This window comes from Acinetobacter brisouii CIP 110357, from assembly GCF_000488275.1.
Lineage (GTDB): Bacteria > Pseudomonadota > Gammaproteobacteria > Pseudomonadales > Moraxellaceae > Acinetobacter > Acinetobacter brisouii.
Genome location: NZ_KI530764.1, coordinates 20220 through 103989 on the forward strand (window position 1 = coordinate 20220; position 83770 = coordinate 103989).

The following is an 83770-nucleotide window of genomic DNA, read 5'->3' on the forward strand; positions in this document are numbered from 1 at the left end:
AAGTTATGAAGTTATGAAGTTATGAAGTTATGAAGTTATGAAGTTATGAAGTTATGATATTTAACCCTACATAAGTTTGTAAATAATTTTATCTTATTATTTATTATAAATTAAAGTATTAGCAGTGACCGCTTAGGGCATACAAAATTAGATGATAAAGTCGTTTATTGCTAAAGTCATATTTTAGAGCTTCACCAATTAGCTCAGAATCCCCTTTTTGCTTTTTGATCTTCGAGTATAAGTCTGTCTAAATCTTGATCAGATAAGGGATGAAAGGCGTTATGAGCTTGTAATCGAATTATACAAAAGCATTCACAATTATTCACATTGAGGCCTAAACAATGGCTATGTGAAGCAGGAGTATTAGCTCTCCAGATTGCAAAACTACAATCGCTTATATCTTTCTGCCTATCAAGGTTAGTGCCTAGAATACAACTTTGCTGTCATCGGGTATTGTGACTGGCTGGAACCATGATGTGATCTATATCGAAATTGAGACGTTATTGAGATTATCTTTTATTTTGAGTTCTTAACTCAGCCTGCTGCCAAGGCTTATTCTTTTATTATTACATTGCCTGATTCTGTTACTCAGGTGATAAATAACAAATTCAGGCAATGACACAAAAATTACTGGCTCTTTTTATGAATTAATGCCTGAAACTCTTCAGGAGTCTGCTCAGCCAATGATTCTAAAGCCATTCTGACAATACTCGATCTATTGACACGGGCATTGTTGCTTTTAACAATTAAATCATCAATGAGTTGGTTCAATTCCTCATTTAATGAGAAGGTACAACGAACAAATTTTTTCTGAGAAACTTCCAGATTTTTAACTCTTTTTTCTGCGCCAGAGATAAAACTATCAACAAGCTGATCTTGTTCTAAAAGCTCTTCCGTTTTCTTCTTCAAACCGCTCAAACCTGCCATAAATTACACTCCTAAAAATTCTTGTGCGATGCCTTCAATTTCAGCTTTTGCTTTAAGGTCGCTGGTTACTTCAAATACAGAAAGACCATTTTCATCAGCATCGTCGTAAACATTTCGATTCGTTGTAATTTGATTCAATGCTTTAATACCAAAAGATAAACATGCATCTTTAGCATCTAAAATACGTTGAACTTGTGATGGTAATGTTGGGCATTGGGTAATAATTGCACGAGCATTTAAATCAGGATTGACTGCTTTTGCTAACTTTAACACTTGCTCCATATGATCCAGTGTCTTTAGATCTCTACGTTTTGGTCTAAAAGGCAATAACATATGTGTTGCTATTGTCATTGCAGAACGTAATGCTTCAGAATCTTGACCACCCGCATCAATTACAATGTCTTGATATCTTTTTGCCAAATCTTTTAAAACAAGGCGAATGTTGCCTGATGCTTGAACAGAAGGAATATTTTTTAACTGTTCATTATCATCGCGTTCTTTAATCCAATCTGTCGTTGTACCTTGTGGATCTGCATCGAGTAAAAGTACATCTCTATTTTTGGTTTGCAAATAAACACTTAAATTTTGAGCAAGGCAGCTTTTACCTGCACCGCCTTTTTCACCACCGACTAAAATAATCATAAGTTATGCAAGTTACGTAATTTTGTTAAAAGTAATGTATAGTGTTTTATTATTTGAATCAACTATTAAGAAATACAAATTTAAAAAAGTTATCCACAAGTAATTATATATTTTTAAATTTATATATATTTTTAAATTTATATTTATAAATGGCCTGCAAGCTTTATTCTATATGGTATCTGGAGGATATATATGGACGTTTTCCTGTCAATATATGGACGTTTTCCTTGATTCATATGGACGTTTTCCTGTCAATATATGGACGTTTTCCTGTCATTCATGGACATTTTCCTGTCATCAAAAAATCTTCCATTTATGGACAGTAAGTGGTAATGTCCATAAATGGTTTTATTATCATTAAACACAATATGGCAAATGTAATTTATAAAGATAACAACCTTATTGAAGCATCGTACGCTTTAAGCTTGTCTGAGCAACGCTTAATTTTAATTGCAATTATTGCAGCTCGAGACATTGAACAAGATCTTACAGCTGATACGATGCTCACGATTCATGCATCTGAATATATGAAGCACTTCAATCTAGAGCGCCAATCTGCTTATGAAGCACTCCAGGCTGCATGTGACAATCTTTTTGAACGTAAACTGACTTATAAAGCAATTGATCCTCAGACAGGCAAATTAGCGGTTTACAAGAGCCGCTGGGTATCTAAAGTCGGTTACGTTAAAGAAGCAGCGTGCGCGCAATTGGTTTTTGCTCCCGATATTTTACAGTTGTTTGTCAAACTCGAAGAAAAATTTACTCGTTATGAATTGAAACAGATTTCTCAATTATCGAGTGTCTATGCCATACGTTTGTATGAACTTCTGATTCGATGGCGAGGTAAAGGTAAATTATATATTAGTGTTTCTCAACTCCGTGAAAAACTTGGTTTACTTGAAAATGAATATCAAGTCATGGGCGATTTCAAAAAGCGTGTACTGACGGTTGCAATCGACCAGATCAATAAGTTTACCGATATTGATGTGAGCTATACACAAAAAAAAGAAGGAAGAACAATTACACATATAGAGTTCTCTTTCGATCTTAAAACAACACTCATCAAAAATGAGATTTTATTAGAACCAACATATTCACTGACAGCAAAACAATGTGCTTTTTTTGCTCAGAAATTGTGTGATCTTACGCTATATCCAAAATTCGGAGCTAAATATGCCAATATCGGTGAATCAATTGAAGAATTCCGCGAGAGAATCTCTCTTGAGCTTTTAGAGCAAGAAAATGTGAAGAAGTACTATCCGTATTTATTAGAAGTTGGGTTTAAGGAAAAATTTAAATAATTCAAATACCATCCAAGCCAAAACTGATAAGTACTCTGTTTAGTTTTATAAAAAGTTTTTATAAAAAGTTTGATAAGTATTGCATAAGCGTTCTCTCCAAGATTTTTTTAGATATTTCGCATTTTTAGATCATCATTACATCTGGATATAAATTTCATCCATTTCTTTTGAGCAAGGTATGCTGATAAAGCAAATTTTGGCATTGATGCTGCAAAATAGCCGTAAAGCCAGTTACGAGTATATCTAAGCATGATTACCAGCTTTTGAGCTTTGGTGAGCTCATATGCTTGAGAGTGAAGGCCTTTCAATGGGTAGCTGGAAACCCTGTAAATTCGTGCTATGTAGAGTCTTCTAGTATACAGACATGCTTATGATAAAAGTAGAATAGCTCATAACTTTCATAAGTTATTTAACTTTACAACTTATGAGGTAATTTATCTGTGATACAGATCAGGGTGAAATCGATATGCTGTTGCTGATGATCAATAGCCAGTCATTATCTACATATATGGACAGATTCCTGACAAAACTTAAGATTCATAACTTGTGTAACTTTCATAAGTTAAATAACTTATATAACTTATAAAATGATGGTCGAGTTACCAGTCACGCTAATCAGAATAAAATCAATAATTTTTTGCTGATGATCAATCTTCAGCCACTATATGCATATATGGACAGATTCCTGACAAAACTTAAGACTCATAACTTTTGTAACTTACATAAGTTAAGTAACTTTATAACTTGTGAATCAATCATTGATTTATCTGTGATGCAGATCGTATTGAAATCAATAAGTTTTTGCTGATCATCAATCTTCAGCCACTATGTACATATATGGACAGATTCCTGACAAAATCTAAGATTTATAACTTTTGTAACTTGCATAAGTTAAATAACTTTATAATTTGTAAAATGATTTTCGAGTTACCAGTCATTCTGATCATAATAAAATCAATATGTTCTTGTTGATGATCAATGTTCAGTCATTACATGCATATATGGACAGATTCCTGACAAAACTTAGGATTTATAACTTATGTAACTCTCATAAGTTAAATAACTTTATAACTTATGAATCGATGATTAATTTATCTGTGCTACAGATCATGATGAAATCAATATGTTCTTCCTGATCACCAATCTTCAGTCACTATGTGCATATATGGACAGATTCCTGACAAAACTTAAGACTCGTAACTTATGTAACTTACATAAGTTAAATAACTTTGTAATACAGAAAATTCAGAATTTAACCCTATGTACCGCTTGATCCAGATTCAGCAAATAGGGGATTACGAAAATCTATATGGAAAGAGAGAAATAGAAACAGGGCTTTATCTGGTTTAAAAACTCAACTGAAGCAAATTCAGATTAGTTCATCTCAGGCATGAATACACACTAGAAGTACAGCATATTTTAAACATACAAATTGCGCATGCAGCATCACAGCTTTCATATACGTTGCTATGAATATATGGATAAAGCAGTCTAAACGTAGAATTAAATACTCAGCTTTCAAAGCATCTGTTCTTGAATTGCATGAAAATATTCAATTTTGGTACTGTTTTTTGATTTAAGAATAGATTTTATAAAGTAGAAAATTGATCTTGTTTATATTTCAAATGTTTCGATTGTAATGTTTCACTGTATCTACTGAAACAATTTTGCAATATTTATTTTTCATAAATTTATATCTGTTATTCATTAGTTATTGATATTTATATAAATAAAATTTATTTCTGATTTGGCATCAAATTTGCGTTAACGCTAAAGCAGCGTTTGCTTCTGTCAGAAAATTTTGATGTCAATTTTAGATTTTGCTGTGCAATTTTCTGACCTAAGCCAACTGTATGTTTAAGACGATGAACATTTATTTTGAACAAAACTTTTAAATTGTATGAAGAAGGTGAATAAATGACGATGTCTGGCTGGCTGGTGATGCAAGAGTTCGTTCACCAAAAAGAGGTCAAGCAATGAGCCTCGGATTAACAGCGTTGGAACTGGCGCGTATTCAGTTTGCGTTTACAGTCTCTTTCCATATTATTTTTCCTGCCACTTCGATTGGATTAGCCTGTTTTCTAGCTGTACTGGAATGGCGTTGGTTAAAAACGCGTGATCCTGTGTATCGGGATTTATTTAAATACTGGATCAAAATTTTTGCTGTGGCTTTTGGCATGGGTGTAGTGTCGGGTGTGGTCATGAGTTATCAGTTCGGCACGAACTGGGCTGAATTCTCACGTATTGCTGGTGGTATCACGGGACCTTTACTCAGTTATGAAGTGCTTTCTGCATTTTTCCTTGAAGCAGGCTTCCTCGGTATCATGATGTTTGGCTGGGGGCGAGTTGGCGAACGCGCTCATTTTTTTGCTACGTTGATGGTTGCCATCGGTACATGTATTTCCATGTTCTGGATTTTGTCTTCCAATAGCTGGATGCAAACGCCGCAAGGATTTGCGATTGAAAATGGGGTGATTGTACCCAAAGATTGGCTTGCAATCGTTTTCAACCCATCTTTCCCGTACCGCTTTGCACATATGGCCGTGGCTGCATTTTTAGTATCAGCACTGGTTGTTGCAGGAACCTCGGCATGGCATTTGCTCAGAGGGCGTCGGGACGTTTTGGTTAAACGCTCATTTTCCATGGCGTTATGGATGATTTTATTTGCTGCACCAGCTCAGGTTTTGGTTGGTGATCAACATGGTTTAAACACATTGCATCATCAACCCGCCAAACTGGCAGCGATCGAAGGGCACTGGGAAACCAATCATCATGAATCCATGCCACTGTATCTGTTTGGTATTCCGAACATGCAAACTGAACATACAGATTATGCGGTCGGTATTCCATATTTAGGTAGTCTGATTCTGACTCATGAACTCAATGGTGAAGTCAAAGGCCTTAAAGATTTCACTCCTGAGGACCGCCCAAATTCAACGGTATTGTTCTGGAGTTTCCGTTTAATGGTGAGTCTGGGCATGTTAATGCTACTGCTTGCACTGTCTGGCTTATTGCTGCGTAAAGGCAATAAGTTGTACGAAACATCGTGGTTGCATAAATTCGCCATCATTATGGGGCCGACGGGATATATCGCGCTGCTTGCTGGGTGGTTTACCACTGAAATGGGGCGTCAGCCATGGGTCGTTTATGGTGTTTTACGTACCAAAGATGCGTTATCAGGTGTGCCTGCGACTCAGGTCGGTTTTACTTTAATTTTGTTTGTGGTGGTCTATACCGTGGTGTTCGGTACAAGTGTGTACTACATCTTCAAACTCATGCACAAAGGCCCTCAGTTTATCTATGCCCAACCTGAAGAAATGGCAGGTGTTGGGCATTTTAAAACCCCAATGCGTCCACTAAGTGCAGTTGATGAAAGCATTGATCAACCAACTCAGGAGCAGAAGCATGATTGATTTATCTATCATTTGGGCAGTCATTATTGCACTCGGTGTGTTGATTTATGTGGTACTCGATGGCTTTGATTTAGGGATTGGCATTTTATTTCCTTTTATCAAGGATCCGCACAAACGTGATGTGATGATGAACACGGTTGCTCCTGTTTGGGATGGTAATGAAACATGGATGGTTCTGGGCGGGGCAGGGCTGTTTGCAGCCTTTCCTATGGTATATGCCACCGTGCTTTCAGCGCTGTATTTACCGATTGTCATGATGTTGATTGCCCTGATTTTTCGGGGTGTAGCATTCGAATTCCGTTTTAAAGCACAGCGTTCGAAACACCTTTGGGATGCGGCATTTATCTGGGGTTCAACCCTTGCCAGCTTTTTTCAGGGGATTTTGCTCGGGGCTTATATTCAGGGCATTCATACGCAGCACGGTATTTTTTCTGGTGGAAGCTGGGACTGGTTAACGCCTTTTTCCGTTTTCACAGGCATCGGCGTGGTGGTGATGTATGCGGCATTGGGCTGTGCATGGCTGATCCTGAAAACTGAGCATGATTTACAGCACAGTATGTATCGTTTAATGCCCAAGTTTGTGCTGGCACTGCTGGTGATTTTTGCAGGGGTGAGTTTGTATACGCCATATTCGCAACCTGCGATTGCCGCACGCTGGTTAAATCCGGCGCAACTGATCTATTTCAGCCCCGTACCAGTTTTGGTGCTGTTGTTTAGCTTTTTAATTTGGAAAGCCTGTCGCCAAAAACATGAATTTCGGCCTTTTATTTATACCCTTGTGCTGATGTTTCTTGCTTATACGGGCTTCCTGATTAGCTTGTGGCCAAACATTATTCCACCATCGGTCACAATCTGGCAAGCCGCAGCGCCAGCCAATAGTCAGTTGTTTGCGCTGATCGGGGCATTGTTACTCATTCCGATCATTCTAATTTATACCATCATGGCGTACTGGGTATTTCGTGACAAAGTCCGTGTGGGTGATGAAGGTTATCATTAGGATGCATGTGATATGAAAAAATCTGAAATGCAATGGTTTATAGGACTGTGGTTATTGGGTTTTTTAGGGTTAGGTATAATTGCTGCTATTTTTAGAGGGTTATTATTTCTGGCTTATTAATAAGATTTATTTCAGAAACCCATTTTATTTACCTCGCTAGGAAAAATAAAATGGGTATAAATATTTAGGAAAGAGACCTAAGCGAAATAAATGAATTTTAAAATGTGCTGAATATAAGTAAATCCGTTTGCTTATATTCAAGATTTTTGATTTTAATATAGATAAATAAAATAGATTAATTGTGGGGTGGTATGATATTAATCGCACAGCAACATCGATTTAATTATTCAAATCTTTCAGATATTCAGCCGAAAGATATTGTTTTTGCACGCAAGCGCTCAAAAATATCCCAAAATGAATTGGCCAGTATTTTAGGTATATCGGTTAGAACACTAGAAAGTTGGGAAAGAGGGCATCGAAAACCCTCACGTGCAGCACAATCTTTACTCAGGTTGTTTATTCGAGCACCTAATTTATTGGTCACTTATTTAACCTGAAAACAAAAAAACAAATCACCTAAAAAAGGTGATTTGTTTTATTTTAAATTATTGATTTTGATTAAATTCTTCAAAAGCCTCAATCGCATTTGCCGCATACATCAGAGAAGGACCTCCTCCCATATAAACTGCCACAGACAGGACTTCATTTAGCTCTTCTAAGGTCATGCCCATTTTCACAAGGCTGCGAGTATGAAAGCCAATGCATCCATCACAGCGATTGGCAACTCCAATTGCAAGCGCAATTAATTCTTTGGTTTTGGCATCGATGACGCCTTCTTTCATGCTGCTTTGTGCTAAAGCATTAAAATTCTTCATTGTTTCAGGAGAATTTTGGCGAATGGTTTTAATGTTGTTGGAAATGTTGTGCGTAAGTTCAGTAAATTTCATAATGATTTCCGTTTGATTATTGAACGATTGGGAAATTGGCGTCTTGCCATGCTTGCATGCCGCCTGCGATAGAGAAAACGTGTGGAAAACCCATATTTTGCAGAGAAAGTGCAGCAAGTGCCGAGCGGCCACCTGAGCGACAAATCAAGTAAATTTCATGTTGAGATAACGCTTCTAGAGCGACCAAGGTGTCACAGTGCTGTAAAACAGAAGGGTGCTGGTGAATACGCATTTCTAAAACACCACGAGGCATATTTACCGCATGTTCAATATAACCTGCTTGATATTCATCAGGTTCACGGATATCAATTAAGATAATATGAGGGTTACTGGATTTTGATTTTAAATCTTGGATGGAGATTTCCTTGATTTTAGATTTAGCCTCATCAACCAACTGGTTTGAAGTTTTCATTTCCACTCCGCATTTAAATATCATTGTTGATTATTTAAACTAAATTATAGAGATAAATATAGCAGGATGAAAGATTATTTTTGATTTAAATTTTATTTAAATTGTTTCATGATTTTATTTTATCGATCTTGCAATTTATGGCTATATGTCTCAAATTTACTCAGGAAGAAAATAAACTGGATGTGAAAATGTGAAACAAGTTTAGTGTGCGAAGTTTTTTGATTATGGAGATGGGCTGTTTTGCGAATAAATGTGTTGGTTATGGCTCAGTCTATTATTGGAAATGGTGTTTGCCCATGACTGGAGACAAGGTGAGGATACTGGGAGCAGCCCAGTTCAAATCATAAAAAAGCCGACATTCTGTCGGGGGGTGTTGTATTGGTTTACTCTGTAGAACGCCTGTCGTACTGTAGTGTCTTGGTGCGTATCTATATTTTTATTTGAAGTAACCGAGACCGAGCCTTTCTAAATTAAAAAATTCACCATAGTAATAGACTTCTTTCATCACTTTTCCCCCGCTTTGTTTTTCCTCATAGGGAGAAATAAAAGGGGGTTATGAAAGAAGCCTAATAAGTAGATCAAGCAGACATGCTCAGATCACTTTGTTTTGAATACAAGATTAAGAAAAGTCCAATTCTTTTTCAAACGCTTTGAGTTCAAAGCGCGCCATCGCCAAATTTGATTTTGGACGATCTAAAACAAGATACAGAAATAAATTCTCATTGCTTTCAAGAGGACGAATCAAATGATATTGCTTACCTAAGGTAATTAAAATATCTTCAATATTATCATTCAATTGAAGTGCTTTCGCGACTTTACGTTTTGAGCGTATGACTTCGGTATTGCCTGCCGCAGCAAGTTCTAAATCTATGCTTGTTCCTTGCGTGGCTAAAGCTAAACCACTCTCACTATCTACCAACGCTGCTGCAATAAAACCATCTATACCAGTTAGACTATCTAAAACAATACGACTCATTTTACTTCCTACCTTAAGTTAAGGGTTTCCCCGTCAGAACATTGATTTAAAGACCCAGTTTTTTACGCAGTTTTGTGAAAAAACTGCGAACTTTAACCAACTGTTTTTGATCAGTTGATTCACTATTTCTCATGAATTTAGCTTCATCAGAAACAACATACGAACCCATTTTGAGCATATAGCTAGTCGCAACAAACCTTATGATTTGTTGTTCGGGAATATTTAACCGATTGATGACCATTTGAATCTGAGCACCTTGGGCGAAACATGCCGCAATCTTTAATAAATTTCGACGTTTATCGCCCTGTTCGAATTTTGGCCAAATCTCTAATTTAAAATACTGATTGGTCTGAATCTCGGGAAGTTGTATATCCGTAGAACGATATGCCACTTCCCAAAGCCAGCTACGTAAATCTTGTGCGGGTTGATTTTTAATGGTTTCTTGCACAAAGTGATTTGTGGCATAGGTCTGATTTAAGCTGTTATCAAAAACAATGATGGGATGAGATGGATTGACCCAGACGCGCTCTGTCATGGTGTCGACTAAAGCTAAAAATCCCCGATAGTCGAGTAACTGGATAAAGCCATTTCGAGGCAATAAGCATTGATTAAATATAGTCGTGAGAGCAGCAGATTTTTCTACAGTTGCAGAGGGGAAATTAAGGGCATAACCCGATGCATAATCAAAGAATTTCTCTTGTATCCATGCACGTAAATCTTCTAGCTGCGTTACAGGATAAGCTAAAGTGTCATCAACAATCTTTCCCTGCTGTTCTGGAACTTTAACCAGACGTAGGTACTGTATATGAATCTGCGAAAGAATTTTTTGAATGATCGATGAAGCAAAAAAAGCATCGTTAACCATCAACAGGTCGATGTTTTTTTCAGAGATATTGACCCAGCGTACTTCGACCCCATGGGGAATAGATAACAATATTTGGGTTTTAAACTGCTCAAGCACATGTGGACTAACACCAAACACAGCAATATGTAAAAACTTTTTCATTTTCTAACCGTATTAAGCTATGTATCATTGCGATAGATCATTAAATTCATTTAAATACAGTGAATTAAATGAAAATTAACAGTCACGTGTTTTTCATGTATGCAATCATCTATATCTGGATTTGAGCTAAAGATGCGGAAGTTTTTTTGATTGCATAGAGCATTTGCCCCATGAGAATATCAGGTGAGCCTACCGCGATAATCAGCATCGGATAGTGCGCATGTTCTACACCCGTTAAAACCACATGCCCATTTTCCGCATTCAGTGAAATAGTCTTACAGCCGACTAAGTTGATTTCTGAAATGAAAGCGGACACCATAGCCAGAATGGAGCTAGAGACGGCCGCAATTTTTCCACTATTTTCCAACTTTTTCTTACTTGCCAAAGCCAATTCAAAACCATCCGAAGAACACAGCATGACAAACTCAAGACCGCTTACATTATTTAAGAATTCTTGAATTTGCATACGGCCAGTTTCAATCAATGCTTGTGGAATCTGGCGTGAAAGGGTATTGGTATTCACTTGTTGACTCGTCCTTTAAACCATTGCAATTGCGTGAGTTTCAATCGAAGCAATGAGTACTTCAACCATGAGTAGAACATCATCTTTTTGTCGGGCATCTATCGCAAAAATTGGATAACTGTAGTGGTGTAGACTCATCCAGTCCCGATAAATCTTGAGGATTTGTTCATCGTGTTGATCGACATGGGTAATCCCGATCACAATATTTTGACTATGGCTTTCAAAAGCGCTGATATAGCTTTGTAAATCTTGCAAACGATTTGCACATGAATGATCGATTAAAATACTGACGCCAATTGCGCCTTTGCAGACGATAGACCACATAAAATCAAAACGATCTTGGCCGGGGGTGCCATACAGTCCGATTTTAGTGTCATCCTCAAGCACGATTTCACCATAGTCGATTCCGACTGTCGTGGAATATTTGCTATGTCTATTGATATCTGTATTGATTGCTTCAGTTTCTACGACAGGAATGTCGGAGAGCGCCTTAATTGCTGCTGATTTTCCAGCACCCATACTGCCGCCAAAAACAATTTTATATTGATGTAAAATCATATAGATACTCTCTTTCTATCAAGATTTAATAAGATATAAAATCTATTTGGTCGTTTCCGAATTAAAGCAGACACGATGTCACCCTAGATTGAACCAGCTGCTGACGAGTAGGTGGAACAAGCGAAGGATGAATTCAACATCGGGATATCTTGCAAACGGAGCTTATGGCTGGCAACGTGAATAAACTGTGAATTTATTTGATATTTTAAGAATGAATGTGATTTTTATTGCCAGATGCAGCAAGAGATTGCTTAAAGCTATTTGGGTTTTTCTTGGCTCGTGTCAAAGCTGCATCATATCCAGCAAAAATAATTTATAGGCTTAAGGGCTAAAGCTATGATGTTTTCAAGACGTTGTCTAGCAGATGAAATCTCGTAGAAAATTGTTAATATCGATTTAATTTTGCACAAATTTCATCTGCCAAGTGCCTGTTTTTATATAAATATCAGTCCATATGTGTATTTTTAGGTTGAGCATAGTTTTTCTTGGCAGTGTTTGCTCTTGTCCCTGTTACTTTGAACTGATGAAAGTCTTGGATCGCGAAAAACTGCTGATTATGCTGCAAATGTGAAACTGATACATTTCCATGCCCTTAACCAACAGCCAGATAACGAATCAACAGGCTGATGCCTGAACAAAGAACCAAAATATAAATGAATTGATTAAAGCGGCTTAAACTCATTTTTGCCATGATTTTTTTGCCAATATAAACGCCACAGAGCATACTGGGAATCAGCAGTATGACCAAGCCCAACAATGGTAAAGAATACAGTCCCATCAATAGACACAAAATTAGCCGTAGGCTGGTGCTGAGTGAAATGAGGACACTTTGTGTGGATTGAATCTGTAGTTTGTTCGGGAGTTTTTGTTGTAAATATAGTGCATATAAAAACCCACCACTGCCAAATAATGCACCAAACAAGCCACCAAATAGCCCTACTGGAATATGTAAATAGGCTCGGGAAGATGGATGAGAGATAGGCTTCTTGAACAATTGGTACAGGCTATAACCGATACAAAAAATGGCCATAAATAAGAGCAATAACATGGGTGGACGCGTGGCCAGCAGATAAATACCCAAACCTGCGCCGAGGCTCATAAATGGGAAAAGTTGCCGCACTTGATGGTATTCAACGCTTGACTGTAATTGATACCAGTTTTTGATAGAAGCAATTGCATCAAGAATCACGATCATGGGAATGATTTGATTCAGCGGCATATATAGACTTAACCACGGAGCAGCAATCAGTGTTGTTCCAAACCCAGAAAAACCAAAAACGATATAGGAGAGGAAAATAATAGGGAGATAAACCCAATTCCACTGCATAAATAACCAATCCAACATATAAATTCCTCTTTTCTTTTTTATGAGCATAAGGCACTCTTTTGATCTAATCTAATTCAAAATTTTGAATAAACGATCTAAAAAAGAGATCAATATGCCAAGCATGAAGCAATTGCAGTACTTAAAGAAAATTGTGGAGACAGGGAGTTATCATCAGGCTGCCGAGCAATTATTTATTGCACAGTCGGCATTGAGCCGCCAGATTTTGCTGCTTGAAGATGAACTGGGATTTCAAATTTTTAATCGAGAACTGCGACAAATTCGGTTAACGCCCGCAGGTGCCTATTTTTATAAAAAAACCAGTCAACTGTTACAGGCATTGCAGCAATCAACACTACAGGCACAAGAACTGAGTCAGGGAAAACAAGCCTATTTCACCTTGGCTCATTCTAGTAGTATTGGTTTATCTGAAAATTTTTTACAGAAAACTCAGCAGTTTGCCTTGATGCAACAGGTGAGTATGGAGATCGGTCAATATTCTTCAGAACAGCAGATTGAACTGTTAACCAATCGTCAGTTGGATATAGGCATATTACGTTTGCCGGTGCTGACGCATGATTATGCTGAACTGGAACTGGTCGAATATCAAAAAGAACGCCTTTATGCTGTGTTGCCATCACAACATGCGTTAGCAAACTGTACGGTTTTACAGGTATCTGATTTAAAAAACGAGAAGTTTGTTTCTGTGCCGCATCCTGAACGTGGCGGTATGAGTTATGTATTACGCAGTTTATGTGTTGCTTCAGGATTTAACCCGCAACCTGCGGCTGTACGTTCGCGTAAACGTATGCAATTGATTTTGGTACAGCAAGGTTTTGGTGTAAGCATTATTGCTGAGTCTATGATTGACCGCACTCTTATGGCCGTAAATTATGTTCCACTTTCGGATCAGGCTGCTTATGCTCAAGTAGTTATTGCATATCATCGACAGGCCAGTCCACTGTTAAAAAATTATGTTCAGGACTTATGCGATGTTTCCAGCTCATAAGTTCTTGGATTTGTATTCTTGAATATCAATCAGCTAATTTAATCTAAATACAATATCCGCAAAAAATTGCAGCGATGCGGTTTCATCAACAAATAGCAATCACCCAATATACATCGAGGTCAAGGCAGTTAAGACGTAATTTAGCTGAGGACTTCGTGAAAAATGCCTGTGGTAGAAGGCAGACTTGCATCTGTTTGCACCCGACAGAGGTGAAATGATCTGACCATCATCTGATGATTTGCATCGAAAATTGCCTTTCATCGGGATAAATGCCCAAAATCTACAGATGATGGCGAGAAAGCCTTGTTTAAAATCAAAAAAATGTGAATACTCATGCCCGCAAAAATACAAGCTTGCAAATTTTCTTTTTGGGTTAGGCAAACACCGTGAACACGTATCCATTTTCATTTTCTCGTTTACAACAGGCATTACTGGCTGTTAGCTCATTGTCATATTTGGGACTGAGTCCAGTATTGGCACATGCTGAAGATGATCTTCAGCAACTGGCAACTATTACCGTGTCGGCGAAAAAGTCACAGTCAGCGTATTATCAGCCCAAAGTCAATTTGTCAGGCTTTGTCCAGCAAAATATTCTGAATATTCCTGCATCTATCAGTACGGTGACCGCAGAACGTATCGCCGATCAGCATGCCAAAACGCTCACCGATGTGGTGAAAAATGATGCTGCGGTTGGTGATGGTTATGCCGCGATTGGGTATTATCCAAACTTTATGATGCGCGGTTTTGCCTTAAATCTTGGGTCGAGTTACTTGCTCAATGGCAATCTGCTACGCGGTGAGCAAAATGTTGCACTGGAAAATAAAGAACAAGTCGAAATTCTAAAAGGCATTAGTGCCATGCAAAGTGGCATGTCAACGCCAGGTGGAGTGGTCAACTATGTCACCAAACGCCCGAAAGACATTCATTCTGTGACGGTTGAAACGGACAGTCATGCTGGTAACCGTGTTGCAACGGATTTTGGTGGTTTTCTCGGTGAAGATCAGCAGTTTGGCTATCGTCTCAATCTCGCCAAAGAAGAAATGCATCCTTATGTGGAACATGCCAATGGACAGCGTGCGTTTGGCTCTCTGGCTTTGGACTGGAAAATTTCAGATCGTTCAAAACTCGAATTTGATATCGAATCGCAGCGCCAACGCCAACGCTCTGTCCCAGGTTATCAGTTACTTGGTGGCACGACTGTACCAAGTGGCATCAGTTGGGATCGCCTGTTAGGCTATCAAAGCTGGGGTAAACCAGTGACCGATGAAAGTCTCAATACTAGTCTCAAATATATTTATCAAGTCAATGATAACTGGACAGCTCATCTTACGGCTTCACAAAGCCGAGCAGTGATTGATGATTATTCTTCATTCCCATATGGATGTTCAACGATTGGTGTTTGTCAAGTAACAGGCTTAGGCAATACCTTTGACCCAAATGGGAATTATGACATTTATGATTACCGCAGCCCCAATGACACTTATGTGACCAATCAGTTTAAAGCGAGCTTAAACGGAAAATTTGATACAGGTACATGGTTGCATACGGTGAGTCTTGAATTGTCTCAGACTTATAAACGCCATGCCCAGTATGAATCTACCAATAGTATGGTCTGGGTTGGTACAGGTAATATTTACAGCAATAGTGCGACCTATAGCCCTACGACTGCAACTCTGGGTAAGCACTACAAATCTTTAGAAAGTCAGCAAACAGCATTAAACTTGCTTGATCAGATCGATTTTAATTCACAGTGGTCAGTCTTGCTGGGTGGGAAGTTACTACATTTAAATGAAAATGCTTATGCTGCTGACGGCAACAATATCCGCGATACCAATTTTAATCGCTTCCTTCCGCAACTTGCGCTGATGTATCAACCTTGGGAGCGTACTCATGTGTATGCTTCTTATGCCAAAGGTTTAAGTGATGGTGGGCAAGCGCCTTGGTATGCCAATAATGCCGATACGACTTTGGCACCTGTGCATTCAACGCAGTATGAGTTGGGAATTAAACAGCAGTGGAAAGCATTACTCTTTACCGCAGCAGTGTTTGATTTAAAACAGGACAATCAATATACCAATACTGCGGGTGATTATGTCACCGATGGTCAACAGCACAATGTCGGTTTGGAACTGGGTCTGCAAGGTCGTTTAAACCAAAACCTAGACATCACCTCTACTTTAGCTCTGACTCGTTCACGCCTTGCGGGCATACAAACGGCTGAATATCAGAGTCATCAAACCCAGAACGTTCCAACCTTGCGCTTTGCCAGCCACTTGTCCTACCAAGTACCACAGATTGATGGGCTGAGACTGTTGGCGGGCATGCAGTACAGCAGCAGTAAATATGCCAACAAATCGGGTACAGTCAAAGTGCCTGGCTATAGCATATTTGATGCGGGTACAGCCTATAATTTCCGTGCCTACGGGTATGACAACACGCTTCGACTCAATATTGACAACTTGTTCAATAAAAAATACTGGCGTGATGCAGGCAGCTTTTTGGGAGATGACTATCTGTTCCTTGGTGCGCCACGTACAGCACAATTGTCATGGACTGTGAATTTCTAAAATAAATAGATTTCTTTCATCATTGTTTACACCCTCTTTAATTTTCTCCCGTAGGGAGAAAGAAAAGGGATTGATGAAAGAAATCTAATATTCGGTTATTTAATTCAAACTGCCTGAGAGGATACCTTAAGCAGTTTTTTTATTTTGGGTTATTTAATCCAATGCTGGGACTAAAAATTGCACTTAAAATCCTGTTACACTCAAATATGCCAGATTTGCAGAAAATTACAGGATAGTGATGTCATACCAGCAGTTATATATTAATGGTCAGTGGCTTAGCCCGAAAAATGGGCAAACGTTTAGCAGTATTGACCCGAGCAATGAACAGGAAATTGCCCAAGTTGCGGCGGCATCGGTTGAAGATGCTGAACTTGCTGTCCAAGCTGCTCGACAGGCATTTGATCAAACTGACTGGGCAAATCAGCCTAAGCAACGTGCAGCCTATTTGCGTGCGATAGCCCAAGAAATCCGTAACCAGTTAGATGCACTCGCTGAATTAGAAGTCCGTGATAATGGCAAGCCTTTGCCTGAAGCGGTTTGGGATATTCAAGATGCTGCAGGCTGCTTTGACTTTTATGCCGACTTGGCGGAACAACTTGATCCCAACCATGAAGAAAATATCCCTCTTGCTGATGAACGCTTTAACAGTGTCGTGCGTAAAGAAGCCGTGGGCGTAGCATGTGCGATTATTCCTTGGAACTATCCACTCCTGATGGCAGCATGGAAGGTTGCACCCGCACTTGCCGCAGGTTGTACCCTGATTTTAAAACCTGCCGAGGCGACGTCATTAACTGCGATTGAACTGGGTCGGATTGCTGAAAAAGTCGGTTTGCCAGCAGGAGTGTTGAATATTGTCACAGGCATTGGTGGTGAAATCGGGCCATATTTAACTGCGCACCCTGAAATTGACAAGGTTGCTTTTACGGGGAGTGTGCCTGTGGGCAAGCAGATCATGCAATCTGCAGCACATAACGTCAAAAACTTAAGTCTGGAACTGGGCGGAAAATCAGCCTTTATTATTTTCTCTGATAGTGATCTTGACGCGGCCGTGGAATGGATCATGTTTGGCATTTTCTGGAATCAGGGACAGGTATGTTCGGCAACTTCACGAGTGCTAGTCCAACAGGAAATTTACCCTGAATTATTGCAACGTCTAAGTGCTGCTGCACAAAAAATCAAAATTGGCAATGGTTTGGATGCCGATGTCAAACTTGGTCCACTGGTCAATGCCAAACAATATCAACAAGTGATGCAGGCGATTCGACAAGGGCAAGCGGATGGCGTGCAATTGCTCAGTGGTGGACAGCGTCCTGCGCATTTGCCACAAGGTTATTATGTAGAACCGACGATTTTTGTGGATGTGCCATTAGAACATCCGCTATGGACAGATGAAATTTTTGGCCCTGTAGTCGCTATTCGTGCTTTTCAACATGAGCAAGAAGCGATTCAACTTGCCAATAATTCCATTTTTGGTTTAGCAGGTGCGGTAATGTCGAAAGACTTGGCTCGTTGCCAACGGGTTGCACGTAAACTACGCGCAGGGATTATCTGGATTAATTGCTCACAACCGACCTTTACCGAAGCGCCATGGGGTGGTTATAAGCAAAGCGGTATTGGGCGTGAGCTGGGAGTTTGGGGATTAGAGAATTATTTGGAAATCAAGCAGATAACCAGCTATAGTAGTGACCAGCCTTGGGGATGGTACACTTCCTGATATTAAGTTTTTTTACTCTAAAAAATTTCAGGAAACATAAGGCAAGGCTAGACATATATTTTCACGCAATAGGCTTTTTCATCAGCCCTTTTTTTCTCTTGCATTTTATTGAAAAATATTTCAATTTTGCTTAGGAAGAAAAATAAAGAAGGTGTGAGCAATGATGAAACAAGCCTAATGTGGTGAGTGCTTTCACGGCAGCGCATTAAATTTTAAATGCCTAAATGGTATTTCGTTATTGTTTAAAATTGCTAAATAATTTTCTGTTTTTCAAGGCTAATCATACCTTCTAAAATAGTTATTAAAAATAGACTTAGATAATGAATATATATTTTACTTGTTAAGTTTTAAGTTATACTATTTTAAAATAGAAAAAAATGATGAATTCATGACTGATACAAAATGACCTTTAAAAAATTCATTTATTCACTAGATTTGAACTTACGGAAGTTGATTTTGTATCTTTCGATTTTTAGTGTCGTGAGTTTATTTATTGTATCTTTAGTCATGAGTTATTATATAGAAAAGCATGAGCTTTTACATAATGCTTTATCGGTTAATGCAGAGTATGCTGCTAAAATTGCCAATAGCTCAGGCAGTCATTTTAAAATGATGCAAAAGGAGTTGGCATATAGTGCGGAAATTTTAGGAAAAAACTTTAATAATCAAAAATATATGCAAAATGAGGTCGATCGTTTAAAGTATCAGTCCAATTATTTCAATAGCGTAACTATTTCCGATAAAAATGGTAAGTTTTTAAGTTTTGCACCATTAAAACTAAATTTTCAAAAAAATAAAGTGATTAGAAGTTTAGGATTTAAACTCTCTTTAGAGAAACAAGCTCCGGTTATTTCTCCACCCTATTATGGTACAAGTAAAAATTTATTAATTTTTATCTCACACCCCATTTTTGATGAGAAACATCATTATTTAGGATTTATTGGTGCAACTATTTATTTAAAACATGACAATATTTTAAATAAAATGCTTTCTAGCCATTATGGTTACAGGCATAACTATATGTATGTGGTTGACCAGAATAAATATATTTTATTTCACCCTGACATGAATAAAATTGGTCAATTATCCAATATTAATATTCAAAGCCTTGTAGGTAAAAACCGTGGCGAAATTCGTTTGAACGATGAGAATGGAAATGAATGGTTAGCGGGTTTTGCACGCATTCCAACTACAGGCTGGATGGTGATTTCTCAACAACCTGCGAGTGAGTTACTTAAAGAAACCAGCGAAACAGTTTATGAAATGCTGGTGGGAATGTTGCTATTTTATATCCTGATTTTCTTTGTTATCTGGAAAATTTCCTATTTAATTTCAAGTCCTTTGTCTCTATTGGCAAACATGGCAAGTCATCTGCATAAGCCTGACATTGAGGCAAGCATTGAACGTGTTAATCCTTGGTTTGTTGAGGTACGTCAGTTCAAAAGCGCATTGTTAATCAGTTCACAACATTTTAAGGACACGATTTCAAAACTTAAATTCTATATGCACACCGATCCACTCACTCATTTATATAATCGGCGTGGTATGGGATTGTCTGTGGCTCATTTTATTGAAACAAACATTCCGTTTGCAATCATCTCGATTGATATCGATTATTTTAAGAAAATTAATGATACGTTTGGGCATGACCAAGGTGACGTAATTTTAAAAGAAATTGCCAACCATATTCGTTCTAATTTCCGTGATGAAGATATTTGTTGTCGTAGTGGTGGTGAAGAATTTGTGGTTTTGGCTGCTAGGCTAAAATTGGAAAATGCTGTAAATCTAGCAGAGCGCTTACGTCAAAAAATTGAAAGTACATCAATGCCTTTAGTGGGTGAAGTCACAATTTCTATTGGTATTTCACACTGGCCAACCACTTCACAAAATATAAAAACTGTATTTAAACGTGCGGATGAGTGTTTGTATAATGCCAAGGCTGATGGAAGAAATTGCACCCGTTTTTAAGGTTTAAAAACACCTAAACCCTATTTATATATTATATATTATTCACCGAATTATTTTTCTTTCTGAGCAGAAATATAACTAAGTTTTAATTTATTAAATATTTTTATCAGTATATTTTAGACTGCTTTCATAATGGCTTACATCCTCTTTCTTTTTTTTCATGATTTTATTAAAAAAAATAACAAAAACTATGATGAAAAAAGCCTAGCATAAACATTATAAAAAATCATAGTCATTTTTTATTTATAAATTAAATATTTAAATATCAAAGATATATAACTGAGATATAAAAATAAAATACAGAATGAGTGATAAAGATACACTTACATTAGATTTGTGATGTGATGCCAAATGATCAGCTAAATTTCATATGTATATAAAAATAATAAAATGTGATTTTGTTCTCATTTTATTGATTTTTTTTTAAACTAGACTCATTTTATAAGGTGGTTTTTATCATAAATTACGTTGAAATACATTTCAATCTTACTCAGTAAGAAAAATAAAAAGGATGAAAACTTATGATTTATAATAAATAAGCATATTTCTTTTGATTATTATTTACGTTTAATCGTATAATTTTTTGAATCAAATTTGAAGTAATCAATGTTAATGTGGCTAAGAAAAATCATTTACTCACTTAATTTAGACCTGAGAAAACTTATTCTGTGTCTCGCTGCATTTAGCGTTTTTAGTTTATTTATTGCTTCATTACTTGTCAGCTATTATGTCCAGAAAAAAGAGCTGATACAAAATGCATTATCAGTCAACCTAGAATATGCTCAAAAAATCGCCAATGGAACGGATAGCCACTTTTCCATTATGCAGCATGAACTCGCTTATAGTGCTGCCTTGCTAGGACAGAATTTTAATAATGCTCAGCTACGTCAAACTGAAGTTGAACGCCTGAAGTATCAATCGAATTATTTTAATAGTGTGCTGATCTCCGATAGCACTGGGCGTTTTCTGAGCTATGCACCAGCTCAGTTAAAACTCAATACAAATGTGGTGAATCATACTATAGGCGTAAAATCCTCACTGCAAAAGAAAGCAGCATTTATTAGTTCGCCTTATTATTCGATTAAAAATAATCTCATCATTTTTATTTCACAGCCGATTTTTGACCAGCAGCATCGTTATTTGGGATTTATAGCGGCTTCAATTTATTTAAAGCAAGACAATATTTTAAATCAGATGCTTGCCAGCAAATATGGCTATAAGAAAAATTATATGTATGTCATGGATAGTTCCAGAAGAATTATTTTTCATCCCAATGGAAAACGTATAGGTGAGACTGTAAAGAATAATACAGGTCTGGATGCGATGACCCACAATAAACAAGGCTCCATTCGTTTGATCAATAGTCTAGGAATTGATAACTTGGCAGGCTTTGCTCGTGTTCCCTCAACCAATTGGATTGTGGTATCACAACAGCCAACACATGAACTTTTGGATCAGGCCAATAAAATAATTTATAAAATTTTATTTGGTATGTCATTATTTTATATTTTGATTTTTCTAATTATCTGGCGAGTTGCTTACCTGATTTCTAACCCACTCTCTGATCTGGCAAAAATGGCAAGCGATCTTAGCCATCCTGAAATAGATGAAAAAATTAAACAGGTTGAGCCGTGGTTTGTCGAGGTATTGAAGTTTAAAATTTCCTTATTGCTCAGTTCACAATATTTTAAACAAACGATTAACGAGCTAAATTATCATGTGAATACTGACCCGCTCACAGGTTTATATAATCGTCGTGGTATGGATCTGTTTATCGATGATCTGGTAAAAACCAATACTGAGTTTGCGGTTATTTTTATTGATATTGATCATTTTAAAAAGATTAATGACACCTTTGGACATGATAAAGGTGATCTCGTACTCAAAGAGCTGGCTGCTTATATTAAATCGAATTTCCGTAGTGATGATGTGTGCTGTCGAATTGGGGGGGAAGAATTTGTGGTACTTGCTCCAATTTTTGACTTGGATTTTAGTTATTCTTTAGCAGAAAATTTGAGAAAAAGTTTAGAAAATCATCAAATTGATCTTGTTGGTACAATTACTGTATCGATCGGGATAGCATATTGGCCATTAAGTTCAAAAAATGTAGAAACGGTATTTAAAATTGCCGATCAGAATTTGTATCGTGCTAAAAATGAAGGGCGTAACTGTATTCGAATGTAGTTGGAATCAATAAACTTCTTTCATCCGCCATTCTATTTTCCTTATGCTATTGTGAAAATAGATTTAAAGTTCGCTCAGAAACAATAATCCGAGACAATGAGGAAAGGGCAAAACGAATAGATATCGTATATTTCTATCAGATTCAGGATGTGCTTTCTTGCCTTTATACTTCCTGTTGTTACTGAAAGCTAAATACTCGTTCAAACGGCTATATTAAAAAAATTATATTCAAATACTGATACCGTTGTTTAAATATTTTGAACTATGGCTGTTGCTGTGCCGCTTCCCATGCAATGATGGCCGCTTTACGGGTGATACCCCAACGATAACCACCCAATACGCCAGATGCCTGAATCACTCGATGGCAGGGAATTAAGAATGCCACAGGGTTGCGTCCAATCGCGGTGCCAACAGCACGCGAGGCTTTGGGTTGACCAATTTGTTGGGCAATACTGGCATAACTACATAGTGCACCTTGCGGAATTTTTAATAAACTTTCCCAAACCTTGAGTTGAAATTCACTGGCTTTTAAATGCAGTTTTAACTGTGGAAGATTGGCTTCATTCTGCATAAAAATTGCCAATGCCTGTTGCTGTTTGATCTCCAGCATCTGCTGGAAATCTGCATTTGGAAACTGTGTTTGTAACTGCTGTAGCGCAAGCATGGGGTTGTCGAAACTTAAAGCACAAATACCTTTTGAAGTTGATGCAATAAACGCTGCGCCAAAGGGAGTATCATGTACCCAGTGTTTAATAGTGAGCTGCTTGCCGCCTTGTTGGTATTCGGCAGGGCTCATTCCTTCAATTTGAACAAACAAATCATGTAAGCGGCTGCTGCTCGACAATCCAGTCGCATAAGTTGCTTCTAAAATGGCATTTTGGCTGCTATGTTGCAGCACCTGTTTCGCATATGCCAAGCTGGTATATTGTAAAAACTTTTTTGGACTGGTGCCTGCCCATTGACTAAATAAACGCTGAAAGTGTGCAGGACTTAAATGTACTTGTGCTGCAATTTCAGCAAGACTTGGTTGCTGCATAAAGTTTTTATGAATATATTCAATTGCTTGAGCAATGCGTTGATAATCGCGTTCGGTAGACATAAGCAAACTCAAGTTAAACAAAATCTACCTTAACAAGTTGTGAATAAAAAATAAATCCAGATCATGCGCAACTTTAAGAACATCACTGGCACAGTGATATATTACTTTTAGTGGATTGAAATGATTAGAAATACTTATCAATCTGGTCTAATTTATTCATTGAAAAAAGTTTGATCAAATCATTAAATTTGTCCAATCAAACGCTGAATAATAATTTGAATGTATTTGTTTAGATCATCTTTAAAAATCATATATTGCAGAGCTAAACCGTAACTTAATGAAATAATTTCCAAGATTTTTGCTTCAAGCTGTTCTGCGTCAACTTGCTTGTAGTGTGAGAAAAGTTGAATCAAGATTTTAGAAATTTGTTCGTGATGAGTTTGCCAAACTTGTTTATATTCAGTAGCGAAACTTTCTTCACGTGCTGCATACAGTTGTAGTTCGATTGAAATCTTTAACCACTCATCATTTTGAAAAAAGTCAGTCAGCCAAAGTTCAAGTTTTTCTAGCAATGAAGAAAAATCCGAATCGATTTGAGTCATGATTTTTTGTAATTGGGCATTTTCCTGCTCAAACTGACTCTTCATAAGCGTGAGTAAGAACTCTTCTTTATGACTAAAATTCGAGTAAAAAGCACCTTGAGTATATCCTGCATATTTTGAGATATTTCTGATAGATACAGCGCTATATCCTTGCTCAGAAATCAAATGAAATCCTGCATTGATTAAGTGTAATCGAGTCTGTATCTGTTTCTCATCACGAGATATTTTAGCGTGTTCCATAACTGTGTTTAGATTTTAAATATCACTTGCTATCTTAAATTTTATGCGATAAGTTTGCCATCTATATTTCAAATATCACTTGATATCTGAAATTATAATTTTAAAAATTTAGAGAAAATTATGAATGCTTCAACTTCAATAAGAAAAATCGTCGTGATCAATGGTCATCCTTCAGTAAGCAGTTTTAATCATGCATTGGTACAGGCTTATGCTGATTCGGCTGCTGAACAAGGTGTATGGGTTGATGTAATTGAAATAGGTCAATTGAATTTTGACCCAAATTTAAAATATGGCTATGAAAAAAGAATGAATTTAGAGCCTGATTTGGTTGAGGCTTGGAGAAAAATCATGGAGGCTGATCATCTTGTCTGGATTTTTCCTGTTTGGTGGGGAGGGCTTCCTGCGATTACAAAAGGTTTTATTGACCGTGTTTTTCTGCCTTCTATGGCATTTAGTTATTACGATAAAAGCAATTGGATTCGCGGGCATCTACAAAATAAAACAGCTCGAATTGTGACGACCTTAGACCAATCAGGTTGGACTTATAAATGGTATTTTGGAGAGCCAAGCACTCGGCAGCTTAAACAAGCAACCTTACAATTTTGTGGCGTTAAAAAAGTCAAAACTCATTATATGGGTTCGATTCGTGGTTCAAGCGCTACTCAACGGGAAAAATGGTTACAGTCTATTGTAAAAATGGCACAGCAGGATGGTCATTATTTGTTGGCTAAAGTGTTGGCCGTTCATTGATACAAAATTTAAAATAGTGTCTCGCAATCGTTTTCAATGAAAACAAATTTGATTTCGACCATTATTTTTTGCAATGTAAAGTCGCTTATCTGCGAGTTCCAATGTCTGCAGAAGTTGTGTATGGCTTTCTATTTCAGCAATTCCAAAGCTAACGGTCACGTCAATATAATGCTCAGTAAATGACTGTTTTTCTATTCTATCGCGTATACGATCTGCGAGTTTTATGGTTGACGCATAGTTTGAACATTTAATCATGATGACAAATTCTTCGCCGCCAAATCTAGCAATTAAATCGTCTTCGCGAACGCTGTCTTTTAATATATGCGCGATATCACATAGGATTTTATCGCCGATCGCATGACCCCAAGTATCATTAATTTTCTTAAAATGATCGATATCACACATAATAATATATAAATTGGCTGCCTGATATTTTTTAATCAGCATGTCAGTTTTTTCAAAAAATCCTCTTCGATTATAGAGTTTAGTGAGAGGGTCCTGATAGCGTTCATGATTGAGTAAGGTGAATTGCTCTTTGATGGTTGTGGCTACAATAATGATTGCAAACCAGATACTTAAGATAATATTAATCGCCAGCATCAACATCCACCAATTTGAGAACGATAAATTGATGGCATCTATATCTTGAAGATAGAAGAGAATGACTAAAAATCTTATGGCATTGTAAATTGTTAAGAAAAAGTAGCTAAAACAGAAAATTTTACCTAATAAAGACACCTGTTTGAAATAAGAATAAACACCCGGCACAACCATCGCCAGCAGGCAGGTGATGACAAAGTTGATGGTCAGCATTCTCAACCAGAATTTCTGATCAATATATGACAGATAGCCCAGTAAACAGATACCACATAAAACTAAAAGCAATGAGGCTAAAAAATAGGATTTCGCTTTTACTTTTAGTCTTATGCCATGGGTTAAAGCCCAAGTCCCACAAAGATATAAAATTCCGATCCATGGGGCGGTCAGAGTCATTTGCTCATTTGTCATAAGACTCTGAATGCCTAATGCACTAGATGGTAAAATATATCCGATCCCGCACCAAAATAAATATTTTGGAGCATGAAACATCAGATACCCGACAATAAAAGTACAGCCTATTAAAATTAAGCAAGTAGGAACAATAAGTAGAAAATACTGAAAACTGGGTAAATACACGAATTTAATAAAAATTTAGATGTGTTGGTTAATTTTAAATCGTTTTATGAAAGGCGATCAATCTATATCTTTCTATTTTCAAATCATGATTGAATGCTAATCCATAAACTTCAGAACGCTTACATCTTTTGTAAAAGCAATCAATAAATTGCTTTATGTAAAAAAAGAAACTAATATATTGCTTAATGAATTAAAAATCAATCAAAGTATCTACCATGAATGAGCCTTTACTTCGGCAAATTAAACGAAGACGCCTCCAACTTGGCTTTAAGCAAGCGGAGATGCAATCTCGTACAGGCATATCGCGGCAGCAGTATCAAAAACTGGAAAGTCAGGGCAATCCACGCTTGGATACGCTGGAAATTGTTGCCGCAGGGCTCAATGCACAGTTGATGCTGATTCCTGACGATAAAGCATATCTGGTCAGGCAGTTGTTAAATGATGAAATTAAAATCAGCATTGAAGATCAGGATGATTTAATGACTAACCCGTGGAAAGGTCTACTGGGAGATGCTGAATCATGAATAGCGTCAGTGTTCTGAAATTAATATTACACCATGTCGTAATCGGATACTTGGCAGGGTTTCAGAACGGAAAGAATATTCTGGTTTTTACTGATGCCTTTCGGCTTGATTCACAACGCCCAACACTGAGTGTATTAACTTCGCCTGTATATCCACAATCTGAAAAAATCTTGGAAAAGACCTTCGTAACACATCAGCGCTTACATCCATTGCTATCGAACTTATTGCCTGAAGGGGCCTTGCGAGAGCTGATTGCCAGCAGCTTGAAACTCCATATTGACAATGAATTCCAGTTGCTGGCTGCTTTGGGGCATGACCTGCCAGGTGCATTGCTTGCAACACAGGCAAATCTTGATGAAATTCCAGATGTTATAAAATACAAGCTTCAAATCTCAGATACTGACCAAGTTATACCGCAAGAACTACAGACAGATAATAAGTTTTCGCTTGCTGGCGTGCAGATGAAGTTTTCCATGAAAGCTCAAGATGGGCGTTTTACTTTGGCACATGGTGCAGAGTCGGCTTTACTGGGAGACTGGATCATTAAAACGCCTTCCTCACGGCATGCTTTTGTACCGCTGAATGAATATTCGATCATGATGCTTGCTCAAATGGCAGGAATCGAAATTCCAGAGATTCAACTGGTAGATGTGGCATGTCTACAGGATTTACCTGTGCTGAATTTGCCTCAAGAACAATATGCGTTTGCAATCAAAAGATTTGACCGGCACAGCACTGATCAGACCACAGAACGAATTCATATTGAAGATTTTGCTCAGATTTTTGGGGCGTATCCACACCAAAAATACAGTACCACCAATTATGAGCAGATCGGTCAAATTATTTATCAGTATTCTGGAAATAAAATTTTGGATATTCAACAATTTGCCAGTCGTATTCTGATCAATATTTTACTGGCAAATGGCGATGCTCATTTAAAAAACTGGAGCATGATCTACCCCGATACGCGCATACCCAGATTTTCACCTGCCTATGATATTTTAATGACCAGTGTCTATATTGAAAATGAGCGACATTTTGCCTTAAATCTGGCCAAAAACAAGGACTGGTATTTAGCTGAAATGAAGCACTTTCAACAATGGGCAGAGAAAGTGGGGGTTCCTTGGCGAGTCATTGAAAAGCAGTTGCATGATGTTATGGCTAAGGCGCGGACACTGTGGCCAAAAGCATTAGCCGATCTGCCTATGGCGACAGTTCATAAAGAAAAATTAAAAATGCACTGGCAGCAATTGCATCCCGATTTTCGGATTCTGACAAGTTAACAGCTCCACCCTTTGACGATACGTTCGATAGGGAATTAGAGCCCGCACGAGTTGTTGATGAAGTTCTCTTTGTTTTGTTCTGATGAGAGTGAGAACAAAACACAACGACTCTACCTAAAATCTGGTCTAGGGTTAGGCTGAAGATCTTTGAAAGAAAATGGGCAAGAAAAGTTTGTTCACCACGATGCCTTGCATGGATCCGTTTTCCTGTGTCGAAAAGACAAAGATTAGATAAATCATCATGAAAGCAATCTATTCAAACAGCAGTTCAAGATTGAAATAAAAGTTTTAAATTCTCTTTAAATAATTGATCTAATTGTAAGACTTCATTTGAATTAAGGATGTGATTATGAATCATACCCATCCACATTGGACTGACAATCAGTAATGCAAAGGATTTCGGATTAATGTGAGCAGGGAGTTCTTGACGTTGTATCGCCAGTTCAACAAGTTGCTGTAGTTCATGTTGGATTGGTAAAAAAATCTTGTTGCAATAGGTTTGTAAAATGCTGGGGAAGTTTTTCCCTTCACGTAAAATGAGCAGTGCCATATCGGCACGCCCTGTGGATTCCAGGGTTAAAACGCTCGGCACAATCTTTTTGCAAATGAAGTCATATACTGACTCATCATCTTGAATTTCATGCGCTTTAATCGGGCGAAAAGATTCATTCATGAACGCATCAATGACACCTTCAAACAATTGTTCCTTGGTTTCAAAATAAGAATAAATTGTTCCTTTGCCTAACTCTGCGTGTTTTGCAATATCAGAAATTTTACTTCGGGCAAATCCTTCCTGAATAAAGTGTTGCAGTGCAGCATCGAGAATTTTATGTCGTGTTTCTTGTGTTTTTTCAAGACTTGGGCCGCGGGTTCTTGGTTTATCCATAGCACATTCAATAATTGTCTATATCAACTTAATGTAACATAAATTGACCTGTAGGTCACTTTTGATTAAAATCGACTTAAAAGTCATTTTTGGTTAAACTGATGCAAACGCCAAGTTCTAGTCTGCAATACATGATTATTAGTTTTGCGCTATGTCTTGCTGCTGTGAGTACGGCATTAGCAAGTCCTCTTTACGCAATTTATGAGCAGGTTTGGGGAATTACGACTTCACAAGTGGGGTACATCTTTATTGCTTATATGCTTGGTGTGGTATTTTCACTGCTATTTTTAAGTAAATTGAATGCGATTTATAACTATAAGCAGGTTATTGTTGTCAGTCTTAGCCTAAGCATTATGGGTATGATTTTGTCAGCCTGTGCTTTATCGATTTGGTTGTTGAGTTTCTCTCGGTTTTTAATAGGAATTGCTTCTGGTCTTATTACGACAGCAGCAATGGTGGGTCTTAAAGATCAGTATCCTTTTAGGAACAAAATGCTTTCAGAAAAATTAACCTCCATGATTACCATATTGGGTTTTGCTTTAGGCCCTTTACTGGGAGGTATCTTGGCAGATCACACTCATCATCCATTGGCAGACCCTTATTGGATTATGGCAATATTTTCTGGAGTCGTTTTATTCAGTGTGTTTTTGGTTCAGCCCAAGAATCAGCCAGAAAAAAAATATAAATGGAGTGAACTCCTTAAAGTTGAAGGGTTAATTTTACCTCAAGCCGCATCCCGTAAAATTTTCTGGATATGCAGTATTTCAGCACTGTGTAGTTTCGGTGCATTTAGCTTGTATGCGGCTTTGGCTGGAACGTTTATACGAAACTTGGCGATTCACTCCTCAGCTACATTTACAGGCTTTTCTATTTCGATCATTTTGTTTGTTTCAGTGCTGAGTCAATTGTTCTGCAAATCTTTGAAAGAGATGAATGTATTGTCCTATGGTTTGGTAGCATTGTTGCTTGGAACAATCAGTCTTGTGGTCGCAGAAATCGAACATGGCATGACCTTTTTATTCCTGAGTATTTTACTCACAGGGATAGGACATGGATTCTCGCTAAGTGCTGCATATTATTTTATTGGGAAAATTATAGAGCTTGAAAAAAATCCGTTGATCTTTTCAAGCTATTTATTTATCGCATATCAGGGAACGATTTGGCCTGTCATCTTTTCGAGTTATTTGATTGAGTATATGGGACTCATCGTTACTTTATGGCTAATTTCGATTCTGCTTATGGCAACGATTATCTGGCTCATCTATCAAATTAAATTCAAAGTTAAGCCTTTGTTGGTTTGCCACAAATAAACTTATAAAAACAGGAGCTTGAGATGCAAAGGATAAGCAAATTGTTATACATCGAACATTTACGGATTGCCTTCTCCGATGAGGCAAAGACAATCCGTATGGATGAAATTAAATATGGATCAAGTCAATAATGGAAGAAATTTTATCGGCAGTTGCTATCAGAGCGGGCGCGAGTTCCTCGATACGTTTTTGATTGAGGCGGACAGATGGACCAGCAATACTGACCGTTCCAAAAGGTTTGCCTGTATGGGGATTGATAATAATTCGTGCCATCGCAGACATACCCAGTTCATACGTATCGCTGATGATGCCATAACCTCGTTGTTTGGATGCTTGAACGATTTTTTCGAGTTCAGTGAGTGTTTTAGGTGTATTGGGTCCAAAGTTTTTGGCTTTGTCAAAACCTTCACGTTCCACAAGACGGGAAAAATCATCTTGGTTTAGCGCAGAGAGGTAGGCAAGACCGCATGCAGATGCGGGCAAGTAGGCGACATTTCCTGAGTCTGGGTCATATTTTAGACCAGATTTAGCGCCTTGTGCCTTACCAATCCAAATGATTTTCTCATCTTCAATCAGGCCTAAACGAACCAGTTCGGCTGAGGTTTCAGCAAGTTCTGTCAGATACGGCTGAAAGGTTTCAGTAATAGAACGAGAGGATAAGTAACTCAAACCCATTGAGGCAATTTTAAGGGTAAGTTTGTAGTGCTGTGAGGATTCATCCTGATAGATATAACCCATCTCTTTCATCGCTGTCAGAATGCGGTGCATGGCGGATTTAGGAATATCCAGATCAACCGCAAGTTGGCTAAGTGCGCATCCATTCACTTCTTTTAATAGTGCCTCAAGGATGAGTAAAGAACGATCATTATTGCTGAGCATAAAAATCCTGATATTATTTTTTGGAACAGTGTTCCAAAAATTTAAAAAACCGATTATAGTACGATTAGATTCTATCTTAAATACAGATGAGATAAATCGCTTAACTCAGAAAAGGTCATTTCTGAGTTCTTTAAAAGTTCAGAATCTGAATGGATAACAACAACCAGTCATGCGATGGAAAACGCATATTTTACTGGCGAACACTGAGGGAAAAGTGCATGACTCAACAAGTCAATTTACGGGAGTTTATCGATGAAAATCGGATTTCTCCTATGCAAAAAATGATTATTTTCTTATGTTTAATGATCGTCGTTGTCGATGGTATTGATATCTCGGTAATGGGATTTGTTGCTCCTGTGATCAAACAGGCATGGGGCATCAGCACCACTGATCTCGCGCCAGTCATGAGTGCGGCTTTAATCGGTTTGGCAGTCGGTGCGGTCATTTCAGGGCCTTTGGCAGACAAATTCGGGCGTAAAAAACTCTTGATCACAAACCTGTTTGGTTTTGGTGTATTTACCTTACTGGCCGCACTATCTACAAACGTGACAGAGCTGATGATGTTTCGTTTTATTGCGGGTCTGTTTATGGGCGGTGTTATGCCTCAAGCCGTCACCTTGGTCACAGATTATTCTTCGATGAAAGTGAATGGTCGTTTAGTAACGATTATTTTGAGTGGCTTCACTATTGGTGCCGCGATTGGTGGTTTTCTTGCAGCTTGGGTGATTCCGCATTTTAGCTGGCATGCCATGATGATTATTGGAGGCATCTTACCAATTTTGCTTGCGACTATTGCAATCTTTAAATTACCTGAATCTATTGGTTATAAGGTACTTAAGCAACATCCTAAAGAAGAAATTGATGCCATTATTCATAAAATGGCCCCGAGCTTTGATACTCGTAACACCGTATTTGTATTACCTCAGCCAAAGACAAATACCGTAGATAACCCTGTTAAAACTGTCTTGAGCCCATTTTATTTCATAGGAAGCTTTTTGCTGTGGTGGAGTTACGCATCGGGGTTGTTTGTGGTTTATCTGTTGGGTAGCTGGTTACCGATGATGACGCATGAATTTGGTTTTAGCATTAGTGAAGCTTCTCTGATTACAGCCATTTATCAGCTTGGTGGACCGATTGGATGTATTGCATGCGGCTATCTTATGGATAAAGTCAATCCGCATCTTGGTTTGGTATTTGCCTATGCACTTGCGGTTGTCTTCATGGTTTTTGTTGGGGATGCAGGGCATAACTTCATGCTGTATAGCACCATGTGTTTCTTCATCGGGATGTGGATGAATGGTGCTAATGCGGGTATGAATAGTATTTCAAGTTCATTTTATCCAGTTTTTGCTCGGGCAACAGGCAATAGCTGGATGCACGGAATCGGGCGTTTAGGTGCAGTCGCAAGTGCTTTTGCAGGCGCATATTTCTTAAGCCTAGGCTGGGCTGCCAGTAAAATCTTCCTGATTTTATGTTTGCCAACGATCGGCATCATTATTGCCCTGATGTTAATGAAACTTATTTATTCCCCTAAACGTATACAGCAACGTGAGCTAGATAACGCTCAAATCTAAGGCACACTCTTAAAAGTAAATTTTAACCTAACCTGCTTATTTTAAAAGGATATTGAATTATGGATATTCAATTGAATGGATCTACTCGTCTTTATTTTGTGGTTGGGCATCCAATTAAACAAGTGAAATCACCTGAAGGCGTGACTCATGAGCTAATCAATAAAGGTTTAAATGCAATTGTTTCCCCTGCAGATGTGCATCCAGATCATTTTCCTGCCTTTGTTGAAAGCACTAAAAATATGCTCAATACCGATGGTTTGATTGTGACTGTGCCGCACAAAATCACTGCGTTGCAATGTTGTGATCAAGTGACTGACCGCGCCAAGTTTATTGGAGCTGTCAATACCATGCGCCGCACTGCGGCGGGTTGGGAAGGTGACATGCTGGATGGTACAGGCATGATTCAGGCCATTAAAGCTAAACATATTCAGCTTAAAGATAAACGTGCCATTTTGGCAGGTGCAGGCGGTGCTGGCAAAGCGATTGCGTATGAACTATTGATGGCTGGTGTGACTGAACTGGCTATTTTTGATGTAGACACAACTCGCCAGCAACAACTGGTTGAACGTTTAAATGCTTTAGGTCAAGGCAAAGTGATTGCTCATGATAATGATCCTTCAGGTTTCGATATTGTTGTCAATGCAACCCCAATGGGAATGAACGGTGATCAATCTGCAGCGTACCTACTCGACCAATTAACCGCTGAAATGTCGGTTGCCGATGTTGTGACCAGTCCTGAAAAAACCCCGTTTATTTCTAAAGCTTTGGAGTTGGGTTGTACAGTGGTGATGGGTACAGAAATGTTTGTTCAAGTGCGTGATTTGATGGTGAATTATTTGCTTGAAAATGGCTCTGGTCATGGAGACATGAAACATGATGCCGCTTGATCTACAAAAAAATCCACCTAAGCGTCAGTATTCACTTTCATTTTTGACTGTTGCTGATGTTGCTCCAGTGGAAGCAGTCAAGATTGCAGCAGAGTGTGGGTATGCAAAAGTCGGATTACGCCTTTTGCCTGCTGCACCCAAGGAAGCTGACTATCCGATTTTAACCGATGCAAATGTTGTGTCTGAAACCGTGACAGCACTTAAAGATACTGGTGTGCAGGTTGCGGATGTAGAAATCATACGTCTGACACCTGACTTTAATGGGCAAAACTATTTGAAGTTTTTAGAAGTCGCACAACGACTTGATGCAAAACATATTTTAGTTGCAGGGAACGACCCCGAACAGAACCGTCTAATTGAGAACTTTGCACAATTTTGTGAGCTTTCAAAGCAATACGGTTTGAGCTGTGATCTGGAATTTATGCCGTGGACTGAAGTTAAAAATCTAGAGCAAGCGAATTTCATCGTTGAACAATCTGCTCAAAGTAACGCTGCAGTTTTAATTGATTCTCTGCATTTTGATCGTTCTGACTCAACAATTGAACAAGTCAAGGCATTGCCTAAATCACGCATAAACTACGTCCAGCTTTGTGATGGTTTAGCTGATTATGATCCAAGTGATGAAGGTTTAATTACAGTTGCGCGTTCAAACCGCTTGGTTCCAGGACAAGGTGAGATTGATTTGGTGGCTTTAATTGCGGCATTACCCAACGATTTAACCTTGGCAGCAGAAGTTCCAAATTTAGAACTTGCCAAGTTACCTGCACTTGAACGTGCCCGAATAAATTTAGAGGCAATAAAAAAACTTGTTGCACTCGCGCAAATGGACACAGCAGCGGGGTAGTTTATGAATGCGTCAACTCAACACGACTTTACTGCTTTGACGGCAAAGTTCCGCCATCAATATGAATGTGATGTCTTGGTCATCGGTTCTGGAGCAGGTGGACTTTCGACTGCTGTGACCGCGGCAACTCAGGGTTTAAATGTTATCGTTGCTGAAAAAGCAACCGTATTTGGTGGAACGACTGCGGTTTCAGGTGGCTGGCTTTGGATTCCCAATACACCACATGCAAAACATGCTGGGCAAGCTGAGCCGATTGAAACACCGAAACAATATCTTAAAAATGTGCTTGGTGAAAAATACGATGAATCACGTATTCATACTTATTTGACTAAAGCACCTGAAATGGTTGATTTTTTTGAAAAATCAAGCAGTGTAAAATTTAATGTTGGTGCTGCTGTACCTGATTTTTTTAATCTGGAAGGTTCGCGTGTCGGTTGGCGTTCTATCGTTGCTGCACCATTTGACGGGCGTGAATTAGGTTCAAACTTACATTTATTAAAACCTGCTATTCCAGAAACCACTGTTTGGGGAATGGGGATTGCTTCAGGTGTAGATATGAAGCATTTTATTAATACATTTAATGCTGTGCCTTCATTTCTTTATGCGACTAAACGGGTGCTACGGCATGTTTTCGATTTGTTATTCAGGCATCGTTCCACACAAATTGTAAATGGTAACGCCTTAGTTGCACGATTATTAAAATCTGCTTTAGATCAAAATGTTCAGTTATTGGCCAATCACTCAGCAACGCAATTAATCGATGAAAATGGAAAAATTTCAGGGGCTATTTTTAAAACACCTGAAGGTTTAGTCCAGATCAAGGCGAAACATGGTGTGGTTTTAGCAACAGGCGGTTTCCCGCATGATGATGAACGTAAACTTAAATTATTTCAGCATGTTGCTGATGGTACGCCACATTTTTCGGCTGCGCCTGAAACCAATACAGGTGATGGTTTAAAACTTGCTGAAAGTGTCGGTGCGGAAGTGGATACCAACCTCTCATGCAATGCTGCATGGGCACCTGTATCACTTATACCTCGTCTGGATGGAACATTAGGCCGTTTCCCACATTTGGTTGAACGTGGTAAACCAGGGTTAATTGCAGTACTTCCAAATGGCAAACGCTTTACCAATGAAGGCGATTCTTACCCTGCATTTATCAAAGACTTATTTAAAAATACACAAAAAGGCGATTTGGCACGTTGCTGGCTAATTTGTGACCATAAGTTTATTCGGCGATATGGCTTGGGTGCAGTCAAGCCATTTCCCATATCCATGCAACCTTGGATTGATAATGGTTACTTGAAACAAGCGAATAGCATCGAAAGTTTGGCAAAAATTTGCCAAATAGAGATGACGACATTCAAAAATACCATCATGAATTATAACGCTGATGCGCATAAAGGCGTAGATCATGAATTTGGTCGTGGCACAACGCCATATCAAAAAGCACAAGGCGATCATGAGCAAAAACCTAACCCATGTATTGCCCCGATTGAAAAAGGACCTTTTTATGCGGTTGAAATTGTTCCTGGCAGTTTGGGTACTTTTGCAGGGTTAATCACTGACAATGATGCTTGCGTTCTCGATAAAAACACGCGCTTACCGATTCAAGGCTTATATGCCGTGGGTAATGACATGAATTCTATCATGGGAGGGCAATATCCAAGTGGTGGAATTACCTTGGGGCCTGCAATGACATTTGGTTATATCGCGGCAAATCATTTGGTTAAACAAGCTCATACGACAAAAGCATAAACAGGCAAGCAAAAGGAAAATGACATGGAACAGGTTGTTGATTTATTGGTCATTGGTGCTGGTGCTGCGGGAATGTCTGCTGCATTATTTGCAAAATTAAACGGATTAGATGTCTTGCTGTGCGAAAAAGCCAGTCAAGTCGGAGGAACATCTGCAACTTCAGGAGGTACGATTTGGGCACCAGGAACAGTACAAAGCCAGAAAGCCGGTGTACCTGATCATATTGAAGATGTACGAGCCTTTTTAAAATCAGTGGTTGCGGATCGTGGCGGGGAAAAAATCCGCGAAGCATTTTTAGCTTCTAGCCCCAAAATGATTCAAGAATTAGAAGATAAAACATCTGTAAAACTGAATGTTTGCCTTGCTCATCCTGATTATGTCAAAAATCAACCTGGTGAAGCTTTGGGCGGACGCGCCTTCGCACCTGCTGAATTTGATGCAAGTGTATTGGGTTCAGACTTTAAATATGTACGTCCACCACGCCTCGAGTTTATGGGCTTGGGAGGGATGATGGTGAATCGTAATGAATTGAATGCCTTGCTCAATCCATTTTCATCAGGCATAAATTTTATGACTACGATGAAAGTCGTTTTGCCTTACTTCCTGTCACGTTTACGTTATCCACGGGGCACCCGTTTGGTGATGGGAAATGCTTTGGTCGGCAGCCTTTTTTATAACCTTAAACAAAGAAATGTGCCTGTCTGGCTAGATTCTCCATTGCAAGAATTGATTGTTGAAAATGGCAAAATTACAGGTGCAAAAATTACTCAAAATGGAAAAACTGTTACTGTAAAAACTCGTCAAGGTGTTGTTTTAGCAACAGGTGGCATTGGTTGGAATCAAAAGTTACGTCAAAAATTATTCCCTAAAGGGTTAATCGAAGAGTCACTTTCGCCAATGTCGAATACAGGTGATGGTCTCATAACAGCAATGCAAATTGGTGCAAAGCTTGATCCATCTGTAGAGAGTAGCGTTCTGTATTTTCCATGTTCCATTCATACCCATAAAAATGGTTATAAAGCCATTTGGCCGCATATTATTTTAGATCGCGCAAAACCAGGTGTGATTGCAGTAAATACAGATGGTAAGCGCTTCGTGAATGAAGCAGATTCTTATCATGATTTCTGTATGGCTCAAATTGCGTCAAATCAAGGTAAAGATAAAATTAAGTCTTATCTGATTTGTGATCATACGGCTATTCAAAAATATGGCTTAGGTTTTGTGCTTCCTGGTGCAAAAAAGCTCGATTATTTTTTACGTGAAAAATATTTATATTCAGCAGATACACTTCAAGAACTTGCACAAAAAGTGGGGATCAACCCGAAAAGTTTAGAGCAAACCGTTAAGCGTTATAACCATTTCGTTGAACAAGGTGTCGATGCGGATTTTGCCAAAGGCACAGGGGTAATGAACCGCTTTAACGGTGATTCTGAAGTTCAACCAAACCCATGTTTAGGCAAACTGGAAACAGGGCCTTACTACGTACTTGAAGTGATTCCGATGGACTGCGCCAGTAGTGGTGGTTTGGCAGGTGATGAATTTGGTCGTGTTCTCGATCAAAACAATCAAGTGATTCAGGGCTTGTTTGCCTGTGGTAATGACTTGTCTTCAATATTCAAAGGAACTTATCCAGGGCCTGGCACAACCCTCGGTCCAGCAATGGTTTTTGCGTGGCGAATTGCTCAATTTGCAGCAGGAAAACTACGTGAAAATACAAATGAAAACTCAATTTTAACTCAGCCACAAAATTTACAGCAGGAGCGTCAATCCGCATGAAACTTTATGAATTAATCAATATCACCATCAAAATGGGTACAGCAGGCACAGTGGCTCAGGGTATTCAGGAATATTATGCTGCAAGTGAAGCAAAAGGAACATTATTTGGTGTATGGTTTTCGGATATCGGTCAGTTAAACCAAGTTGTTGTTTTACGTGGTTTTGATACGAAAGAAGATCAAGATGCTGAAGATGCTCGTTTGGCAGCTCAAGAAAACTTATTTAACTCAAGTGAAAATATCATTGATTATTCAGTTGAGCATTTTGCAGGATTTGATTTTTTGCCAGAAATTGAGCGTGGAAAATTTGGCCCTGTATATGAAATTCGCACCTATGAACTCAAACATGGTGGCGTACCTCACGTACTTGAAGCGTGGAAAAATGCGGTACCGACCCGTACTGAATATTCCAAATTGACCGTTGCAATGTATGCACTGGGTGGCACACCACGAATTGTGAGTATTTGGCCATACGCATCGCTAAATGAACGTTCAGAAGTTCGCGCGAAATCTGTGGCTGATGGTATTTGGCCACCTAAAGGTGGGCCTCAATGGTTGACACATCAAATGAATTCGATGATTGCATTACCAACCGCTGTTTCGCCATTGCAATAATTGCACTGAAAGTATTGATTTACAAAAAGCTCGCTCTATGTAGGTGAGCTTTTTGTAAATTTAGTCATTCGGTTTTTTAAAAATATACTGACCGAAGATCTTTAGCAAAAACAACGCAATCTAAGAAAAAGACATTGGTTACTGCATCAATCAGGCTATAACTCACATCAATTGCATCTATATAAGTTGTAATACGTCATCAGAATATTTCTTTCATCTCCCCTTTTATTGATTGCTATGGGAGAAAGGTAGAGAGCGTATAAGTTGTTATGAAAGAAGTTTAGAGAATATACCGCCTGTGACTACACAATCAATTAATGCAAGTCCAAGGAGGTTAAACGGTCAGGAATCATTAATGCCTGATCAATATACAGTTTGACCAAACGCTCACGGGAGCCGATGGATTTTTGATAATAAGTTGAATTTAATAATAATGATGCGCCATAAGTGACTGTCCAGATATAAGACAGATAATCACGAATTGACATATTGCTATTCAAAAGATGCAGATAGTCTTTGGTAATATCCTTGATTTCGATAATTCTTTCTTCGCGTATTTTGTATAATTCTTCAAACAGAGGTTTCAGATTGCGCTCATTATTGGTCAGGCGTTCTTCAATGTTATGCAATAAAATTGTTCGACTAGAATTTAACATATTGTATAACATGTACTTAAACACATAGACTTTAATGTCATGATTATATTTTTTGGAGATTTCCAATAATCTTTTTTCGTTTAAGATAATCAGTTCAAGGTATAACTGATTTTTACTTTTAAAATGTTTGTAGATTGTACCTTTGGCAATATCCAGTTCTAGCGCGATATCGTTTAAGCTAATTTCCTGATTATTTTCTAATAATAAAGTTTCAGCCATCATTAAAATATTATTTTTACGCTCTAAAAACTTTTGCTGGCGCGTCGGACTCACTTTTCTTTCTTTCTGCAGATCTTGAAGAACTGTATCTAGCTTATTGAAAGATTGAGTCATTTTAGAGTCCATTGACTGATCCATAGGTTTTTAAATTGTATAATAAATTTGCTAAAAAAACTAAAATTTTGAAAAAAGTGAACGCTAGAGATCAATATTTTGGATTTAAATAAAAACTCATCTAACATCCTAATGGTTTGGATTTTTGAGTGTGGATTTAGACCATTTTAAAAGCGTATTGAGTACATTAAAGTGTTCAATCATATTTTTTAAAACTCAAATAAATTCAAACACTTTAAATATATTAATTGATAATGATACTCATCAGAATGGAATTGATTTTTTTAATCAAAAGATCGCTGATGTCATCAAGACTGCTTGGGTAACACTGCTTGAGCCTAAAAAAGTGATTCAGGAAGGAAAAATGCCAATTTATAACGCGCCTCTCAAAGATATGGACTTTATTTTAAACGATGTATTTAACGCAGAAGCATTCTGGCAAGCAAATGAAAAAATTGCACATTTGGATATGCAAACAGCAAATGCAATCTTAGAAGAAATGGCAAAGTTTTCTAAAGGTACACTTCTGGATTTGAATCGTTCCGCAGATGAAGAAGGCGGTGCACAGTTTCATCAAGGTGAAGTCAAAACACCGCAAGGTTTTAAAGCGGCATTTCAACAGTATGCTGAAGGCGGCTGGATTGGTTTGGGTGCAGAAGAAGAATGGGGTGGTCAGAACATTCCAAAAATGTTGACTGTTCTGGTGGATGAAATGATTTTTGCCACCAACCCATCGTTTATGTTGTATCCGTTACTGACTGTCGGTGCGGGAATGGCACTGAATAACTGCGCTTCGCAGCAGCAAAAAGAAACCTATTTACCCAAAATGTATACAGGAGAATGGTCAGGAACCATGTGCCTGACTGAACCGCATGCGGGTACCGATCTTGGGATCATTAAAACTAAGGCTGAGCCAAATGCTGATGGTTCATACCAAATCACAGGTACTAAAATTTTTATTACCAGTGGTGAGCATGACCTTTGTGAAAACATTATTCATTTAGTTTTGGCTAAAACACCAAATGCGCCTGCAGGTTCACGTGGTATTTCCATGTTTATTGTGCCTAAGTTTTTGGTCAATGAAGATGGTAGTTTAGGTGAGCGCAACAGTGTTGCTGCAGGCTCTATTGAGCACAAAATGGGAATTAAAGGTTCATCTACTTGTGTTATGAACTTCGATGCTGCAAAAGGATTCCTCGTTGGTCAGGAAAATGAAGGCTTGGCGGCTATGTTTGTCATGATGAACTATGAACGTTTATCTATGGGAATTCAGGGACTTGGCGCTTCCGAATTTGCTTATCAAAATGCTGCCCAATATGCGACTGATCGCTTGCAGGGGCGCAGTGCTACTGGTGCACAATCTCCTGAAAAACCAGCAGATTCGATTTTGGTACATGGTGATGTGCGCCGCATGTTGCTCAATGCGCGTGCCAATAACGAGGCGTCACGGGCATTTGCAGTCTATGTGGGGCAGCAACTGGACATGACCAAATTTGCCCACGATCCAGCAAGTGTACAACGAGCCAATGATCGGGTTGCCTTGCTTACGCCGATTGCCAAAGCTTATTTGACCGATACCGCATTGGATGCTGTTTTAGATGCACAAATGTGTTTTGGTGGGCATGGCTATATTCGTGAATGGGGCATGGAGCAGTGTGTACGTGATTTGCGTATTGCCCAGATTTATGAGGGGACCAATGGCGTACAGGCACAAGACTTGATTGGACGAAAAACCATTAAGAATCAAGGTGCACTGATTGCAGATTATATTGCCGAGATTCGTGATTTTGTACAGCAACTCGATGATGACTTGGTAATTAAAACAGCAACACTCGATGCATGTACACAAGTTGAAAAGGTTACCCAGTTTATTTTAGAACAAGCAAAAAACCATCCTGAGTTTGCCAATGGCATTGCAGTTGATTATTTGCATGCAGTTGGTCTCATGAGTTTTGCCTATATGTTTGCCCGCATTGCACAAGCAGCTCAGGCAAAACCAGAAGAGTTCTATCAGCATAAACTGGTACTGGCACAGTACTATGCAGAGAAATGTTTGCCACAACTGGCTTCGCATATTGCCAAAATCCAGGCAGGCACGGCAACGTTGATGCAGTTACCAGAAGCATATTTCACAGCACAAGCGTAAAAAAAACGATTCACTATAGGATGAGAAATCAAAATTTTTCATCCTATAGCAAGACAAAATTAGAGATCACAACCGACTTATGAATGATTCAAAGTCATTGAACTATAAATCAGTAAGGATATTGAATCCAAAGATTTGAACTCTAATGAACGTAATAAGGATATAAAAACGATGATTGTTATTTTAAGTGCTGTACGTACAGCCATGGGAAGTTTTCAGGGTGTGCTGTCACCACTTACCACACCAGAGCTTGGTGCAGTGGTGGTTCGTGAAGCGGTACAGGCGTCAGGTATACAGTCTGCGCAAGTTGATGAAGTCATTTTGGGGTGTGTACTCCCTGCAGGTGTGAAGCAAGCACCTGCACGTCAGGCCATGCGTCAGGCAGGTTTAGCCGATACAACGCCAGCAACCACGATTAATAAAGTTTGCGGCTCAGGCATGAAAGCAGTGATGCAGGCTGCGGATAGCATTCGCGCAGGTTCAGCTCAGTTTATTGTGGCTGGCGGCATGGAATCTATGAGCAATGCACCTTATCTGCTGGATAAAGCCCGCAGTGGTTATCGCATGGGACATGGCAAAATCACCGATCACATGTTTCAGGAAGGTCTGGAAGATGCTGAAACTGGTCTGTCGATGGGCATCTTGGCACAAGACATGGCAGATCAAAAAGGCTATAGCCGTGAGCAACAAGACCAGTATGCTATCGAGTCTCTCAACCGCGCCATTCATGCCACCCAACAGGGTTATTTTCAAGCTGAAATTGTGCCTGTTCATATTAAAGGACGCAAAGGTGAGATCACGGTTGATCAGGATGAACAGCCGCTCAATGCAAAAATTGAAAAAATCAGCACATTACGCCCTGCCTTTAAAAAAGATGGCACGATTACTGCCGCCAATGCCAGTTCAATTTCAGACGGTGCTTCGGCACTGGTTATTACGTCAGAGCAACATGCACAAGCTCAGGGTCTACGTCCTTTAGCCAAGATTTCGGCATATGCTTCACATGCACAGCATCCTTCAGAATTTACCATTGCACCTGTGGGCGCGATTGAAAAAGTTCTGAAACAGACAGGCTGGTCTGCGCAAGACGTAGATTTGTGGGAAATTAACGAAGCCTTTGCCATGGTGACAATGGCGGCTATAGATGCATTTGAACTAGAGCGCGATAAAGTCAATATCCATGGTGGTGCCTGCGCTCTCGGACATCCATTAGGTTCATCGGGTTCACGAATTATCGTCACTCTAATTCATGCCTTAAAACGTACTGGCGGTAAAAAAGGAATTGCAGCATTATGTATCGGCGGTGGTGAAGCCACTGCGATGGCGATCGAATTGGTTTAATACAAATAAACAAGGAAATTCCGTTTAAACATAACGATAAAAACGGAACCAGAATTCAAACGATATTGGGATATTAGAAATGTTAAATGGTTTGGAGCGTATTCGTCTAGCTAGTCTGCATGACAAAGTTGTGCCTGTTGAGCAGGCAATTCAACTGATTCAAGACGGCTCAGTCGTTGGAATGAGCGGTTTTGGTGGTGCAGGTGAGGCAAAAACTGTGCCTTTGGCACTGGCAGATTATGCTCAGCAGCATCCACTAAAAATTACCCTTGCGACAGGCGCCAGTCTTGGCAATCGGATTGATGGGCGTTTAAGTCAAGCTCATGCACTTGCCCGCCGCTATCCATATCAGGCAGACCCTGATTTGCGTCAAGCCATTAATCAAGGAGAAGTGATGTATATTGATCAGCATTTATCTGAAATGGCTGAAAATATTCGTCACCAAAACTTGCCACGCATTAATGTCGCAGTCATTGCAGCAACTGCAATTACCGAAACAGGGCTGATTATTCCAACGGCTTCTTGTGGTAACTCGGCCAATTTTGTGGAAATGGCTGATCAGGTCATTATCGAAATTGACTGTACCATTAGCCCCGAATTTGAAGGTGCGCACGATGTTTATGTGCCTGCAACTCGCCCAAATCGTCAGCCTATTCCTTTAGTCAATGCCAGCAACCGCATCGGTACATTAGGCATAGAGGTCGATCCAGCCAAAATTGCCGCGATTGTGATCAATCATCTGCCCGATACATCCTTTAAAATGGATGAGTCTGATGCAGATACTTTGGCCATTGCCCAGCATTTAATTCATTTCTTTGAACAGGAAGTGGCATCGGGTCGTTTGCCTGAAAATCTGGGGCCATTACAGTCGGGTGTCGGTTCAATTGCCAACGCAGTTTTTGCACAATTCCAGCATTCCAATTTTCATGATTTGGAAATGTATTCTGAAGTATTGCAAGACTGTACATTTGAGCTGATTGATTCGGGGAAAATGATATTTGCTTCGGGTAGTTCCATGACTTTGTCAGAACCATGTGCTGCGCATGTCATGAAAAATTTTGAGATGTATAAAGACAAGATTGTGCTGCGCCCTCAGGAAATTTCTAACAATCCTGAAATTATTCGTCGCTTAGGCATCATTGCCATCAATACCGCACTGGAGTTTGATATTTACGGCAACGTCAATTCAACCCATGTGTCAGGCACAAAAATGATGAATGGAATTGGCGGGTCAGGCGATTTTACCCGCAATGCGCATCTGGCTATTTTTGTGACTAAATCCATTGCTAAAAATGGTGCAATTTCTTCAGTCGTTCCGATGGTCAGCCATTGTGATCACATTGAGCATGATGTGGATATTTTGGTGACTGAACAGGGCCTTGCTGATTTGCGTGGTTTGGCACCTCGTGAGCGCGCACGCAAAATTATTACGTGTTGTGCACACCCAAGTTACCAAAAATCGCTGTTAGATTATTTTGAACGTGCCTGTGCTTTAGGAGGGCATACTCCGCATTTGCTGCGTGAAGCGCTGTCATGGCATGCCAATTTTGTGGAAACAGGGCGAATGCAATAAGTTTATTTATTGTCAATCCATAGGATTCGTTGCTGTTTTTTTAGCAACCGTATTTACTTGATTTTTATCATATTAGATGGGCATTATGCCCATCTAATATTTTGTCTGATGAAAGATGAATAAATTTTTCGCTCAATTTAAAATAAGAATATAAAAATCAATTCACTAAATTAATTTAAATCGCAAAAACCAATACGTTTGACATCTTGTATAAAGCTTATGTTTTAGATTTGTAACGTCATGCCTTTCGCTGATAAAACTTCATAATAAAAGAATATAAATCATCTTTTACAAGCTTATCTTCAGCTCATTTTTAGCAAAAGAACACGGTTTTGGCACGCTGAAATTTTTATAAAATATTATTTTTTCAATACTTTAAAGACATAAAGATATATCAATTTGGTTTTTGACTCTAACCCAATAACAAAATAATTTACTTACAAAATAAAACGATACTTCACAGGAGGTGAGGGATGAACAAAGTCAATATTAATGACATTGTTGACAAGGCCAGCTTTACTGCTTTTCATTGGAAAGTTTTAATGTGGTGTTTATTGATTATTATCTTTGATGGATATGATCTGGTGATTTATGGTGTTGTACTTCCATTATTGATGCAACAGTGGTCACTAACAACGGTTCAGGCAGGGTTACTCGCCAGTACAGCGTTATTTGGCATGATGTTTGGTGCCATGATTTTCGGAACCATTTCAGACAAATTAGGGCGTAAAAAAGCCATCCTAATTTGTGTATCTTTATTTAGCGGATTTACTTTTATTGGGTCTTTTGCCACAGGTCCAGCAGAATTTGCCGTTCTGCGCTTTATGGCTGGACTCGGTATTGGTGGTGTCATGCCAAATGTCGTGGCTCTCATGACCGAATATGCACCTAAAAGAATCCGCAGCACTTTAGTCGCGATTATGTTCAGTGGTTATGCGATTGGTGGCATGACATCGGCGCTGCTTGGTGCATGGCTAGTCAAAGATATGGGATGGCAAATCATGTTTTTGATTGCAGGTATTCCACTTTTGCTACTTCCTTTGATCTGGAAATTTTTACCTGAATCTTTAGCTTTCCTCGTGAAATCTAATCGTGGCGATCAAGCTCAAAGTATTGTCAGAAAACTTGCTCCACAAGCAGAACTAACGGTCAATACACAGCTTGTACTTAATGAAAATACCATGACAGAAGCGCCTGTTCGCGCACTTTTTCAACAAGGGCGCACATTTAGCACATTTATGTTCTGGGTTGCATTCTTTATGTGTCTGTTAATGGTTTATGCATTAGGAAGTTGGTTACCAAAACTGATGTTACAAGCCGGCTATTCATTAGGTGCCAGTATGTTATTCCTCTTTTCTTTAAATATTGGAGGAATGGTGGGTGCGATTGGTGGTGGCGCGCTTGCAGATAAATTCCATTTAAAACCAGTATTGACCACTATGTTTGTGATTGGTGCTGCTGCCTTGATTTTACTTGGATTTAATAGCCCTCAATTTGTTTTATACACGCTTATTGCGATTGCGGGAGCTGCAACCATTGGTTCGCAAATCTTACTGTATACCTTTGTTGCACAGTTTTACCCAACTGCAGTTCGTTCAACAGGTATGGGATGGGCATCTGGTATCGGACGGATTGGAGCCATTATCGGTCCAGTTTTAACAGGTGCATTACTTACATTTGAGTTGCCTCACCAAATGAACTTTATAGCAATTGCCATCCCGGGTCTTATTGCTGCACTTGCCATCTTTTTGGTGAATTTAAAAGCTTCTGTTGCTGCCCAGTCAGCTCCTGATTTTTCCCTTAAATCATCTCTCACTGAGTCGTAAAAATCGGTGCGCCTAGGACTGGCGCACCCTTATTGGAAACGGATTATGCGCTTATTACCATGTTTTAAATCACACTATTTAGCTGCTTCAACCCTATTCTTTATCGGTGGAATATCAAGTTCTGTACTTTTCGCGGCAGATTCACTGGGGCAGCCAAACGACGATGAATGGAAATTCACCCTGAAAAATGCCTATATCAACCGTGACTTTGAAAACCCTGCCATCAAGGATGCCGGTAGCTGGTCTCAGTCGGCTTCTCTGTTCTACACTTCTAAAATGCGTGATACACCTTTAGAGATTGCGGATAAACCTTTGACTATCGGGGTCGATGCTTCAGTTCAATATGCAGTACGCTTAAGTAATGACAGACATGTTGCCGATACGGTATTGCCTTTTGACACACAGACAAAATCTCAAGCCTCTGACTATTTAAAACATGGCGCCACACTGAAACTCGGTTATGACAAAACCTTACTGAAAGTCGGTGAACTGTGGCTAGATTTGCCAGTGACCTCAATCGATTATAGCCGCCAGTTACTGACCTCCTACTGGGGCGAAAACCTGAAGTCACAAATCACGGACCGTTTTAATGTCGAAGTCGGACGGGTCGAAAAAGTTTCCCCACGCAACCAGGAAGGTTTTCACAAATTTGCATTTACCGCAAATGGCGTGACCAAATATTCCGATGGCTTGAATTATATCGATTTACGCTATCAGTTTACGCCAACATTGAAAGGCGAATACTATTTTGGCAACATGGAAAATCTGTTTAACAAACACTATGTGGGCTTGGATCATAGCTGGAAACAACAGAATTTTACCTTAAACAGTAAGTTTAAGTATTTTTATGCCAAAAATGATGGCAATACCTTCAATATTGAAGTTCAAAATATTGGTTTGCTGGAAACCCTGAAAGTAAAAAATCATACCTTTGGTTTGGGCTATCAAGAGATTACAGGCAAATCAGCTTACCCGATTCCAGATGGATTCCTACCTGAAACCTATTTTATTAACTGGAATACGACAGGCTTCTTTAAGAAAGACGAAAGATCTTACCACTTTATTTATGGATATGATTTTAAAGACTATGTACCAGGTTTAAATGCCATGGTGAAATATGTGTATGGTAATCACTTTAAAGCTACCAACGGTAGTAAAAACATGGAAAGTGAATCAGATATCATTGTGAACTATGCCTTCCAGCAACCTTATCTGAAGGGCTTGTCTTTGCAATATATTCGTATTGATTATGGTATTAAAACGGGTAATGATTTTGGTGAAGACCGTTTCTTTATCAATTATTCTAAGAAGTTTTAATATTTGAATGATGTATATATTGAGGTGATTCAATTTAGGATTGCCTCAATATTTTTTATAACAATAATTTTTCCCATTCAAATTTAACTAAAAGCACGCCTTAGCCTGTATAGCCTCTAAAATTCTAGACACACATAACCTCTTTTGATGGACCTTTTCAGAATCTGATACGGAATGCTGATCATTCGAACCATGCCTAGGTTTGAGATGGTATCTTGTATATTTATTTACAAGCATGTCAGACACTTGCAAAATGGGTTACTTTCACAGTCTGGTTAAACAAGAAGTAGGGATTGTAAGCCCAATCACTACGGCTAAAGGCTTTATGATTTGAGTTTCCTCTAAATTTACGATCAGAATTTACCCAGTGAGTGTTATTTTTAACAGCAGCAATGTATAGATTAGCTCATCAATTGATTTATCATCTATAAATGAAACGCTACCAAAAATTGATTGTAAATTAAATAATCTACATTAAGCTCAGGTTAGAATGGCTAATAGCGAGTTTTTATGATATTTCCTCACGAAAATTTGAAGAATTTTAAAGATGCTGGTAAAAAAATTCTAGAGTATCTACATAACCATCTAGGTTTTAGCCTGTGGATGATTACCCGTACTGAAGGTAATGATTGGATTGTTCTTCAAACTGAAGATCATGGATATGGTGTAAAATCTGGGCAAGTTTTTAATTGGGATGATTCGTATTGTTCTCAAATGGTATTGGGGAACGGACCTCGTATAGCACCTGATTCAGAAGAAATTCCAGTATATGCTAAAGCAGGAATTAATAAATTTGTTGATATTAAGGCCTATATAGGTCAACCTTTATTTAATGAAGATGGTTCTCTATTTGGAACATTATGTGCGATTGATCCATCACCACAGCCTCAAAGTATAGAGGGTGCTAGTGATTTATTGGAATTATTTAGTTCATTGCTTAGTCGGATTTTACAGAATGAACTTAAAATAAATGAACAAAAAAGAATTAGTGAAAAATTTCAGATGGATTCATTGACTGACCATTTAACTGGTATATTCAATCGTCGTGCTTGGGATAATCTTTTAGATTTAGAAGAAAATCGTTGTAAAATTTATGGACATCCAACCACAATAATTATCATAGATTTAAATGATTTAAAATATGTAAATGATAAATTTGGTCATTCCGAAGGTGATCGAATCATTCAAAAAACTGCTCAAATTCTCAAAAAATCTGTGCGTTCTGGTGATTTAGTTGCCCGTTTAGGAGGAGACGAATTTGGTATTTTGAATATTGAAACTAATTTAGAAAATACTCAAAAACTAGCAAATCGGATTTTAGAATCTTTCCACAAAGTTGGAATTAATGCGGCGATTGGAATCGCAGTACGTGAACCTGATAAGAGCCTTCAACAAACCTTAATTGAAGCTGACAAACAAATGTATAAAAACAAACTTAAAATTAAATCAGGATTTGTTGATAATTAATGTAATGAGTAAGTCAAGCAAGCTATTTTTTGATATTCATTTTTAAACTACTGATTTATATTAATTAAAAATCTTTGATTTTATTCACCGCCAGACATAGTGATCAGCATCTCAAGTTTTATCCAGCCCATGATGTTGATATGTATCATAGACCAGACATTTTTATTGGTGAGAATACAGACACTTTAAATGGTTTCTAACATTTTTATTTCGCATAATATTGATTATGTTAAATAGATAACACCTGAAATTTAGTTCATTAATACTGATATGTAGTAAATTTTATTCTTCTTTATATCAAGTTTTACATGATAAAATTTATGAGAACCTATAAGCAAAAATAGAAGTTATTGATGAATAGCTCTTCTTTAAAAAGCAAAGCATGGTTGAATAAGTCAGAGTATGTTACTATTATTATAGTAGTTACTTTTAAGTTTGTTAATTCCCTATGACTACAAATATCAGTCTTGAAATCTGCCCAATTGCCAGAAGTTTGTCTGTTTTAGGTGATGCTTGGAGTATGCTGATATTACGAGATGCACATGCAGGTTTTACTCGATTTGACCAATTTCGTAAAAATTTAGGCATTGCTCCGACAATGTTAACTAGACGTTTGTCTGTTTTAGTTGATGAAGGATTACTTGAAAAAAGACAATATTCAGAACATCCTCCTCGTGAAGAATATGTATTAACTCAAGCTGGTCAGGATTTTCTCCCTGTATTATTTGTGATTGGTGCATGGGGGCGTAAATACAAACCTTATGAACATCCTGAAGAAATGGTAACGTTTCTTGATGCTGAAAATGGTACTGAAATTAAGCCTATTGTGATTGATCAAGTGACAGGAGCCGAAATTGGTACACGACCTATTCGCCAACGAGGTGAATAAAGCTAAAAAGTACCCAGAATGAGTGCTTTTTTATAGCTTCAACGAATGGTTTATGATTTTATCCGGGTACGCTGGGTCGCATATGTTCCCCAACCACTACGTAAAACAGACTTAATAAATGCCCATAAACCGTTTTCTTTAGGTTTTGGTGCTTTACCTTGAGCAATACTATTAAGCTGTTGAGTGTACCAAAGCACCTCCATAATCCCAAGACGGTCGATTTTTTTAATTCCTGTTTTAATCGGTTGAACATTTTGTTTGCTATTGGTTCCTGCTAACAAATATTTGGGAGCATCAGGATCAATTGCCATAAGTCTTGCAATCCCGACTATATCAAATGCATTGGATTCCAGCGCTTGGTTCATACCTTCTACAGTTCTAAAACCACCTGTAACCATTAGTGGGGTTTTTACATGGTTTCTCACTTTTTCTGCAAACTCAATAAAAAATGCTTCGCGTATAATCGTTGAAGGTTTTTGTGGCGCTTTAGCTACACCAGACTCATAAGTCCCACCTGAAATTTCAATCAGATCAATCCCTGCGGCTGCTAACACTTTAATGACTTCTAATGAATCTTCTTCCGTAAACCCACCTTTTTGAAAATCTGCCGAGTTGAGCTTAATTGCGATTGGAAAATCTGTACCGACTTGTTTGCGAATCTCTTTATAAACTTCCATTAGAAATTTACGACGCTTTTCAGGTGTACCACCCCACTCGTCCTTTCTTAAATTATGTAATGGAGATAAAAATTGATTAATCAAATATCCATGTGCAGCATGGATTTCAACACCACTAAATCCTGCCTTTTTACATATTGCAGCACTATGACCAAAGCGTTGAATAATCTCTATGATTTCATCATGAGTCGCTTCATCTGGGGTTGCAAATAAAGATTGCATTTCAGCCCCAAATGGCACAGCCGATGCAGAAATATTACGGATATTTAAGCCTTTTGGTGATTGTTTCCCCGGATGGTTGAGTTGCGCCCACAATTGTGAACCTTGTTCGGTAACACTTTTCGCCCATTTCTGTAAAACAGCGAAATCACGTTCATCTTCAACAACGACGTTCCCTGGCTCACCTAAGGCACGTCGGTCGATCATAATGTTACCCGTGATAATCATACCAATTCCAAATGCCGCCCAACGCTGGTATAGACGAACATGTTTTTCAGTTGGATTATTGGAATAGGTGGCTAAGGTTTCACTGGTTGCTGCTTTGGCCAAACGATTTGGAATCACCACACCATTCGGTAACGTTAAAGACTGATTGAGGAGATTCGTTTTTAATTGCAAATGAGTCATGGGCTTCGCTCACACAGTGGAAGATGATTGAGAATGAGGTTGAATAAAGTCCACTAAACTTTGAAACCACATGACATCTAAAAAGTTTCCAGTAATCACGAGATCCTGTGTTCTAAGAGCAGTGAGAAACGTATTGACACTATCTTTAGCGGATAGCACAGCAAAACCTGTACTGCCATTCTTAAAAGTGAATGTAAAACTTGGGGATTTGGTTCGTCCAGCATGAGACTTTATCTTACTATTTTTGACTTCAAAATAACGCCCTTCACCACCTGCCGTTTGGATTTGGAATGTGGCATTTTTATCTTTCACGTATGCAGCACATTTTGGATTGGTTTTCACAGCTCGTTGTAACAGCTTAGTCAACATCCACAGTAGTAATTTAAATTTCATCATTTTAGTTCTCAGTTCATCAATATATAAAAACACTAAGGAAATTCTTATCAATTACTCATCTAGAAACTGTATGGCATGCTTCACGAAGCGTTCTGGATACTGAAACTGTGCACCATGTCCAGCATCGGGATAAATAAACAGCTGTGCATTTGGAATATTTAGTGCCATGTGATAGGCATTGATGGTCGGAATCATCACATCATCCACACCATTAAGAATAAAAGTCGGCTGTTTAATCTCACGTAAATGTACAAATGGATTCTTTTCATCAAGCTTCGGTAAAAAGTGCATATTAGCTTCAATCTGGGCCTGCATCACATCGACTGAACTTGCTGGATCTTGATCTTTACGTTGATGGCGACGTTGCCAAAAATCACGACCTGCTTGAATTGCGGCTTTTGATCGACCAAAAAATAAAAACAGAAAATCCTCTTCAGAAGGCACAGCACTGGTGGCATGCTTCAAGACTAAAGCTGGTACATCTGGATCATCACCGCGTGGTTTTCCACCTCGTGGTCCTGTACCCAAAAGCATTAATTTTCTGACCAGTTCAGAATGACGACGAACTAAATCCTGTGCCTGAAATCCTCCTAAAGAGAAGCCTAGTAAATCAACTTGTTTCAAACCTAAAGCTCGAATCACTGCGGCAGCATCATCAGCCATATCTTCAATGCGAGTTCGTGGTTGCCCTGTAGATGAAGCGACACCACGACCATTGAACAAAATGACTTCTCGACCAGCTGCTAATCCATCTGTAATGAATGGATCCCAATTGTCTAAACCACCACGGAAATGTTGAAGAAAAAATAAAGGTGGTTGCTCTGTATTTACATTACCCCATCGACGATAGGCAAAAGTTGCTCCATCTACTTCTATAAATTGTGTTTCAGCGGTTTGATGTGTAATCGCGGTCATCTTGATTGTCCTAATTTTTAAATATTTGGTTGGGTCTAATTTTATTTAGCTAAAAAAGTGAGCGATTGTTTGACGAAATCATCATGAAACTGAAAGATTCCACCATGTCCTGCATCTGGATAAATGATGAGTGCGCTATTTGGAAGGCGTTTTGCCAAGTCGTAGGTATTCACTGTTGGAACCATACGATCATGATCACCATTCGCCACCAATACTGGCTGTTGAATGATAGAAAGATCGGCTGGTTTCTTATTTCCCCATTTTTTTAATGCTTTAAGCTGGGCACGATATGCAGAAATCGTTATTTCTTTATCGAGATTTTCAGTACGTTCATTTATACGTTGCACAAATTCTTTTGCAGCAGCTTTGCCATGCTCTGTACGAGTAAAAAATAAGTAAACTTTAGGGTCTTGACGAGTCGCCATACCACGAACTAAATCCCAATTTGAAACTCGACCCACTGTACTAATTCCAGTTCCGCCAGCAGGTCCAGTTCCCGATAAAATCACTTTTCGGATCAATTGTGGTTGTTTCAAAACAATCTCTTGCGAAATCATGCCACCCATTGAAAAACCGAATAAATCGACTTGTTTAAACCCTTTCGCCTGAATAAAAGTAATCGCATCATCTGCCATTTGTTCAATGGACTTTGCTGGCTCACCAGTAGAAGCACCAACACCACGATTATCAAAAATAACGACATGATGTTTCGCTGCAATACCATCAATGATTCGTGGATCCCAATTGTCTAAGACAGCAGCTAAATGATTTAAGAAGATCACAGGTGTACCGCCATTTTGCTGACCATACTCTCGGTATGCGAAGCTAACGCCATCAGCTGAAATAAATTGAGTTGGAACAGTTGTCCATTGATATTGTTTTTCCGCCATTACAATCGCTCCTGAATTCTGAGTCATAGCTGTATTTACATCGGCATAGATTGAACTAGATACAGTTAAAGCTATTGAAATCAGACTTTTTTTGAGTAAGCCACGCATGATTAATTACCTAAAGTAAGATTAATATCTAAACCGCTACCCTAAGAATAAGAACCACATACTTTAAAAATCATTCATATGTTGAGCTGGTCTATGCACTCTTCAATAGGAAAAATCATTGTCACTATCGAATTAATACTAACAATACTGGAATAATTTCAAATAGTCACTATCTTTTTAGTAGTAACTACTAATTTTTTAGATTATGATAAAAAAATAAACATTGTTGATTACTCGAATACACTTTTAAGTTTTAACTAACTAAAGAGTCTGATATGCAACCTAGTCTGAAAATTTAATGTAGATTTACACGTGTAAAACATTAAAACATTAAAACAAAAAGCAAACCAATTGAGGTCTTATATGAAAGCAGCCTACATTAACCGTTACGGCAATATTGATGATGTGCAACTAGATGAACAATCTAAACCACTGATTACAGAAAATGATGTACTTGTTAAAATACATGCAGCAAGTATTAATCCTCTGGACTTAAGGGTTTTAGAAGGTGAATTTAAGGCAATTCAGCCTGTAAAGTTTCCTTTTATTTTAGGCAATGATTTTGCAGGTACAGTTGTTCAAGTTGGCGCAAATGTTAAACAGTTTAAAGCTGGTGATGACGTGTATGCCAAAACTGACCAAAATGGCGCTTTTGCTGAATATACCGTAGTTCAGCAATCTTCGCTGGCTCTAAAACCTCAAAATATTTCTATGGAACTCGCAGCTTCTCTTCCTCTTGTTTCATTGACTGCATGGCAGGCCTTGGTTGAAATTGCGAAAGTTCAAGCAGGACAAAAAGTGCTTATTCATGCAGGTTCTGGCGGTGTTGGCTCAATTGCTATTCAGCTTGCGAAACACTTAGGTGCCACTGTTGCGACAACCACGAGTGGTAAAAATGCACAATGGGTCAAAGCATTAGGCGCAGACATTACCATTGATTACAAAACAACTGATTTTGAACAAGAGCTTAAAGACTATGACGTAGTCTTAGATACGCAAGGTGGAAAAATTTTAGAGAAATCTCTAAATGTTCTTAAACGTGGTGGTCGAATTATCAGTATCTCTGGTCCACCTGATCGTGATTTCGCAGAAGCAATTCATGCAAATTGGTTATTGAAATGTATTATTCCTCTTTTAAGTTGGTCAATCCGAAAAAAAGCTAAAAAGAGAGGAATGACTTACTCATTTTTGTTTATGCAGCCGAATGGACAACAGCTATCTGAAATTTCAAAATTAGTAGAGTTTGGGAAAATAAATCCAATCGTTGATAAGTCATATACATTTCCAGAGATTAAAGATGCTTTACAATATGTGAATACTGGACGAGCAAAAGGTAAAGTCGTCGTAAAAATTTCAGAATAAATTCAGGGAAAAGAGAAAAAAGGCATCTTTTGATGCCTTTTCCTCAATAAACGAGAGTAGGCTTCAATCGAATGAAAGAACTTATGGTTTTAAGTTTAGTTTTAATAAAAAGCTTAGGTTCATGAACCATGTTTTTTAAGTAAAATAATTTATCGAAATAAATTATTGAAAATAAACTATAAATTTTAATAATTTATTGTGAACTAGGATTTAGATAAACATAAGTTAAATAAATGACACATGTCATTTAGTTCATTAATATTGATATAGGATAGTCTTCAAGCAGCATTCCCATCAAGATTCTTAATTTTTTCTATAAGTTACAAAGCTTTTCAACTTTGTTTCAAGGATAAAACAGAGAACTATGAAATCCTTATTCTGTAAGGATTTCATAGCAGCATATAAGAGATTTAAGCTTAGGCAAATTTATTCAATGTAGAATACTCTCCCAGAACTTTAAAAGCATTTATTACACAATTGATTTTGTCGGATTATAGTTTTACAACAACTCTGCCTCTTATTTTTCCATCTAAAATTTCATTTGAAATATTTAAAGCATCCGCTAACTGGATTTCAGTCGTTAATGTTTCCAATTTTGTTTTATCCAATTCTGTAGCCAGACGCTCCCACGCCTCTTTTCTTAATTCGATCGGTGCCATCACGCTATCAATTCCATATAAGGTAATTCCTCTCAAAATAAATGGAACAACCGTCGCGGGAAAATCCATTCCCCCTGCCAGACCACACGCAGCAACAGCACCGTGATATTTGGTTGCGGCACATGCATTCGCCAAAGTATGGCTACCAACAGTATCAATCACACCTGCCCAAATTTCTTTATTCAGTGGCTTTCCTGGCGAAGATAATTCCGCACGATCAATAATTTCACTCGCACCTAAACGGGTTAAATATTCAGATTCCTGAGGTCGACCTGTTGAAGCGGTAATCTCATAACCAAGATGGTTCAAAAGAATAATGGCGATACTGCCCACCCCACCATTTGCACCCGTCACCAAAATTTTTCCATCGCTTGGCTCGATACCATGCTTCTGCAATGCCATGACACACAGCATAGCGGTATACCCTGCTGTTCCAATAATCATCGTATCTTTAAAAGAAAAGACAGAAGGTTTCTGGATAAGCCAATCCCCTGACACAGTCACCTGCTCAGCCAATCCTCCAGAATATTTTTCACCGACACCCCAGCCATTGAGTAGAACTTCGTCGCCTTCTTTCCATGCTGGATGTTTTGATTCAAGCACTACCCCTGAAAAATCAATACCTGGAGTCAATGGAAAGCTACGCACCACTGGTGAACGCCCCGTAATGGCTAAAGCATCTTTATAATTTAAGGTTGAATATTTGACTTCAACGGTTACTTCTCCTTCTTGCAAAGGCTTTGCTGCAATCTCTGCAATTTTTGACATGTAACCTGCTTCATCTTTCGTGATGACGATACCTTTGTACATAAAACTTCCTCTTCATTTAATTAGACTACTTGTCTAGAATTAAGTAAAAAATAAATGCAAACATCTGCATTCATTTTTTACTTAATTTTTAATATGGTTGAGCTGTTCTACTCCGACAGCAAATAAGCGATAAAATGCATCTAAAGGACTGGTGGATTTAACCAAACGTGCTCTCAGAACTGCACCTTCCCATCCGATCCAAAACTGATACGCAGCTTCATCACAATCAGATTGTAGATATTGCAAATCAGACTGATACAGGCAATCAGAAACCATTTTCTCCCATACCTTAAAGATGCTTTCAATTCGGGCGATGATCTCAGTAGGTAAATAAGCAACTTCTTGACCGAGGTTCCCTAAAATACAACCGCGTTTAAAGTCGTATTTTTGCAACTTTTCACCCGCATCATTTACAAAATTTTGCAGCCTTTTTAATGGGGAAAGATCGGTTTGACTTAAAAACTTATTCAATCGTTTCACAAAATAAAGCTCATAAGTATCTAAGACTTCTAAAATAAAAGCCTCTTTATTTGCAAAATAATGATAGAAAGACCCTTTGGGAACTTGGACTGATTTCATCAGATCGTCCAAACTCATGGCATTCATTCCACGTTCGGTCAGTAACTCGATCCCTCGGCGGATTAACACTTCTTTCGTATCTGCATAGTTACAACCATGTTTGGTTGGTCGACCACGTGGTCTTTTGGGTAAGGAAGAATAATTCATATAATAAAAATAGACTATCTGACTAGAAATATCAACAATAAGATTATTCGATTGAAAATTTTATCTAAGCAACATCTATCTCTCTTCTGAGAGAACTTAGTCTTTTATATAAATGAACTTAAAAATCCTATAGGTTCATGAACTAAAAATCTTAATATAAGTAAATTATTAAAATAATATACTGAAAATATTAAGAAATTTTTATAAATAATTTATGAACTAGACTTTAGGTCAACATAAGTTAAATCCGATACACTTCATACTAACTGTATCAAGCTTAAGTTTTATAAAAGTTTGAGATTTTATTTTACTCAGTTTAGTTCCCCCGATAAGTTGAATATCCATAAGGACTAAGCAGTAAAGGAATATGATAGTGTTTTACCGAACCATCAGTCTGGAAAATTACAGGAACTTCTGGAAAGAAAGTATTTTGTTTATTTTTCTTAAACCAATCCCCTGTTTTAAACGTTACTTTATATATCGCATTATCTAAAGTTTTATTTTCTGGAAATAATGCAGTTATACGGCCTTGTTCATTGGTTTTTGCTTCTGAAATCTGTACCCATTTTCCATTTTTTTGTTCTTCCAAAGTCACTGTCACATCGGATGAAGGCAATCCATTTTCCAAGTTAAGTACATGTACACTTAACGGATTTTGCGCCATTACCCAACTTGAAATAGATAAACTGCCAGCGAATAAAAATAATTTGTTCATGTGAATCTATCCTGAATTAAATTGATCTAAATTTGTTTAAGTGTGGTTGCTATGCCTTGTTGTGCACATTTATCATCTTGAATTGACCCACCTGCACCTGCGACACCAACCGCACCTAATAGCTGGTTTTTATAAATTACGGGTACGCCTCCACCTAAAAGTAATAGTTCAGGTAAACTGGTTAAATTCTGTGAATCTAAATTATTCTGTGCATTACGCATAAACTGTAATGTCGTCATTTTGCTCGAATAAGCTGTAAAAGCTTTTCTTTGCGCTGCGATTAAATTATGAATGCCTACAGTTTCATGGCGTTGACTCACCATGACATTACCACTTTGGTCAAGAATGACCACAGCTGCTGGTTTTGTAGTATTTGTACAAGCTTTCATGACATTGATCGCAAGTTGATTCGCAATATTTAAATCCATGACATAACTGGTTTTAGGTGCAGAATATGCGATTGAACTAAATAGAATTGCTGGAATAAATAGAAGTTTTTTCATCATTTCTATGAAGCTAAATTGAGAGAGAAGTTAGCTTATGCAAAATAAAGTCGCGACTGCATGACAATTAGATTACGAATTTGTAATGTAGCAACAGAAAAACCCATATATTATTTTCAGATGCATATACTTATTGTTGAAGATGAAACCAAAATTGCTCAATTTCTAGCAAAAGGTTTAAACGAATCTGGTTATTTATCCAGCATTGCTTATGATGGATTGACAGCGCTCAGCTTGCTCGAAGAGAAAAACTTTGATCTGGTGATTTTAGATGTCATGTTACCTGAAATTGATGGTTGGCAAGTCTTAAAGACTTTAAGGACATTTTCTAAAATTCCAGTACTTATGCTGACTGCCAAAGATCATGTCCTGGATCGAGTTAAAGGCCTAGAACTAGGCGCAGATGATTATTTAATTAAGCCCTTCTCTTATATAGAATTATTAGCGCGAGTCAAAAGCCTGTTGAGACGCAGTGTAAAAACTGAGTCTGAATATTATCAAGTTGAAGATTTGATTTTATATCGGCTCGAACGTACAGTTTATCGGAACCAACAAAAAATCGATTTAAGCGCTAAAGAGTTTTCACTTTTACATTTACTGATGCAACACCAAGGTGAATTACTAACCCGATCTCAAATTGCCTCGGAAGTCTGGAATATTAATTTCGATACAGACACCAATGTTGTAGATGTTGCGATTCGCCGCTTACGTGCCAAAATTGATGATCATTTTCAGCTCAAATTAATTCATACTGTTCGTGGTATGGGATATCGTTTAAGCATACATAAATGAAAAACCAGCTAAGACATCTGAGTTTAACCACACGTTTAAGTATTGCATTCAGTATTATTTGCTGCACTGTATTTTTGGGTATTGGCTTACTTTCTTATCACAACATGCAGAAGCTGTTAGCGAAACAACGCGATCAGAATTTAACTGCACGTGTTGAGCGCATCGAAATTTTTTTACAAGATCAAGAAAGTTTTCAGATTTTAATTCAACACCCTCGCCTGTATGAAAATATGCTGGGAAAAGAAGATAATCTTTTAATCTTAAGAAACCCGCAACACACCTTAATTGAGATTAATCCGCTGAAAGTCCATATTCCAGCTATGGCTAAATCAAAAACCATTACCTTTTTGAATAATCAATCTGAATTTGCCACAACCCGTTTGGCTTATAAAACTGTTAGGTTTAATCATCAAGATTATCAACTGATTGCTGGTACACAACTGGATGAAGCCCAATCTACTTTAGATCAGTATTTATGGAAATTGATTCTCTATAGTTTATTCGGGATTGTAATAGCAAGCCTTCTTGGACGTTGGGTAGGTTTATATTTACTCAGATCTTTAAATCATTTGATTGAACAGACACATAGAATTAATGGTACGCAGCCACACCAGCGAATCGAAGCTAAAAGCACGAATATTGAGGTTGAGAAACTTAGTTCGGCAATGAATTCTATGTTAGAAAAAATTCAGGTTAATTATGATCAATTGGCGCGATTTTCTGAAGATATTGCACATGAACTCAGAACCCCATTAAATAATTTAATGGGTCAAACACAAATTATGCTCACGCAGCCTCGATCGCAACAAGAACTGGAACAGCTTTTATATTCACACCTTGAGGAATATGAACGGCTAAGTAAAATGATAGACAATATGTTATTCATTGCTCGTTCTGAGCATAGTGATTATATTCTTGAGAAGGAAAATATTGACTTATCCAATCTTATTTTAGAGTTGGTCGATTACTTTGAATTTTTAGCTGAAGATAAACAAATGAAATTTGTTTTACACTTGGAAAAAGGAGTTCAAATATATGCTAACGCAGAGTTATTAAAACGAGCTCTATCTAATTTGATCGTCAATGCTATTGATTATGGGCTTGAAAACCAAGATATTGTAATCTCAACAAAAGCGATAGCAGAATACGCCCATATCGAAATATTAACCAAAAATATTTTTATTGATAAACATCATTTGAATCATATATTTGAACGTTTCTATCAGATTGACAGCAGTCGAAATTTCAAAGCAAAAACGGGTGGTTTAGGGTTATCAATCGTGAGATCTATCATGACGTTACATCATGGAGAAGCAAATGCATATAATAACAGCCAAGGAATTGTATTTAGCTTAAAAATTAAATCGCAGGCTTAACCAGATTATTCAAAAATCCAATTTTTCTATAAATTTCATTCAGTTTTTTCTAAAGCGAATAGAATACAACTTATCCTAAATGAAAATGTTAGAAACTATTCAAAGTTTATATTCTCACCAATAAATTTTACTAAGCTATATTTTTTCGATATTGAATAAAACCAGCATTGACCGCTACCTGATCATATAAGATTCTTGCTTGGTAGTTGGTTTCTTGAGTTAACCAGTAGACTCGAGAACAATTTTGCTTATGAGCTTCAGCATATACTGCTTCTATCAAAATTTTTCCACAGCCTTTAGCACGATTATCTGTTTTTACAAATAGGTCTTGAAGGTAACAGTAATTCCCTTCTGTCCAAGTACTACGATGAAAAATATAATGCACTAGACCAATTAACTCTTTATCTGCCTCAAGTACAAAACATCCCATCTCTTCGCATTCATCTATAAGACGATTAAAAGTTAATTGAGAAAGCTCTGCTGTTAAATTTACCTTATAAAAGTTCTGATATCCTTCCCAAAGGCTTAGCCAGTTTTGATAGTCTTGTTTTAAAAGTTTTCTTACTTGCATTATCCTATCTCTTTAATTTTACTTAATTTAGTATAATACAGCTTATACGATAAAAGAGTACAATGCGTTTAAGATCTTTCCTGCATCTTGCTTTGATCTCTTTCCCCCTGCGTCTTTAATCGAAGCAACAAAATCATCAAATAAGTTATTTCCATGAAATTTTTCTTTCTCTAATTCACACAGAATCATGGTTTATTTTAAAAAATTACTGAAATCTTGACCCAATTTCATCGAATTCGGGTTAAGAGAGCAGCATTACACATGGAGAATAGCTTGTTTTTAAATTCTCAAGAGGGGTTGGATGGGCATAATAATACCCTTGTAGCATGTTACAACCATTTTGAGTTAAAAATACAGCTTGATCAGATGTTTCTACCCCTTCAGCAACAACTTCTAGTCCAAGTTGATGAGCAAGCGTGATAATCGCTTGAACAATAGCGGCATCCTGACTGTTATGCGGAATATGTCTGATAAAACTTCGATCTAGCTTTATTTGGTTGGCAGGAAGGCGTCTTAAATAACTTAAACTAGAATAGCCCGTACCAAAATCATCGATTGCAACTTGAATTCCTAGAGAGCGGATAGTTTGCAAAATTTCTATAGACCGATCAGCTTCTGCGATGAGCATACTTTCAATGACTTCAATTTTGAGTAAGTTTGCTGGTAAGTTGCTGGCTGATAATGCTTGTTGTAGTTCATGCAGAAAACCACTACGACGAAATTGTAAAGGAGAGATATTCACTGCAACATGTAAGGCAACATTATTTTTTATGTTCCAGTCTGCAACATCTAAACAGGCCTGCTGAAGTATCCATTGACCAATCGCCACAATTTGCCCCGTTCTTTCTGCAAATGGGATGAACGTGTCTGGTGACATGAGTCCCTTTTGTGGATGTTCCCAACGGATTAATGCTTCAACTGCTTTAACTTGTCCTGTTAACGGATCAACGAGAGGCTGATAATAGATTTTAAATTGCTTTTCTTTCAAAGCATCTATCAAGTCATTGCGTAAACTAAGATAATTAATTTGATCTAAATTTTTCTTATCGGCTTCATACCAATGCCATGTATTTCGCCCTCGCCTTTTTGCTTCGTTCATTGCCAGTTCAGAATGATGCAATAAATCGTTTGGATGTTGTGTATTGGCGGTGTTATCTATAATGCCAATACTGGCAGTAATATAAATTTTCTCTTTTGCAATATAAAATGGCTTTGATAATAAGGAAAGCGTGCTTTCTACAAATTGAATGACATCCTGCTTTTCGTTAAATTGTGTCAGCATCACGATAAACTCATCACCCGCAAAACGTGCCAAGAGATCATTCGCTTGCATGAGGCTTTGCATCCGGATAGACACGGCTTTAATTAATTGATCACCAATGAAATAGCCTAAGCTATCATTTAAAAGTCTAAAATCATCAAGGTCAATATAGAGAATAAATAAAGGGTGTTGAGTATTTTTTACATGCTCAAACGATCTTTGTAATTGTGTTTCAAAGTATTGTCGATTGGGCAGATTTGTTAAAGTGTCATGAGTATGCAAATGGGCAATATGTTCTTCCTGTATCCGCTGTTTTGTAACATCTTGTTGAATTCCAACAAAATGAGTGCAATTTCCTAATTCATCCAAAACTGGAGCTAATGTTAATTTATTCCAAAAACTGCTCCCATCTTTACGATAGTTTTTTAATGTGACTTCTATTTCATGTTTTTCTCTGAGCGCATTTCTAATTTTACGAATAGCCGATGGATCTGTATCTGCACCCTGCAGAAACCGGCAATTTTTGCCAAGAACTTCTGCTTCTGTATAGCCTGTTATGTTCAGAAATGCGGGATTTACATAGACAATCGGCATATCAGCATCCGCATCGGTCATGATCATACCGTTTGGACTCGCTGATACGCCTCGTTTTAGCAAGCGCAAATGATTTTCTGTGATATGCCGAGTTGTAATATCTTGAGCAATACAGAATATCCCTGTGATCTGTTTGTCTTGCATAATGGGTAAACAGGTCAGATTGAGCCAGTAAGTTTTGCCATACGCATTTTGGTAGGTCTGTAGTTCAAAATGCTGGGTCTTTCCTTTGAGTGTCTGATCAAAAGCGGACTTTGCAGTTGATTGATATTCAGGATGTATCCAGTGGCTGTAATGTATTCCCCGAATTTTTTCTTCAGTGAAACCAGAGAGTTGCAATGAGGCAAGATTTACACTAACGAATTTACCTTCGAAATCCAACTCAAAACATCCATCAGGATGATGCTTGAAAAACGAATCATGCTTGTCATTTATCGCCAAGCGTCGTTGACGTTCATTCTGCAAATCAAGTGCTAAAGCGATTAATGCTGCTGCCCGATGAAGTAATCGTATGCTTTCATCAGTTGGTTTTTTAGATTGATAATAATAAGTTTCAAAAGTGCCATATAAAACTCCCTGAGCATTAATAACAGGGGTTGACCAGCAGGCGGTCATATTCTTTTCTTTAAGTAAATTCTGTGCTGAAACCCAGTTTGGGTCTGACTTAAAATTTTCATTAATAATCGAAGTAAGGCGATTAAAATTGAACTTTTCGTAAATGGAAACATCTGGACTGATTTTAAAATGGTCTAAAATTTTTTTATCTTGTGTAGTGAAGTACGCACCGCCATTAATAATGTGGAGGTTCTGCTCTGTTTCTGAAAACAATATAATAGAAACGATTGCATTGGTGATGCGATTTTCAAGCCACTTGGTAATTGCATGCAAGATTGTTTTTAATTCAGTATGCAAACCAATCAAATCAAAAAGATATTGGGTATCATGATCATTAATTTTACTTATCATATAGCTCTCCTGAATTTTTAAAAATCTATCATTTTTCTTATATGAAGAGTCACAGCCAATTAAAGTATCAATATAAAAAATGACTTTTAGCAACTTATTAATTGTAGCTTAATCATAACTAAAAAGTCGAACCATATGAACAGGCGCGATTACAATCAATTTAGTCACTTAATTGTCTGTTTTACATAGGATGTTATGCTAATCAATTAGACCAAATTCTTGATGTTTGTTATTGTTGGTGATGGTAATTTGTTAACACGCACGAATTCAACGTCGATTTACTTCATGAATGAAGACTAACCAGACATGAGAGAAACCAGAATATGCATGTGTCATTCAATGAAGTGATTGAATTTGTTGGAAATGGCAAAATTCAGGATTTAATGGATAGCTTTTATCAAGCGGTTGGTGTTGCGAATGCTGTCGTTGATATTGCAGGAAATGTTGTTGTTCAAACTGGTTGGCAAGATCTTTGTACCAAATTTCATAGTAAAACTATAAAAACGTGTATCTGTTGCGTCGAAAATGACGATGTGCTCGTACAGCAGATGACTAAAAATGAAAAGTATACAGTTTATCATTGTGCAAATGGATTAGTGAAAACAGCCGCGCCAATTTTTTTAAATGGTGAGCATGTGGCTAATATTTTGACTGGCCTATTTTTTACAGAACCACCTCATTTAGAATTTTTTCACTCGCAAGCGTTAGAACTCGGTTTTAATCCTGAAGATTATCTTGAATCTATTCAAAAGTTGCCAATAATCTCTTTGCAAAGAAGTCAGTCAATCACTGAACTTTATGTGAAATTAATTTCAACCTTGATGACTCATGGTTTGGATAAGTTATCTGAACAGAATAACCAGCTTGAGCTAAATAAAATTAATGATGAACTAAAACAGCAGCTCCAAAGCAATAGGACAGATTTGGTTCGACTAGAAGCTCGTGAAAAAAAGATTATTGATGCTTCACCTGTACCCAAGATGTTGGTTAATAGTCAGGAAAAAATTGTATATCTGAATCCGGCATTCACTAAGGTCTTTGGGTATTCTGCTGAAGATATACCTAGTTTAGAAGCCTGGTTTGAAAATGCTTATCTGGATATACATTACAAAAGAGCAGTGAGAGACTTCTGGAAACTCAACCTGCCCTTGTTTTTATATCGTCAAAAAGCCCTTTCTAAATTAGAAAGAACAATTCAATGTAAAGATGGCTTTCAGCGAGATGTGCTGGTTGATATGGCTATTATTGATCAGTATAAAAATGAAAAAGTCATCATGATTGTATTTAATGATGTGACTGATATTCACCAAGCCAATGCGATAGTGAAACAAAAAAACCAGTTTTTACAGTCCATTCTTGAAGCGGAACCAGAATGTGTCATGATTATTAATCATGATCATCATCTTGAAGAGATCAACCCTGCGGGCCTAAGCTGCTTTGAGGTTGAGGATATTGCTCAAATTAGAGATGTAGGGATTCTTAATTTTATTGAAGATAATTTTAAGGAAGATTTTAAACTTTTAAGCCAAAAAGTTTATAAAGGACAATCTGGCGTACTCGAATTTTCCATTCTAGGTGCAAAGAAAACTAAGCGCTGGTTAGAATGTCATGCAACACCAGTGAAATTAAATAGTACCAATGAATCAGTTTTTGGCATGCTGGCGGTAAGTCGAGATATAACAGAGCGTAAACATACTGAACTTGAGCTATCTCACAGAAATCATTATTTGTGGCTCAATAATTTGATTTTGAAGAAGCTAGGTGAAAACCTGCCGATGAAAGTTATTCTGGATGAAATGATGATCAGCATTGAAGATTGTCATTTAGGAACCTACAGTTCAGTATTACTTGTCGATAAAAATAATAAATATCTTATTCATGGTGCCGCTCCTAGTTTGCCTCGAGACTGGGTAGAGAAAATTGCCAGAGTTCCTATTGGTGAAGGAATAGGATCATGTGGAACAGCCGCATATCGCGGAGAGCCTGTCATTGTTGATGATATTTCAACTCATCCCTATTGGGCAGCCTTTCGCGAGGATGCCTTGATGAACGGATTACGGGCGTGCTGGTCTCAACCTATTAAAAATGCTACAGGAAAGGTTTTAGGAACTTTTGCAATTTATTTGCGACATGTAGCTGCACCAACGGCAGCCCAGATTTCCTTATTAGAAGATTATGCGCAGTTAGCTCAGCTGGTGATAGAGCGGTCACGATTAACTGAAGCCCTGTTAGAAACACAGCATTTGTATCAATTAATTGCTCATAACAGTACCGATGTGATCTGGGTACTAGAGCTGCCTAGCCTGCGCTTTAGTTATGTCAGCCCATCCGTCAAATATTTACGCGGGTGGGAAGCTGAAGAAGTCATGGAGCATTCAATATATCGAACATTTCCCCCAAATATGCTTGCAGCGATGCAAGAGGCATTAAGAACACATTTAAAACGCCTCGTGGATGGGGATAAAACCGCCCGAATTGGTTCGATAGAACTCGAAGTATTGCATAAGGATGGACATGCTATTCCTGTAGAAACGGCATTCAATATTATATTGAATGCCAAAGGTGAGCCTATCCAGATTATTGGCAGTTCAAGAGATATTTCTGAACGTAAAGCTGCAGAAGCTATTATCAGGAATATGGCTTTCTATGATCGTCTGACGAATTTACCGAATCGCCGAATGCTTGAAGACCGTTTGCATCAGCTCATTAGCTCTTGTCAAAGATTACATTCTAGAATGGCGATGTTATTTATTGACCTTGATAAGTTTAAACCAGTAAATGATCAGTATGGTCATGCGGCTGGTGACTGGCTATTGAAACAAGTTGCACAGCGCATGCTGTCTGTACTCAGGAAAACAGATACCGTGGCCCGAGTGGGTGGAGATGAATTTGTTGTTTTACTTCCAGATGCAAAAATTGCAGAGCATGCTTTAAATATTGCAGAAAAAATCCGTCTTGAACTTGAGCAGCCTTTTGTCATGGAGACGGGCATTACATTATACATTTCATCGAGTATCGGTATAGTCATGTACCCTGAGAATGCTGATAACTCACGAGATTTGTTACGATTTGGTGATGAGGCCATGTACTATGCCAAAAAAGGTGGTCGTAATAAAATTGAACTATTTAAGAATCCAGCTAAGGAAATTATCCCGAATACTGTTGAATTAATTTGGCGCGATGAGTTCATATGTGGTCAGTTGGATATTGATGCAGAACATCAGAAAATATTCAAAAAAGCGAGCCAGCTTTTGCAATTATCTGCACAGTCAGGTAAGGGACAAACAGAAGCGATGAGTGCAATTGATCAGTTATTAGATGACGTGGCGCATCATTTTGCACATGAAGAAATTATTCTAGCGCAATTTGACTATAAAGATTTGCAGCATCATGTTGAGCAACATGTACATTTATTAGAACAAGCACAGCTTCTCAAAGAACAAGCGGAACACGGTGAAATTTCATTGGAAGGTTTAGTTGAATATGTGATTTCAGATGTAATCGTTGGGCACTTGCGCTTACTGGGAGCTGATAAAAAATTCTTTTCCCTTTTTTCCAAAACAAAGACCAATACTTTGGATGTTTAATCTACATTCTTTAACTTAATAAGGTGTGTGATTTATAGAGATCGCTAGATTGAAATTATCTTTATAAATCATACGCTTCGCCTGATCTGGATATTTCTGGCAATGTTGTCAAAGTTATCTATGGTTTTCACATAAAATTCACTCTCCAACAACTATTATCAAAATCGAAATTTCATCTTTCAAAGATACGCTGAAATTATTCTTGTTCAGATGAAATATGGCAATACTTACTAGATTTTAATCTAATTGCATTATTTAATTGATATTAAATATCTTTTATTTTTTGCAAATAGTATTTTTTACTGGCGTTAAAAATATCATTGGATAAATCAGTGGCTATCAAATTCATTTCTAAATCTAAATTACCCACTGCTTTTGGCAATTTTGAAATTATAGCATTTCAGGACCAAAGCACTGGTGAAGAACATGTCGCTCTTGCTAAAGGGCTAGAGACTATCCCGACAAGACCTGTTTTGGTCAGAATGCATTCTGAATGTTTAACTGGCGATGCTTTTGGTTCATTAAAGTGTGACTGTGGCCCACAGCTACATTCAGCAATGAAAATGATTAATGATGAAGGGCAAGGAGTAATTTTATATTTACGTCAAGAAGGCCGTGGAATAGGATTGACCAATAAAATTCGCGCGTATGCTCTTCAAGATCAAGGGCACGATACTCTTGATGCAAACCTGTTATTAAACTTACCTGCAGATGCTCGTCATTATGACATGTGCGCTATTATGTTAGATTATCTACAAGTTAAAGAAGTCAAATTAATTACAAATAACCCACTTAAAATCAATGCATTGAAAGATTTAGGTATTAATGTAGTTGAGCGTGTTCCGTTAACTGTAGGTTTAAATATTTTTAATAAAGGCTACTTAGAAACAAAGCAAAAACGTATGTCGCACATGTATGAAAAGCATGATTTTTAGGATAGGTGACAAGGCAAACCTAAGCCTTCATTGCATATTGAGCGTTCATCATTGCAACTCAATATGAATGCAAAATCAACAACGACTTGTACACCTATTCTCAGCCAAAACGTTAGATACTCTAATAAATTCATTCATAAATAATCACTTTTTCTTATTTTTAGCTTTTTTTACGGCATTTTGAACTTTTAATGATCAGAAAAACCTCTTAAAATGCAGGCGAAAATTTTATCATCATCTGCAGCCACTTGCAGAAAACGGACTTCACATAGCTTTGCTGGATGGTTTGAATTTTCTCCATTCCTGTAGATTGTACAGGCCAGCCAAAGGCTTTAAAGGATATTGCAGTGCCCAAGTCGATTCGCCCATTGAGTCATCATACTGCTTTGCTGCATTTCGTCATTTTTGCGATTGTTATTCTTGCCTTTTGCCTGTTAGGTATTGCCACCCGTCCAGTTGATTTTCTGGCTTCTTTCTGGCCAGCCAATTCGGTATTACTGGGGTTGCTGATTCGTTTTCCCCATACGCGCCACCTACTTGCATGGCTCGGTGCGATTACGGGCTACATGTTGGCAGACTTGGTCACGGGTTCCGCCTTTATTTTAACCGCAGTGCTGACCACCGCCAACCTGATTTATGTGGGCATCGTCTTATGGCTTTACCGTTACTTTACTGAACAAATCCATAAAACCCATTATGGCTATTTATATTTATTTCTACTGGTCTTCTGTGCAGTGGGCAGTGCATTAGGCGCATTATTTGCCGTCAGCGCTGTTCCTTTAGTGAACACCACCTTCATGCAGAACCCGTTTATTTATGAATTTAGCGACTGGTTTTCGGCAGAAATGCAAAATGCCATTTTGATTTTACCTCTTCTACTCAGCTACCCGCCCCGCAGGGTTTTAATTAAAGCATTGCTGCGTTTAAAAACCCAAGATTTCCCGTGGAGTACCTTGCTGCCAGTGATTGCCTTAATCTGTTCTTTACTGATCAGCTATTATGACCAAGGCCCTGGTTCTTTACTGTTTCCGATTGCTGCCTTAATTTGGTGTGCGCTGAGTTATGCTCCATTCCCACTGGCATTGATTAACACCATTGCTTGTACCGTCATTATTTATCATACCAGCCATCAGCATCTGATTTCGCATAGTGTGGGATATCTATCAAACATTTTATCCATTCGCATGGGTGCGATCATGATGGCACTTGCACCACTTACTGTATCCAACATTAATGCGGCACGTAGCAAACTGATTCGGGAATTAAAACACAATGCCAGCCATGATGAACTGACGCAAAGTTTTAACCGTCGCCAGTTTTATCAGGCAGTTAAAGATGCCATGAGCACCGCCAAACAAAAACAGCAACCCTTTGCCATTTTAATGCTCGACATTGATCATTTTAAATCGATCAACGATCGTTACGGTCATCAGGCTGGCGACTTTGCCTTACAGATTTGTGCCAATACGATTAAGGAACATTTACGCAAGTCCGATATCTTTGGCCGACTGGGCGGCGAGGAATTCGCCATCATGCTCAGTAATGTCAGTAGGGAATCAGCTTTTAGCGTTGCTGAACGTATTCGTTTTCATCTGGAAAACAAACAGTTCTATGTTGGCGAAGATCAGGAAATTTCTATTCAAATCAGTATAGGCATTAGCTGGAATATGCCGAATAAAACATCAACACTGGAAGAGTTACTGCACGAAGCCGATCAGGCACTTTACCAAGCCAAATGGACTGGTCGAAACAAGGTTGTTGGGCTTACTGATTTGTATTCAAATAAATGCTAAAGTACTAAAAACATCGAAAAAACCATCAATCACAGTGTAACCAGATGCGAATATTGACCAGCATTTCAAACTGTCCGCTAAGAAATCACAAAAGTGAATACTCTAAAAGCGTGTATTTTGACTTGAGATAGACCTCAGATTTCCCTACTTTTTAGAAAGTGTTTAAGGTGTTTGTATTCTTACTATTTTTCGAAATTTGTCATTTTTTAGCAAAGTTGTATGAATTGTTGCATCCTGAAATTAACTGTGAGTATCTAGAGCTGCGTCTCAGTTGTTCATCCAAAATGAGCAACCTAAGCAGTGCTTATTTTTTATTTAAGTATGAATATGCATCATTATGCACTTATAAAAGTATACAAAAAATCAGCTATAAATTTACTCGGCGCAAATGGGCAGGACATATCCTTTTTCCTTAATCAAACGTATCGCTGCATCACAAACGTCCGCATCATAGACCGTTCCACGCCCCTGCAAGATTTCTACAAGGGCAGCATCCACACCTAAAGCAGCACGGTATGGGCGATGGGAAGACATGGATTCAATCACGTCAGCTACTGCCAGAATACGTGCTTCAACATGAATTTCATCTCCTTTCAAGCCTTTAGGATAACCAGAGCCATCCATCCGTTCGTGATGTTGACCAATAATTTCAGCGATTGGAATATTAAAAGGAACATTTTTGAGAATTTCATAACCAGCCTGCGCATGACCTTTCATCATTTCCATTTCTAAATAACTCAAACGTGAAGGTTTGGTTAGAATTTCGGAAGGAATGGAAATTTTACCAATATCATGCACTAGCCCAATTTCCTCCATTTGGAAGCAACGCTTTTCATCCCATCCCATTTCTTTGGCAATCGCACTGGCAATCAGTCCAACACGGCATTCATGGCCTGCAGTATAAGGGTCACGCATTTCCACCATGGTCGATACTGCGCGTAATGTGCCATACATTGTCGCTTCTAGCTGTTTAACCTGCCTAGCAATTTGCTCTTCAGCCTGTTTTTGTTCGGTAATGTCCTGCGCCATCACAATCGCTGCAGGTAAGCCATCATCCCAAATGATACTACGGGTATGCAAAGCAAATTCTCGCATCTGTCCATTTTTGTGTCGCACTGGAACTGTATAGGGAGTATTCAGATGATCTGTGACCTGAAATTGATCATTAGCCTTATGAATTCGTTCAAGATTTTCTGCTGTAGCATCTGTAAATTCAAGGAAATTATGGTCAGTGAGTTCTGTGGCAGGCCTGCCCAGCATTTCAGTATAACTTGGGTTGACGTAAAGATAGCGATTGTCTCGCAGTACATACATCCCAACCACGGTTTGTTCCACCATGCTACGAAAACGCTGTTCGCTGTCTTTTAATGCCTGCTCAGTTTTTCGGATGACTGTCAGATCGCCCCAAGCAAGAATCACATCGTTGCCGACAATCGCCAGTGTGCGCTGTGCGATGCGTTGACTACCATCTTTTGCGATTAAGGTAATTTCAGGCAGCTGCACCTGTTTGCCATTTTTTACCAGCTGCAAAGCTTCTTCCCAGCTTTGTTGTATGAACTGTCTTTGTTCTTCATCGGGTGCTACTTTTTTTAGCCAGACTTCCCGATTTTGAAGATCTTCGAGGTTATATCCTAGCCATTTTTCATAGGCCAGATTGACTGCTAGAATACATTCATCTTGTATAGAAATAATCTGCATCGGTACAGGAGACTGTAAAAATACTTGCTGAAACCGATGCTCCATCTGTTGTGAATAAATTTCGGCAGTTTTACGATGCTGTTCCGCTGAAAACCGTTCCAGTGCAGATGAAATATCTCTAGAGAGGTTTTGCAACAATTGAATCTGTTCCTCATCAAATTCAACCTGACCTGTAGTATACAGTCCGACCATTCCCAAGAAACGGCCTTTAAGCAACAATGGGGTCAATGCCGCCTGACGCACCTGCTCTTGGTTTAAATATTGTCTCCACATTTTATATTCTGGAGTAAAATCTTTATGAGGGGCACTGAGCAGATTATAGGTATAAACTTCTACATCTGAACTGGTATTTTTTAATTGCTTCAGCGGAAGGTTTTCGTCCTGTTGTAATCCCTTATACAGGGTTTCTAGCATGTTCTCTGCAATATTATGATGGAACTGGATCAGTAATGGGCTATCGGCTTGATCATCGGCTTTAAGTGCAATAAAAATTTTATCAAAACTGCCAAGCCGCAATAGAACCTGCTGTAATTCTGCAAACATATCATGTTGATTCTGACTATGGGCAATCACCCGATTGGTTTCACTGAGCAAGCGATAGAGATAAGTCAAACGTGCTACACGGCCCTGTGATTCTAGTCGGGTATGAACGTCGGTGATTTGACTGGTAATATGGTCAATTAAGCGTTGTTCTTCAGGCAGAAAGGCCGGAGTATTCTGGGTCTGATCATACCAGACGGTTAAGGTTCCAAATCGCTGGATATCATTGGCAAATACTGACTGCAGGTGTGATGTCTGCATAGGAGGATCTGCGCCAAAAATACCCCATTCACTGTTAATCTGCAGATGAATCTGTTCTGGAGAGGAAAAGCCTGAAGGAATGATTTGCAAGGCTTTATTCAACAATTCAGCCATGCTGATATGGGTATTGTTACAGAGTTGATTCATCTGGTTCAGACAACGCACTTCAGTTACACGTTTCTGAACACTTTGCAGTAAAAGTTGACGCTCTGTAATGTCACGTACCACCATGACCCAGACCGGTTTTTTGCCTAGGCGTTCTGTGAAAGGTGCCACATGACACTCTATGGTTTTGTTATTGGATAGGGTTAGCTGAGCTAAAAACTCTTTAGGTTTTTGATCTAACTGAGAGCAGACCGGACAGTCCGTTACTGGCACATTGGGGTCATGCAATAATTCATGCGCGGACAACCCAGTGAGTTGTGCTGCAGATGTACCGTGTGCTCTGCCTGCTGCCAGATTTGCCTGCTGAATCGTTTGACTGGAATTTACAATATAGGTGGGATCTGGAATGGTATCATAGGTACTAGCCGCCTTTGATAGCATGCTGAAAGGCTCTTTAATCGTCGCTTCCACCAGTGCAAGATACATAAACCAGTAAGAATAAACTTTCAGAATATGCCCCCATAGGTTCACATCTGCATATACGGAAACATATTTGGTAAAGGCAAATTCAGAGGCCATCATGGTGAGCATGGAGAGACAAACGCCAAATGTCAGTTGCGCCGATAAGTATTTCCGGCGTTTCCAAACTAAAACCAGGGCAATCGCCAAGATTCCAATGATGAGATATTCGCTATAGATTTTAAAAGGTGTAAGTCCCTGCCCTTCAATAAAAGCTGTTGGGAAAAAACCTTGCATCACCGCTGTGACAATCGCAATACTCAACAGACCAAAAAACAGATTAAGTTGGAGTGGTTTGATGAGCCGAGTCAACATGAAAGGTGATGCAAGCATTGCAAAGGCCTGCAACAGTCGGGCACCAATCCATAGCTGTACTGCCTGATTAGCGTTGTTCGCTGGAAAAATATACATACCTTTGTAAAGCAGGGTATGAAACAAATCAATGAATCCACACCAACCCATAGCGATCGCAATAAAAACAACAAAATAATTTTGAGTAAAATGTCGTGAAACCAAGGTCACAATCAGTGCAGTGACCGCGATAATAATTGAAATTAGTTCTGCCACGGTATGTGTGAATATGAAACCAAAAGTTTTATTGGTCCACCAGATCAGTAAGGCAAAAATCGTCGGAGGAAAAATCATCATATAAGGAGAAATAAACGACTTAAGGTCGAATACATCCAGTGAAAATAAGTCACGAGATGATTTAGGCATAATGTTCCTCTGTGAGATTCACATATAGTTTTATTTAATTGTATGAGGTCGTTCAAAATTATATGTTCGCCGAACGACTATATTTTAACGGCTTTGTTGCATAAATATTTAAGTTATTGATTTTAACAAAAAATATTTCAAATTAAAAAACAAATTAAAACATTAAAAATCATACGTTTAAAATATATGCAGCAAAACCTGAATGCAAAGTGAGGATGAGGATTTCTTAAATTTCAATCTGCCTGCCGATTTCTAGAACTCGATTAGATTATGCAAATCCCAATCAAAATATGAATATGTGTATTTAGAGTCTAGGTAGTAGCCCAACCGATATCTCTAAGTCAAACACAGAAATTAAATTCCCCTACCGAATTGCTCATTTTTTTACTCAGTTTCCTGGCAGAGAGAAAGATGACGTTGGCTGAATTACTCTGATTCTTCATGCTGTTGTTGAATATGAGCTAGCGCAAAACCCAAACAGTTATTCTCAACTATTTCTCGCGGATTCAACTAGCTTAATTTATCAAAAATACCTACTTTAAAATCAATCGTTTGGTTGCTTTAATAATCATTTCTCTGCGTTTTTCATGATTTCCCATATCCTCTAATGGTGTAAACATTCTCGCAACTTGTGGCAACATAAACCAACTATTTGCAATTGCTAAAATCAAAAATGCTAAATAGCTTGGTTCAATACTATTGGTGACTTTTCCTTGTTGCTGTGCATCAGAAACTGCCTGAATTTTATAATCATAATTTTTTCTGCGAATTTCTTCATTTGGGACTTCTTTATCATAAATTAACCCTTCCCAAAGTAATAAACGACTAAGTTCAGGATGTTCACAATGATAATCATAAGCCCGCCCTGCATATTCAGATAAGTCTTCTTCTGATATGGATTGAATAGGTACTAATTTAGCAACTTTAACCAATTCATTGCGCAGAACAGCATCAAATAACTCTCTTTTAGCGCCAAAATAATTATAAATTCTTTCTTTGTTTACCCCCGCAATTTTTGCAATTTTATCAATGGTTGTGCCATCTGGCCCATGCTTTGCAAACTCGCTCACAGCTGCATCTAAAATCTTCTGTTTGGTCCCTTCCGTATCCCAAGGCATAATTTTTCCTCTTGCAAACCATAAAAAAATATATTATAAAGCACACATCCAACTAATTCGTTGGAAATTTTGGAACTTTATAATGAAAAACAATATTATAATTTTCGGCTATGGGCTAGGTATTTCTAGAGCGCTGGCTTATCGATTTGGTCAAGAAGGCTATATCGTTGGGTTGGTTGCTCGAGATAAAAAAAAATTAGAAGAACAAGTATTAGAACTTAGATTAGCAAATATCGATGCCCATTTTTTTTGTAGTGATTTAAGCCAAACGGAAAATATTCCTGAGCTTATTCACCAAATTAAAAATCAGTTTGGTGAAATCAAGAATATTCACTGGAATGCATTCCATGATATTGAAGGTGATTTACTCACGCTGAACCCTTTTGACCTCACGAAAAGCTTTCACTTACGTGTCTCAAGTTATATTGCTACTGTTCAGGCTTGTATGGATGACTTGAAAAATAATAAAGGTAGTATTTTGTCAACAAATGGTGTCTTTGCTCTTGATTTGAATGAAGTTGATCTGATCGCAAAAGAATATGCGGCTTTATCAATTGCAGCTACCTCACAATATAAAACCACAAATTTACTGGCACTTTCCTTGAAAAATTCACAGGTCTATGTAGGTCAAGTCATTGTGAATGGATTTGTGGAAGGTACTCCCGGAGCCGAAAGTAAGCTTTATACCATTGCGCCCAAAACTGTTGCGGATCAATTTTGGGATTTACATCAGAAGAAGAATCAAACAACTGCCTTGTGTGGAAGAGTACTTCAAGTAGCGTAAAAGTTTACTATTCATGAATGATAAAAATGAATACAAATAAAAATTTAATTTTTTTAATGAGTGAAATCCAGAGGATATTATGAAACTATTACACATCAATTCATCAACTCGCGGAGAAAATAGTCAATCTTTATTGATTGCTAAACAGGTGATTGCCAAACTTCAAGACAAACATCCCGATTTGGTCATTGATGAATTTGACCTATTTGCAGGAGCTCTTCCTGCATTCGATAAAAATGCTGTTGGTGCAAAAATGGCATTATTTACAGGTCAAGATGCAAACTCTACAGAAAAGGCAGCATGGACAGAAATTAAGGCCGTTTATGATCGCTTTGCCTCAGCAGATATTTATGTCTTCAACGTTCCATTATGGAATAACAATATTCCATATATTTTAAAACAGCTGATTGATGTTGTTACCCAACCTGGTTGGTCATTTGGCTTTGACATGAATCATGGTTATTCTGGGTTATTAGCAGATAAAAAAGCTTACCTCGTAATTGCAAGTGGTGTGTACTACGAAGGTATTCCAGAAAACTTTGGTTCTGACTTTGCGACACCTTATTTACAAGATTGGCTAAAATTTATTGGTATTACAGATATTGAAACCATTCATATTTCACCTACCGTTTTAAATAATGATTATGAAAAAACAAAAGGCGAAGTGATTGATGATCTTGAAAAACTAATTGCCTAATAACAACAAATCAATCATGAAGTCTATTAGAACGCTAATAGGCTTCAAAAATTCAATCTAATAATAAATGCTATAAGGTTATACAAATGCGGATTGGTTTAACGGGAACATATTCATCAGGTAAAACACTCACATCCTTAATTATCAGCGAATATTTAAATTTGCCTCGTACAGAAGCGAGAACGATGCGGGAGATTCTACCTTTTGCTGCACCAGGAAAAACATTAGAAGAAGTCACGTCTCCTCAATTGATTCAGATGATCATTACTCGTCATATGGATCGAGTTATTCATGAATATAAGCTCAAAGATCGTTTCATATCAGATGGCTGTTCTTTACAAGAATGGATCTACGGTAGTGTGCGCGTTAAATATGGTATGAATCCTAATCAGTCGATTCACTTAAAAGACAATGAAGCTGTTTCAAAAACTACCGAGCTGGCTTATTTTGAAAATATTATGAGTGAGCTGGGAAAAGTATTTAAGCGCCATGTACAAGATTCTTTTGATCTTTTTATTCATTTACCAAATGAGCTACCACTAGCAAAAGATGGTCATCGACCTGTAAATGAGTTATTTCGTTCTGCTTCAGATGAGCTTTTAAAAGATACATTTGACGAACTGGATATGAAATATCACATTATTGGCGGAAGTCTGGAAGAACGTGCGGATGCTATTGCAGAACTTTTAAAAATCAAGCCTGTAAAGAGTATCCAAGAATCTATAAAAATTGCAAATCAAAAATATAAAACACTAATTATGTAAGTATCTATATAAAAGCAAAAAAAATTCTTAGATAAATAGGGGTAAATGATGAACTTATCATTTTTTAAAGATGTTGATGAATTTTTAGGTGATAAAAAGACACGTTATTTTGGGGCAGGCTATCTCAATAGCAATCATGCAATCTATGATTTTTCTAGCGAGTCTGATGACCAAAATATCTTAAAATTCTCTTGTTTTGGTCGAGTTGTATTGCCTCAAACTTGGTCTATTAAAGGCAATGGTAGCCAAAAACCACATTTAAGTACGATTGATATTATTGAATTGTCTTTACTCACTTTTGATCATCTTATTCAGACTGTCTATAGTAATTTACCTAAAATTTCTTATAAGAGCCTCATTTATAAGATGATCATTAGGGCAGGCAAAAGCCCAGTGGAGTCTGATTTTGATCAGATCAATATTCATGGAAGCATGGACAAGATTGATCAAGAGACCAAAGCCTTGAACCTTGATATCTCTAATATGAGAATTGAAATTCAATACTCTAGTGATTTCAATAAAATTGACTATTCAGCACCTACAGTCGATTTGAAAACACCATTGGATATTAATGATGTGATGATCAATGTTAATGAAATGAAAGCATCTGCTTTGGTGACCAATAATCAGCTCATGAAAGAAAAGATGGAGCCATGGTCAACTTCATGCCTATTTTCCGTAGGCTTGCAGTTGGGTCAAGTTTTACTTTACCAGTTAGATTCAATTAGTCGCTCAGAAAGTAATACCCTCTGGATGAAAAAGACAGAAATATTCTTTCTTTCGGACAAACCAAATCTTGATCATTCACATCCGATTTTTACACGTTTAGACAATGTCAGACGCTATAAAACATCAGACGGTGACTGGAGAAAAGCCGATATCTATTCAATTTTTGGTAATACCAAAATTATCTGTAGCGTTACGCATAAACTTCCTCTTACATCGTAAATAGCATAATGAATAGTAAATTAAATCATGCAGTTGCTATATGTGATCCCTTAGAACTTGCACATCCAGATTCATTTCTGGATGTGCAAGTTCCATATCCTAAAGCATTGCCACAAGATGTGATTGTTCGTGTCGAAGCCGTCTCTATTAATCCAGCAGATATGCGTGCCCGACTGAGAAAGAAAAAAGATAACCGCATAAATGTCCTAGGTTGGGATGTTGCTGGAACAATTGTTGAAAAAGGCAATGAAGTTTCAGACCATTTTCAGGTCGGAGATGCTGTTTACTATGCAGGTGATATTAACCGCTCAGGTGGAAACTGTTCATATCATGCAATTGATTCTAGATTAGTCGCATTTCAACCTAAAACGATTAGCGTTGAAGATGCAGCAGCATTACCCTTAGTTTCACTGACTGCGTGGGAAGCGCTATTTGAAAAATTAGCTCTTGCGATTAATACTAATTTAACCATACAGGATGATGAACCAACACCTTCACTACTTATTCTTGGTGGGGGTGGTGGCGTTGGCTCTATGGCGATTCAACTTGCTAAACTTGTTCCTAATTTAACCGTGATCGCTACTACTTCTAGAAAGGAAACCACCGAATGGTGTTTAAAATTAGGCGCGGATCATGTAGTTGATCATAGTCAGGCATTAGCACCACAATTATCAAAAATTGGTTATCCCGAGGTGGACTATATTCTGATTTGTAACTCACCTGATACGTATTTTGATATTTTACCGAGTATTACACGACCTTTTGGGAAAATTTGCAGTATTGTTCCTTTCCTTCAGAGTCATGACTTTAATTTATTGATGAGAAAAAGTTTGTCATTTCATTGGGAGTTTATGTTTACTCGATCTAGTTTTTCTACCCACGATATGGTGAAACAGTCCGAAATCTTAAATCGTATTTCAGAACTGATCGATCAAAAGAAGATTATATCGCCTAGAGTAATTTCACTTAGCCCAATGAATGCATCAAACATTAGAAAGGCCCATCAGTTAATTGCTTCAAATAAAACCATTGGAAAAATCGTAATAGTCAATAAATAGTGAAATATTGTCTAAGCCCAGAAGTCGATATATGTATTAACCCGACTCTATTTTTATAAAAGACCATTCATTTATAAAAGAAAGTTTAAAACGATAGTAAAATTTTCTGTTAGTTACTTTAGATTCATTTTGTGCATGTTTGTGCCTCTTATAAAATTGAATGATGGCAAGCTGCAAAGTTTTGGGATAAAGTCAAACTTTTAAAAATGGTTGATAATTGTGAAGAATACACTTTCCAACAACAATCAAATTGAAGTGGTCTCTACTTTTTCTGAACTTGTGAATTTGCATTTTCAAGGAAATAAGAACGCCATTTGCTGGTCTCGAAATTTGATTGGTGATTTTAAAGAGATTGTGGAAAAACTTCACTTAAAAGAAAATATTACAGAAGTTTCTGTGGAAGATCTTTTAGCATTGCAGCTTTCAGAAAAAGGTCATCTCGCGAGAGAAATTATTTTAAGTGATCTACAGCGATTAACTGATTTCGGGGCATCACCTTCTCTGAATTTACTTAAAAGTTATGAACGGGATGAAGAGCTAGATTTCATTTCAACAGATGTGTATTCCTATCATATTGATCGCTCACCCATTGAAGCGGATACTTTTTTATGTACCTATCATGGCCCTGCAAGTGATATTTTGCCTCATGATCAGGTTGAGAAAATGATTTTGGTTCCAGAAATCAGGGAAAAACTCAAAAAACTACATGATGGTTCAGAAGCTGAGTTTGAAGCTTTCCTAGAAGATAATTTCTTTGATCTGCATTACCAGCCAAAACCTGATGCAAAACCAGTGAATTTGGGCTCGGGGCATCTTTGGCGCTTGGCAGTAGATCATCCAATGCAACAGGTCTTACCCTGTGTTCATAGAGCGCCTGCTGAAAAGGAAGGTGAGTATAGATTATTATTGATCTGTTAAATATCAATAATATACATAATAGATAAACTTAATTTCTATAAAGTTGGACTGTTCCACCTGCCCATTTCTTAAATGCTCTAGAGAAATGGGCAGATCAACATCATCTATTGTTAAAGAATTATTCATTCCACTGCATGCTGGCTTAAGCAATTTCCGTCTGCCCTACATGATGATATGCACGGTTAAAATAAACCAGACTCTGATCATGTTGGTTTTGTTGAATCGCGACAATACGACACATAAAAATCGTATGTGTTCCAACTTCTTGAATTTGCTCAATCTCACAATCAAAATTCACTAAAGCATCCTCTAAAACGGGTGCTCCAGTTTCCAGTTCTGTCCAAGTTCCATGTTGAAAGCGTTCTTCAGAACTCAGTTTCGATGCAAACAGATTAGAAATATGCTCATGTTGTGCGCCTAAAACATTTACAGTTAAGATCTTATTTTCGACAAAATGCGCATGTGACCGAGAAGCTTTATTCATACAGACCAACAATGTCGGCGGTGTATCCGTGACACTACACACAGCAGATGCAGTGAAACCATGACGATCAGACATGCCTGCCGTGGTCACAACACTGACTGCGCTGGTTAACAAAGACATTGCATTTCTAAAGTCTGTTGCTTCAATCATCATTTTGTTCCTAAATTGAGTCCTAACTGGTGATTTAGATTGAGTTAATTGTGTATTTCATTTACTTCTGCACATCATCTAGATGTGTTCTAAGTAGAGTGGATACTTACTTTGGATAGGGGCAGGGCTACCTGTTGGATGAAGAATAAAATCCTATTCAATCCCAAAAGTAACCCTCGAGAGATCACCTGAGCAATTACTGCCCTGCAAGCTCTTTACGGATGATTTCCGCCCCTGCACTTAAAGCATTCAACTTGCCTGTTGCTACTCGGCGAGATAAAGGTGCCATGCCACAGTTGGTCGAAGGATAAAGTTTATCTGCATCGACAAACTGAAGTGCTTTACGTAGTGTATTGGCTACTTCTTCTGCTGTTTCAATGCTGTTGGTTGCGACATCAATCGCACCGACCATGACTTTTTTACCGCGAATCAGTTCAATCAGATCCATCGGTACACGCGAGTTTTGACATTCGAGTGAGACAATATCGATCTTCGATTTTTGAAGTTTAGGAAAAGCTTCTTCGTACTGACGCCATTCTGAACCTAGAGTCTTTTTCCAGTCGGTATTTGCTTTAATGCCATAGCCATAGCAAATATGTACTGCAGTTTCGCACTTCAGACCTTCAAGTGCGCGTTCTAAGGTTGCAACGCCCCAGTCATTTACTTCATCAAAGAACACATTAAATGCAGGTTCGTCAAATTGGATAATATCTACGCCAGCAGCCTCTAACTCAAGTGCTTCTTGATTCAAGATTTTGGCAAATTCCCAAGCCAGTTTTTCACGGCTTTTGTAGTGACCGTCATAAAGTGTATCGATCATGGTCATCGGGCCAGGGAGCGCCCATTTGATGGGTTGTGTGGTTTGGCTACGTAAAAACTTGGCATCTTCAACAAAAACAGGCTTTTGACGAGATACAGCACCAACCACCGATGGAACACTGGCATCGTAACGATTACGGATGCGAACTGTCTCGCGTTTCTCAAAATCCACACCGTCAAGATGTTCAATAAACGTGGTGACAAAATGTTGACGGGTTTGTTCGCCATCACTGACAATATCGATGCCTGCATGTTGCTGTTCTTGCAATGACAAACGTAACGCATCTTGTTTGGCTTCAACCAATTGCTCACCTTCGAGCTTCCACGGTGACCAAAGTTTTTCGGGTTCTGCTAACCAAGATGGTTTCGGTAAGCTGCCAGCGGTTGATGTTGGTAATAAAATTGCCATTTTAATCTTCTATCTCTATATTCTATTTCAGGTAAATTAAGCAGCGTTACGCTCTACGTTGTAATTTGCAGCCCATTGCTCAAGAATATCTCGATAAGGCTTAATAAAGTTTTCTTCCGTCCATTTGCCTTGTTTTACAGCAAGCTGACCACGTTCAACTCGGTCATATACGATTCGCGTCAATGAATAATCTGGGTACTCTAGACTTGCTTGATAGATTTGTGCCGCTGATGAATTTGCATTGTAAATTTCAGGGCGATAAATCTTTTGGAAGGTTTCCATGGTGCTGATCGCGCTGATCAATTCAAAATCGGTATAGTCACGCAGTAAATCACCCGCAAAATAGAATGCTAAAGGTGCAACACTGCCTTTTGGCATAAAGAAGCGAACCTGTAAGCCCATTTTATGGAAATATTCATCGGTACGTGAGTACTGATCTTGCTTATACTCAACACCCAAAATTGGATGTTCATTGGTCGTGCGGTGATAAGTCCTCGCTGTTGAAACACTCAGGCAAATCACAGGTTGCTGATTAAACTCGGCTTTAAAGGTTTCTGAGTTCACAAGATATTGATACAACTTGCCATGCAAATCACCAAAACCTTCTGGTGCGTAAGAAGTCGAGTTCTCTTTATTATGTTCTTTCAGTACCACACTGAAGTCGTAGTCGCGGACATAAGATGAGAAGCTGTTCCCGATCATGCCTTCAATACGCTGATTGGTGTGATGATCGATAATGGTGCTTTTCAGCATTTCAATGATCGGGAAAGTTTTACCATTGCCTTCTATATCTAAATCCGCAGAAATAATATCAATTTTAAGTGAATAACGATCACCCTTCGGGTTATCTGATTGTGCTAAAGCATTGAAACGATTATTAATCATTCGAAGTGTATTACGTAGGTTCTGCTCACGGCTTTCACCACGCGCCAAGTTAGCAAAATTCGTTGTTAGACGTGTGTTATCTGCTGGCTGATAGTTTTCATCAAAACGAATGCGTTTAATTGAACATGTAAACTCTTTACTCATGGTGATCCGATACCCTAATTTCTAAATTAAAATCTAAATTTCTTAATGATGTGATTTATACCTGAATCATTACATGAATAAAAATGATTTTATCTAACATGAAGATGAGTAAAATTCATGTTTATGGATTTTGTTATCCTGCTTAAAAATGAAAAGTCAAAAGATGCAAAACAGGCATGCACAGAAAATGGCAATTCAATGAGAATCCAAATCCCGTACTTGACTTGGAGATATCAATATAAGAATTTTCTACTTATGAACTTATGAACTTATGAACTTATGAACTTATGAACTTATGAACTTATGAACTTATGAACTTATGAACTTATGA

At 38.1% G+C, this 83770-nt stretch carries 68 protein-coding genes; 38 read left to right on the plus strand and 30 right to left on the minus strand.

Features of this window, described 5'->3' with window-relative positions:
- Nucleotides 1–627: 627 nt before the first annotated feature.
- Both P255_RS13255 and P255_RS13260 read right to left on the minus strand, forming a co-directional pair.
- Entirely contained in the window at nucleotides 628–927 is a 300-nt protein-coding gene (locus tag P255_RS13255) for a hypothetical protein (protein ID WP_004898141.1), read from the minus strand.
- 3 nt (nucleotides 928–930) lie between these two features.
- Nucleotides 931–1569, minus strand: coding sequence for an AAA family ATPase (locus P255_RS13260; protein WP_004898139.1), 639 nt, complete (start codon nucleotides 1567–1569; stop codon nucleotides 931–933).
- A 368-nt stretch (nucleotides 1570–1937) separates the two neighbouring features.
- Here P255_RS13260 and repM point away from each other — a divergent pair, with 368 nt between their 5' ends.
- The 4 genes from repM to P255_RS15250 all read left to right on the plus strand — a co-directional run bounded on the left by repM (nucleotide 1938) and on the right by P255_RS15250 (nucleotide 7837).
- Nucleotides 1938–2870: a replication initiation protein RepM gene (repM, locus tag P255_RS13265; RefSeq protein WP_171063609.1), complete on the plus strand. Its 933-nt coding sequence runs from the start codon at nucleotides 1938–1940 to the stop codon at nucleotides 2868–2870.
- Nucleotides 2871–4846: 1976 nt separating this feature from the next.
- Nucleotides 4847–6283, plus strand: a complete 1437-nt coding sequence (locus tag P255_RS13270; RefSeq protein WP_004898135.1) for a cytochrome ubiquinol oxidase subunit I — start codon at nucleotides 4847–4849, stop codon at nucleotides 6281–6283.
- Nucleotides 6276–7280 (plus strand): cytochrome d ubiquinol oxidase subunit II, encoded by a 1005-nt coding sequence (gene cydB / locus P255_RS13275; protein ID WP_004898133.1) that lies wholly within the window; start codon nucleotides 6276–6278, stop codon nucleotides 7278–7280. Before P255_RS13270 ends, cydB begins: the two co-directional genes overlap by 8 nt.
- Before the next feature lie 311 nt (nucleotides 7281–7591).
- Nucleotides 7592–7837 carry a helix-turn-helix domain-containing protein gene (locus P255_RS15250; protein ID WP_171063608.1) on the plus strand — a complete coding sequence of 82 codons (246 nt, stop codon included), beginning with the start codon at nucleotides 7592–7594 and terminating at the stop codon, nucleotides 7835–7837.
- Between the two features lie 48 nt (nucleotides 7838–7885).
- Here the strand turns inward: P255_RS15250 and P255_RS13280 are convergent, their stop codons facing one another.
- From P255_RS13280 to P255_RS13310, 7 genes are all read right to left on the minus strand, one after another.
- Nucleotides 7886–8227, minus strand: a complete 342-nt coding sequence (locus P255_RS13280; RefSeq protein WP_004898129.1) for a carboxymuconolactone decarboxylase family protein — start codon at nucleotides 8225–8227, stop codon at nucleotides 7886–7888.
- 16 nt (nucleotides 8228–8243) lie between these two features.
- Nucleotides 8244–8639 carry a rhodanese-like domain-containing protein gene (locus tag P255_RS13285; protein ID WP_004898127.1) on the minus strand — a complete coding sequence of 132 codons (396 nt, stop codon included), beginning with the start codon at nucleotides 8637–8639 and terminating at the stop codon, nucleotides 8244–8246.
- Nucleotides 8640–9258: 619 nt separating this feature from the next.
- The gene (locus tag P255_RS13290) at nucleotides 9259–9615 is read right to left on the minus strand and encodes a roadblock/LC7 domain-containing protein (RefSeq protein ID WP_004898125.1); all 357 of its coding nucleotides are present in this window, start codon (nucleotides 9613–9615) and stop codon (nucleotides 9259–9261) included.
- 46 nt (nucleotides 9616–9661) lie between these two features.
- Nucleotides 9662–10621 carry a hypothetical protein gene (locus tag P255_RS13295; RefSeq protein WP_004898123.1) on the minus strand — a complete coding sequence of 320 codons (960 nt, stop codon included), beginning with the start codon at nucleotides 10619–10621 and terminating at the stop codon, nucleotides 9662–9664.
- A 109-nt stretch (nucleotides 10622–10730) separates the two neighbouring features.
- Nucleotides 10731–11087 carry a roadblock/LC7 domain-containing protein gene (locus P255_RS13300; protein WP_044450569.1) on the minus strand — a complete coding sequence of 119 codons (357 nt, stop codon included), beginning with the start codon at nucleotides 11085–11087 and terminating at the stop codon, nucleotides 10731–10733.
- Between the two features lie 72 nt (nucleotides 11088–11159).
- Nucleotides 11160–11702: a GTP-binding protein gene (locus P255_RS13305; RefSeq protein WP_004898118.1), complete on the minus strand. Its 543-nt coding sequence runs from the start codon at nucleotides 11700–11702 to the stop codon at nucleotides 11160–11162.
- A 592-nt stretch (nucleotides 11703–12294) separates the two neighbouring features.
- Complete coding sequence (locus P255_RS13310) at nucleotides 12295–13047, minus strand: sulfite exporter TauE/SafE family protein (protein WP_004898116.1); 753 nt, start codon at nucleotides 13045–13047, stop codon at nucleotides 12295–12297.
- A gap of 94 nt (nucleotides 13048–13141) precedes the next feature.
- On the opposite strand from P255_RS13310, the gene P255_RS13315 reads away from it, so the two are divergent.
- The 5 genes from P255_RS13315 to P255_RS13335 all read left to right on the plus strand — a co-directional run bounded on the left by P255_RS13315 (nucleotide 13142) and on the right by P255_RS13335 (nucleotide 22468).
- Complete coding sequence (locus tag P255_RS13315) at nucleotides 13142–14035, plus strand: LysR family transcriptional regulator (RefSeq protein ID WP_004898115.1); 894 nt, start codon at nucleotides 13142–13144, stop codon at nucleotides 14033–14035.
- A 386-nt stretch (nucleotides 14036–14421) separates the two neighbouring features.
- Nucleotides 14422–16602: a TonB-dependent siderophore receptor gene (locus tag P255_RS13320; protein ID WP_004898114.1), complete on the plus strand. Its 2181-nt coding sequence runs from the start codon at nucleotides 14422–14424 to the stop codon at nucleotides 16600–16602.
- A gap of 238 nt (nucleotides 16603–16840) precedes the next feature.
- Nucleotides 16841–18316, plus strand: coding sequence for an aldehyde dehydrogenase family protein (locus P255_RS13325; RefSeq protein ID WP_004898113.1), 1476 nt, complete (start codon nucleotides 16841–16843; stop codon nucleotides 18314–18316).
- 402 nt (nucleotides 18317–18718) lie between these two features.
- Nucleotides 18719–20284, plus strand: coding sequence for a sensor domain-containing diguanylate cyclase (locus P255_RS13330; protein WP_004898112.1), 1566 nt, complete (start codon nucleotides 18719–18721; stop codon nucleotides 20282–20284).
- Between the two features lie 612 nt (nucleotides 20285–20896).
- A complete protein-coding gene (locus P255_RS13335) occupies nucleotides 20897–22468 on the plus strand; it encodes a sensor domain-containing diguanylate cyclase (protein ID WP_035365665.1) in 1572 nt (523 codons plus the stop codon).
- A gap of 262 nt (nucleotides 22469–22730) precedes the next feature.
- On the opposite strand, the gene P255_RS13340 is transcribed toward P255_RS13335, so the two are convergent.
- Nucleotides 22731–23567 carry a bifunctional transcriptional activator/DNA repair enzyme AdaA gene (locus P255_RS13340; RefSeq protein ID WP_004898107.1) on the minus strand — a complete coding sequence of 279 codons (837 nt, stop codon included), beginning with the start codon at nucleotides 23565–23567 and terminating at the stop codon, nucleotides 22731–22733.
- Between the two features lie 182 nt (nucleotides 23568–23749).
- Nucleotides 23750–24349 (minus strand): TetR/AcrR family transcriptional regulator, encoded by a 600-nt coding sequence (locus tag P255_RS13345; protein ID WP_004898105.1) that lies wholly within the window; start codon nucleotides 24347–24349, stop codon nucleotides 23750–23752.
- Between the two features lie 120 nt (nucleotides 24350–24469).
- Here P255_RS13345 and P255_RS13350 point away from each other — a divergent pair, with 120 nt between their 5' ends.
- Complete coding sequence (locus tag P255_RS13350) at nucleotides 24470–25099, plus strand: NAD(P)H-dependent oxidoreductase (RefSeq protein ID WP_004898103.1); 630 nt, start codon at nucleotides 24470–24472, stop codon at nucleotides 25097–25099.
- Between the two features lie 33 nt (nucleotides 25100–25132).
- Here the strand turns inward: P255_RS13350 and P255_RS13355 are convergent, their stop codons facing one another.
- Nucleotides 25133–26188, minus strand: a complete 1056-nt coding sequence (locus P255_RS13355) for a GGDEF domain-containing protein (protein ID WP_004898100.1) — start codon at nucleotides 26186–26188, stop codon at nucleotides 25133–25135.
- 302 nt (nucleotides 26189–26490) lie between these two features.
- Here P255_RS13355 and P255_RS13360 point away from each other — a divergent pair, with 302 nt between their 5' ends.
- Together P255_RS13360 and P255_RS13365 are read left to right on the plus strand one after the other, a co-directional pair.
- Nucleotides 26491–26799 (plus strand): helix-turn-helix transcriptional regulator, encoded by a 309-nt coding sequence (locus tag P255_RS13360; protein ID WP_004898098.1) that lies wholly within the window; start codon nucleotides 26491–26493, stop codon nucleotides 26797–26799.
- Complete coding sequence (locus P255_RS13365) at nucleotides 26796–28082, plus strand: type II toxin-antitoxin system HipA family toxin (RefSeq protein WP_004898096.1); 1287 nt, start codon at nucleotides 26796–26798, stop codon at nucleotides 28080–28082. Before P255_RS13360 ends, P255_RS13365 begins: the two co-directional genes overlap by 4 nt.
- A 268-nt stretch (nucleotides 28083–28350) precedes the next feature.
- On the opposite strand, the gene P255_RS13370 is transcribed toward P255_RS13365, so the two are convergent.
- A complete protein-coding gene (locus tag P255_RS13370; protein WP_004898094.1) occupies nucleotides 28351–28968 on the minus strand; it encodes a TetR/AcrR family transcriptional regulator in 618 nt (205 codons plus the stop codon).
- A 101-nt stretch (nucleotides 28969–29069) separates the two neighbouring features.
- Here P255_RS13370 and P255_RS13375 point away from each other — a divergent pair, with 101 nt between their 5' ends.
- A complete protein-coding gene (locus tag P255_RS13375) occupies nucleotides 29070–30278 on the plus strand; it encodes an MFS transporter (protein ID WP_004898093.1) in 1209 nt (402 codons plus the stop codon).
- 108 nt (nucleotides 30279–30386) lie between these two features.
- Here P255_RS13375 and P255_RS13380 read toward each other — a convergent pair whose 3' ends face one another.
- On the minus strand, nucleotides 30387–31157 hold the full coding sequence (locus tag P255_RS13380) for an IclR family transcriptional regulator (protein ID WP_004898089.1): 771 nt from the start codon (nucleotides 31155–31157) through the stop codon (nucleotides 30387–30389).
- A 218-nt stretch (nucleotides 31158–31375) separates the two neighbouring features.
- Here P255_RS13380 and P255_RS13385 point away from each other — a divergent pair, with 218 nt between their 5' ends.
- From P255_RS13385 to P255_RS13410, 6 genes are read left to right on the plus strand one after another with little or no spacing between them, the layout of a single operon-like run.
- Nucleotides 31376–32731 carry an MFS transporter gene (locus P255_RS13385; RefSeq protein ID WP_004898087.1) on the plus strand — a complete coding sequence of 452 codons (1356 nt, stop codon included), beginning with the start codon at nucleotides 31376–31378 and terminating at the stop codon, nucleotides 32729–32731.
- Nucleotides 32732–32790: 59 nt separating this feature from the next.
- On the plus strand, nucleotides 32791–33618 hold the full coding sequence (locus P255_RS13390) for a shikimate dehydrogenase family protein (protein ID WP_004898084.1): 828 nt from the start codon (nucleotides 32791–32793) through the stop codon (nucleotides 33616–33618).
- Nucleotides 33605–34462, plus strand: a complete 858-nt coding sequence (locus tag P255_RS13395; RefSeq protein WP_004898081.1) for a sugar phosphate isomerase/epimerase family protein — start codon at nucleotides 33605–33607, stop codon at nucleotides 34460–34462. Before P255_RS13390 ends, P255_RS13395 begins: the two co-directional genes overlap by 14 nt.
- 3 nt (nucleotides 34463–34465) lie before the next feature.
- Nucleotides 34466–36220 carry an FAD-dependent oxidoreductase gene (locus P255_RS13400; RefSeq protein WP_004898080.1) on the plus strand — a complete coding sequence of 585 codons (1755 nt, stop codon included), beginning with the start codon at nucleotides 34466–34468 and terminating at the stop codon, nucleotides 36218–36220.
- Nucleotides 36221–36244: 24 nt separating this feature from the next.
- Nucleotides 36245–37996 (plus strand): FAD-dependent oxidoreductase, encoded by a 1752-nt coding sequence (locus P255_RS13405; RefSeq protein WP_004898077.1) that lies wholly within the window; start codon nucleotides 36245–36247, stop codon nucleotides 37994–37996.
- Entirely contained in the window at nucleotides 37993–38610 is a 618-nt protein-coding gene (locus tag P255_RS13410) for an NIPSNAP family protein (protein ID WP_004898076.1), read from the plus strand. The genes P255_RS13405 and P255_RS13410 overlap by 4 nt, the downstream gene beginning before the upstream one ends.
- A 314-nt stretch (nucleotides 38611–38924) precedes the next feature.
- Here the strand turns inward: P255_RS13410 and P255_RS13415 are convergent, their stop codons facing one another.
- On the minus strand, nucleotides 38925–39539 hold the full coding sequence (locus P255_RS13415; protein WP_035365673.1) for a TetR/AcrR family transcriptional regulator: 615 nt from the start codon (nucleotides 39537–39539) through the stop codon (nucleotides 38925–38927).
- A gap of 424 nt (nucleotides 39540–39963) precedes the next feature.
- On the opposite strand from P255_RS13415, the gene P255_RS13420 reads away from it, so the two are divergent.
- From P255_RS13420 to P255_RS13450, 7 genes are all read left to right on the plus strand, one after another.
- Nucleotides 39964–41745, plus strand: coding sequence for an acyl-CoA dehydrogenase C-terminal domain-containing protein (locus P255_RS13420; RefSeq protein ID WP_035365676.1), 1782 nt, complete (start codon nucleotides 39964–39966; stop codon nucleotides 41743–41745).
- 171 nt (nucleotides 41746–41916) lie between these two features.
- On the plus strand, nucleotides 41917–43086 hold the full coding sequence (locus P255_RS13425) for a thiolase family protein (protein WP_004898071.1): 1170 nt from the start codon (nucleotides 41917–41919) through the stop codon (nucleotides 43084–43086).
- 79 nt (nucleotides 43087–43165) lie between these two features.
- Nucleotides 43166–44659 (plus strand): succinyl-CoA:acetate CoA-transferase ScpC, encoded by a 1494-nt coding sequence (locus P255_RS13430; protein ID WP_004898069.1) that lies wholly within the window; start codon nucleotides 43166–43168, stop codon nucleotides 44657–44659.
- 473 nt (nucleotides 44660–45132) lie between these two features.
- A complete protein-coding gene (locus P255_RS13435) occupies nucleotides 45133–46485 on the plus strand; it encodes an aromatic acid/H+ symport family MFS transporter (protein WP_004898067.1) in 1353 nt (450 codons plus the stop codon).
- 45 nt (nucleotides 46486–46530) lie between these two features.
- Nucleotides 46531–47802: an OprD family outer membrane porin gene (locus tag P255_RS13440; protein ID WP_004898064.1), complete on the plus strand. Its 1272-nt coding sequence runs from the start codon at nucleotides 46531–46533 to the stop codon at nucleotides 47800–47802.
- Between the two features lie 510 nt (nucleotides 47803–48312).
- Nucleotides 48313–49269: a sensor domain-containing diguanylate cyclase gene (locus tag P255_RS13445; protein WP_004898061.1), complete on the plus strand. Its 957-nt coding sequence runs from the start codon at nucleotides 48313–48315 to the stop codon at nucleotides 49267–49269.
- 448 nt (nucleotides 49270–49717) lie between these two features.
- On the plus strand, nucleotides 49718–50158 hold the full coding sequence (locus P255_RS13450; RefSeq protein WP_004898059.1) for a winged helix-turn-helix transcriptional regulator: 441 nt from the start codon (nucleotides 49718–49720) through the stop codon (nucleotides 50156–50158).
- Nucleotides 50159–50208: 50 nt separating this feature from the next.
- Here P255_RS13450 and P255_RS13455 read toward each other — a convergent pair whose 3' ends face one another.
- Genes P255_RS13455 through P255_RS13470 form a run of 4 tightly spaced genes read right to left on the minus strand, consistent with a single transcriptional unit; the run spans nucleotide 50209 to nucleotide 53690 of the window.
- On the minus strand, nucleotides 50209–51462 hold the full coding sequence (locus P255_RS13455; protein WP_023274455.1) for an NADH:flavin oxidoreductase/NADH oxidase family protein: 1254 nt from the start codon (nucleotides 51460–51462) through the stop codon (nucleotides 50209–50211).
- A 9-nt stretch (nucleotides 51463–51471) separates the two neighbouring features.
- Nucleotides 51472–51858 (minus strand): hypothetical protein, encoded by a 387-nt coding sequence (locus P255_RS13460; protein WP_023274456.1) that lies wholly within the window; start codon nucleotides 51856–51858, stop codon nucleotides 51472–51474.
- A 51-nt stretch (nucleotides 51859–51909) separates the two neighbouring features.
- Nucleotides 51910–52773 carry an alpha/beta fold hydrolase gene (locus P255_RS13465; RefSeq protein WP_023274457.1) on the minus strand — a complete coding sequence of 288 codons (864 nt, stop codon included), beginning with the start codon at nucleotides 52771–52773 and terminating at the stop codon, nucleotides 51910–51912.
- 41 nt (nucleotides 52774–52814) lie between these two features.
- Nucleotides 52815–53690, minus strand: a complete 876-nt coding sequence (locus P255_RS13470) for an alpha/beta fold hydrolase (RefSeq protein WP_228130672.1) — start codon at nucleotides 53688–53690, stop codon at nucleotides 52815–52817.
- A gap of 444 nt (nucleotides 53691–54134) precedes the next feature.
- On the opposite strand from P255_RS13470, the gene P255_RS13475 reads away from it, so the two are divergent.
- The gene (locus P255_RS13475; protein ID WP_023274459.1) at nucleotides 54135–55133 is read left to right on the plus strand and encodes an NADP-dependent oxidoreductase; all 999 of its coding nucleotides are present in this window, start codon (nucleotides 54135–54137) and stop codon (nucleotides 55131–55133) included.
- 491 nt (nucleotides 55134–55624) lie between these two features.
- Here P255_RS13475 and acuI read toward each other — a convergent pair whose 3' ends face one another.
- The 4 genes from acuI to P255_RS13495 all read right to left on the minus strand — a co-directional run bounded on the left by acuI (nucleotide 55625) and on the right by P255_RS13495 (nucleotide 58549).
- On the minus strand, nucleotides 55625–56602 hold the full coding sequence (gene acuI / locus P255_RS13480; protein ID WP_004898332.1) for an acrylyl-CoA reductase (NADPH): 978 nt from the start codon (nucleotides 56600–56602) through the stop codon (nucleotides 55625–55627).
- Between the two features lie 81 nt (nucleotides 56603–56683).
- Nucleotides 56684–57328, minus strand: coding sequence for a TetR/AcrR family transcriptional regulator (locus tag P255_RS13485; RefSeq protein ID WP_004898329.1), 645 nt, complete (start codon nucleotides 57326–57328; stop codon nucleotides 56684–56686).
- Between the two features lie 316 nt (nucleotides 57329–57644).
- On the minus strand, nucleotides 57645–58043 hold the full coding sequence (gene uraH, locus P255_RS13490; protein ID WP_004898327.1) for a hydroxyisourate hydrolase: 399 nt from the start codon (nucleotides 58041–58043) through the stop codon (nucleotides 57645–57647).
- Nucleotides 58044–58069: 26 nt separating this feature from the next.
- Nucleotides 58070–58549: a heme-binding protein gene (locus P255_RS13495; RefSeq protein ID WP_004898325.1), complete on the minus strand. Its 480-nt coding sequence runs from the start codon at nucleotides 58547–58549 to the stop codon at nucleotides 58070–58072.
- A gap of 117 nt (nucleotides 58550–58666) precedes the next feature.
- Between P255_RS13495 and P255_RS13500 the strand changes: the two genes are divergently transcribed.
- Nucleotides 58667–59338, plus strand: coding sequence for a heavy metal response regulator transcription factor (locus P255_RS13500; protein ID WP_035365643.1), 672 nt, complete (start codon nucleotides 58667–58669; stop codon nucleotides 59336–59338).
- Nucleotides 59335–60714 (plus strand): heavy metal sensor histidine kinase, encoded by a 1380-nt coding sequence (locus P255_RS13505; protein ID WP_004898322.1) that lies wholly within the window; start codon nucleotides 59335–59337, stop codon nucleotides 60712–60714. Before P255_RS13500 ends, P255_RS13505 begins: the two co-directional genes overlap by 4 nt.
- A gap of 130 nt (nucleotides 60715–60844) precedes the next feature.
- Here P255_RS13505 and P255_RS13510 read toward each other — a convergent pair whose 3' ends face one another.
- Nucleotides 60845–61285, minus strand: a complete 441-nt coding sequence (locus P255_RS13510) for a GNAT family N-acetyltransferase (protein WP_004898319.1) — start codon at nucleotides 61283–61285, stop codon at nucleotides 60845–60847.
- A 241-nt stretch (nucleotides 61286–61526) separates the two neighbouring features.
- The gene (locus tag P255_RS13515; RefSeq protein ID WP_004898317.1) at nucleotides 61527–64106 is read right to left on the minus strand and encodes a sensor domain-containing protein; all 2580 of its coding nucleotides are present in this window, start codon (nucleotides 64104–64106) and stop codon (nucleotides 61527–61529) included.
- 323 nt (nucleotides 64107–64429) lie between these two features.
- On the opposite strand from P255_RS13515, the gene P255_RS13520 reads away from it, so the two are divergent.
- From P255_RS13520 to P255_RS13530, 3 genes are all read left to right on the plus strand, one after another.
- Nucleotides 64430–67693 (plus strand): diguanylate cyclase domain-containing protein, encoded by a 3264-nt coding sequence (locus P255_RS13520; protein ID WP_004898315.1) that lies wholly within the window; start codon nucleotides 64430–64432, stop codon nucleotides 67691–67693.
- Nucleotides 67694–68025: 332 nt separating this feature from the next.
- The gene (ribA, locus tag P255_RS13525) at nucleotides 68026–68628 is read left to right on the plus strand and encodes a GTP cyclohydrolase II (protein ID WP_004898313.1); all 603 of its coding nucleotides are present in this window, start codon (nucleotides 68026–68028) and stop codon (nucleotides 68626–68628) included.
- Nucleotides 68629–68975: 347 nt separating this feature from the next.
- Nucleotides 68976–70421 carry a GGDEF domain-containing protein gene (locus P255_RS13530; RefSeq protein WP_004898311.1) on the plus strand — a complete coding sequence of 482 codons (1446 nt, stop codon included), beginning with the start codon at nucleotides 68976–68978 and terminating at the stop codon, nucleotides 70419–70421.
- Between the two features lie 375 nt (nucleotides 70422–70796).
- On the opposite strand, the gene P255_RS13535 is transcribed toward P255_RS13530, so the two are convergent.
- Both P255_RS13535 and P255_RS13540 read right to left on the minus strand, forming a co-directional pair.
- Entirely contained in the window at nucleotides 70797–74261 is a 3465-nt protein-coding gene (locus tag P255_RS13535; protein WP_004898309.1) for an MASE3 domain-containing protein, read from the minus strand.
- Nucleotides 74262–74794: 533 nt separating this feature from the next.
- Nucleotides 74795–75379: a TetR/AcrR family transcriptional regulator gene (locus P255_RS13540; protein WP_004898307.1), complete on the minus strand. Its 585-nt coding sequence runs from the start codon at nucleotides 75377–75379 to the stop codon at nucleotides 74795–74797.
- 82 nt (nucleotides 75380–75461) lie between these two features.
- Here P255_RS13540 and P255_RS13545 point away from each other — a divergent pair, with 82 nt between their 5' ends.
- From P255_RS13545 to P255_RS13570, 6 genes are all read left to right on the plus strand, one after another.
- Entirely contained in the window at nucleotides 75462–76163 is a 702-nt protein-coding gene (locus tag P255_RS13545; RefSeq protein ID WP_004898304.1) for an SDR family NAD(P)-dependent oxidoreductase, read from the plus strand.
- Between the two features lie 79 nt (nucleotides 76164–76242).
- Nucleotides 76243–76860: an FMN-dependent NADH-azoreductase gene (locus P255_RS13550; RefSeq protein WP_004898302.1), complete on the plus strand. Its 618-nt coding sequence runs from the start codon at nucleotides 76243–76245 to the stop codon at nucleotides 76858–76860.
- 86 nt (nucleotides 76861–76946) lie between these two features.
- Nucleotides 76947–77624 carry an AAA family ATPase gene (locus P255_RS13555; RefSeq protein WP_004898300.1) on the plus strand — a complete coding sequence of 226 codons (678 nt, stop codon included), beginning with the start codon at nucleotides 76947–76949 and terminating at the stop codon, nucleotides 77622–77624.
- Nucleotides 77625–77672: 48 nt separating this feature from the next.
- On the plus strand, nucleotides 77673–78572 hold the full coding sequence (locus P255_RS13560; RefSeq protein WP_035365644.1) for an AvrD family protein: 900 nt from the start codon (nucleotides 77673–77675) through the stop codon (nucleotides 78570–78572).
- An 8-nt stretch (nucleotides 78573–78580) separates the two neighbouring features.
- On the plus strand, nucleotides 78581–79630 hold the full coding sequence (locus tag P255_RS13565; protein WP_004898295.1) for a zinc-binding alcohol dehydrogenase family protein: 1050 nt from the start codon (nucleotides 78581–78583) through the stop codon (nucleotides 79628–79630).
- Nucleotides 79631–79849: 219 nt separating this feature from the next.
- Nucleotides 79850–80548 carry a hypothetical protein gene (locus P255_RS13570; RefSeq protein WP_004898292.1) on the plus strand — a complete coding sequence of 233 codons (699 nt, stop codon included), beginning with the start codon at nucleotides 79850–79852 and terminating at the stop codon, nucleotides 80546–80548.
- A gap of 142 nt (nucleotides 80549–80690) precedes the next feature.
- On the opposite strand, the gene P255_RS13575 is transcribed toward P255_RS13570, so the two are convergent.
- The 3 genes from P255_RS13575 to P255_RS13585 all read right to left on the minus strand — a co-directional run bounded on the left by P255_RS13575 (nucleotide 80691) and on the right by P255_RS13585 (nucleotide 83439).
- On the minus strand, nucleotides 80691–81182 hold the full coding sequence (locus P255_RS13575; protein ID WP_004898290.1) for a flavin reductase: 492 nt from the start codon (nucleotides 81180–81182) through the stop codon (nucleotides 80691–80693).
- 196 nt (nucleotides 81183–81378) lie between these two features.
- Nucleotides 81379–82410: a methionine synthase gene (locus tag P255_RS13580; RefSeq protein WP_004898289.1), complete on the minus strand. Its 1032-nt coding sequence runs from the start codon at nucleotides 82408–82410 to the stop codon at nucleotides 81379–81381.
- 36 nt (nucleotides 82411–82446) lie between these two features.
- On the minus strand, nucleotides 82447–83439 hold the full coding sequence (locus P255_RS13585) for a DUF1852 domain-containing protein (protein ID WP_004898287.1): 993 nt from the start codon (nucleotides 83437–83439) through the stop codon (nucleotides 82447–82449).
- Nucleotides 83440–83770: the final 331 nt, after the last annotated feature.

Coding starts and splice junctions, on each gene's coding strand:
- P255_RS13300 (WP_044450569.1), bottom strand. CDS start 11,087: ATGCAAATTCAAGAATTCTTAAATAATGTAAGCGGTCTTGAGTTTGTC.
- P255_RS13515 (WP_004898317.1), bottom strand. CDS start 64,106: ATGATAAGTAAAATTAATGATCATGATACCCAATATCTTTTTGATTTG.
- P255_RS13315 (WP_004898115.1), top strand. CDS start 13,142: ATGCCAAGCATGAAGCAATTGCAGTACTTAAAGAAAATTGTGGAGACA.
- P255_RS13460 (WP_023274456.1), bottom strand. CDS start 51,858: ATGATGAAATTTAAATTACTACTGTGGATGTTGACTAAGCTGTTACAA.
- P255_RS13425 (WP_004898071.1), top strand. CDS start 41,917: ATGATTGTTATTTTAAGTGCTGTACGTACAGCCATGGGAAGTTTTCAG.
- P255_RS13440 (WP_004898064.1), top strand. CDS start 46,531: ATGCGCTTATTACCATGTTTTAAATCACACTATTTAGCTGCTTCAACC.
- P255_RS13345 (WP_004898105.1), bottom strand. CDS start 24,349: ATGGAACACGCTAAAATATCTCGTGATGAGAAACAGATACAGACTCGA.
- P255_RS15250 (WP_171063608.1), top strand. CDS start 7,592: ATGATATTAATCGCACAGCAACATCGATTTAATTATTCAAATCTTTCA.
- P255_RS13410 (WP_004898076.1), top strand. CDS start 37,993: ATGAAACTTTATGAATTAATCAATATCACCATCAAAATGGGTACAGCA.
- P255_RS13355 (WP_004898100.1), bottom strand. CDS start 26,188: ATGTTTCATGCTCCAAAATATTTATTTTGGTGCGGGATCGGATATATT.
- P255_RS13465 (WP_023274457.1), bottom strand. CDS start 52,773: ATGACCGCGATTACACATCAAACCGCTGAAACACAATTTATAGAAGTA.
- P255_RS13335 (WP_035365665.1), top strand. CDS start 20,897: ATGTGGCTAAGAAAAATCATTTACTCACTTAATTTAGACCTGAGAAAA.
- P255_RS13510 (WP_004898319.1), bottom strand. CDS start 61,285: ATGCAAGTAAGAAAACTTTTAAAACAAGACTATCAAAACTGGCTAAGC.
- P255_RS13445 (WP_004898061.1), top strand. CDS start 48,313: ATGATATTTCCTCACGAAAATTTGAAGAATTTTAAAGATGCTGGTAAA.
- P255_RS13385 (WP_004898087.1), top strand. CDS start 31,376: ATGACTCAACAAGTCAATTTACGGGAGTTTATCGATGAAAATCGGATT.
- P255_RS13360 (WP_004898098.1), top strand. CDS start 26,491: ATGAATGAGCCTTTACTTCGGCAAATTAAACGAAGACGCCTCCAACTT.
- P255_RS13285 (WP_004898127.1), bottom strand. CDS start 8,639: ATGAAAACTTCAAACCAGTTGGTTGATGAGGCTAAATCTAAAATCAAG.
- P255_RS13520 (WP_004898315.1), top strand. CDS start 64,430: ATGCATGTGTCATTCAATGAAGTGATTGAATTTGTTGGAAATGGCAAA.
- uraH (WP_004898327.1), bottom strand. CDS start 58,043: ATGAACAAATTATTTTTATTCGCTGGCAGTTTATCTATTTCAAGTTGG.
- P255_RS13495 (WP_004898325.1), bottom strand. CDS start 58,549: ATGATGAAAAAACTTCTATTTATTCCAGCAATTCTATTTAGTTCAATC.
- P255_RS13475 (WP_023274459.1), top strand. CDS start 54,135: ATGAAAGCAGCCTACATTAACCGTTACGGCAATATTGATGATGTGCAA.
- P255_RS13280 (WP_004898129.1), bottom strand. CDS start 8,227: ATGAAATTTACTGAACTTACGCACAACATTTCCAACAACATTAAAACC.
- P255_RS13260 (WP_004898139.1), bottom strand. CDS start 1,569: ATGATTATTTTAGTCGGTGGTGAAAAAGGCGGTGCAGGTAAAAGCTGC.
- P255_RS13535 (WP_004898309.1), bottom strand. CDS start 74,261: ATGCCTAAATCATCTCGTGACTTATTTTCACTGGATGTATTCGACCTT.
- P255_RS13405 (WP_004898077.1), top strand. CDS start 36,245: ATGGAACAGGTTGTTGATTTATTGGTCATTGGTGCTGGTGCTGCGGGA.
- P255_RS13390 (WP_004898084.1), top strand. CDS start 32,791: ATGGATATTCAATTGAATGGATCTACTCGTCTTTATTTTGTGGTTGGG.
- acuI (WP_004898332.1), bottom strand. CDS start 56,602: ATGTACAAAGGTATCGTCATCACGAAAGATGAAGCAGGTTACATGTCA.
- P255_RS13380 (WP_004898089.1), bottom strand. CDS start 31,157: ATGCTCAGCAATAATGATCGTTCTTTACTCATCCTTGAGGCACTATTA.
- P255_RS13325 (WP_004898113.1), top strand. CDS start 16,841: ATGTCATACCAGCAGTTATATATTAATGGTCAGTGGCTTAGCCCGAAA.
- P255_RS13255 (WP_004898141.1), bottom strand. CDS start 927: ATGGCAGGTTTGAGCGGTTTGAAGAAGAAAACGGAAGAGCTTTTAGAA.
- P255_RS13430 (WP_004898069.1), top strand. CDS start 43,166: ATGTTAAATGGTTTGGAGCGTATTCGTCTAGCTAGTCTGCATGACAAA.
- P255_RS13330 (WP_004898112.1), top strand. CDS start 18,719: ATGACCTTTAAAAAATTCATTTATTCACTAGATTTGAACTTACGGAAG.
- P255_RS13470 (WP_228130672.1), bottom strand. CDS start 53,690: ATGACTCAGAATTCAGGAGCGATTGTAATGGCGGAAAAACAATATCAA.
- P255_RS13575 (WP_004898290.1), bottom strand. CDS start 81,182: ATGATTGAAGCAACAGACTTTAGAAATGCAATGTCTTTGTTAACCAGC.
- P255_RS13455 (WP_023274455.1), bottom strand. CDS start 51,462: ATGACTCATTTGCAATTAAAAACGAATCTCCTCAATCAGTCTTTAACG.
- P255_RS13310 (WP_004898116.1), bottom strand. CDS start 13,047: ATGTTGGATTGGTTATTTATGCAGTGGAATTGGGTTTATCTCCCTATT.
- P255_RS13350 (WP_004898103.1), top strand. CDS start 24,470: ATGAATGCTTCAACTTCAATAAGAAAAATCGTCGTGATCAATGGTCAT.
- P255_RS13420 (WP_035365676.1), top strand. CDS start 39,964: ATGCCAATTTATAACGCGCCTCTCAAAGATATGGACTTTATTTTAAAC.
- P255_RS13505 (WP_004898322.1), top strand. CDS start 59,335: ATGAAAAACCAGCTAAGACATCTGAGTTTAACCACACGTTTAAGTATT.
- P255_RS13435 (WP_004898067.1), top strand. CDS start 45,133: ATGAACAAAGTCAATATTAATGACATTGTTGACAAGGCCAGCTTTACT.
- P255_RS13375 (WP_004898093.1), top strand. CDS start 29,070: ATGCAAACGCCAAGTTCTAGTCTGCAATACATGATTATTAGTTTTGCG.
- P255_RS13365 (WP_004898096.1), top strand. CDS start 26,796: ATGAATAGCGTCAGTGTTCTGAAATTAATATTACACCATGTCGTAATC.
- P255_RS13545 (WP_004898304.1), top strand. CDS start 75,462: ATGAAAAACAATATTATAATTTTCGGCTATGGGCTAGGTATTTCTAGA.
- P255_RS13400 (WP_004898080.1), top strand. CDS start 34,466: ATGAATGCGTCAACTCAACACGACTTTACTGCTTTGACGGCAAAGTTC.
- P255_RS13585 (WP_004898287.1), bottom strand. CDS start 83,439: ATGAGTAAAGAGTTTACATGTTCAATTAAACGCATTCGTTTTGATGAA.
- P255_RS13305 (WP_004898118.1), bottom strand. CDS start 11,702: ATGATTTTACATCAATATAAAATTGTTTTTGGCGGCAGTATGGGTGCT.
- P255_RS13580 (WP_004898289.1), bottom strand. CDS start 82,410: ATGGCAATTTTATTACCAACATCAACCGCTGGCAGCTTACCGAAACCA.
- P255_RS13500 (WP_035365643.1), top strand. CDS start 58,667: ATGCATATACTTATTGTTGAAGATGAAACCAAAATTGCTCAATTTCTA.
- P255_RS13485 (WP_004898329.1), bottom strand. CDS start 57,328: ATGAATTATTCTTCCTTACCCAAAAGACCACGTGGTCGACCAACCAAA.
- P255_RS13295 (WP_004898123.1), bottom strand. CDS start 10,621: ATGAAAAAGTTTTTACATATTGCTGTGTTTGGTGTTAGTCCACATGTG.
- P255_RS13565 (WP_004898295.1), top strand. CDS start 78,581: ATGAATAGTAAATTAAATCATGCAGTTGCTATATGTGATCCCTTAGAA.
- cydB (WP_004898133.1), top strand. CDS start 6,276: ATGATTGATTTATCTATCATTTGGGCAGTCATTATTGCACTCGGTGTG.
- P255_RS13370 (WP_004898094.1), bottom strand. CDS start 28,968: ATGGATAAACCAAGAACCCGCGGCCCAAGTCTTGAAAAAACACAAGAA.
- P255_RS13560 (WP_035365644.1), top strand. CDS start 77,673: ATGAACTTATCATTTTTTAAAGATGTTGATGAATTTTTAGGTGATAAA.
- P255_RS13290 (WP_004898125.1), bottom strand. CDS start 9,615: ATGAGTCGTATTGTTTTAGATAGTCTAACTGGTATAGATGGTTTTATT.
- P255_RS13340 (WP_004898107.1), bottom strand. CDS start 23,567: ATGTCTACCGAACGCGATTATCAACGCATTGCTCAAGCAATTGAATAT.
- P255_RS13550 (WP_004898302.1), top strand. CDS start 76,243: ATGAAACTATTACACATCAATTCATCAACTCGCGGAGAAAATAGTCAA.
- P255_RS13395 (WP_004898081.1), top strand. CDS start 33,605: ATGATGCCGCTTGATCTACAAAAAAATCCACCTAAGCGTCAGTATTCA.
- P255_RS13450 (WP_004898059.1), top strand. CDS start 49,718: ATGACTACAAATATCAGTCTTGAAATCTGCCCAATTGCCAGAAGTTTG.
- P255_RS13540 (WP_004898307.1), bottom strand. CDS start 75,379: ATGCCTTGGGATACGGAAGGGACCAAACAGAAGATTTTAGATGCAGCT.
- P255_RS13270 (WP_004898135.1), top strand. CDS start 4,847: ATGAGCCTCGGATTAACAGCGTTGGAACTGGCGCGTATTCAGTTTGCG.
- repM (WP_171063609.1), top strand. CDS start 1,938: ATGGCAAATGTAATTTATAAAGATAACAACCTTATTGAAGCATCGTAC.
- P255_RS13555 (WP_004898300.1), top strand. CDS start 76,947: ATGCGGATTGGTTTAACGGGAACATATTCATCAGGTAAAACACTCACA.